Origin of the sequence: Kocuria sp. CPCC 205263 (assembly GCF_040981075.1) — a bacterium.
Lineage (GTDB): Bacteria > Actinomycetota > Actinomycetes > Actinomycetales > Micrococcaceae > Kocuria > Kocuria rosea.
In genome coordinates, this window is the sequence record NZ_JAVKPV010000001.1 from 113,946 (window position 1) to 226,757 (window position 112,812).

Annotated in this window: 108 protein-coding genes and 1 tRNA gene (1 of these 109 cut by a window edge); 42 read left to right on the top strand and 67 right to left on the bottom strand. The window is 73.0% G+C overall.

The features are described from left to right. Positions 1-87: 87 nt before the first annotated feature. The 3 genes from galK to RF647_RS00520 are packed head-to-tail and all read right to left on the bottom strand — an operon-like array spanning position 88 to position 3,268. Positions 88-1,347: a galactokinase gene (gene galK / locus RF647_RS00510; RefSeq protein WP_368810029.1), complete on the bottom strand. Its 1,260-nt coding sequence runs from the start codon at positions 1,345-1,347 to the stop codon at positions 88-90. Then, positions 1,344-2,486, bottom strand: coding sequence for a galactose-1-phosphate uridylyltransferase (gene galT, locus RF647_RS00515; RefSeq protein ID WP_368810031.1), 1,143 nt, complete (start codon positions 2,484-2,486; stop codon positions 1,344-1,346). Before galT ends, galK begins: the two co-directional genes overlap by 4 nt. Then, positions 2,483-3,268 (bottom strand): DeoR/GlpR family DNA-binding transcription regulator, encoded by a 786-nt coding sequence (locus RF647_RS00520; RefSeq protein WP_368810033.1) that lies wholly within the window; start codon positions 3,266-3,268, stop codon positions 2,483-2,485. The genes galT and RF647_RS00520 overlap by 4 nt, the downstream gene beginning before the upstream one ends. Before the next feature lie 269 nt (positions 3,269-3,537). Here RF647_RS00520 and RF647_RS00525 point away from each other — a divergent pair, with 269 nt between their 5' ends. Both RF647_RS00525 and RF647_RS00530 read left to right on the top strand, forming a co-directional pair. After that, positions 3,538-5,337, top strand: a complete 1,800-nt coding sequence (locus tag RF647_RS00525) for an alpha-glucosidase (protein ID WP_368810035.1) — start codon at positions 3,538-3,540, stop codon at positions 5,335-5,337. Between the two features lie 165 nt (positions 5,338-5,502). Next, the gene (locus tag RF647_RS00530) at positions 5,503-7,845 is read left to right on the top strand and encodes a DEAD/DEAH box helicase (protein WP_368810036.1); all 2,343 of its coding nucleotides are present in this window, start codon (positions 5,503-5,505) and stop codon (positions 7,843-7,845) included. A gap of 4 nt (positions 7,846-7,849) precedes the next feature. Here RF647_RS00530 and RF647_RS00535 read toward each other — a convergent pair whose 3' ends face one another. The 7 genes from RF647_RS00535 to ssd all read right to left on the bottom strand — a co-directional run bounded on the left by RF647_RS00535 (position 7,850) and on the right by ssd (position 13,027). Next, positions 7,850-8,284 (bottom strand): Rv3654c family TadE-like protein, encoded by a 435-nt coding sequence (locus RF647_RS00535; RefSeq protein ID WP_368810037.1) that lies wholly within the window; start codon positions 8,282-8,284, stop codon positions 7,850-7,852. Then, on the bottom strand, positions 8,268-8,633 hold the full coding sequence (locus RF647_RS00540) for a TadE family type IV pilus minor pilin (RefSeq protein WP_368810038.1): 366 nt from the start codon (positions 8,631-8,633) through the stop codon (positions 8,268-8,270). The genes RF647_RS00535 and RF647_RS00540 overlap by 17 nt, the downstream gene beginning before the upstream one ends. A 304-nt stretch (positions 8,634-8,937) precedes the next feature. Then, complete coding sequence (locus tag RF647_RS00545) at positions 8,938-9,237, bottom strand: DUF4244 domain-containing protein (protein ID WP_368810039.1); 300 nt, start codon at positions 9,235-9,237, stop codon at positions 8,938-8,940. A gap of 124 nt (positions 9,238-9,361) precedes the next feature. Then, positions 9,362-9,928, bottom strand: coding sequence for a type II secretion system F family protein (locus RF647_RS00550; RefSeq protein WP_115162943.1), 567 nt, complete (start codon positions 9,926-9,928; stop codon positions 9,362-9,364). Further along, entirely contained in the window at positions 9,925-10,686 is a 762-nt protein-coding gene (locus RF647_RS00555; RefSeq protein ID WP_368810040.1) for a type II secretion system F family protein, read from the bottom strand. Before RF647_RS00555 ends, RF647_RS00550 begins: the two co-directional genes overlap by 4 nt. Further along, a complete protein-coding gene (locus RF647_RS00560; RefSeq protein ID WP_368810041.1) occupies positions 10,683-11,936 on the bottom strand; it encodes a TadA family conjugal transfer-associated ATPase in 1,254 nt (417 codons plus the stop codon). The genes RF647_RS00555 and RF647_RS00560 overlap by 4 nt, the downstream gene beginning before the upstream one ends. Next, the gene (gene ssd, locus RF647_RS00565) at positions 11,933-13,027 is read right to left on the bottom strand and encodes a septum site-determining protein Ssd (RefSeq protein WP_368810042.1); all 1,095 of its coding nucleotides are present in this window, start codon (positions 13,025-13,027) and stop codon (positions 11,933-11,935) included. The genes RF647_RS00560 and ssd overlap by 4 nt, the downstream gene beginning before the upstream one ends. Positions 13,028-13,170: 143 nt before the next feature. On the opposite strand from ssd, the gene RF647_RS00570 reads away from it, so the two are divergent. Then, entirely contained in the window at positions 13,171-14,919 is a 1,749-nt protein-coding gene (locus RF647_RS00570) for a bifunctional 3'-5' exonuclease/DNA polymerase (protein WP_368810043.1), read from the top strand. A 30-nt stretch (positions 14,920-14,949) separates the two neighbouring features. Here RF647_RS00570 and RF647_RS00575 read toward each other — a convergent pair whose 3' ends face one another. The 3 genes from RF647_RS00575 to nth all read right to left on the bottom strand — a co-directional run bounded on the left by RF647_RS00575 (position 14,950) and on the right by nth (position 20,420). Continuing rightward, entirely contained in the window at positions 14,950-18,657 is a 3,708-nt protein-coding gene (locus RF647_RS00575) for a helix-turn-helix domain-containing protein (protein WP_368810044.1), read from the bottom strand. 111 nt (positions 18,658-18,768) lie between these two features. Then, positions 18,769-19,458, bottom strand: coding sequence for a CoA pyrophosphatase (locus RF647_RS00580; protein ID WP_081615713.1), 690 nt, complete (start codon positions 19,456-19,458; stop codon positions 18,769-18,771). An 86-nt stretch (positions 19,459-19,544) separates the two neighbouring features. Further along, positions 19,545-20,420, bottom strand: coding sequence for an endonuclease III (nth, locus tag RF647_RS00585; RefSeq protein WP_368810045.1), 876 nt, complete (start codon positions 20,418-20,420; stop codon positions 19,545-19,547). Positions 20,421-20,594: 174 nt separating this feature from the next. Between nth and acs the strand changes: the two genes are divergently transcribed. Continuing rightward, positions 20,595-22,544 (top strand): acetate--CoA ligase, encoded by a 1,950-nt coding sequence (gene acs, locus RF647_RS00590; RefSeq protein WP_368810046.1) that lies wholly within the window; start codon positions 20,595-20,597, stop codon positions 22,542-22,544. A gap of 109 nt (positions 22,545-22,653) precedes the next feature. Beyond that, complete coding sequence (aroQ, locus tag RF647_RS00595; RefSeq protein ID WP_133409229.1) at positions 22,654-23,103, top strand: type II 3-dehydroquinate dehydratase; 450 nt, start codon at positions 22,654-22,656, stop codon at positions 23,101-23,103. Between the two features lie 4 nt (positions 23,104-23,107). On the opposite strand, the gene RF647_RS00600 is transcribed toward aroQ, so the two are convergent. Beyond that, positions 23,108-24,271 (bottom strand): MarP family serine protease, encoded by a 1,164-nt coding sequence (locus tag RF647_RS00600; RefSeq protein WP_017832518.1) that lies wholly within the window; start codon positions 24,269-24,271, stop codon positions 23,108-23,110. Between the two features lie 252 nt (positions 24,272-24,523). On the opposite strand from RF647_RS00600, the gene RF647_RS00605 reads away from it, so the two are divergent. Continuing rightward, positions 24,524-25,201 (top strand): Crp/Fnr family transcriptional regulator, encoded by a 678-nt coding sequence (locus RF647_RS00605; RefSeq protein ID WP_017832519.1) that lies wholly within the window; start codon positions 24,524-24,526, stop codon positions 25,199-25,201. Between the two features lie 78 nt (positions 25,202-25,279). Here the strand turns inward: RF647_RS00605 and RF647_RS00610 are convergent, their stop codons facing one another. The 3 genes from RF647_RS00610 to RF647_RS00620 are packed head-to-tail and all read right to left on the bottom strand — an operon-like array spanning position 25,280 to position 26,910. Further along, entirely contained in the window at positions 25,280-26,149 is an 870-nt protein-coding gene (locus RF647_RS00610) for an NUDIX hydrolase (RefSeq protein WP_368810047.1), read from the bottom strand. A gap of 40 nt (positions 26,150-26,189) precedes the next feature. Beyond that, positions 26,190-26,675 (bottom strand): RidA family protein, encoded by a 486-nt coding sequence (locus RF647_RS00615; protein ID WP_368810048.1) that lies wholly within the window; start codon positions 26,673-26,675, stop codon positions 26,190-26,192. 40 nt (positions 26,676-26,715) lie between these two features. Beyond that, positions 26,716-26,910 (bottom strand): hypothetical protein, encoded by a 195-nt coding sequence (locus RF647_RS00620; RefSeq protein WP_031282517.1) that lies wholly within the window; start codon positions 26,908-26,910, stop codon positions 26,716-26,718. A 91-nt stretch (positions 26,911-27,001) separates the two neighbouring features. Between RF647_RS00620 and RF647_RS00625 the strand changes: the two genes are divergently transcribed. Beyond that, the gene (locus tag RF647_RS00625; RefSeq protein ID WP_368810049.1) at positions 27,002-29,158 is read left to right on the top strand and encodes a transglycosylase domain-containing protein; all 2,157 of its coding nucleotides are present in this window, start codon (positions 27,002-27,004) and stop codon (positions 29,156-29,158) included. Positions 29,159-29,181: 23 nt separating this feature from the next. Next, a complete protein-coding gene (locus tag RF647_RS00630) occupies positions 29,182-30,096 on the top strand; it encodes a metallophosphoesterase (RefSeq protein ID WP_368810050.1) in 915 nt (304 codons plus the stop codon). Positions 30,097-30,157: 61 nt separating this feature from the next. Here the strand turns inward: RF647_RS00630 and RF647_RS00635 are convergent, their stop codons facing one another. Further along, positions 30,158-30,736: an RBBP9/YdeN family alpha/beta hydrolase gene (locus tag RF647_RS00635; RefSeq protein ID WP_368810051.1), complete on the bottom strand. Its 579-nt coding sequence runs from the start codon at positions 30,734-30,736 to the stop codon at positions 30,158-30,160. After that, positions 30,733-30,891 carry a hypothetical protein gene (locus RF647_RS00640; protein ID WP_165979625.1) on the bottom strand — a complete coding sequence of 53 codons (159 nt, stop codon included), beginning with the start codon at positions 30,889-30,891 and terminating at the stop codon, positions 30,733-30,735. Before RF647_RS00640 ends, RF647_RS00635 begins: the two co-directional genes overlap by 4 nt. Positions 30,892-31,128: 237 nt before the next feature. On the opposite strand from RF647_RS00640, the gene RF647_RS00645 reads away from it, so the two are divergent. The 4 genes from RF647_RS00645 to RF647_RS00660 all read left to right on the top strand — a co-directional run bounded on the left by RF647_RS00645 (position 31,129) and on the right by RF647_RS00660 (position 36,020). Next, entirely contained in the window at positions 31,129-33,978 is a 2,850-nt protein-coding gene (locus RF647_RS00645) for an FAD-binding and (Fe-S)-binding domain-containing protein (protein WP_368810052.1), read from the top strand. Positions 33,979-34,046: 68 nt separating this feature from the next. Then, positions 34,047-34,541: a MarR family winged helix-turn-helix transcriptional regulator gene (locus tag RF647_RS00650; protein WP_368810053.1), complete on the top strand. Its 495-nt coding sequence runs from the start codon at positions 34,047-34,049 to the stop codon at positions 34,539-34,541. Positions 34,542-34,546: 5 nt separating this feature from the next. Then, on the top strand, positions 34,547-34,969 hold the full coding sequence (locus RF647_RS00655; RefSeq protein WP_017832530.1) for an organic hydroperoxide resistance protein: 423 nt from the start codon (positions 34,547-34,549) through the stop codon (positions 34,967-34,969). A gap of 43 nt (positions 34,970-35,012) precedes the next feature. Beyond that, on the top strand, positions 35,013-36,020 hold the full coding sequence (locus tag RF647_RS00660) for an NADP-dependent oxidoreductase (RefSeq protein ID WP_368810054.1): 1,008 nt from the start codon (positions 35,013-35,015) through the stop codon (positions 36,018-36,020). 17 nt (positions 36,021-36,037) lie between these two features. On the opposite strand, the gene RF647_RS00665 is transcribed toward RF647_RS00660, so the two are convergent. The 6 genes from RF647_RS00665 to RF647_RS00690 all read right to left on the bottom strand — a co-directional run bounded on the left by RF647_RS00665 (position 36,038) and on the right by RF647_RS00690 (position 42,617). Further along, positions 36,038-36,736 carry a haloacid dehalogenase type II gene (locus RF647_RS00665; protein ID WP_368810055.1) on the bottom strand — a complete coding sequence of 233 codons (699 nt, stop codon included), beginning with the start codon at positions 36,734-36,736 and terminating at the stop codon, positions 36,038-36,040. A 60-nt stretch (positions 36,737-36,796) separates the two neighbouring features. Then, positions 36,797-37,507: an HAD family hydrolase gene (locus RF647_RS00670; RefSeq protein WP_368810056.1), complete on the bottom strand. Its 711-nt coding sequence runs from the start codon at positions 37,505-37,507 to the stop codon at positions 36,797-36,799. A gap of 64 nt (positions 37,508-37,571) precedes the next feature. Beyond that, on the bottom strand, positions 37,572-39,164 hold the full coding sequence (locus tag RF647_RS00675) for a M28 family peptidase (RefSeq protein WP_368810057.1): 1,593 nt from the start codon (positions 39,162-39,164) through the stop codon (positions 37,572-37,574). Positions 39,165-39,327: 163 nt separating this feature from the next. Next, positions 39,328-40,773 (bottom strand): M28 family peptidase, encoded by a 1,446-nt coding sequence (locus tag RF647_RS00680; RefSeq protein WP_368810058.1) that lies wholly within the window; start codon positions 40,771-40,773, stop codon positions 39,328-39,330. A gap of 257 nt (positions 40,774-41,030) precedes the next feature. Next, positions 41,031-42,371 carry a M20/M25/M40 family metallo-hydrolase gene (locus RF647_RS00685; protein WP_368810059.1) on the bottom strand — a complete coding sequence of 447 codons (1,341 nt, stop codon included), beginning with the start codon at positions 42,369-42,371 and terminating at the stop codon, positions 41,031-41,033. Positions 42,372-42,386: 15 nt separating this feature from the next. Then, positions 42,387-42,617 (bottom strand): hypothetical protein, encoded by a 231-nt coding sequence (locus RF647_RS00690; RefSeq protein WP_368810060.1) that lies wholly within the window; start codon positions 42,615-42,617, stop codon positions 42,387-42,389. Between the two features lie 239 nt (positions 42,618-42,856). Here RF647_RS00690 and RF647_RS00695 point away from each other — a divergent pair. Beyond that, positions 42,857-42,933 (top strand) — tRNA-Pro (locus RF647_RS00695). A 276-nt stretch (positions 42,934-43,209) separates the two neighbouring features. Beyond that, entirely contained in the window at positions 43,210-43,443 is a 234-nt protein-coding gene (locus RF647_RS00700; protein WP_368810061.1) for a hypothetical protein, read from the top strand. A 120-nt stretch (positions 43,444-43,563) separates the two neighbouring features. Here RF647_RS00700 and RF647_RS00705 read toward each other — a convergent pair whose 3' ends face one another. From RF647_RS00705 to RF647_RS00775, 15 genes are all read right to left on the bottom strand, one after another. Further along, positions 43,564-44,259: a hypothetical protein gene (locus tag RF647_RS00705; protein WP_368810062.1), complete on the bottom strand. Its 696-nt coding sequence runs from the start codon at positions 44,257-44,259 to the stop codon at positions 43,564-43,566. Between the two features lie 35 nt (positions 44,260-44,294). Beyond that, a complete protein-coding gene (locus RF647_RS00710) occupies positions 44,295-45,719 on the bottom strand; it encodes a hypothetical protein (RefSeq protein ID WP_368810063.1) in 1,425 nt (474 codons plus the stop codon). A gap of 150 nt (positions 45,720-45,869) precedes the next feature. Further along, a complete protein-coding gene (locus RF647_RS00715; RefSeq protein ID WP_368810064.1) occupies positions 45,870-46,583 on the bottom strand; it encodes a class F sortase in 714 nt (237 codons plus the stop codon). Positions 46,584-46,644: 61 nt separating this feature from the next. Then, positions 46,645-47,514, bottom strand: coding sequence for a type II secretion system F family protein (locus RF647_RS00720; RefSeq protein WP_368810065.1), 870 nt, complete (start codon positions 47,512-47,514; stop codon positions 46,645-46,647). 27 nt (positions 47,515-47,541) lie between these two features. Next, positions 47,542-48,489 carry a type II secretion system F family protein gene (locus RF647_RS00725; protein ID WP_368810066.1) on the bottom strand — a complete coding sequence of 316 codons (948 nt, stop codon included), beginning with the start codon at positions 48,487-48,489 and terminating at the stop codon, positions 47,542-47,544. Continuing rightward, the gene (locus RF647_RS00730) at positions 48,489-49,805 is read right to left on the bottom strand and encodes a CpaF family protein (RefSeq protein ID WP_368810349.1); all 1,317 of its coding nucleotides are present in this window, start codon (positions 49,803-49,805) and stop codon (positions 48,489-48,491) included. The genes RF647_RS00725 and RF647_RS00730 overlap by 1 nt, the downstream gene beginning before the upstream one ends. A 194-nt stretch (positions 49,806-49,999) precedes the next feature. Beyond that, positions 50,000-51,229 carry a CpaE family protein gene (locus RF647_RS00735; protein ID WP_368810067.1) on the bottom strand — a complete coding sequence of 410 codons (1,230 nt, stop codon included), beginning with the start codon at positions 51,227-51,229 and terminating at the stop codon, positions 50,000-50,002. After that, a complete protein-coding gene (cpaB, locus tag RF647_RS00740) occupies positions 51,226-51,972 on the bottom strand; it encodes a Flp pilus assembly protein CpaB (RefSeq protein ID WP_368810068.1) in 747 nt (248 codons plus the stop codon). Before cpaB ends, RF647_RS00735 begins: the two co-directional genes overlap by 4 nt. Before the next feature lie 56 nt (positions 51,973-52,028). Continuing rightward, positions 52,029-53,063 carry a pilus assembly protein TadG-related protein gene (locus tag RF647_RS00745; protein ID WP_368810069.1) on the bottom strand — a complete coding sequence of 345 codons (1,035 nt, stop codon included), beginning with the start codon at positions 53,061-53,063 and terminating at the stop codon, positions 52,029-52,031. Further along, complete coding sequence (locus tag RF647_RS00750; protein WP_368810070.1) at positions 53,051-53,425, bottom strand: TadE family protein; 375 nt, start codon at positions 53,423-53,425, stop codon at positions 53,051-53,053. The genes RF647_RS00745 and RF647_RS00750 overlap by 13 nt, the downstream gene beginning before the upstream one ends. Positions 53,426-53,569: 144 nt before the next feature. Beyond that, complete coding sequence (locus RF647_RS00755; protein WP_368810071.1) at positions 53,570-53,791, bottom strand: Flp family type IVb pilin; 222 nt, start codon at positions 53,789-53,791, stop codon at positions 53,570-53,572. 247 nt (positions 53,792-54,038) lie between these two features. Beyond that, complete coding sequence (locus tag RF647_RS00760; protein WP_368810350.1) at positions 54,039-54,725, bottom strand: A24 family peptidase; 687 nt, start codon at positions 54,723-54,725, stop codon at positions 54,039-54,041. A 263-nt stretch (positions 54,726-54,988) separates the two neighbouring features. Continuing rightward, positions 54,989-56,191 (bottom strand): glycosyltransferase, encoded by a 1,203-nt coding sequence (locus RF647_RS00765; protein WP_368810072.1) that lies wholly within the window; start codon positions 56,189-56,191, stop codon positions 54,989-54,991. 41 nt (positions 56,192-56,232) lie between these two features. After that, a complete protein-coding gene (locus RF647_RS00770) occupies positions 56,233-57,432 on the bottom strand; it encodes a glycoside hydrolase family 26 protein (protein WP_368810073.1) in 1,200 nt (399 codons plus the stop codon). A gap of 117 nt (positions 57,433-57,549) precedes the next feature. Beyond that, on the bottom strand, positions 57,550-58,113 hold the full coding sequence (locus RF647_RS00775) for a CGNR zinc finger domain-containing protein (RefSeq protein WP_368810074.1): 564 nt from the start codon (positions 58,111-58,113) through the stop codon (positions 57,550-57,552). Positions 58,114-58,227: 114 nt separating this feature from the next. Between RF647_RS00775 and RF647_RS00780 the strand changes: the two genes are divergently transcribed. Continuing rightward, on the top strand, positions 58,228-58,443 hold the full coding sequence (locus RF647_RS00780) for a hypothetical protein (protein WP_368810075.1): 216 nt from the start codon (positions 58,228-58,230) through the stop codon (positions 58,441-58,443). Positions 58,444-58,551: 108 nt separating this feature from the next. Here the strand turns inward: RF647_RS00780 and RF647_RS00785 are convergent, their stop codons facing one another. The 9 genes from RF647_RS00785 to RF647_RS00825 form a co-directional block, all read right to left on the bottom strand. Beyond that, positions 58,552-59,718, bottom strand: a complete 1,167-nt coding sequence (locus RF647_RS00785) for a thiolase family protein (protein WP_368810076.1) — start codon at positions 59,716-59,718, stop codon at positions 58,552-58,554. Next, complete coding sequence (locus tag RF647_RS00790) at positions 59,699-61,108, bottom strand: class I adenylate-forming enzyme family protein (RefSeq protein WP_368810077.1); 1,410 nt, start codon at positions 61,106-61,108, stop codon at positions 59,699-59,701. The genes RF647_RS00785 and RF647_RS00790 overlap by 20 nt, the downstream gene beginning before the upstream one ends. An 86-nt stretch (positions 61,109-61,194) precedes the next feature. Beyond that, positions 61,195-61,806 carry a biotin transporter BioY gene (locus tag RF647_RS00795; protein ID WP_368810078.1) on the bottom strand — a complete coding sequence of 204 codons (612 nt, stop codon included), beginning with the start codon at positions 61,804-61,806 and terminating at the stop codon, positions 61,195-61,197. Positions 61,807-61,906: 100 nt separating this feature from the next. Then, a complete protein-coding gene (locus RF647_RS00800) occupies positions 61,907-62,596 on the bottom strand; it encodes an energy-coupling factor transporter transmembrane protein EcfT (RefSeq protein ID WP_368810079.1) in 690 nt (229 codons plus the stop codon). Beyond that, on the bottom strand, positions 62,596-63,354 hold the full coding sequence (locus tag RF647_RS00805) for an energy-coupling factor ABC transporter ATP-binding protein (protein ID WP_368810080.1): 759 nt from the start codon (positions 63,352-63,354) through the stop codon (positions 62,596-62,598). The genes RF647_RS00800 and RF647_RS00805 overlap by 1 nt, the downstream gene beginning before the upstream one ends. 116 nt (positions 63,355-63,470) lie before the next feature. Continuing rightward, a complete protein-coding gene (locus tag RF647_RS00810; protein ID WP_368810081.1) occupies positions 63,471-63,752 on the bottom strand; it encodes a CHY zinc finger protein in 282 nt (93 codons plus the stop codon). A gap of 183 nt (positions 63,753-63,935) precedes the next feature. Then, positions 63,936-64,577: a lactate utilization protein C gene (locus RF647_RS00815; RefSeq protein WP_368810082.1), complete on the bottom strand. Its 642-nt coding sequence runs from the start codon at positions 64,575-64,577 to the stop codon at positions 63,936-63,938. Continuing rightward, entirely contained in the window at positions 64,574-66,181 is a 1,608-nt protein-coding gene (locus RF647_RS00820) for a lactate utilization protein B (RefSeq protein ID WP_368810083.1), read from the bottom strand. The genes RF647_RS00815 and RF647_RS00820 overlap by 4 nt, the downstream gene beginning before the upstream one ends. Continuing rightward, the gene (locus RF647_RS00825) at positions 66,178-67,029 is read right to left on the bottom strand and encodes a (Fe-S)-binding protein (protein WP_368810084.1); all 852 of its coding nucleotides are present in this window, start codon (positions 67,027-67,029) and stop codon (positions 66,178-66,180) included. The genes RF647_RS00820 and RF647_RS00825 overlap by 4 nt, the downstream gene beginning before the upstream one ends. A gap of 279 nt (positions 67,030-67,308) precedes the next feature. Between RF647_RS00825 and RF647_RS00830 the strand changes: the two genes are divergently transcribed. Then, positions 67,309-69,096, top strand: a complete 1,788-nt coding sequence (locus tag RF647_RS00830) for an L-lactate permease (protein ID WP_368810085.1) — start codon at positions 67,309-67,311, stop codon at positions 69,094-69,096. A gap of 144 nt (positions 69,097-69,240) precedes the next feature. After that, on the top strand, positions 69,241-69,960 hold the full coding sequence (locus RF647_RS00835; protein ID WP_368810351.1) for a FadR/GntR family transcriptional regulator: 720 nt from the start codon (positions 69,241-69,243) through the stop codon (positions 69,958-69,960). A gap of 443 nt (positions 69,961-70,403) precedes the next feature. On the opposite strand, the gene RF647_RS00840 is transcribed toward RF647_RS00835, so the two are convergent. Continuing rightward, complete coding sequence (locus tag RF647_RS00840; protein ID WP_368810086.1) at positions 70,404-71,084, bottom strand: response regulator; 681 nt, start codon at positions 71,082-71,084, stop codon at positions 70,404-70,406. A 217-nt stretch (positions 71,085-71,301) separates the two neighbouring features. Here RF647_RS00840 and RF647_RS00845 point away from each other — a divergent pair, with 217 nt between their 5' ends. The 3 genes from RF647_RS00845 (at position 71,302) to RF647_RS00855 (ending at position 73,046) form a co-directional block, all read left to right on the top strand. Beyond that, positions 71,302-71,460: a hypothetical protein gene (locus RF647_RS00845; protein ID WP_368810087.1), complete on the top strand. Its 159-nt coding sequence runs from the start codon at positions 71,302-71,304 to the stop codon at positions 71,458-71,460. Between the two features lie 108 nt (positions 71,461-71,568). Beyond that, complete coding sequence (locus tag RF647_RS00850; RefSeq protein WP_368810088.1) at positions 71,569-72,708, top strand: sensor histidine kinase; 1,140 nt, start codon at positions 71,569-71,571, stop codon at positions 72,706-72,708. After that, a complete protein-coding gene (locus tag RF647_RS00855) occupies positions 72,705-73,046 on the top strand; it encodes an MGMT family protein (protein WP_368810089.1) in 342 nt (113 codons plus the stop codon). Before RF647_RS00850 ends, RF647_RS00855 begins: the two co-directional genes overlap by 4 nt. A gap of 21 nt (positions 73,047-73,067) precedes the next feature. Here the strand turns inward: RF647_RS00855 and RF647_RS00860 are convergent, their stop codons facing one another. Both RF647_RS00860 and purD read right to left on the bottom strand, forming a co-directional pair. Beyond that, positions 73,068-74,048 (bottom strand): phosphoribosylaminoimidazolesuccinocarboxamide synthase, encoded by a 981-nt coding sequence (locus RF647_RS00860; RefSeq protein ID WP_368810090.1) that lies wholly within the window; start codon positions 74,046-74,048, stop codon positions 73,068-73,070. After that, the gene (gene purD, locus RF647_RS00865; RefSeq protein WP_368810091.1) at positions 74,045-75,367 is read right to left on the bottom strand and encodes a phosphoribosylamine--glycine ligase; all 1,323 of its coding nucleotides are present in this window, start codon (positions 75,365-75,367) and stop codon (positions 74,045-74,047) included. Before purD ends, RF647_RS00860 begins: the two co-directional genes overlap by 4 nt. 106 nt (positions 75,368-75,473) lie before the next feature. Between purD and RF647_RS00870 the strand changes: the two genes are divergently transcribed. Genes RF647_RS00870 through purM form a run of 5 tightly spaced genes read left to right on the top strand, consistent with a single transcriptional unit; the run spans position 75,474 to position 80,268 of the window. Further along, positions 75,474-76,505: an asparaginase gene (locus tag RF647_RS00870; protein WP_368810092.1), complete on the top strand. Its 1,032-nt coding sequence runs from the start codon at positions 75,474-75,476 to the stop codon at positions 76,503-76,505. 3 nt (positions 76,506-76,508) lie between these two features. Next, positions 76,509-76,874 carry a sterol carrier family protein gene (locus tag RF647_RS00875; protein WP_368810093.1) on the top strand — a complete coding sequence of 122 codons (366 nt, stop codon included), beginning with the start codon at positions 76,509-76,511 and terminating at the stop codon, positions 76,872-76,874. 10 nt (positions 76,875-76,884) lie between these two features. Continuing rightward, positions 76,885-77,319 carry a hypothetical protein gene (locus tag RF647_RS00880; RefSeq protein WP_368810094.1) on the top strand — a complete coding sequence of 145 codons (435 nt, stop codon included), beginning with the start codon at positions 76,885-76,887 and terminating at the stop codon, positions 77,317-77,319. Positions 77,320-77,324: 5 nt separating this feature from the next. Beyond that, positions 77,325-79,106 carry an amidophosphoribosyltransferase gene (purF, locus tag RF647_RS00885; RefSeq protein WP_368810095.1) on the top strand — a complete coding sequence of 594 codons (1,782 nt, stop codon included), beginning with the start codon at positions 77,325-77,327 and terminating at the stop codon, positions 79,104-79,106. A 1-nt stretch (position 79,107) separates the two neighbouring features. Next, complete coding sequence (gene purM / locus RF647_RS00890) at positions 79,108-80,268, top strand: phosphoribosylformylglycinamidine cyclo-ligase (RefSeq protein ID WP_368810096.1); 1,161 nt, start codon at positions 79,108-79,110, stop codon at positions 80,266-80,268. A gap of 144 nt (positions 80,269-80,412) precedes the next feature. On the opposite strand, the gene RF647_RS00895 is transcribed toward purM, so the two are convergent. The 3 genes from RF647_RS00895 to RF647_RS00905 all read right to left on the bottom strand — a co-directional run bounded on the left by RF647_RS00895 (position 80,413) and on the right by RF647_RS00905 (position 84,343). Further along, positions 80,413-80,637 carry a DUF3073 domain-containing protein gene (locus tag RF647_RS00895; RefSeq protein WP_031282554.1) on the bottom strand — a complete coding sequence of 75 codons (225 nt, stop codon included), beginning with the start codon at positions 80,635-80,637 and terminating at the stop codon, positions 80,413-80,415. Positions 80,638-80,891: 254 nt separating this feature from the next. Then, the gene (gene clpB, locus RF647_RS00900; RefSeq protein WP_368810097.1) at positions 80,892-83,507 is read right to left on the bottom strand and encodes an ATP-dependent chaperone ClpB; all 2,616 of its coding nucleotides are present in this window, start codon (positions 83,505-83,507) and stop codon (positions 80,892-80,894) included. Between the two features lie 260 nt (positions 83,508-83,767). Further along, positions 83,768-84,343: a hemerythrin domain-containing protein gene (locus RF647_RS00905; RefSeq protein WP_368810098.1), complete on the bottom strand. Its 576-nt coding sequence runs from the start codon at positions 84,341-84,343 to the stop codon at positions 83,768-83,770. Between the two features lie 225 nt (positions 84,344-84,568). On the opposite strand from RF647_RS00905, the gene RF647_RS00910 reads away from it, so the two are divergent. From RF647_RS00910 to ppgK, 8 genes are all read left to right on the top strand, one after another. Then, positions 84,569-85,921, top strand: coding sequence for an MFS transporter (locus tag RF647_RS00910; RefSeq protein ID WP_368810099.1), 1,353 nt, complete (start codon positions 84,569-84,571; stop codon positions 85,919-85,921). A gap of 147 nt (positions 85,922-86,068) precedes the next feature. Next, the gene (locus RF647_RS00915) at positions 86,069-87,040 is read left to right on the top strand and encodes a CapA family protein (RefSeq protein WP_368810100.1); all 972 of its coding nucleotides are present in this window, start codon (positions 86,069-86,071) and stop codon (positions 87,038-87,040) included. A 275-nt stretch (positions 87,041-87,315) separates the two neighbouring features. Next, positions 87,316-89,001 carry a ribonuclease J gene (locus RF647_RS00920; RefSeq protein ID WP_095650384.1) on the top strand — a complete coding sequence of 562 codons (1,686 nt, stop codon included), beginning with the start codon at positions 87,316-87,318 and terminating at the stop codon, positions 88,999-89,001. An 85-nt stretch (positions 89,002-89,086) separates the two neighbouring features. Further along, entirely contained in the window at positions 89,087-89,455 is a 369-nt protein-coding gene (locus RF647_RS00925) for a MerR family transcriptional regulator (RefSeq protein WP_017832581.1), read from the top strand. Further along, positions 89,452-91,563, top strand: coding sequence for an acyltransferase family protein (locus tag RF647_RS00930; protein WP_368810101.1), 2,112 nt, complete (start codon positions 89,452-89,454; stop codon positions 91,561-91,563). The genes RF647_RS00925 and RF647_RS00930 overlap by 4 nt, the downstream gene beginning before the upstream one ends. Before the next feature lie 205 nt (positions 91,564-91,768). Continuing rightward, the gene (locus RF647_RS00935) at positions 91,769-93,292 is read left to right on the top strand and encodes a SulP family inorganic anion transporter (RefSeq protein ID WP_368810102.1); all 1,524 of its coding nucleotides are present in this window, start codon (positions 91,769-91,771) and stop codon (positions 93,290-93,292) included. Between the two features lie 608 nt (positions 93,293-93,900). After that, positions 93,901-94,200, top strand: coding sequence for a hypothetical protein (locus RF647_RS00940; RefSeq protein WP_017832584.1), 300 nt, complete (start codon positions 93,901-93,903; stop codon positions 94,198-94,200). 208 nt (positions 94,201-94,408) lie between these two features. Next, positions 94,409-95,245, top strand: a complete 837-nt coding sequence (gene ppgK / locus RF647_RS00945) for a polyphosphate--glucose phosphotransferase (RefSeq protein ID WP_368810103.1) — start codon at positions 94,409-94,411, stop codon at positions 95,243-95,245. Here the strand turns inward: ppgK and RF647_RS00950 are convergent. Continuing rightward, positions 95,215-95,823: a CDP-alcohol phosphatidyltransferase family protein gene (locus tag RF647_RS00950; protein WP_368810104.1), complete on the bottom strand. Its 609-nt coding sequence runs from the start codon at positions 95,821-95,823 to the stop codon at positions 95,215-95,217. The genes ppgK and RF647_RS00950 overlap by 31 nt on opposite strands. A gap of 342 nt (positions 95,824-96,165) precedes the next feature. Here RF647_RS00950 and RF647_RS00955 point away from each other — a divergent pair, with 342 nt between their 5' ends. Beyond that, positions 96,166-96,582 (top strand): VOC family protein, encoded by a 417-nt coding sequence (locus RF647_RS00955; RefSeq protein WP_017832587.1) that lies wholly within the window; start codon positions 96,166-96,168, stop codon positions 96,580-96,582. A gap of 48 nt (positions 96,583-96,630) precedes the next feature. Here RF647_RS00955 and RF647_RS00960 read toward each other — a convergent pair whose 3' ends face one another. Continuing rightward, entirely contained in the window at positions 96,631-97,182 is a 552-nt protein-coding gene (locus tag RF647_RS00960) for a DinB family protein (protein WP_368810105.1), read from the bottom strand. Positions 97,183-97,249: 67 nt separating this feature from the next. Further along, positions 97,250-97,783 carry a hypothetical protein gene (locus RF647_RS00965; protein ID WP_368810106.1) on the bottom strand — a complete coding sequence of 178 codons (534 nt, stop codon included), beginning with the start codon at positions 97,781-97,783 and terminating at the stop codon, positions 97,250-97,252. 68 nt (positions 97,784-97,851) lie between these two features. Between RF647_RS00965 and RF647_RS00970 the strand changes: the two genes are divergently transcribed. Then, positions 97,852-98,565: an HAD family hydrolase gene (locus RF647_RS00970; RefSeq protein WP_368810107.1), complete on the top strand. Its 714-nt coding sequence runs from the start codon at positions 97,852-97,854 to the stop codon at positions 98,563-98,565. Beyond that, positions 98,562-99,221: an HAD family hydrolase gene (locus tag RF647_RS00975; RefSeq protein WP_368810108.1), complete on the top strand. Its 660-nt coding sequence runs from the start codon at positions 98,562-98,564 to the stop codon at positions 99,219-99,221. Before RF647_RS00970 ends, RF647_RS00975 begins: the two co-directional genes overlap by 4 nt. 90 nt (positions 99,222-99,311) lie before the next feature. Here RF647_RS00975 and RF647_RS00980 read toward each other — a convergent pair whose 3' ends face one another. From RF647_RS00980 to RF647_RS00990, 3 genes are all read right to left on the bottom strand, one after another. Beyond that, the gene (locus RF647_RS00980; RefSeq protein ID WP_133409171.1) at positions 99,312-100,838 is read right to left on the bottom strand and encodes a DEAD/DEAH box helicase; all 1,527 of its coding nucleotides are present in this window, start codon (positions 100,836-100,838) and stop codon (positions 99,312-99,314) included. A gap of 362 nt (positions 100,839-101,200) precedes the next feature. Next, the gene (locus RF647_RS00985; protein WP_368810109.1) at positions 101,201-101,953 is read right to left on the bottom strand and encodes an SDR family NAD(P)-dependent oxidoreductase; all 753 of its coding nucleotides are present in this window, start codon (positions 101,951-101,953) and stop codon (positions 101,201-101,203) included. A gap of 133 nt (positions 101,954-102,086) precedes the next feature. Further along, entirely contained in the window at positions 102,087-102,863 is a 777-nt protein-coding gene (locus tag RF647_RS00990) for a type 1 glutamine amidotransferase domain-containing protein (protein ID WP_368810110.1), read from the bottom strand. 188 nt (positions 102,864-103,051) lie between these two features. Between RF647_RS00990 and RF647_RS00995 the strand changes: the two genes are divergently transcribed. Continuing rightward, on the top strand, positions 103,052-103,447 hold the full coding sequence (locus RF647_RS00995; RefSeq protein ID WP_368810111.1) for a hypothetical protein: 396 nt from the start codon (positions 103,052-103,054) through the stop codon (positions 103,445-103,447). A gap of 153 nt (positions 103,448-103,600) precedes the next feature. Here RF647_RS00995 and RF647_RS01000 read toward each other — a convergent pair whose 3' ends face one another. Then, a complete protein-coding gene (locus RF647_RS01000; protein WP_368810112.1) occupies positions 103,601-104,113 on the bottom strand; it encodes an N-acetyltransferase family protein in 513 nt (170 codons plus the stop codon). Between the two features lie 140 nt (positions 104,114-104,253). On the opposite strand from RF647_RS01000, the gene RF647_RS01005 reads away from it, so the two are divergent. Both RF647_RS01005 and RF647_RS01010 read left to right on the top strand, forming a co-directional pair. Continuing rightward, complete coding sequence (locus RF647_RS01005) at positions 104,254-104,724, top strand: hypothetical protein (protein WP_368810113.1); 471 nt, start codon at positions 104,254-104,256, stop codon at positions 104,722-104,724. A gap of 51 nt (positions 104,725-104,775) precedes the next feature. Then, a complete protein-coding gene (locus RF647_RS01010; RefSeq protein WP_368810114.1) occupies positions 104,776-105,870 on the top strand; it encodes a DUF222 domain-containing protein in 1,095 nt (364 codons plus the stop codon). Positions 105,871-105,935: 65 nt separating this feature from the next. Here RF647_RS01010 and RF647_RS01015 read toward each other — a convergent pair whose 3' ends face one another. The 3 genes from RF647_RS01015 to RF647_RS01025 all read right to left on the bottom strand — a co-directional run bounded on the left by RF647_RS01015 (position 105,936) and on the right by RF647_RS01025 (position 109,744). After that, on the bottom strand, positions 105,936-106,811 hold the full coding sequence (locus tag RF647_RS01015; protein ID WP_368810115.1) for a D-hexose-6-phosphate mutarotase: 876 nt from the start codon (positions 106,809-106,811) through the stop codon (positions 105,936-105,938). A gap of 66 nt (positions 106,812-106,877) precedes the next feature. Next, positions 106,878-108,323 (bottom strand): alanine/glycine:cation symporter family protein, encoded by a 1,446-nt coding sequence (locus RF647_RS01020; protein ID WP_368810116.1) that lies wholly within the window; start codon positions 108,321-108,323, stop codon positions 106,878-106,880. A gap of 155 nt (positions 108,324-108,478) precedes the next feature. Continuing rightward, positions 108,479-109,744 carry a multidrug effflux MFS transporter gene (locus RF647_RS01025; protein ID WP_368810117.1) on the bottom strand — a complete coding sequence of 422 codons (1,266 nt, stop codon included), beginning with the start codon at positions 109,742-109,744 and terminating at the stop codon, positions 108,479-108,481. Positions 109,745-109,921: 177 nt separating this feature from the next. Here RF647_RS01025 and RF647_RS01030 point away from each other — a divergent pair, with 177 nt between their 5' ends. The 3 genes from RF647_RS01030 to RF647_RS01040 are packed head-to-tail and all read left to right on the top strand — an operon-like array spanning position 109,922 to position 111,856. Next, entirely contained in the window at positions 109,922-110,536 is a 615-nt protein-coding gene (locus RF647_RS01030) for a TIGR00730 family Rossman fold protein (protein WP_368810118.1), read from the top strand. A 4-nt stretch (positions 110,537-110,540) separates the two neighbouring features. Further along, positions 110,541-111,332 (top strand): tRNA (guanosine(46)-N7)-methyltransferase TrmB, encoded by a 792-nt coding sequence (trmB, locus tag RF647_RS01035; RefSeq protein ID WP_368810119.1) that lies wholly within the window; start codon positions 110,541-110,543, stop codon positions 111,330-111,332. Next, on the top strand, positions 111,329-111,856 hold the full coding sequence (locus tag RF647_RS01040) for a GNAT family N-acetyltransferase (RefSeq protein WP_368810120.1): 528 nt from the start codon (positions 111,329-111,331) through the stop codon (positions 111,854-111,856). The genes trmB and RF647_RS01040 overlap by 4 nt, the downstream gene beginning before the upstream one ends. Positions 111,857-111,881: 25 nt before the next feature. On the opposite strand, the gene RF647_RS01045 is transcribed toward RF647_RS01040, so the two are convergent. Both RF647_RS01045 and RF647_RS01050 read right to left on the bottom strand, forming a co-directional pair. Further along, complete coding sequence (locus RF647_RS01045; protein WP_133409162.1) at positions 111,882-112,322, bottom strand: heat shock protein transcriptional repressor HspR; 441 nt, start codon at positions 112,320-112,322, stop codon at positions 111,882-111,884. 1 nt (position 112,323) lies between these two features. After that, positions 112,324-112,812: the final stretch of a DnaJ C-terminal domain-containing protein gene (locus tag RF647_RS01050; RefSeq protein WP_368810121.1), read on the bottom strand. The gene runs 528 nt beyond the window's last position; only the last 489 of its 1,017 coding nucleotides appear in the window; its start codon lies off the right edge, out of view — the gene reads right to left on this strand; it ends in the stop codon at positions 112,324-112,326.

Consider the following 112,812-nt stretch of genomic DNA (forward strand, 5'->3'; position numbering starts at 1 on the left):
GATGACGCCGGCCCCGGGCCCACCGGGCCCGGGGCCGAGGAGCGGTGGCGCGGTGCCACCGACGTCGTCCTGCGGAGGATCCGCGCCTCACCGCACCCGGCCGGCGCCCTCCCCCGGCACGACGACGAAGACGTCCGGCGCCCGGTACCCCCGGTCCGCGAAGGCCTCGGCGACCGCGTTCCCGACCTGCTCCGCCCGCGCCGCGGGCACGAGGGCGATCGCGGAGCCCCCGAAGCCTCCGCCGGTCATCCGCGCACCGGCGGCCCCGGCGGCCAGGGCGGTGTCGACGGCGAGGTCGAGCTCGGGGCAGGAGATCTCGTAGTCGTCCCGCATCGAGGCGTGGGAGGCGACCAGCAGCTCCCCGATGCCCCGGACGTCCCCGGCCCGCAGCCGCCGGACCGTCTCCAGGACCCGGCGGTTCTCGCTGAGCACGTGCCGGACCCGGCGGGCGGTCTCCTCGTCCAGTCCGCTCAGGTCGGTCCCGTCCGGGACGTCGCGCAGGGAGGCCGCCCCGAGGGCGGCGGCCCCGCGCTCGCAGGAGGCGCGCCGGGCGGCGTAGCCACCGTCGGCGTGGGAGTGGGCGACCTTCGTGTCGACCACCAGGACGGCGAGCCCGTGCCGGGCCACCGGCAGCGGCACGAGCTCGGCCTCCTGGGTGCGGCAGTCCAGGAACAGCGCCGCGCCGGCCCGGCCGCGCAGGGAGGCCGACTGGTCCATGATCCCGGTCGGGGCGCCGACGAACTCGTTCTCCGCCCGCTGCGTCAGCCGCGCCATCGCCGGCCGGTCCAGCTCCAGCCCGAGCAGGTCGTTCAGGGCCACGATCGTGGCGACCTCCACGGCGTGCGAGGAGGACAGGCCCGCACCCACGGGGACGGTCGAATCCAGCAGCAGCTCGAACCCGGGCACCTCCACCCCGTCGAGGCCGGCGAGCACGTGCACCACGCCGGCCGGATAGGCCCCCCAGCCGCCGACCACCCCGGGGGCGAGCCCGGGGATCCGGAACCGGGCCCGGGACAGCCCCCCGCCGTCGGGGGCGTACGTGGAGGCCAGGTCGACGACGTCGTGCCCGGTCGCGTCCTCGCCCTGCCCGGTTTGCCGCCCCTGCTCGACGTCCCGGCGCAGCCGTACGGCGACCATCGCCGAGCGGTCGATGGCGAAGGGCAGCACGAAGCCGTCGTTGTAGTCGGTGTGCTCCCCGATGAGGTTCACCCGCCCCGGGGCACGCCACACCCCGTCCGGGGCGTGCCCGTAGACCTCGGCGAACCGGCGGGAGAGCTCCTCCGCCCGGGCGGCGTCGTCCTGACCTGTCTGCCGAGCGGCCTGCTGGGGGGTGTGCTGTCCGGTCATCGTGCGGCCTCCCTCAGGCGTGCGGCGGTCTGCTCCGCGGTGACGTCGTTGATGAACGCCCCCATGGCGGCCTCGGAGCCGGCCAGGAACTTCAGCTTGTCCTCGGCCCGCCGGGGGCTGGTCAGCTGCAGGTGCAGCCAGCCGGCCTCCCGGTCCGCCGCGTCCACGGGGGTCTGGTGCCAGGCGGCGATGTAGGGGGTCGGCGTGTCGTAGAGCCGGTCCACGCGCTGGACCAGGTCCTGGTACACCACCGCCAGTTCGTCCCGCTCGGCCCCGGTCAGCGCGGCCAGGTCCGGGACGCGGCGGTGCGGGACCAGGTGGACCTCCAGCGGCCACCGCGCGGCGTAGGGCACATAGGCCGAGAAGTGCTCGCCCGCCAGCACCATCCGGTCCCCGGCGGCGGTCTCGTCGGCCAGGACCTCGCCCATCAGGGTCCGCCCCGTGGCCTCGAGGTGCGCCCGCGAGCGGGCCGCGAGACGGGCCGCGTGCGGAGCCGGATAGGGGTAGGCGTAGATCTGCCCGTGCGGGTGGTGCAGGGTCACCCCGATCTGCTCGCCCCGGTTCTCGAACGGGAACACGTGCCGGACGCCGGCCATGGCCGAGAGCGCCTCGGTGCGCTGGGCCCAGGCCTCCACCACGGTGCGCGCCCGCTCGGAGGACAGGGACGCGAAGGAGCCCTGGTGCTCCGGGGTGAACACCACCACCTCGCACCGCCCCACGGCCGGGGACCGGACGCCCCACAGGGACCGCTCCCCCACCTGCTGCGGGTCCGGCAGCTCGGCCAGCTCCGGGCCCAGCGAGGGGAAGCGGTTCTCGAAGACGACGACGTCGAAGTCCTCCGCCGGGATCTCCGACTCGCGCCCAGCCACGCTCGGGCACAGCGGGCACTGGTCGGCCGGGGGCAGGTAGGTGCGCGCCTGCCGGTGGGCGGCCACCGCCACCCACTCCCCCGTCAGCCGGTCGAAGCGCACCTCACCGCCGCCGGAGCGGGCGTCCAGGGGCCGGCGGTCCACCACGTGCTCCACGGGAGGGGCGCCGCGGTCGGAGAAGAACACGGCTTCCCGCCCGTCGGCGAGGTGGTGGGTCCGGTGCGCGATCAGCGGCGCGGCGGCGCGCTCGGCGGGGGCGGGAGAGGTCATCGGACGGGCTCCAGTCGCAGGTCGGGGACGTGCTGGCTCAGGGTCTCGCGGTCGGCGGCGTCCAGACCGTCGTCGGTCACGACAGTGTCCACCTCGTCGAGACCGGCGATGCGGTGGAGCCCGGACAGGCCCCACTTCGTGGAGTCGGCCAGCACCACACTGCGGTCGCAGCGCTCCAGGAAGAGGCGGTTGATCTCGGCCTCCATCATGTTCGGAGTGGTCAGCCCGTCGCGCTGGGACAGCCCGTGCACGCCCAGGAAGGCCAGGTCCACGTGCAGGGTGCGCAGGGCCGCGGTGGCCAGCGGGCCCACCAGGGCGTCCGAGGGGGTGCGCACCCCGCCCAGCAGGACCACCGCCTGTCCCGTGGCGGGCGCGTCCTGGAGCACGTCGGCGATCCGCGGGGAGTTCGTCACCACCGTGATGTCGCTGACGCGGCGCAGGGCGCGGGCCAGCGCGAAGGTGGTGGTCCCGGAGTTCAGCGAGACGGACATGCCCGGCCGCACCATCGCCTCGGCGGCGGCGGCGATGGCCGCCTTCTCCGGCAGCTGCAGCTCGGACTTGTGCGTGAATCCGGGCTCGGCCGCGGAGGATCCCGCCGACAGCTTCGCCCCGCCGTGGACCTTCTGCAGCTCCCCGTCCCGGGCCAGCCGGTCCAGGTCCCGGCGCACCGTCATGTCGGACACGCCCAGCTCGGCGGCCAGGTCCGCGACCCGCACCGCACCGGCGGCGCGCACGCGGTCGAGGATCTCCCGCCGTCGGCGGTCGGGGAGCATCTCGGACATCCGTTCTCCAGGTTCGTCGAGCCGTCCGTGCGGTGCGGTGCCTCGTCGTATGCGGACCGACGCCACCCCCCCCCGGTGTTTACTCGAACATACCACTCGTGCATTTGTGTTGCTTCTTGTTCGGGCTCGGCTGTGTCGCCGACGCACCCCGTTCGATCAGACTGATCTGGTATCGAGACCGGTCGCGGCTGCGCGACGACGCCGCCACGCCGGGGTGCCGTTGCCTGCCGACGGGCGGTCGTCAGTGGCGTCACCCGAGGAGCAGTCGAATGAGCACCCGCACCCAGCAGCAGGACATCACCGCCCAGCGGCCCGGCACCGGCAGCGGCGCCGGGGACACCCCGGCGTGGTGGACCGACGCGGTCGTCTACCAGATCTACCCCCGCTCCTTCGCGGACTCCGACGGCGACGGGATCGGCGACCTCAGCGGCATCATCGCCCACCTCGACCACCTGCAGGACCTGGGCGTGGACGTCGTCTGGCTGTCCCCGATCTACTCGTCCCCGCAGGACGACAACGGCTACGACATCAGCGACTACCAGGACATCGACCCGGTCTTCGGCACCCTCGAGCAGTTCGACGAGCTGCTCGGGGCGGTGCACGCCCGCGGCATGAAACTGGTGATGGACCTCGTGGTGAACCACACCTCCGACGAGCACCCATGGTTCGTCGAGTCCCGGTCCTCCCCGGACTCCCCCAAGCGGGACTGGTACTGGTGGCGGGCCCCGCGCCGGGGCATGGAGCCCGGCGCCCCGGGCGCGGAGCCGACGAACTGGCAGAGCGCCTTCTCGGGCTCGACCTGGGAGTACGACGAGGCCTCGGGCGAGTACTACCTGCACCTGTTCTCGCGGAAGCAGCCGGACCTCAACTGGGAGAACCCCGAGGTGCGGCAGGCCGTCCACGCCATGATGCGCTGGTGGCTGGACCGCGGCGTGGACGGCTTCCGCATGGACGTCATCAACATGATCAGCAAGGACGTCGCCGAGGACGGCCACCTGCACGACGGGCCCCCGGTGGACGGGACGCCCTGGGGCGACGGGTCGGCGTCCTTCCTCTGCGGTCCCCGGATCCACGAGTTCCTCCAGGAGATGAACCGCGAGGTCTTCGCCGGCCGGGACGCCGAGCTCATCACGGTGGGCGAGATGCCCGGCGTCACCGTGGAGCAGGCCCGGCTCTTCACCGATCCGGCCCGCGCCGAGGTGGACATGGTCTTCCAGTTCGAGCATGTGGGCCTCGACCACGGCCCCGGCGGGAAGTTCGACCCCGAGCCGCTGCGCCTGACGGACCTGAAGGCCTCGCTGGGCCGCTGGCAGGAGGGCCTGGAGGAGGTCGGCTGGAACTCCCTGTACTGGAACAACCACGACCAGCCCCGCGCGGTCTCCCGCTTCGGCGACGACAGCCCCGAGCACCGGGTGGCCTCCGCGACCTGCCTGGCCACCCTGCTGCACCTGCACCGCGGCACACCCTACGTGTACCAGGGCGAGGAGCTGGGCATGACCAACGCACCGTTCGAGACGATCGAGGACTTCCGCGACATCGAGTCGGTCAACCACTACCGCCACGCCGTGGCCGCCGGCGCGGACCTCGCCGGGGTGCTGCGCGGACTGCGCTGGTCGAGCCGGGACAACGCCCGCACCCCGGTCCAGTGGACCGCGGGCGCGAACGCCGGATTCACCACCGGCACCCCGTGGATCGCGGTCAACCCCAACCACGACGAGGTCAACGCCGAGACCGCCCGGGCCGACGAGCACTCGGTGTTCCACCACTACCGGCGTCTCATCGAGCTGCGGCACACCGAGCCCGTAGTCGCCCTGGGCGACTTCACCATGCTGGCCCCCCACCACGAGCAGCTCTACGCCTTCACCCGGCGGCTCGAGGACGTCGAGCTGCTGGTGCTCGCCAACGTCTCGGGCGAGGAGGTCCGCGCCGACCTGCGCGAGGGCTGGGCCGGCGCCGAGCTGCTGATCGGCAACCGCACCGACGGCGTGGTCCCCGGCGACGAGGGGCTGCTGCGGCCGTGGGAGGCCCGCGTGCACCGGCGGACCCGGGGCGCGGGGACGCAGGGCTGAGACGCGCCGAAGCGGCAGGGCGCCACCGTGCAGCGGCGCCGCACGGAGCCGCCGGGGCAGCACTGCGCGCCGATGCCCTGGCGGCTCCCGGCGGCCGCCCCGCCGGTGGGGCCGCCGGTGGGGCCGCCGGTGGGGCCGCCGGGGCGGCGGTGGCACAATGAACCGGTGCCGTCCTCCGACCACGTCTCCCTGATCCCCCTGCTCGGCCGCGGCGACGCGCCGGAGCAGGTGCGGCACGTCCGGGAGATCCCCGACCGGGACGCCGTGACGGTCCCCTGGCCCGAGCACCTGCACCCGGACGTGGTCGCGTCCTGGGAACGGCTGGGCGTGCACGCGCCGTACCTGCACCAGGTCCAGGCGGTGCTGGCCCCCCGGCACGTGGTGGTCGCCACGGGGACCGCGTCCGGGAAGTCCCTCGCCTACCAGGCGCCCGTGGCCGACGCCGTGCACCGCGGCCGGCTCGCGGCGCTGGCGAACCCGGGCATGATCCACCACCCGGACGAGGCCACAGCCCTCTACCTCTCCCCCACCAAGGCCCTGGCCGCCGACCAGCTCAAGGGCCTGGACGCCCTCGGCCTGCCGACCCTGCGTGCCGCGACCTACGACGGTGACACCGAACCCGCGGAGCGCCGGTGGGTCCGGGACCACGCCGACGTGGTGCTGTGCAACCCGGACATGCTGCACTACGGGGTGCTGCCCAACCACGCGCGCTGGTCCCGGTTCTTCCGCCGCCTGAAGTACGTCGTGGTGGACGAGGCCCACTCCTACCGGGGTGTCTTCGGCTCGCACGTGGCCAACCTCATGCGGCGACTGCGCCGGATCTGCCGTCTCTACGGCGCGGACCCCGTCTTCATCGGGGCGTCCGCGACCTCCTTCGAGCCGCACGCCTCCTTCGCCCGCCTCGTCGGCGTCCCCGAGGCCGAGGTGACGCCGGTGACCACGGACTTCTCCCCGCACGGACCGGTCACCGTGGTGCTCTGGGAGCCGGAGCAGACCGACGGCGGCGGCGAGAACGACGCCCCGGTGCGGCGCACCGCCCTGGCCGAGACCGCCGACATGCTCACCGACCTGGTGCTCCGCCAGGTCCGCACCATCGCGTTCATCAAGTCCCGCCGCGGCGCGGAGACGATCGCCCAGATCGCCCACCGGCAGCTGGAGGAGGTCGATCCCTCGCTGGCCCACCGGGTGGCGGCCTACCGCTCCGGGTTCCTCCCCGAGGAGCGCCGGGAGCTCGAGGAGGCGCTGCGGGACGGGCGGCTGCTCGGGATCGCGAGCACGTCCGCGCTCGAGCTCGGCATCGACGTGGCCGGGCTGGACGCCGTGGTCGTGGCCGGGTGGCCCGGCACCCGGGCGTCGTTCTTCCAGCAGATCGGCCGGGCGGGCCGGGCCGGGCAGGAGGCCCTGGCCGCCTTCGTGGCCGGCGACGACCCCCTCGACACGTACCTCGTGAACCATCCGGAGGCGATCTTCGACGTCGACGTCGAGGCCACGGTGTTCGACCCTTCCAACCCCTACGTGCTGGCCCCGCACCTGTGCGCGGCCGCGGCCGAGCAGCCGCTGCGCGCGGAGGAGATCGACAGCTTCGGGCCCACCGCGCCGGAGGTGCTCGGCTCGCTCGTGGCGAGCGGGCACCTGCGCCGCCGGCCGAACGGCTGGTTCTGGACGCATCCCCAGTCCGCGGCCGGGATGGTGTCGCTGCGCTCGGACGGCGGTGGGCCGATCCGGATCATCGAGACGGACACCGGCGCGGTGCTCGGCACGATGGACTCCCCCCAGTCCCACTACCAGGCCCATCCGGGGGCCGTGTACGTGCACCAGGGCCGGACCTACATCGTGGACGAGCTCGACGAGGCGGGCTCGGTGGCCGCCGTGACGCGGGCGAACCCCGACTTCTACACCACCGCGCGGGACATCACGCAGGTGAGCGTGGTCGCCGAGGAGCGCTCGGAGCGCTGGGGGCCGGTGACCGTCCACTTCGGCCAGGTGCAGGTCACCACGAAGGTGGTCTCGTTCCAGCGCAAGGCCGTGATCTCCAACGAGGTGCTGGGCGAGGAGCCCCTCGACCTCGCGGCCCGCGACCTGTTCACGAAGTCCGTGTGGTTCACCGTGCCGGGCCCCGTGCTGACCGGCGCGGGGATCGAGGAGCCCGACGTCCCCGGGGCGCTGCACGCGGCCGAGCACGCCGCGATCGGCCTGCTGCCGCTCGTGGCCTCGTGCGACCGCTGGGACGTGGGCGGGCTCTCGACCGCGCTGCACGCCGACACGGAGCTGCCCACGGTGTTCGTCTACGACGGCCACCCGGGCGGGGCGGGGTTCGCGGAGCGCGGCTACGCCACGGCGGTCGCGTGGCTGGGCGCCACCCGGGAGGCGATCTCCTCGTGCGAGTGCGAGCACGGGTGCCCGTCCTGCGTGCAGTCGCCGAAGTGCGGCAACCGCAACAACCCGCTGGACAAGGCCGGCGCCGTGCGGCTGATCGACGCGGTGCTGCGCGACGCCCCCCGCGCCTGAGTCCTCACGGCGCACGGGCGGCCTCCGGGGGCCCGGCCCGGGACACGCCGCGGGCGGCCCCGAAGCGGGCGAGCGGCTCGTCCAGGGCCACGCCGGTGCGCACGTCCACGACGACGCGCTCCGGCTCCACGAGCGCGCACCGCTCGATGCGCGCCCCGTTCTCCCGGGCCACGCGCTCGGCGGCGCCGCACGGGTCGCCGGCCACGAGGCCCCGGGCGGTGTCGGCGGCGGCGAGCGCCGCGAGGTCGGCGGCCTTGCCGGCACGGTGGGTCGCGATCCCCGCCTGGGCCAGCAGCAGCACGGCCACGAGCAGCACGCCGAGCACCAGGGTGAGCGTCAGCGCGTGCACGGTGCCGCTCCCCCGGTCGTCGTCGCGGTCCGGCCAGTGGTCCCGCCGCCCCGGGATGCCCGGCGCCACGATCTCAGCCACCGTGCCCATCGGCCGCTCCGGCCCCCTCCGTCTCGGCGGAGGCGTCCGCGCGCAGCTCCCAGCCGCCCCAGCTCCCGAGGATGCCGGGGGCGGGGCCGGTGACGGTGACCGTGGCCGTCCCCGCGTTCCCGCCCAGGCGGATCGCGGCGTCCTCCCCGGCCACGCGCAGCGCCGTGGAGCGGACCACGGCGGCGCTCTCGCCGCGGGCGGCGGCTCGGGCCGAGGCCCGCGCGGCCTCCTCGTAGCGGATCAGGGTCATCCCGGCCGCGGCGGCCGCGAGGAGCACGGCCAGGAGCAGCACGAGGGCGGGCAGCAGCACGGCCGTCTCGGCGGTGACGGCGCCGCGGTCCGACGGCACCGGCCGCGGCGCGGGTCGGGACCGGGGGCCGCGCGGCGACCACGGACGGAGGCGGGAACCGACACGCCACCGGGAAGCACGGGAACGGGGTAGGGACGGCCGACGAGACCGACCACGGGATGAGCATCGGGGGCGGTGGGCGGGCATGGTGGACTCCTCACGGGCAGGGCTCATGGCGACTCGGGCCGCTGGGACCGGCGGTCAGGTCCGACCGCCCGGGCCGGCGGCCAGGACGGACGGGAGGACGCTCCCGAAGGGTCCGCGGCGCCGGGGACGGCACCACGGACCCCGCGGGAGCAGCCGCTCAGACGCCGAGCGCCTTCTCGATGATCGCGGTCAGGAGCTCGCGCACCTGGCCGGAGGAGAGGACCGCGGCCATGACCCCGCCGAAGGCTGCGGCAGCGAGCACAACCATGGCGTACTCCACGGTGGTCGCGCCGAGGTCCGGGTCCCCCGCCCGGACGAGCGGGCGGGGCGGGACGCCGGTGGTCCGGCGGGCGGACGGTGCGACCGGGCGGTCCCCGGCTGCGACCTCCAAACCGGGCCCGGAGGGGTTGCGGCGCTTCCGGGCGGGACGGGAGGCGGTGATCTGGTGCTGGGACATGATGGTTCCTTTCGGTGCAGAGCGAACTGGTGCGGGGTGAGCAGGTGCCGGACGGCCAGCACGGGCCGGGACCCGGTGCGGAAGGGGAACGGCCCCGGGGGCCCTCGGCTCCGGGCGCGGCGGGTCATCCGAACACCTCGGGCACGAGCCCCATCACGACCGGCAGGACGCCCCAGCAGACGAAGGCCGGCAGGGAGCACAGGCCCAGGGGCAGCACGAGCTGGACGGACAGCGACTCCGCGGCGCGCTCGGCCCGCCGGTAGGCGGCACGCCGGACCTGGGCGGCCTGCGAGCGCAGGCTCCGGGCCGACGGCGCCCCGGACGTCGCGGTGAACGTGAGCGCCTCCCGGTAGTCGGCCAGGTGCGTGGGCAGCTCGCCCGCCGAGGTCCACGCCGTGTGCCACGGCAGCCCGAGCCGCAGCCGGGAGCCCACGCCTTCGAGGGCGGCGCCGGTGGCGTCCGTCCGGCACCCGCCCAGCACCGCCACGGCCTCCCCGAGCGGCAGACCGGCGTCCAGCATGGCGGCGGTGAGCTCCACGAGGACGCCGGCGGAGACGTGCGGTCCCGGCGGGCGGCGGCGGGCCGCGGCAGGACGGGGCGTTCCCGGCAGCCGGGCCCGGGACGGGAGCGCCGCCAGCGCCACGGCGGCCACCAGGAGCAGCCCGGCGGCGGGCGCTGCGAGGGCGGTCATCGCGCGCCCACCGCCTCGGCGCGGCCGATCAGGGTGCGCGTCCACACCCGGCCGAGGACCGTGAGCGCCGCGCCGGCCACGAGGGCGGCCAGCCCCCACGGCGTGGTGAGCAGCGTGCGCAGCGGGTCGACGCCCATGAGCATGCCCAGTCCGACGCCGAGCACCGGGAGCCAGGTCAGGATCCGGACGGTGGAGCGGGGGCCGGCCAGGGCGGTGCCGCGTGCCGCCTCGGCGTCGAGCTCCGCCTCGAGGGCGTCGGCGAGACCGCCGAGCAGGGCGGCGAGGGGCGCGCCGGTGCGCTCGGAGACCTCCCAGCACAGGGAGAGCTCGGCGGTGGTGGCGACGGCCCGCCGCTCCAGCGCGCGGTGGCCCAGCTCCGGAGCCGGCACCCCCGCCAGGGCGGTCGAGACGCTCAGCCCCAGGCGGACGGCGGCCGCCACGGAGGTGCACAGCAGCTCGAGGTGCCGGCCGGTGCCCGTGCGGGCGGCGCGGCCCCCGGGCCCCGCTCCCTCGAACGCGGCCGCCGGGGACCGGCCCGCCTCCAGCAGCGCCGCGAGCCGGCGCAGCAGCGCGATCCACTCGGCGGCCTCCGTCTCGGCGTCCCGGGCGAACCGGGCCCACCACCGGACCGGGGCGACCGCCCCGGTGCCCGCCCGCGCGGCCGACCGGACGCGGTGACCCGGACCCGCGACCAGCACCGCAACGCCTCCGGCGAGGCACAGGCAGAGGGCGAGGCAGAGGACGAGGACCGTGCTCACGGCCGGCCTCCCGCGAGGTCCTCGCCCGGGTCGGGCGAGCGGTCGGACGCCTGGCCGGGCGATCGGCCGGGCCGGTGGTCGAGCAGGGCGCACATCCCGTCCCAGCCCGGGCCGCGGCGCACGCCGTCGTGGGACCGGACCGCCGCGGGCACGGAGACGAGGGCGCCGGCCCGGTCCTCGAGCAGGGACACCGCCCGGACCTCGCGGCGCCCGCCCGCCCGGGCCACGTGGACGACCAGGTCCAGGGCGCTCGCGGCCTGCAGCGTCACGGCCTCCCGGCTCATCCCGGCCAGGGCGCCCAGGGCCGAGAGCCGGGCGGGGACCGCCTCGGCGGAGTTGGCGTGCACGGTGCCCGCCCCCGCGTGGCCGGTGTTCAGGGCCGTGAGGAGCTCGCGCACCTCGGCGCCGCGGCACTCGCCCACCACGAGCCAGTCGGGCCGCATCCGCAGGGCCTGCCGGACGAGCTCCGCCAGGTCGATGCTGCCCGCGCCCTCGGTGTTGGCGTGCCGCGCCTGGAGACCGACCACGTGGGGGTGCTCGGGCCGCAGCTCGGCGGCGTCCTCGATGAGCACGATCCGCTCGTGCGCCGGGGAGCAGGAGAGCAGGGCGTTGAGGACGGTCGTCTTCCCCGCCCCGGTGGCGCCGCTGACCAGGAAGTTGGCGCCCGAGCGCACGGCGCCCACGAGGAGCTCGGCGGTGCCGGGGTGGACGGTCCCCGCCGCCACGAGGTCCTGCAGGGACAGGGTCCTCGTGCTGCGGAAGCGGACGGAGAGCAGGGTCCCGCCCGTGGAGATCGGCGGGAGGACGGCGTGCACCCGGTAGCCGGCGGCCGTCTGGACGTCCACGCACGGGTGGGCGGCGTCGAGGCGGCGTCCTGCGGCGGTGACCAGACGCACGGCCAGGGCGCGCACCTCGGCGTCGGAGCGGAAGGGGGACGGGACGCGGCGCACCCCGGCCTCGGTCTCGAGCCAGACCTGGTCCGGCCCGTTGACGTAGACGTCGGTGAGACCCCGGTGCGGCAGCAGCGGCTCGAGCGGACCGAGACCGGTCAGCTCGGCGCGCACGGCCTGCACCGCCCGCAGGGTGCCGGCGGCCCCGAGCACCCGGCCGCTCGCGCGCACGGCCGCGGCGATGTCGGTGTCCGTGACCGGCCCGGGGGCGGCCAGCAGCCGGTCCCGCACGTCGTCGAGCAGGGCGGCCGGCAGCGCGGCCTGCGGACCGGGCACCGCACCGGCCAGCGCGGCGCTCACGGGGCGGCCCCCACCGCCTCGAGCAGACCCGCCACGTCCCGGGCGAGCCGCCGGGAGCGGCCCGCCTCGAGCAGCCGGCCTGTCTCGGCGGCCTCCGGCACCGCGCCGGAGAAGCGCAGGGAGCCGGCGACGGGCAGACCGGTCGTGGCGGCGGCGAGGGCGTCGTCCACGTCGGCCACGTTGAGCCCGGCCGGCACCAGGCGGGCCGTGGCGCCCGCCAGGGAACCGGCGGCCCACCGCGCGGCCAGCACGCCGCGCACCGTCCGGGGCGTGAGCACGAGGACCTCGTCGCACAGGGCCGCGGTGTCCGCCGTACCCGGCCCCGCCCGGCCCAGGTCCACGACGACGAGGGCGGCCGCCCGGCGCAGCGCCTCGAGCACGCCGGCGTACGGCGCGGCGGCTCCGTCCGGCTGGGAGCGGTCCCAGGACAGCCAGCGCAGCTGTCCCGTCCGGGCCATGGCCGGCCACAGCTGCTCGGCGTGCACCGTCCCGGCGATCCGGAGCAGGTCCGGCCAGCGCAGACCGTCCTGGTCCTCGAGGCCCAGCAGGACGTCGATTCCGCAGCCGGCGCGGTCCGCGTCCACGAGGACGGCCGGCCGGTCCTCGTGCGCGGCGCGGTCGGCGAGCCAGCACGCCAGCGTGGACGTGCCGGCCCCGCCCACGGCGCCCAGCACGCCCAGCACCCGGCCCGTGCCGCCGGGACCGGCGGGGCCGCCGGGCCGGGCGGTGAGCAGGTCGGCGAGCCATCCGGCGGCGTCGGGCAGCACGGCCACGGCGCAGCCGCCGAGGTCGGCCGCCCGGTCCCAGATCCCGGGGTCCTCGGGCCGGCCCACGAGCACCGTGCCCGGACGGACCCGCCCCCGCACGGCGTGGCGCACGTCCACGAGCTCGGTGTCCGCGAGCGTGCCCGGCGCGGTGGCCTCCGCCGCGCCGGGCGGATCGGCCAGCAGGTCGGCGCCGGCGGCCGCGCAGACGCGCTCGACCGTGGCGCGCAGCCCGGCGTCGTCGCTGACGAGGCGCACGGTGCGCGTGCGGGCCGCGGTGCCCGGACGCGGCGGGGCCGGGGCGGAGAGGTGGGCGGCGGTGCTCATGGCCCCACTGTCCGGGCGGGCGGCACCGGGCCGGCCCGGCGGGGGCGCCGGTGTGGACGGGCCACCGGCTTCCGGCGGCCGCGCGGGCGTGTGCAGTCCGGGCACCGGCGTAGCGTGACGGACCCGTGCAGGACAATGGCCGGATGCACATCGTGGTGGGACCAGCACAGGACGGCCGGGGCGGGCACCGGGTCCAGGGCCTGACGGGCTCCGGGGACCCGGACGGGCCCGGCGTCGACGTGCCCGCCGGGGAGCTGGCCGCGTTCGTCGCCGACCGCGAGGAGGCCGCCCGGCGCGCCGGGTCCACGCCGCCGCGCTGGACCTGGGAGCGCACGGGCGCCGTCTACCCTCAGCTGCTGGCCGCCGGCGTCCGGGTGGAGCGCTGCCACGACCTGCGGCTGTGCCAGGCGATCCTGGCCACGGCCGCCACCGCCCACGGGTCCGGCGTCGACGGCCCGCTGCCCTACGAACCGGTGCTGCCGCCGCTGCCCGCCGACGAGGCGCCCGGGCTGCTCCCGCCGCCGTCCCCCGCCGAGGACCAGTCGAGCCTGTTCGACCTCCCCCGCGCCACGGGTCCCGACGCGGCCGTGCTGGTCGCCGAGCTGCGGGCGCAGCTCGCCGCGGTGGCCGACGCGGTGGACGCCCGCCGGCTGACCCTGCTGCTGGCCGCGGAGTCCCAGGGCGCGCTGATCGCCGCGGAGATGCAGCACGCCGGGGTGCCCTGGCGGGAGGACGTCCACCGGGCCCTGCTGGAGGACGCCCTGGGCCCCGAGCCGGCGCCCGGGGAGCGCCCCCCGCGGATGGAGGAGACCGTGGCCCGACTGCGGGAGACGCTGCACGCGCCGGGGCTGAACCCGGACTCCCCGCAGGAGCTGCTCAAGGCGATGCGGGCGGCGGGGATCGACGTGACGAGCACCCGGCAGTGGGAGCTCGTCGAGTGGGCGCGGGCCGTGCCCGGTCTGGCGGCCCGGCGCCAGGCCCTGATCGAGCCCGTCCTGGAGCACAAGAAGCAGGCGCGGCTGCTCAGCGCCAACGGGTGGCACTGGCTGGCCACGTGGGTGCGGGACGGCCGCTTCCGCCCGGAGTACGTGGTGGGCGGGGTGGTCACCGGCCGCTGGTCGGCCCGCGGCGGGGGCGCCCTGCAGATCCCGCACGTGGTGCGGGACGCCGTGCGGGCGGATCCCGGGCGCGTGCTCGTGGTGGCGGACGCGGCCCAGCTCGAGCCGCGCGTGCTGGCGGCGCTGGCCCACGACGACGCCCTGGCCGCCGCGTCCCGCGGCAAGGACCTCTACCAGGCCATCGCCGACCTCGGCGAGGAGCGGGGTTCGGAGCTGACCGAGCGCCCCCAGGCGAAGGTGGCCATGCTGGGCGCGATGTACGGGGCCACCACGGGCCAGTCGGGCCGGCTCATGCCGCACCTGGCGCGGATGTTCCCCCGCGCCGTGGACTACGTGCAGCAGGCCGCCCGGGTGGGCGAGACGGGCGGACAGGTCCGCACGCACCTGGGCCGCTGGTCCCCGCTGCCGGGCCCGGCGTGGGATGCGGCGCAGCGGGACACCGCCACCCAGGAGGCCGAGCGGCGCGCCGGGGCGATGGCCCGCGGGCAGGGCCGGTTCACCCGCAACTTCGTGGTCCAGGGCACGGCCGCCGAGTGGGCCGTGTGCTGGATGGGCGCCATCCGCTCGGCGCTGGCGCGGGAGGCGGTCGACGCCGAGCTCGTGTTCTTCCTGCACGACGAGGTCGTGCTGCACTGCGCGCGGGAGGACGCCGAGCGGGCCGCCGGGCTGGTCCGCGAGTGCGCGGAGCGGGCGGCCCGGCTGGTGTTCGGGCGGATCCCGGTGGAGTTCCCCGTCAGCGTGGCCGTGGTGGAGTCCTACGCGGACGCCAAGTAGGCCGCCCCGGCCCGGGCCACAGCAGGGGGCTCAGCACAGGTCCCGGTAGGGGGCGCCGGTCACGTGCCGGCGCCACTCGTCCTCCGTGATCGGGTCGCCCCGGTTGGCGCAGACCGCCTCGACCGCGTCCTCGGCCCGGACCAGCCAGCTGCGCACCACGCCGTCGTCTCCGGTGGCGACCAGCCGGTCCCCCACGAAGCGCACGTCGTTCATCCGGTCGCCGGAGGCGGACAGGGCCGCGTAAACGTCGAGGTCCGCGGCGCCCACGGTCCACATCCACACGAACTTGTCGCCGGAGGCCCCGGCCAGCAGGGCCCCGTCCGCGGAGAACTGCAGTCCCTTGACGGAGGACAGGGCGTCCGAGGTCTCGCCCACGGGGTAGGGGTCGGACGGGTCCGCGACGTCCCAGAGCCGCACCCGGCCCGCCTCCGTGCCCACGGCCAGGAGGTCGGCCACCGGGGAGAACGCGATCGAGGTGGCCACGGAGTCGAGGGCCAGCCTCGCGGCCCGCCGCGGGGCGGCGGGGTCGGACACGTCCCACAGCTCCACGCCGTTGGCGTCGTCCGCGGCGGCGAACAGGGTGCCGTCCGCGTCGAACCGGGCGGCCTCCGTGCCGGGGACGGGGATCGTGGCCACCCGCCGGAGCGGCGCCTCGGGGCCGCGGCGCAGGAGGGCGATCTCGGAGCCCACCTCGGACCACGCCGCGATCGTTCCGGCGTCCGTCGTGACGTCGGCGCCCGTGATGCCCGCCTCGATGGCCGCGGCGCGCTCCGGCTCCTCCGGGCGGCCCCCGTCCAGGGGCCACACGAGGACGTCCCCGTCCTCGGTGCCCCCCGCGATCAGCGACGCGTCGGGGGCCACGGCCCCCGCGTACCAGAGGGTCTCCCCGGGCGGGGCCTCCGGGGGCGGCAGCGGCCGGGGGTCCTCGCCCGAGAGGTCGAAGAGGGACACGACGTCGGGGCCGATCCCGACGGCGCTCAGCACGGTGTGCTGCCGGTCGACGGAGAGCTGGTACACGGGCTCGCCCCGCCGGTGGATGACGGGCCCGCGCCGGTCCCACGAGCGCGTGGTGCCGTCCTGGGAGGTGGTGAGCACCCGCTTGCCCACGCGCAGCGCGCTGGTGACCCGGGCGGCGGTGGGGAAGGAGTCGATCCGGGCGAGGTCGGAGAGCCGGTGCACGTAGGCGTTCTGGTCGAAGCTGGCGGCCACGACGGCCTCGCCGTCCGGGGTGAAGGAGACGTCGCTGATCCAGCTGCCGAAGTCCGTGAGCGTCCCGGAGCGGGAGACCCGCTCCCCCTCGACGTCGTAGAGGCGCAGCTCGCGGGCGCTCAGCCCGGCGGCGAGGCGCGCGCCGTCGTCGGCGAGGTCAAGGGCCCGGACGACCCGCCCGGTCGGGACCGGGTCGAGGCGCTGCGCGCGGGCGCCGTCGGTGGCGTACCGGGTGATCTCCCCGGACGTCCCGCCCGCGTAGACCGTTCCGTCGGGGGCGGCCGCCAGGGCCAGGACGTCTGCGTCCTCCCCCAGCGCCAGGGCCAGCAGCGGAGCGGGGGCGCCGGGGTCCTCGATCGACCACCGCAGCACCTCGCCCCGCCCCCCGGCCAGCAGCTGCCGGCCGTCGGGCGAGAGGACGACCGCGTTGACCGGTGTCCCCGCCCCCACGTCGAGCCCGGCCAGCCGCCGGGCCGGGGCCCCGGTGACGTCCCACAGGCTCACGTGCCCGAGCCCGCCCACCGCCGCGAGGACCCGCCCGTCCACCGCCAGGAGGTCCACGTCGCTCAGTCCGGGGGCGCCGTCGACCACGGCGAGGTCCTCCCGATTCTCGGCGAGCCGGTCGCTGTCCCGCCACACGGACAGCAGGCCGTCCCCGGCGGCGCGCGCGACGACGGAACCGTCGTCCAGCGCCGCGAGCCGGGACGCGCCGTCCGGGCCGAGCCACCGCTCCGGGGCGTTCACCGCGGTGGCGTCGATCAGGGCCGAGGTGCCCTCCCGGGTGGGGGCCATCCGGTAGGCCGCGAGGCTCAGCTGCGAGGCGAGGTTGGGCGACTCGCCCCGGATCCGGGAGGCCTCCAGCGCGGTCTGGCGGGAGAGCGCCTCGTCGCGGGCGGTCTCCGCGACGGTCTGGAAGCGTTCCGCGCGGACGCCCAGCGCCCCGGCGACCACGGCCGCGCAGACGGCCAGGGCGAGCAGGACGAGGGCCACGTGGCCGCGCCGCTCGATCTCCCGGGCGCTGCGCTTCTGCCGCTCCAGGGCGTCTTCGTAGTGGCGCTCGCTCTCCGCCAGGTACTCGCGCTCGGCCGGGCTCAGGAGCGCCTGCTGGCGCGGGTCCCCGGTCCAGTCCCGGAAGGAGGCGAGCTGGCCCAGCGGGATCAGGGCGAGGGGGTCGCGGTCGTTGGCGAGCCACATCTGGGTGGCGCGCTGCAGCTGCTGGCGAACGTAGAGGTCGCGGCGGCTGTCCTCGATCCAGCGGCTGAGCCGGGACCAGTGGTCCAGCAGGGACTCGTGGCTGAGCTGGATCTCGTCCCGGTCGATGGTCAGCAGCCGGGCGCGGGCGAACTCCTCGACCACGGCCGCCCCGCCCTCCGGCAGCTCCTCCCGGAGCACCGGGGTGCGCACGACCGTGGCCGAGGTCCCGGTGCCGACCACGCGCACCAGCCGCAGGAACACCGCGCGGGCCACCTCCCGCTCGCGCGGGCCCAGCCGGGCGTGCACCTCCTCGGCCCGCCGCTCCACGGCCTCCGTGATGCCGCCCGCCGCGTGGTAGTCGGCCACCGTCAGCTCGCGGGTGCGGGCGTGCTCCCAGGTGCCGAGCATCGCCTGGGAGAGCATCGGCAGCAGGCCCACGCCGGCCTCCGTGCCGCGGGGGGCGACGTCCCGCAGGATCACCCCGACCAGGTCCGGGGAGACGCGGGCGCCGACGGCCTCGGCGGGGCCCACCACGATCCGCTCCAGCTGCTCACGGGTCAGCGCCCCGAGCAGCACCGGGCGCTCCAGGGCGGTGCGCAGCTCGGCGTGCCGGCTCGCGGTGCCGAAGAAGTCCGCTCGCAGGCCGACCACGACCACCCGGTCCCGGCTCGCCGCGGCGAGCCGGTCCAGGAACCGCCCGGGCTCCTCGGCCTCCCGGGCGCCCGTCCAGAGCTCCTCCAGCTGGTCGACGACGAGCAGGTCCGGAGCCGCCGCGACGGCGTCCTCGAGCCGGCGCACCGGGTCGAGGCCCGGGGTCGTGGCCTCGACGCTCCACCCGTGCAGGGCTCCGCCCTCGGCCCGCAACCGGCCGAGGAGCCCGGCGCCCAGCAGCGAGGACTTGCCCGCGCCGGAGGCTCCCACCACGGCCAGGATGCGGGGCCCGCCGGCGTCCGCCAGCCGCACCACCCGCTCGCCGAGCACGGCGACCTCGGCGGTCCGGCCGAAGAAGTGCGTCTCGTCCTCGGGGCGGTAGGAGCGCAGGCCCACGTACGGGGTGGAGTCCGGCCTGACCGGGGTGCGGAAGCGGTTGACGTCCTCCCACCACAGCTCCGCGGGGCGCTCGTCCGTCAGCCCGAGGGCGTCCAGCAGGGCCGTGAACTCCTCGCGCAGGGCCGGGCCGGGCAGGTGCGCCCCGCTGAGCCAGCCCTGGATGGTGCTGGCCGGCAGCCGGCAGGAGGCCGCGAGCGCCCGGACCGACAGGCCGCGGCGGCGGCGCGCGACGCTGAGCTGCTCGGCGAGCCGGGGCCGCTCGGAGCCGGGTGGGGGCGAGGCCACCGGGAGCCTCCTCGGGGGGTCGTGGGCACGGGGGACCCTGGAATGGTAAGTCCGCTTGCCGGGGCGCCGGCAATGTTGCGCCCGGGGCGGCGTCATGCCCCCGGGGGCGTGCTACAGCGGCGCGGGCAGGTCCCGGCCGGTGTCCCAGGGCACGGCCCAGCCGAGGGCGGTGAGCACCCGGTCCAGGAGCACGCCGGTGAACCCCCAGACGGTCACGGTGGACGCGGTGCCGGGCACGGGGACCGTGAAGGCGGGCGAGCGGTAGGTCTGCCGGCCGCGCGTGACGGTCGCGGAGTGCCGGTTGGCCGGGTCGATGAGGTCCAGCACGGGGACGCGGAACACGAGGGAGGACTCGGCGTGGTCCACGACGTCCACCGGCGAGACGTCCCGCCACCAGCCCAGCACCGGGGTGACGAGGTGGTTGGAGACCGGCAGGGGCACCGGGGCCAGGGCGCCGAGCACCTCCACCCCGTGCGGGTCCAGCCCAGTCTCCTCCTCGGCCTCGCGGACGGCCGCGCGCACGTGGGCGGCGCTGACCTCGCCGCCGGGCACGGACAGCACCTCGTGCAGGTCCCCGTCCTCGGGGTCCAGGCGCCCGCCCGGGAAGGCGACCTGGCCGGGGTGGGAGCGCAGCGTCGCGGCCCGCTGGACCAGGAGGACGTCGAGGTCCCGCCCCACGCCCTCCGCGTGCTCGGCGGCGCGCGAGGGCAGGTCGTCGAGCGCGCCGAAGAGGATGAGCACGGCCGAGCGGCGGTAGTTCTCGTCGATCTGCCCGATCCGCCACGGCTCGCGGTCCTCCATCCGCAGCTGCCGGCCGCTGCGGGCCACGCGCAGCAGGTCTTGGTAGGCGTCGCCCATGGGCCGTCCTCCTCGCCGGTCGGTGCCGCTCACGAGCTCAGGGGCCAGCCGTCGGCCTGCAGCTGGGCCCGGCTGCGCCCGGCGAGGAACAGCTCCAGCAGCTCCTCCCGGCCCGCGGCGAACTCGTACTTGAGCAGGGCCGCCGCCTGGGCGGTGTCCGTGGGGCCCTCGCCGTAGGACGGGCACAGGTCCGCGACGGGGCACACCCCGCACGCGGGCCGCCGGGCGTGGCAGATGCGCCGCCCGTGGTAGACGAGCCGCTGGGACAGGTCGGTCCAGTCGCGGGGCTCGAACAGGGCGGCGACGTCCCGCTCGACCTTGACCGGGTCCTCCTCCGCGGTCCAGCCGAAGCGGCGGGCGAGCCGGCCGAAGTGGGTGTCCACGGTGATCCCGGGGATCCCGAAGGCGTTGCCGAGCACCACGTTGGCGGTCTTGCGGCCCACCCCGGGCAGGGTGACGAGGTCCTCCAGCCGCCCGGGCACCTCGCCGTCGTGGTCGTCCACGATCTTCTGCGCCAGGGTCCGGATGGCCCGGGTCTTGGCCCGGTAGAAGCCGAGCGGGCGGATGATCTCCTGGATCTCGGCCTCGTCCGCTTCGGCGAGCGCCCGCGGCGTGGGACAGGCGGCGAAGAGGCGCGGCGTGGTCGCGTTCACGCGCACGTCGGTGGTCTGGGCGGAGAGCACCGTGGCCACGAGCAGCTCGTACGGGGAGCAGAAGTCCAGCTCGGCGACCGCGTACGGGTACGCCCCGGCGAGCACCGCGTTGATCCGGCGGGCCCGCCGCTTGAGCGCCAGCGGGGACTCGGGGGCGCCCGTCCGGCGGCGCCGTGCGGCGCCGGCGCGCGCCTTCGCGGGGTCCACGACGCGCAGGTGGGCGGGCGGGCGGGGCACGGCAGTCGGGACCATGCCCCGATTCTAGGCGGCGCACCCGGCGAGCTTCCGTGACTCGGTGCGGCGTGGCCCCTGTGGAACCGGGTGCACCGATCGTCTAGGGTGAAAACGACACTGTGTGAGCTGTGACACGGACGTCCGGTGCCGCCGGGGGTCCGTGCGCGGTGTGCGACGAGAAGGGAAGACCACATGGCTTCAGAGACCACGTCCGCCGAGGGCAGGACCTTCGCCCCGAGCCCCGAGTTCGCAGCCCAGGCCAATGCCACCGCCGAGCTTTACCGCCAGGCGGAGGAGGAGGGCGTCGACTTCTGGGGCCGCCAGGCGCGGGAGCTGCTGACCTGGAACAAGGAGTTCACCGAGGTCCTCGACTGGTCGAACCCCCCGTTCGCCAAGTGGTTCCAGGACGGCACCCTCAACGCGTGCTACAACGCCGTGGACCGCCACGTGGAGGCCGGCAACGGGGACCGGGTCGCCATCCACTTCGAGGGCGAGCCCGGCGACAGCCGCAGCTACACCTACGCCCAGCTCAAGGACGAGGTGTCCCGGGCCGCCAACGCCATGGAGAGCCTTGGCGTGACCAAGGGCGACCGCGTGGCCCTCTACCTGCCGATGATCGCCGAAGCGGTCATCGCGATGCTGGCCTGCGCCCGCATCGGCGCGATCCACTCCGTGGTCTTCGGCGGGTTCTCCGCCGACGCGCTGCGCTCGCGTGTCGAGGACGGCGAGGCGAAGCTCGTGGTCACCGCGGACGGGACCTTCCGCCGCGGCAAGCCCTCCATGCTCAAGCCGGCCGTCGACGACGCCCTCTCCCGTGGTGGCGCCACCGTGGAGCACGTCCTCGTGGTCCGCCGCAACGAGGCCGACATCGAGATGACCGAGGGCCGGGACGTGTGGTGGCACGACGCCGTCGAGGCCGCCTCCCCGGAGCACACCCCGTCCGAGCAGGGCGCCGAGGACCCGCTGTTCATCCTCTACACCTCCGGGACCACCGGCAAGCCCAAGGGCATCATGCACACCACGGGCGGCTACCTCACCCAGGGCGCGTTCACCCACAAGAACGTCTTCGACCTCAAGCCGGAGACGGACGTCTACTGGTGCACCGCCGACGTCGGGTGGGTCACCGGCCACTCCTACGTCGCCTACGCCCCCCTGGTCAACGGCTCCACCCAGGTGATCTACGAGGGCACCCCGGACTCCCCGCACCGCGGCCGGTTCTGGGAGATCGTGCAGAAGTACGGCGTCACGATCATGTACACCTCCCCCACCGCGATCCGCACCATGATGAAGTGGGGCGAGGAGATCCCGGCCGAGTACGACCTCTCGTCCCTGCGGGTGCTCGGCACCGTGGGCGAGGCCATCAACCCCGAGGCGTGGACCTGGTTCCACCGGGTCATCGGCGGCGGCCGCTGCCCGATCGTCGACACCTGGTGGCAGACCGAGACCGGCGCCATCATGATCTCCCAGCTGCCGGGCGTGACGACCGCCAAGCCGGGCTCCGCGCAGGTGCCGATCCCCGGCATCAAGGTCGACGTCGTGGACGACACCGGGCAGTCCGTGCCCAACGAGACCTCGGGCTTCCTGGTGCTGCGCGAGCCGTGGCCTGCGATGCTGCGGACCATCTGGGGCGACGACGACCGCTACGTGGACACGTACTGGTCCCGGTTCGGCGAGATGTACTTCGCCGGCGACGGCGCCAAGCGCGACGCCGACGGGGACGTGTGGATCCTCGGCCGCGTCGACGACGTCATGAACGTCTCCGGCCACCGCCTGTCCACCCCGGAGATCGAGTCCGCGCTCGTGTCCCACCCGTCCGTGGCCGAAGCCGCGGTGGTGGGCGCCACGGACGAGACCACCGGCCAGGCCGTGATCGCGTTCGTCATCCTCTCCGACCAGGCCGACGCCGAGGGCCGGGACAAGACCGAGCTGGCCGAGGAGATGCGGGCCCACGTGGGCAAGGAGATCTCCCCGATCGCCAAGCCCAAGAAGGTGCTCATCGTCCCCGAGCTGCCCAAGACCCGGTCCGGGAAGATCATGCGCCGGCTGCTCAAGGACGTCGCGGAGGACCGGGAGGTCGGCGACGTCTCGACCCTCGCGGACCAGACCGTGATGCAGCAGATCGTGGACTCGCTCGCCAAGTAGTCCGCGCCCCAGCTCCGCAGCGCCCCCTCGCCCCTGCCGTGCGAGGGGGCGCTGCGGCGTCCGGGGGCCGCGCCCGGACCGGCGGGCGCCGGGGTGAGAGGATGCGGGCATGACCACCACGCGCAGACCGATCTACGTCCTCAACGGCCCCAACCTCAACCTGCTCGGCGTCCGGCGCCCGGAGGTGTACGGCACCACGACGCTCGCGGACATCGAGGAGGCCGTGCGCGCCCGGGCCGCCGCGGGCGGGTGGGACGTCGAGTTCCACCAGTCCAACCACGAGGGCGTCCTGGTGGACCGGATCCAGGAGGCCCGCACGGAGGGCGCGGCGATCGTAATCAACCCCGCGGCCTTCACGCACTACTCGATCGCGATCCACGACGCGCTCGAGGCGGCGGAGCTGCCCGTGGTGGAGGTGCACCTGTCCAACGTGCACCGGCGCGAGGCGTTCCGGCACACGTCCTACGTGTCCCTGCAGGCGGACGTGGTGATCGCCGGGGCGGGGGCCTTCGGCTACGAGATGGCGGTCGAGCACCTGCTGCGGACCCTGGAGGGGTAGCCGCTCAGGCGGCGCAGGAGCCGGAGTCCACGGCCTGGGTGGCGCCCGCGGCGGCGCCCAGCGCCCCGCGCAGCTCGTCCAGGGTGAGGGCGTAGCCGACCTGCCCCTCGAGGGCCTTGGCGAAGACGACGCCGACGACGGAGCCGTCCTGCGCCACGAGCGGGCCGCCGGAGTTGCCCTGCTGCACCTGACCGGCCAGCTGGATGATCTCCATCGTCCCGCCGGTCCCCTCCACGGGCGCGAGCGCGGTGCCCTGCACGGTGGCGGGCCCGGCGGCGAACGGCCCACCCAGGGGGTAGCCCATGAAGGCGACCGAGTCCCCGGCCGCGGGGTCCGCCCCGAGCGGCAGCGCGGCCAGCGGCAGGGACGGCGCGGAGAGGACGGCGAGGTCGGAGCCCGGGTCGTAGTGGACGACGGCGGCGGCGTGCACCTGCCCGTCCCGGGTCTGCACCACCGGCTCGTCCACCCCGGCCACCACGTGCGCGTTGGTCACCACCTGCCCGGCGTCGGTCACGAAGCCCGAGCCGGTCTGGTTCTGGCGGCACTCCACCGCCATGCCGTAGACCTGCACCACGGACTGCCCGGCCGCCTGCAGCGCGGGCGTGCTCGTGCTCTCGTCGGGGGCCTCCTCGGCGGGGAAGAGCAGCTCGTCGAGCTGACGGATGCCGGTGGCCCCGCCCACGGCGTCCCGGGCCTCGGTCACCGCCGCGCGCACGGGCCCCGGGGTGTGCTCGTCGATCGTGCGCAGCACGGTCGAGGACGCCACCTGCTGGGACACGGCCGGGATGCCCAGCTGGCCGACGAGCGAGGCGAGCAGCGAGAGCACGAGCGCGGCGACGGCCACGTCGAGGGCCGCCCCGGCGATCCGGTTCAGCGCGCCCAGGCGCATGCGCTCGGTCACGGCGGACAGGGCGCGGCCCAGCAGCCCGCCCAGCATCTGCCCCGCCACCAGCAGGACCAGGACCGTGGCGAGCACGGCGCCCACGCGGTACTGCGGGTCCACCTGCGCGCTCACCCACGGGGCGGCCGAGAACGCCGCCACCCCGCCGAGCACGAGCCCGGCCAGGGAGAACAGGGAGTTGAAGAAGCCGCGGCTGAACCCGTAGAAGAGGTAGCCCAGGAGCACGACGGCCAGGAGGACGTCGAGCAGGTTGAAGGACGGAGACATCGGGTTCCTCTGCGGTTTCTTCGGGGCCGGGAGCCGGGGAGCGAGCCACCAGCATAGGGAGCGCGGCTGGGAGATCCGTGGAGCGGGCCTGCCACCCCGCCCGGGCCCGCCGCGCCCGTCCTTGGGATTCGCGGGCCGGAGACACTACAGTGAACGTCAGGTACGTTAGGTCGCTCACACACCGGTGCGGGCGACTCCCGCTGACATCGGCCGCCACGGGCAACGGCCCGGCGGCACATCTTGAGGAGAACCATGGATATCGACGTCCTCCGCCGCGCTCCCCTGTTCGCGTCCCTGGACGACCAGGCCTTCGCCGCCCTCACCGAGGAGCTCACCGAGGTCGACCTCTCGCGCGGCTCCACGCTGTTCCACGAGGGCGATCCGGGCGACCAGCTGTACTTCATCATCTCGGGCAAGATCAAGCTCGGCCGCACCGCCCCGGACGGCCGCGAGAGCCTCGTGGCGATCATGGGCCCGGGCGAGCTGTTCGGCGAGATGGCGCTGTTCGACCCGAGCCCGCGCTCCACGTCCGCGACCGCCGTGTCCGAGACGCGCCTGGCCGGGCTCAAGCACGAGAACCTCAAGAAGGTCATCGAGCGCTCCCCCGACGTCTCCGCGCAGCTGCTGCAGGCCCTGGCCCGCCGGCTGCGGCGCACCAACGAGAGCCTCGCCGACCTGGTCTTCTCCGACGTGCCCGGCCGGGTGGCGAAGGCGCTGCTGGACCTGGCCGACCGGTTCGGCCGGCCCGCCACCGACGGCATCCTCGTGGCGCACGAGCTCACCCAGGAGGAGCTGGCCCAGCTCGTCGGCGCGTCCCGCGAGACCGTGAACAAGGCCCTGGCCGAGTTCGTCCAGCGCGGCTGGATCCGGCTCGAGGCGCGCGCCGTGGTGATCCTCGACCTGCAGCGGCTCAAGCAGCGCAGCCGCTGAGTCCTGCCCCGACACCGGGACGGCCCGGTCACCCTCGCGGGTGACCGGGCCGTCCGCGTGTGCGGGCGCGGGGGCGGCTCAGGTCAGGTCGAGGCGCAGCACGGGCCGGCCGTCGTGCACCTCGAGCACCGGGTTGCGGGCCACCACGGCCCGCTTCTTCGCCAGGAAGGCGATCGCCGAGGTGCACTCGGCGACCGACTCGAGCACGCACTGCACGCCGGGCGAGGAGAGGTCGTCGATCGTGCGGCCCACGGTGTCCTCCTGCCCCACGAGATCCCCGAGCCAGCTGCCCGCCGGGTCGGCCACGGCCTGCGCGGCGTCCACCCAGCGGCCCCAGACGCCCTTCGACTCGAGCACGGACGGGGCCTGCCCGTCGGGGACCACCGCGGTGAAGTAGTGGATGTCGTACCGGCGGTGGGCGAAGTCGGAGGTGATCCAGTGCGCGAGCGGCTTGAGCAGGTCGGAGCGCAGCACGAGCCGGCGCCGGCCGAGCACCTGGGCGAGGGACACGTCCCCCACGGCGAGAGCCTCCCGGGAGCGCATCCACTCGGCGCCCTCCACGGACTCGATGGTGCTCATCGTGTCCGACCCGGCCAGCAGGACGCCGGCCTCCTCGAACGCCTTGCGGACCGCGGCGACCACGGTGCGCCGCGCCCGGCCGAGGTCGTCCTCGACGCCGAGCCTGCGCGCCCAGTCCGCGGGGCTGGGCCCGGCCCAGTCGAGGGGATCGTCGTCGTGGGGCTCGAGGGTCCCGCCGGGGAACCCGACGGTGCCGAGCGGTGAGTTGCCCGGGCGGTACTTGAGGTAGGTCTCCACGCCGTGGTCGCCGTCCCGCACGAACACCACCGCGGCGGCGGGTGAGGGGGCGCTGCCGGGGATGCCGGCGCCCCGCTCGAGCCAGGCCTGCGCGGCCCCACGCTGGCCCTCCGGGATCTCGAACCAGCGCACGGCTGGCGGGCGGCCCTGTCGCGGGGACGGGGGCTGCGAATCAGCGGAACTCGGCAACGAGCTCCACCTCGACCGGCGCGTCGAGCGGCAGGACCGCGACGCCCACCGCGGAGCGGGCGTGCACCCCGGCGTCGCCGAAGATCCGGCCCAGCAGCTCGGAGGCGCCGTTGATCACGCCGGGCTGGCCGGTGAAGCCCGGGTCGGAGGCCACGAAGCCGACGACCTTGACGACCCGGACCACCCGGTCCAGGTCCCCGACGGCCTCCTTGACCGCGGCCACGGCGTTGAGGGCGGCGCGGGCCGCGAGCGCGTGGGCGTCCTCGGGGGAGACGGTGCCCGCCGCCCCGGACGCGGACACCTTGCCGGTGGCGGGCAGCTGCCCGTCCACGAAGGGCAGCTGCCCTGAGGTGTGCACCCACGAGCCGGTGACCACGGCGGGCACGTAGGCGGCCACGGGGGCCGCGACCGCCGGGAGCTCGAGGCCGAGCTCGGCGATGCGGGATTCGACGGCGGAGCCGTTGCTCATGGAAGTCCTCCGGTGTGGTGGGGGCGGCGGTGTCCGGGCGTCAGCCCTTGGGGCGCTTGAAGTAGGCGATGGGGTTGGTCTGGACGGGGGCGTTCACGTTGCCCGCCGGGACGTCGGCGGGGGTGCTGCCGGGGAGCACGGTGACGAGCTCCCACCCGTCGTCGCCCCAGTTGTCGAGGATCTGCTTGGTGGCGTGGATCATGAGCGGCACGGTGGCGTATTCCCAGGTAGTCATGGCCCCAGCGTAGCCACGAACGCGGGGACGCGCTCCGCCGTGACGGGCCGCACACCGGCGGCGGCCAGGTTCGCGCTTGTAGACTGTCCGAATGGCTTCCCGCAAGAACCCTGCCGCGCAGGCACCGTCAGCCCTGGGCAACGTCGTGGCGTTCATCGCCACGAGCGTCGTTGCCGGCATCGTGGCCGCCGGTCTCCTGGTCCCCCCCGCAGCCGCCACCGGTCTCGCCGCCAACGCCTCCATCGGGTGGTTCAAGGACCTCCCGGCCCAGATGGAGGCGGGGCCGATGTCGCGCGCCTCCACCGTGGTGGCACGGGACGGGACCGAGATCGCCTCGTTCTACGCGCAGAACCGCACCCCCGTGTCCCTGGACGAGATGTCCCCGCACATGAGTGCCGCGATCCTCGCGATCGAGGACCGCGACTTCTACGAGCACGGCGGCGTGGACCTCGGCGGCATCCTGCGCGCCCTGGGCAACAACATCATCCGCCCGGACGCCCGCCAGGGCGCGTCGACCATCACGCAGCAGTACGTGAACAACCTGCTCATCGACTCCCAGGTCCGCGCCGGCGAGGAGGCCACCACCATCGGCGCCGACAAGGGCTACACGGACAAGATCAAGGAGATCAAGCTCGCCCTGTCCATGGAGCAGGAGCTGAGCAAGGACGAGATCCTCGAGGGCTACCTCAACATGGTGCTCTTCGGCGGGCAGAACTACGGCGTGGAGGCGGCCGCCCAGTACTACTGGGGCATCCCCGCGTCCGACCTGAGCGTCTCCCAGTCCGCCGTCCTGGCCGGGATGGTGCAGTCCCCCAACTACTACGACCCCGCCGCGAACCCGGAGGCGGCCACCGAGCGGCGCAACATCGTGCTGGACACGATGCTCACCACCGGGGCCATCACCCAGGAGGAGCACGCGACCGCGGCCGCCGAGCCCATCGAGGTGGACCCCAACCCCACCAACTCCGGGTGCACGGCCGCCGAGATCGCCCCCTACTTCTGCGACTACGTGGAGAACTCCATTCTCCAGGACTCGGCGTTCGGCGAGACGCCCGAGGAGCGGCTCAAGACCCTGCAGCTCGGCGGGCTCACCATCACCACCACGCTCGATGTCGAGGCCCAGCGCGCGGCCCAGGAGTCGGTCAACGAGACCCAGCCGCGGGACGACAACCCGGACAACGTCTCCACCGCGCTCGTCTCCCTCGAGCCGACCAACGGGGACATCGTGGCGATGGCGCAGAACACCTACTACTCCACCGCCGAGGGCGACTCCAACACCACGTACAACTTCAACGTGGACTCGTGGATGGGCGGGGCCGGCGGCTTCCAGGTCGGCTCGACCTACAAGCCGCTGACGTACGCCGCGTGGATCGACGCCGGCAACGGCGCGGAGGACGAGATCGACGCGACCCGCACCCGGTGGCCCGCCGACCACCGGTGGAAGGCCTCGTGCCTGGAGCGCGGGTACAAGATCGAGCCGGGCAACAACGGCGAGGGCTTCGAAATCCAGAACGCCGAGTCCGGCTACACCCGGGAGATGGAGGCCGACTTCGGCCTGTACAACTCGATCAACACCGCGATCTACGCGATGGCCGAGGACCTCGACCTGTGCGACATCGGCAAGATCTCCGAGTCCCTGGGCATCGTCAACGGCAAGAACGGCGAGCCCGTGGACACCACGGTCCTGGCGTCCCTGCTGGGCGGCTCCGTGGACATCTCCCCGATGACCATGGCCCGGGCCTACTCGGCGTTCGCCAACCGCGGCGAGATGTGCGAGCCCCGCGCCCTCGAGCGGGTCGTGGACTACACGGGCAAGGAGTACGAGATCCCCGAGACGTCCTGCGAGCGCGTGATCAGCGAGGACGTGGCCGACGGCGTGAACTTCGCGCTCAACCAGACCCTGATCCGCGGCTCCGGCTGGCAGCGGGAGATCGGCCTGCCGGGCGCCTCCGCCGCCAAGACCGGCACCACCGACAACTCCACCCAGACGTGGATGATCGGCTACACCCGCGGGCTGGCCACCGCCTCCTGGGTCGGCAACTACGAGTTCGGCTCCCGGTCCCTCAACGGGCTGTCGATCGGCGGGAAGCGCACCGAGGGCGACGACTGGGTGGACGGCTCCACCTACGCCGGCGGCCAGTGGCAGCGGTTCATGGAGGAGGTCGCCCGGGACTACGACACGGACGAGTTCGAGGAGCCCTCCGACCGTGTCCTCGAGGGCCGCAACGGCACCTCGGAGCCCGGCTGAGGCCGGGAGCGGGAGTGGATCGAATGCACACCCCCCGGGGCGCCGTCGCGCCCGTCCTGCGGACCGCCGCCGCCGTGACGGCGGCCGGTGCCGGGGCGGCGGCGGGCCTCGGCGCGTGGGGCGTCGTCGTCGAGCGCCGCCGGTTCCAGCTGCGCACGGAACGGCTCCGGCTGCTGCCCGAGGGCAGCGCGCCGCTGCGGATCCTGCACCTGTCGGACCTGCACGTCTGGCCCGGCCAGCGCGCCGTGCGGGAGTTCGTGCACTCGCTCGCGGCGCTGGAGCCGGACCTCGTGGTGGACACCGGGGACAACCTCTCCCACCCCGAGGCGCTGCCGTGGCTGCTGGAGATCCTGGAGCCGCTGTTCCGCTTCCCCGGGGCCTACGTCCCGGGGTCCAACTGCTACTTCGCGCCGCGGCCCAAGAACCCGTTCCGCTACCTCTGGCGGGACACCTCCGGGGAGGGCCGGGACGAGGCGCCCCGGCTGCCCACCCAGGACATGCACCACGCGTTCGACGCCGCGGGCTGGACGCCGCTGATCAACCGCTCCGCCCGGATGGAGGTCGCGGGCCTCACCCTGGACCTGTCCGGGGTGGACGACCCGCACCTGGGCTACGACCGGCACCCCGGCTTCGGCGACCCCGCGACGGCGGACCTGCGCCTCGGGGTGGCCCACGCCCCCTACCTGCGGACCCTCGACCGGTTCGCGGCGGACGGCGCGCAACTGGTGCTGGCCGGGCACACGCACGGCGGGCAGGTCTGCCTGCCCGGCGGTCGGGCGCTGGTCAGCAACTGCGACCTCGAGCCGGAGCGCTGCAAGGGGCTCATCACCCAGGGCGGGGTGCCGGTCAACGTCTCGGCGGGCCTGGGGACGTCCCGCTTCGCCCCGATCCGGCTGTTCTGCCCGCCAGAGGCCGTGCTGCTGACGCTCACGGACTGAGCGGGTCTCCCCCGGCCCCGCACACCGGTCGTCCGCACGCCGGCCGCCCGCGCGGGACCCTTCAGCCGCCGCGCGGCACCAGGGCCTCGAGCACCGCGGGCAGACGGGTGACGCCGTCGGAGCCGCAGAAGTGCCCCGCCCGCGGCACCACCCGCACGGGGGCGCCGAGCCGCGCGGCGAGCGCCTCGGTGGCGGCCGCCGGCACGGTCGGGTCGTCGTCCGAGCGCAGCACCAGGCGGCGCCGGGCGCTGGCGCGCACGGCGGAGACGTCCACCTCCTCGGCGAGGAACTCGTCCAGGAGCGGCACGGCCTCGAGCCGTCCCGTGAACCCGGCCACGAGCACCAGCCCGCCCAGCGTCCACGGCTGGGGCAGACCGGCGAGGTGGCGCAGGAGGGTGATGCAGCCCAGGCTGTGGCCCACCAGGTGGGTGTGCAGGTCCGGCTCGCCGACCGCCCGTGCCACGGCGGCCAGCCACGCCCCGGCCTCCGGGAAGGACGGCTCCGGCAGCTCCACGACCTCCGTCCGCACGCCCTCGGCGGCGAGCCGGTCGCGCAGCCACGGAAACCAGTGCTGGTCCGGGGCGGCGTCGTAGCCGTGCACCACCACCACCCGGCGGACCTCCGGCTCCGGGTCGCTCACCCGGAGATCTCGGGGACCGCCACGATGATCCGGTGGTTGGTCTTGTCGCACAGGTACATCTCGACCGTGCCCTCCGGCACCGGGCCGCCCTCGGGCCACTGGTCCTCGGGGATCTGGCGCAGTGGCCCGCCGCAGGACGGGCAGATGGGGTCCATGGTGGTCTCCTCCAAAGGTCGGCTCCCGGGCCGGCGGGCCCGTGGCCCGAGCTTCCCCCAAAACGGCGCCGCCCACAATCCCCCCGCACCGCCCGGAGCCGGCGGACCGGAACGAACAGGCCCGGTCGGCCGGGCCCCGGCGGCCCCCGCCGAGCGGACCGGCGCGGCGCCTGTGGTCACACCATAGGATGTGGCGTGGACCACCCCGGCTGCCCCGCCTCCCCGTCAGGAGATCCCATGACCGCCCCCAGCACGCACCCCGCCCCCGCCCCCGAGGCCCTGCTGGAGGAGCTGCGGACCTGGTGCGGCCGCGACGCGGTGGTGACCTCGGAGCTCGAGCACCGCGCGCTGGCCCACGACGCCTCCCACTACCTGCTGCAGCCCGCGGCGGTGGTGCGCCCGCGCTCGGCCGCGGACATGGGCCACCTCTTCCGCGCGGTGGCCCGCCACGACCTGGGCCTGACCTTCCGCTCCGGCGGGACGTCCCTGTCCGGGCAGTCCGTGACGGACCAGGTGCTGGTCGACGTCCGGCGGAACTTCCGGGAGGTCGAGGTGCTGGACGGCGGCCGGCGGGTCCGCGTGCAGCCCGGGGCCACGGTGCGGCAGGTCAACGCCCGGCTGGCCCCGTACGGCCACAAGCTGGGGCCGGACCCGGCGAGCGAGGCCGCGTGCACGATCGGCGGTGTGGTGGCCAACAACTCCTCGGGCATGGCCTGCGGGACCGAGGCCAACACCTACCGGACGCTGGAGTCCCTGGTGTTCGTCCTGCCCTCCGGGACCCGGGTGGACACCGCGGACCCGGACGCCGACCGGCGGCTGCGGGAGCTCGAGCCCGCCCTGCACGAGGGTCTGCTGCGGCTGCGGGACCGGGTGCGCGGCGACCCGGCGTCGGTGCGCACGATCGAGCGGCAGTTCTCGATGAAGAACACCATGGGCTACGGCCTCAACTCCTTCCTGGACCACGACGAGCCGGTGCGGATCCTCGAGCACCTGATGGTCGGCAGCGAGGGCACCCTCGGCTTCGTGGCCCAGGCGGTCTTCCGGACGGTGGAGATCCTGCCGTTCGCCTCCACGGGACTGCTGGTGTTCCCGGACCTGGCCGCGGCCACCCGCACGGTCCCCGCCCTGGTGGCGGCCCGCTCGGCCACGGTCGAGCTGCTGGACGCCACGTCCCTGAAGGTCTCCCAGCGCACGGGACTGGCCCCGGCGCAGATCCTGGACATCGACGTCCGCGACCACGCGGCGCTGCTCGTCGAGTACCAGGGCCGCACGCCCGAGGAGGAGCAGGAGATCTCGGCGGGCGCCGCCGGACTCTTCCGCACCCTGGACCTCGCGGCGCCGCCCGCCCTGACGGACGACCCCGCGGCCCGGGCGGCGCTGTGGACCGTGCGCAAGGGCCTCTACACCACCGTGGCGGGGGCCCGGCCGAGCGGGTCCAACGCGCTGCTCGAGGACGTCGTCGTCCCCGTCGCGGAGCTCGGCGAGACCTGCGAGCAGCTCACGGGGCTCTTCGACGCCCACGGCTACCGGGACTCGGTGATCTTCGGGCACGCCAAGGACGGCAACGTCCACTTCATGCTCAACGAGCAGTTCGACCGCCCGGACCTGCTGGCCCGCTACGAGCGCTTCACCGAGGACATGGTCGCCCTGGTCCTCGACCACAACGGCTCGCTCAAGGCCGAGCACGGCACGGGCCGCAACATGGCGCCGTTCGTGCGCCGGCAGTACGGGGACGAGCTCTACGACGTCATGGTGGCGCTCAAGCGGCTCGTCGACCCGGGCGCGCTGCTGAACCCGGGCGTGCTGCTCAACGAGGATCCCACGGTGTACGTGCGGGACCTCAAGACCGCGCCCACGGTGGAGCAGGAGGTGGACCGGTGCGTGGAGTGCGGCTACTGCGAGCCGGTCTGCCCGTCCAAGGACCTCACCCTCACGCCGCGGCAGCGCATCGTGGGCCGCCGGGAGATCGCGGCGGCCGAGGAGCGGGGGGACACGGAGCTGGCCGGCCGGCTGCGCGCCGAGTACGACTACGAGGGCCTGCAGACGTGCGCCGTGGACGGGATGTGCGTGACGGCGTGCCCCGTGCTCATCAACACGGGGGACCTCGTGCGCCGGCTGCGCGCCGAGGACCACAGCCGGGTCGCGGACGCCGGCTGGGGCGCCGCCGCGCGGGCGTGGGGGGCGACGACGACGGGCGCCGGGCTCGGCCTGACCGCCGCAAAGGCCCTGCCCGCCGCCCTGCCGGCCGCCGCGACCGCCGCGGCCCGGGCCGTCCTCGGCGCCGAGCACGTGCCGCTGTACAAGGCGGAGCTGCCGGCGGGCGGCCCGCCCCGGCCGCACCGGCGGGACCCGGCCGCGGAGGCCGTGTTCTTCCCGGCGTGCATCAACTCGATGTTCGGCACGGCCGCCCGCCCCGGGGGCGGCGCGGGCCTGACCGCCTCGGAGGCGTTCCTGGCGCTGTGCGACCGCGCCGGGGTGCACGTCACCGTCCCCGAGGGCATCGGGAACCTGTGCTGCGGGACGCCGTGGAAGTCGAAGGGACTGCCCACCGGGTACGCCACGATGTCGGAGCGGACGCTGGGCGGGCTGTGGGAGGCGACCCGTCAGGGCGAGCTGCCGGTCGTCTGCGACGCCGCGTCCTGCACCGAGGGCTTGGAGACCATGTCCGGGCTGGCGGCGGCGTCCGGCCGCTACCACGCGCTGCGGTTCGTGGACGCGGTGGAGTTCGTGGCGGACCGGGTGCTGGGGCGGCTGACCGTCAGCCGCCCGATCGGGTCCATGTCGCTGCACCCCACGTGCTCGAGCGTGCACCTGGGCATCACCGGCGCCTTCGAGACCCTGGCCCGGGCGATCAGCGAAGACGTGGTCGTGCCGAAGGACTGGGGCTGCTGCGCCTACGCCGGGGACCGCGGGATGCTGCACCCCGAGTTCACGGCCTCGGCCACCGCGGCCGAGGCCCGCGAGGTCACCGGCCGCCGCTTCGACGCCTACGCGTCCCTCAACCGCACGTGCGAGCAGGGCATGACGGAAGCCACCGGCCACCCGTACCGGCACGTGCTCGAGCACCTGGAGGAGGCGACCCGCTGACCCGCGCCCCGCTTTCGGTTGTGCACAACTGAGTTGTGCGCAATCGACCCCTGTGCCACCATGGGGTCATGGACGCAGATCTCCGGCTCGACGCGCAGCTGTGCTTCGCGCTCTACGCCGCCTCACGGGCCACGACCGCGGCCTACCGCGAGCCGCTGGCGGAGCTCGGCCTGACCTATCCGCAGTACCTCGCGCTGCTCGCGCTGTGGGAGGAGGACGGCCAGACCGTCTCGGCGCTGGGCTCCCGCCTCCGCCTGGACAGCGGCACGCTCTCCCCGCTGCTCAAGCGGATGGAGACCGGCGGGCTCCTCGAGCGCCGCCGGGGGCACGACGACGAGCGGCGGGTCACCGTCCACCTCACGCCGTCCGGCCACGGGCTGCGCGAGCGCGCCCCGGCCGTGCAGCAGCGCGTCCTGGAGGCCTCGGGGCTGACCGCCGCCGAGATGGAGACGCTGCGGGCCCTGGCTCGGCGGATCGGCGCCCCCGCCGATCCGGACGCCGCGGACCGCGCCGGTGCGGACAGCACCGGAACCCGAACCACCACCACCGACACCCAGGAGTGACCAGCATGGACACCGTCTACACCGCCGAGGCCCTCGCCACCGGCGCCGGCCGCGACGGCCGCACCCGCACCACCGACGGCCGGATCGACCTGGGCCTGGCCGTCCCGCAGGAGATGGGCGGCTCCGGCGACGGCGCCAACCCCGAGCAGCTCTTCGCCGCGGGCTACGCCGCGTGCTTCCACTCCGCGCTGCAGATGGTGGCCCGGCAGGAGAAGGTCAAGCTCGGCGACTCCAGCGTCGGGGCCCGCGTGGGCATCGGCGGCAACGGCCAGGGCGGCTTCGGCCTCGAGGTCGACCTCGAGGTCGTGCTCCCCGACCTCGACCCGGCCACCGCGCAGGCCCTGGCGGACAAGGCCCACCAGGTGTGCCCGTACTCGAACGCCACCCGCGGCAACGTCGACGTCCGCGTGACCGTCGCCGACGACTGACCCCCGCTTCCCCGCCCCCTTCCCTCGACCCCCAGGAGAACCGATGACTTCCCCCATCAGCACCCGCCAGGTCGTGCTCGCCTCCCGCCCCGACGGCACCCCCACCCCCGATAACTTCCGGCTCGAGGAGGCCGCGCTGCCCGCGCCCGGCCCCGGCCAGGTCGTGGTCGCCAACCGCTGGATGTCCGTGGACCCGTACATGCGCGGCCGGATGAACGACGTGAAGTCCTACGTCCCGCCGTTCCAGGTGGACCGCCCGCTCGACGGCGGCGCCGTCGGCGAGGTCATCGCCTCCTCCGCGCCCGAGCTGCCCGTGGGCGCCACGGTGCTGCACGGGGCCGGGTGGCGGGAGCACGCGCTCGTCGAGGCCGCCTCCGCCACTGTGGTGGACCCCGACCTCGCCCCGGAGTCGGCCTACCTGGGGGTGCTCGGCATGCCGGGGCTCACCGCGTACGCCGGCCTCATGGCGGCCGCACGGTTCCGGCCCGGGGACACGGTCTTCGTCTCCGGCGCCGCCGGGGCCGTGGGCTCGCTCGTCGGCCAGATCGCGAAGCTCAGCGGCGCCGCGCGCGTGGTCGGCAGCGCCGGCTCCCCCGAGAAGGTCGCCCGCCTGCTGGAGCTCGGCTTCGACGCCGCCTTCGACTACCACGACGGCCCGGTGCTCCCCCAGCTGCGGCGCGCGGCGCCCGAGGGCATCGACGTCTACTTCGACAACGTGGGCGGCGAGCACCTGGAGGCCGCGATCTCCGCGCTGAACGTCCACGGCCGCGTGTGCCTGTGCGGGGCGATCTCGCAGTACAACGCGACCGAGCCCCCGGCGGCGCCGCGGAACCTGGCGCTGGCGATCGGCAAGATGCTGAGCCTGCAGGGCTTCCTGGTGAGCGGTCACCAGGACCTGGGCCCGGAGTTCCGCGAGAAGATGGCCGGCTGGCTGGCGGCCGGCGAGATCCGGTGGGACGAGACCGTGCGCGAGGGGCTGGACGACGCCCCGCAGGCGTTCATCGACCTGCTCGCCGGGGCCAACACCGGCAAGATGGTCGTCAAGCTGTGAGCTGAGCCGTCAGGCCGTCAGGCCGTCAGCTCGGCGCCGCCGGCGGCCAGCCGCGCGGCGAGCTCCCGCACCCCGGACACCCTGAGGTCCGGGGTGCGCGCGTACCGCGGATAGGGCGAGCCGTGCCGGTCGATCCAGGCCGTGCGCAGCCCGGCGCGGGCGGCGCCGTGCAGGTCCCAGGGGTGCACCGCGACCATGAGCATCTGCTCCGGCGGCACGCCCCAGGCCCCGCTCGCCCAGGTGTAGGCCTCGGACGCCGGTTTCCAGCAGGGGGCCTCCTCGACGGAGCAGACGTGCTCGAAGTGCTGCCGCACGCCCCCGCGCTCGAGCAGGCCCTCGGCGGTGGCCGCGGAGCCGTTGGTGAGGGCCGTGAGCCGGAACCCGGCCTCCGCCAGGGAGCGCACCCCGTCCGGGACGTCCGCGTTCAGGGGCAGCCGCTGCACGGCGTCCAGGACCCGGGCCACGGCGTCCTCCACGTCCACGGCCGGCGGGTGCAGGCTGAAGAGCGTGCGCGCCGTCTCCTGCCCCAGCACGGCGAACGGCTGGGCCTCTCCGTGGACGGCCAGCGCGAAGCCCTCCCGCAGGACGGAGGCGAACCACGTGGCCGCCAGCTCCCCCGGCACCCCGACCTCCTCGAAGGCGTGGCGCAGGGGGCGCATGTCGGAGAGGGTTTCGTTCACGTCGAACACGAGGACGGGTCTGTCGTCGGTGGTCATTCCGGGGCCTTTCGTTCGCGGTGGTGCGCGGCGCGGTCCGCGCGGGAGCCGGCGGGGCGCTCAGCCCGCCGGGATGAGCCGGCCTATGGGGCTGTTCTCGAAGTCGTCCAGGAGGGCCTGCGGGTCCGCGTAGACGGCCACGGCCCCGGCCTCGCGCAGCTCCGCCTCGCTGATCCCGCCGCTGGTCAGGCACACGGCGTCGAGGCCGAGCTTCCACGCGGACTCGACGTCCCAGCGGGCGTCCCCCACCACGATCGCGTCCTCGGGGCGCAGGCTCCCGGCCTCTAGGGCCGCGGCGAAGATGTCCGGGGCGGGCTTGCTGTGCTCGGCGTCCGTGGCGGTCGTCACCGCCGTGAGCAGGTCGTCCGAGCCGAGGGCCTCCCGCATGGCCGCCACCTCGGTGACGTTCGACGACGACGCCAGCACCACCACGAGCCCCGCGTCGGTGCAGCGGCGCAGCAGCTCGGCGGCGCCGCGGGTGGGCTTGAGCCTCGGCCAGTGCACGGAGAACAGGGCCCCGTGGGCCGCGCCGATGGCGTCGTCCCCGTCCCGGTCCCGGTCCGCGGGCAGCAGCTCGTCGATCAGCTGCTCCGAGCCCATGCCGATGAGCCGGTGGATGCGGTGCATGGGGACGTCGTGGCCGGCCTGGTTGAAGGCGTGCCACCAGGCGACGGTGTGCAGGTAGCTCGAGTCGATGAGGGTGCCGTCGACGTCGAACAGGACGCCGCGCCGGGTCGGCGCGGCGGGGTCGGGGGTTCGGGGAGGAGTCATGGCCTCACCCTCCCACCCGGTGGCCGGGTGGGCAATGGCCAACGCCGAGCCGGGGACCTTCCGTTCACCGGGCCGATGGGACCTCGACGGCGCTGCGCGGGCCGTTGCCCTGGTCCACGGTGGTGGGGCCGAGCGGGAGCTCCCGGCTTTCCTGTTGCCCGCCCGCGCCGTCGACGGCCTGGGTGGAGGCCGCGAAGCGCTGGATCACGGATGCCGCCGCGTCGGTCATCTCGCCCAGCCCCCGGGCGTCGACGTTGGCGAGGTCGTCGCACGCGCCGTGGTAGCAGAAGTCGTAGGCGACCCCGGCCCGGCCGCCGAACAGCGCGGCCTGCTCCGGGGTCTTGATCCCCTCGGCGCCGGTGAACAGGCCGCCGGAGGGGACGCCCTCGGCGATGAACGGCCCGTAGTCGCTGCGGCCGCTGAACTCCGTCTCACCGGAGGCCAGGCCCACGGAGCCGAAGTGCTCGTGGAAGGCCGCCTCGATCGCGGCCGAGCCCGCCGGGGCGGTCACGGGTCCGTCGGGGCCCTGCACGGGCGGGAACGCGGAGTGGTCGCCGTCGTAGACGAAGCGCCCGTGGTTCGGGGAGCCGATCATGTCGAAGTTCAGGTACAGCGCGATGTCCTCCAGCGCGGCGGGGTCGTTCGCCTTCAGGTCCGCGACGTAGTGGCTGGAGCCGCGCAGGCCGAACTCCTCCGCGCCCCACCAGGCGAAGCGCACGGTGTTCGCGGTCTCGGTGCCTGCGAGGGCCTCGGCGATCGCCAGGATCCCCGCAGCGCCCGAGCCGTTGTCGTTGATGCCCGCGCCCTCGGGGACGCTGTCCAGGTGGGCGCCGGCCATCACCGTGCTCCCGGACTCGCCCGTGCCCGTCTCGGCGAGGACGTTGAACGTCTCGCGGTTCTCGGAGACGGTCTGCGCCGTCACGGTCACCTCGCCCCCGCCCAGCAGGGCGGTCCCGGCCGCATGGCTGAGACCGATCACCGGGAGGGTCGTGGCGCCGGGCTCCCCGAGCGTGCCGGCGACCACGCCCTCCTCGCCGGGCAGACCGGTGTTGAAGATCAGCACCGCGGACGCCCCGGCGGCCTGGGAGTTGGCGGCCTTCACCTCGAAGGTGCACGTGCCCCGCTGGAGCAGGGCGACGCTGCCCGCCGTGAAGCCGGCGAAGTCCTCGGCCTCGCAGCCGCTGGTGCTCGCCGCCGGGGCGCCGGTGGTGTCCACGGCCTGCACCGGGGCGGTCACCGTGCCGGAGCCCGAGTAGACCATGACGGCCGCCTCCGCCGCGGTCAGGGTCCGCGGGACACCGCCCGGACCGGGCACGGCCACGGTGGTCGGGACGACCTCCTGGAAGAACGGGAAGGAGAAGCTCTGGACCCGCGGGGTGTAGCCGGCGGCGCGCAGCCGGCCGACCACGTAGTCCGCGCTGCCCCGGTAGCCCGGGGTGCCCGAGGCCCGGTTGCCGCCGTTGGCGTGGGCGACGGCCTGGAGCACCTCGAGGTGGTCCAGCACCTGCTGCACGGGCACGGCCGCGGCGGTCGGGGCGAGAGCTCCGGCGTCGTCGGCCTCCCGCGGCGCCGCCGTGACGGCGCTCGGCACGGTGAGCGCGAGGGTGCCGGCCAGAGCGGCGGCCACGGTCCATCGGTGGGGTGTGGGGTGCGGCATGGGTCCTCCCGGGGCCTGAGGCCGATCGGGGGCTCGACCGTGTCCGTCATGGGCCCCATCGGGCGGGTGGAGTCCTGCGCACAGGATCTCAGCTCCAGGTCAGAGGCACAATGACCGGACGGATTGTGGCGCCGGGAACCGCATCGGCCTCAGTGCGGCCGCCTCACTGGGCCTGCCTCTGCGCGGCGGCGTTGCTCGGACCGCGGCCCTGGTCGACAGCGGCGGGGGGAACGGGCGCCACGATGCCGAGCAGCCTCCGGCCCTCCGTCTCGAGGTCCCCGGTGGAGTTCGCGAAGCGCAGGACGACGGCGGAGGCCGCACCGGTCATCTCCTCCAGCGTCCGGAGGTCGACGTTGCTGAGGTCGTCGCAGGACGCGTGGTAGCAGAAGTCGTAGCCGATGCCGGCCCGGCCGCCGAACAGCGCGGCCTGCTCCACGGTCTTGATCCCCTCCGCCCCGGTGAACAGACCGCCGGAGGCGATGCCCTCGGCGATGAACGGGCCGTAGTCGCTGCGGCCGCTGAACTCCGTCTCGCCCGAGGCCAGGCCCACTGAGCCGAAGTGCTCGTGGAAGGCCGCCTCGATCGCGGCCGAGCCCGCCGGGGCGGGCACCGAGCCGTCCTCCGGGCCGAAGGCCGAGGCGTCGCCGTCGTAGACGAAGCGACCGTGGTTCGGGGAGCCGATCATGTCGAAGTTCAGGTACAGCGCGATGTTCCCGAGCGTCCCGGCGTCGTTGGTCTTGAGGTCCGTGACGTAGTGGCGGGACCCGAGCAGGCCGAACTCCTCCGCGCCCCACCAGGCGAAGCGCACCGGGTTGGCGGTCTCCGTGCCGGCGAGCGCCTCGGCGATGGCCAGGATGCCCGCGGATCCGGACGCGTTGTCGTTGATCCCGGGGCCCTCCGGGACGCTGTCCAGGTGGGCACCGACCATGACAGTGCGCTGCCCGTCGCCGGAGCCCGTCTCGGCGAGGACGTTGAACGTCTCCCGGCTCTCGGAGACGGTCTGCGTGCTGACCGTCACCTCGCCCCCGCCCAGCAGGGCCACGCCGGCCGCGTAGCTCAGACCGACCACGGGGACGGTCACCCCGCCGGGTTCGCCCAGGGTGCCGGCGACCGCGTCCTCGGCCCCGGCCAGTCCCGTGTTGAAGATCAGCACCGCGGACGCTCCGGCGGCCTGGGCGTTGGCGGCCTTCACCCCGAAGGCGCATGTGCCCCGCTGGAGCAGCGCGATGTTCCCCGGCACGAAGTCGGCGAAGTCCCCGGCCACGCACCCGCTGGTGCTCACGGCCTTCTCGCCGGTCGTCCCCACGGCCTGCACCGGCGCCGTCACGGTCCCGGAGCCGGAGTAGGTCATGACCGCGACGTCCGCCGCGGGAAGCTGCCGGCCGCCCGCGCTGACCGTGGCCGGGGCGGTCTCCTGGAAGAAGGGGAAGGTGAACTTCTGGACCTGCGGGGCGTAGCCGGCCGCCCGCAGCCGGCCGACCACGTAGTCCACGCTGCCCCGGTAGCCGGACGTGCCCGAGGCACGGTTGGCGTTGTTCGCGTTGGCGATGGCCTGGAACACCTCGAGGTGCTCCAGCACCTTCCCGACGGGCACGTCCGCCGCGGTCACCGGGACCACCTCGTCGCGGTCGGGGTGGCGGCGGCCACGGTCCGGTGGTGGTGGGTGCGGTGGCGCATGGGATCTCCCGGGGCAGGGGCCGATCGGGGGCTCGACCGTGGGGTCGGCTCCATCGTGCTGGTGGAGCCCTGTGCCCAGAATCTCAACTGCAGGTCAGCTGCACAACGGTTGCGCGGATTGTGGCGCAGCGAGCGGCCCCGCCCCGGCGTGACGAGCCGGGGCGGGTCCGCCCCTGCGCCTCCGGCCTGTCAGGCGGCCGCCTTGTCGTGGCCGTGCCCGTGGCCGCGACCGTGCTCGGAGTGCGGGCCGTGGCCGCGGTCGTCGCCCTTCGGGTGGCCGACGGCGCCCTTGCCCTTCTGCCGGAAGGGCTTGCCCTCGCCGTTGACGTCATGGGTCGACATCGCGTAGCGCAGGACGACGGCCGCGGCGGCGTCGGACATCTCCTCCATGCCCTGGAGGTCGACGTTCGAGATGTCGTCGCACGCGGAGTGGTAGCAGGAGTCGTAGGCGACACCGGCCTGGCCGCCGAACAGCCCGGCCTGCTCCTCGGTCTTCACGCCCTCGGCGCCCGTGAAGAGACCGCCGGAGGGAATGTCGGCCTCGATGAACGGCCCGTAGTCGCTGCGGCCGCTGAACTCGGTGTCGCCCGAGGCCAGCCCCACCGAGGCGAAGTGCTCGTGGAACGCCGCCTCGATCGCCGCGGAGCCCTCGGGGACGTTCGTGTCGCCGGGGTCGAAGGTGGAGGCGTCGCCGTCGTAGACGAAGCGCCCGTAGTTGGGGGAGCCGATCATGTCGAAGTTCAGGTACATCGCGATGTCCTCGAACGCCTCGGGGTCGTTGTCCCGCAGATCGGTCACGTAGTGCTCGGCGCCCAGCAGGCCGAGCTCCTCCGCGCCCCACCAGGCGAAGCGCACGGTGTTCTCGGTCTTCGTCCTGGCCATCGCCTCCGCGATGGCCAGGACGCCGGCCGACCCGGTGCCGTTGTCGCTGATGCCCGCGCCCTCGAGCACGCCGTCCAGGTGCGCGCCGACCATCACCGTGTTCTCGGGGTCGCCCGAGCCGGTCTCGGCGAGGACGTTGTAGGTGGTGCGGGTCGCCGAGACGGTGTCCGTGGCGACCGTGACCTCGGCCGCGTCCAGCAGGTCCACACCCGCCTGGTAGCTGAGCCCGACCGTCGGCAGGGACGTGGCCTCCGGGGTGCCCAGGGTACCGGCGACGGCGTCCTCCGCGTTCGGCAGGCCCGTGTTGAAGATCAGCACGGCGCTCGCACCGGCGGCCTCCGCGTTCGTGGCCTTGACCGCGAAGGAGCAGGTGCCGCGCTGGAGCAGAGCAATGTTGCCCGGCACGAAGTCCGCGAAGTCCGTGGCCTCGCAACCGCTGGAGCTGCCCACCCGGGCACCGGTGGTGTCGACCGGCTGCACGGCGCCGGTGATGGTGCCCGTGCCGGAGTAGGTCATCACCGCGACGTCCTCGGCCGCGAGCTGGGTGCCGTCCGCACTGACCGTGGCGGGGGTGCGCTCCTGGAAGAACGGGAAGTCGAACGCCTGGACCTCCGGGGTGTAGCCGGCGGCGCGCAGCCGCTCGACCACGTAGTCGACGCTGGCCTAGTAGCCGGCGGTGCCGGAGGCGCGGTTGCCGTCGTTGGCCTCCGCGATCGACTGGAAGGCGTTCAGGTGCTCCGTGAGCTTCTGCTGGGAGACGGCCTGGGCGATCTTGTGGGTGGTGTTGTTGCTGATGTCGCGGGTGGGGGCCGCGACGGCACTGGTCGCCGTGAGGGTCAGGGCGCCGGCCAGGGCGGCCGCGGTGATCCAATGGCTGGGCTTGCGGACGGGCATGGAACCTCCAGGTGAGCGGCGGCCAGGAGGTAGCCCGGCCGTGACGCGGTTCACAGTCATCGAGGAATGACCCGGATTTGCACATGCTCACAAATGGGTTACCGACCGGTCAATAACTTTTGTCCACCTGTTGGGGGACACCACCTGAAGCCGACACGGTCGCAGAACCCCGATTTCCCACCCGCCCGGCCAGATGGCTATGATGGAGCAGTTGTTTCCGGCCGAGACCGGATGCTTCACGGGATGTGGCGCAGCTTGGTAGCGCGCGTCGTTCGGGACGACGAGGTCGCAGGTTCAAATCCTGTCATCCCGACCACCAGCGAAAGGCCCCGGACCAGTCGGTTCGGGGCCTTTCGCATGTCCCGATCCGCACTCCGCGCGAGGCCGGCTGTCCCCGCAAGAAGCGACGCCCCTGGTTGATGCATTTGCAAATTCATCGAATAGGCTCGGCGCTGTCAGGGCGTGCCCACCCGGCGGCGCGGGGACCGGCTGATCCTCCGCTCCCCCGCCGCCGGTGCCGCACCCCTGTCATCGCGGGCGTCATGGGGGCGCCCGGAACGTTCGTCAGCTCCGGGGGGGGGGAGTTCGCACCATGAATCTCGACATCGATCGTGTCCTCGACGACGCCAGCACCGGCGTGCTGGGCGCCGTCCTCCAGCAGTTCACCGACTGGTCCCTGTGGCTGGGCATCGGACTGATCACCGCCGCGGTTATCAGCTCTGCCATGACCAAGAAGGTGCCGTGGACCCGGGAGGCCTCCGTATGGCTGTACTCGATGGCCGCCACGGCGTGCTTCGCCGTGCATTGGGCGGCCGTGCCGGCCTGAGGGACGTCGAAGCACCCGGCCGAGGTCGTTGGCCGGGTGCGTCGACGTGTGCTGTGACAGCGTGTGCCGGGCGCGGACGGCGCTGTCCCGCCGGACGAGCGCGCTGCGGACGCCGCGGACCTACTTCCGGGCCGAGGAGAAGACCAGCTTCTCGTCCCCGCCCTCGAGATCCCGCTCGGCCAAAGCCCACTGATCCTGCATGAGCTGCTCGAGCAGGTCGTCGGTCAGTTGCTGCTGGTCGCCGCCCTGCCCACCCAGCTCCTTTTCGAGTGCCTGCCGCAGGAGCTCCTCGGAGAACGCTCCGTCCTGTCCGGTCAGCTCCGGCGCGGCGAGGTCGGCCAGCATGCACAACCCCTCGCAGGTGACCACGAGCTTGAGACCGGCCTCGACCGTCGTCGACGTGGTCGTCGTGGTGCTGGTCGACGTCCGTTCCGTCGCCTGGACCGGCATGCCTCCCCCCACGGAACCCGCCACAGCGGCAGGTGCCTGTCCGAGGGCGATTGAGGACCCGGCGGCGGGCGTCTGCCCGGGGATGCTCGTTCCTGCCGTGCCGCCGACCGGGGCTGCTGCTTGGGCCGTCCCTCCGGCAGGGGCGGCAGGGTCTGCGGAGGTCTCTGCCGTCGGTGCGGGAGAGGACTTGGGCGCCGCCGGGGACGTGGGCTGCGGCGCCGGACTCGTGGTCGGCGTCGCGGTGCTGAGCGGCGGCAGGGGTTCGTAGGTGTGCGCACCCTTCGCCTCGGCCGCGGCACCGCCGCAGCCGGTGAGGGCGGCGAGCGCGAGGGACGCGACGACGACGGTGCGAGTGGTGCGGCTCATCGAGATCTCCCGGAGAACTGGGGCGGAGGTGAACATCAGGCGGACCGGTCCGAGGTGGTGGCCGGGCGTCGGCGCAGCAACCAGGCGCCGAGGCCGGCGCCGACGGCGACCACGACGAGGACCACCGAGGTCATCGCGCTGCGCTCACCGGCAGCAGGGGCTGCGCCCATGCCGGTGTTGGCCATGGCCGACTCGGCGTAGGCCGCTCCCCCAGCCGTCATGGTGGTCTCCGTGACGACCTCCGTGGAGGTGGTGGTCTGCTCGTCGAACAGGACGAAGGCCTCGAGGGTCGCCGTGAGCTTCTGCTCGGCGTCGGCGTCCGTCACGATCTCGATGACAGGGGCGCCGCGATCTCGGACCGCAGGCTCGGCGTCCGGTCCGGCCGCGCCGTCACGGGAGCCTGTGTCGGTGCCGGGGTCGCCGATTCCGTCGACGTCGTCGTCGGTGGGGGTGTCCTGATCGACCGGCGCGTCCCCGGTCCCGTCGTCGTCCGGGGGCGTGGTCTCCTCGTCGGGGACCTCCTCCTCCGGCGCGGTGGGGGCGTCGATCTCGAACCCGGCGCTCGCCGCCCAGTCGACCGTGCGCTCCTGACCCGCGATGAGCAGGTCGCGATACTGGTCGTCGGCCAGGACGGTGAGCTCGGCCGAGGGCATGGTCGCCGTCAGGTCGGCGGTCAGCTCGCCCTCGGTGACCCCGGCGGGCACGGCCAGTTCGAGGTACTTGTCCCGGTTCCCGCCGGTGAAGGTCTGCGTCGTCGTCCCGTCGGCGAAGGTGACGGGCCCGGTCAGAGTGACGGTCGTGGTGTAGTAGGCCTCCGGCATGGTGACGAGCAGCGTGTCGGGCCGACCGTCCGGCGCGAAGGACACGGAGACCCGGTAGCCGTCCTGCGGGGCGAGCGCCGGGACGTTGTTGCGCGCGTCCTGGATGAGGAACTCGGCCCGGTCCAGGTGCGATTGCTCGATGCCGGCCGGCTGCGGCAGCTCCGCGGTCGACAGGGAGCGCACGGCCCACTGCACCGCCAGCGCCTCATCCGGATCGTCGGTGGGCCCGAAGACCGAGAGGATGTATCCGGCGAGGGTGGCGTTCTCCGGCTCCCAGTAGACCGGGCTGTCGCCGACCTTCTCGCCCACCACGTTCTCCCATCCGGTCGCCGGGTCGTCGAAGGGCTCGGCGACGGCGTAGCCCTCGTCGTCCAGCACGAGCTCTCCGACAGGGGCCAGGGGCTGGTCCTCGTGGATGCCGTAGGCGGTGTCGGTGTTGCTCAGCGCCACCGGGGTGTAGAACGACTCCGCGCCGGTGCTCGGGCTCTCCTCCGGGACCTCGACGAGGTACTCCGCGATCGCCACGGGCACGGCGACGGCCGGCGCCGCAGCGACCAGCGTCCCGGTCACCGCGGTGGTGCCGGCAAGAGCCGCCACCGCGAGGAGCTGCGCGCGGCGGGCGGGGAGGGGGGAGGGCATGGGAACTCCTGGGGATCGTGTGGGGATCGGCAGGCCGGTGGGCGGCCGACCGATCTTTACTAATGTAATTGCATGGAGGGGGTGCTGTCCGGGGAAGTCACTGTGCGACGCCGGGTGTGCGCACAAGAGGGGACGGGCAGCCCGGCCGCGTCACGGGACGGGGGCCGTCTCGGGATCGAGGGCCAGGTCGACGATGAGGTTGTTCGTGTACGACCAGGACGGTGCGCCGTCCGGCTGGACGTAGTCGCCCGAGCAGGTGACCAGGGACAGCCCCGGGTCTCCGGTCAGCGCGAAGATGTCCCGTGGCGGGGCGTCTCGTGGGGTCGGCTCCCGCACCGTGGTCACGGTGTAGGACGACACTCCCCCGGTCCCGTCGGAGATCCACAGCCTCTGCCCCGGCTGCGCCGTGTAGAGCGTGGCCAGTGCGGGGGCGTCGTAGGGGTAGTCCACGTGGCCGGCCAGCACCGCGTTGCCCTGCTCACCGCCGATCGGGGCGGAGGCCGAGTACCAGCCGATCGCTGAGCGGTCCTCGTGGGTGGGCACCGCCATGTTCCCCGCGCCGTCCTGCCCCATGGACTCGAGCGCCGCGTCGACGCCGATCGACGGGGAGCAGACACGGGCCCGGGCGAAAAGGTCCCCGCAGGTCTTCGGGCCCCGCACCGCAGGGTGGGCCCCCGGGTCACCGGCGACTCTGGCGTCGTCCGCCGCGAGTAACGCGGCGTTCACCGGCCCGGGGGCACTCACCGAAGCGGGATCACTGTGCTGGACGTCCCCGCCGAAACCGGCGGCCGGGGTGCCGGCCAGCCAGGGCAGGACCAGGAGACCGACGGCGGTAAGCGAAACCCCGGCCAGTGCAATCGGCAAGGCCGTGCGTCCAGCGCCGGTCCTCCTTGAGCACTTTCCGGTGTTCTTGTTCGGCATCCGACTACATTTCCATGAAGGTGAGCACTGTGGGCCCGAGCACTGTCAAGAAAAGCACCGGGAGGACGAAGAGCATCAGCGGGATGAGTATTTTGGTGGGGATTTTTTGCGCCGCTTCCTCGGCTCGTTGCCGACGCTTGACGCGCATTTCATCGGCTTGCGTTCGCAGCACCGTAGAAATAGAAATTCCGTAGGCATCGGCTTGGATCACTGCGCGGGTGAACTGCCGCAGATCAGGAACGTCAGTGCGCTCCTCCAATGCCAGGTAGGCGTCGCGGCGTGGAATTCCCACACGCATTTCTTGAAGCGTGCGCACGAGTTCCTCGGCGAGTGGGCCCTTGCCATTGTGCCCGGCGCGGGCCATTGCGGACTCGAAGCCGAGGCCGGCCTCCACAGCGATCATCATCTGGTCGAGGGTGTCCGCAAGTTCGAGTCCGATGGCCTTCTGCCGCTCGATGCCTTGGCTGTACAGCAACAGCTCAGGCAGGAAGTATCCCACCGGCACCATGACCACCACGATGAGCAGGATCATACCGTTGCCCCCGGTCATGGCCAGGAGCACCAGACCTATCAGGAGGGCGGTGCCCAGGGCATAAACCTTATAAGCCATCAGGCGGGCGACCGGCCAGCCTGCAGGCCGGCCTGCCTTCGAATAAAGGGTTTCAAGCCGCTCCTGGCCGTTATCAGTGGTGAACCGGCTGGCCCAGCCGAAGTCTGGTGCGTCGCGGATCATTTCGGCCTCGGTGGCATCGAAGCCGACTCTCAGGTTTTGGCGCACCAGCCGGTCGCCGCCCCAGCGCACACCTACCGCGAGCCAGATAGCCAGGCCCGCGGCACCGGCGAGAAGCAGCATGCCGAGGAATAGGGGGGTCATGGAACGTCCTTCGAGAAAAGGGGAGAATCAGAACTTGATCTTGACGATCCGCGACATCCAGAAGCCACCGATCGCGAACATCAGCAGGGCAACGACGATCATCGCGTAGCCGAGGAAGCCGCTCGTGAGAAATTGGGAAATGTACTCGGGAGAGATCAAGGACAGGATTCCCGCGATCAGCACGGGCAGGGCCATCAGGATGTAGGCGGACATCTTGCCCTCGGCTGAAAGAGTCTTGACCTGTCGCCGGATCTGATTGCGCTCACGGATCGTGCCTGCCACGCGATCGAGCACCTCTGCGAGATCGCCCCCGACCTCGCGGTGGATACCGATCGCTTGGGCGACCCAAGAGAAGTCCTGGGAGTCCATGCGCTTGGCGGCTTGATCGAGAGAAGCATCCAGATCCATGCCGAGACGGGTCTCGTTGACGATGCGCGTCAACTCCTCGGAGGTTGGGGCCTGGGACTCCTTGGCCACCGCGTCGACCGCGCGCAACAGGGAGTGACCAGCTCGTAGCGATCCGGAGAAGAGCTGCAGTGTGTTGTCTAGCTGGTCGGCGAAGTTCCGCTTGCGCCGATTCGTGAGGAAGCCGACCACGAGCTTGGCCGCGAACGGAGCCGTCAGGAAGAGCACCAATCCAAGCAGCAGTCCCCCCGCGAGCGTCCCGGCCGCCGTCGCGACCACCGCTCCGATGAGGACCAGTACGAGGAAATCGGCCGGCGAGGACTTGATGCCGGCGTTCTCCAGAGCGGAGGCAACCTTGCGCGTCCACCCCCGGCGCTCCAGGAACTCGGAGACAGCCTCGGTGGTCACACCCGAGAGCCGGGACAGCTGCGATGACTCGAGTTCCCGGGGTCCGCGCGGCGGCCGGCGCCGGTCCATGGGCAGCCGTGGCGTGCGCGAGCGAAAGACCACGAACAGTCCGAGCAGCCCGGCAAGGCAGAGCAGCCCGACGCCAATCAGCAGCGGTGCCATCAGCGCCGCCCAGGGTCGAAGACGGAGGGGTGGAGCTTGATGCCGTAGTCCTCGAACTTGTCCACGAAACGCGGGCGCACCCCCGTGGAGCGAGTCGTGCCGCGGAACCGGCCGGTACGGGGATCCACTCCGGCGTCCCAGTCGAAGAGGAAGGCGTCCTGCAGAGTCACGGTCTCACCCTCCATGCCCTGGATCTCGGTGATGTGAGTGACGCGGCGCGTGCCGTCCCGGAGTCGTGACAGCTGGACAACCACGTGAATGGCGGAGGCAATCTGCTCCCGGATCGCCCGCTGCGGCAGGTCCATCCCGGCCATCATGACCAGGGTCTCCAGCCGCGAGATGGTGTCGCGCGGGGAGTTGGCATGGATGGTGGAGAGTGAGCCGTCGTGGCCGGTATTCATCGCCTGGAGCATGTCCAGGGCCTCACCACCACGGCACTCCCCCACCACGATCCGGTCAGGTCGCATGCGCAGGGAGTTCCTCAGAAGGTCGCGGATGGAGATCTCCCCCTTGCCCTCGATGTTGGCCGGGCGAGACTCGAGCTGGACCACGTGCTCCTGCTGCAACTGGAGCTCTACGGCGTCCTCGATCGTGACGATGCGCTCGCCGTGCGGGATGAAGGAGGAGACCACGTTGAGCATCGTGGTCTTGCCCGTGCCAGTACCTCCCGCCACCAGGATGTTGAGGTGAGCCTCCACGCACGCACGCAGCAGCTCGGCCATCTGCGGGGAGACCGAGCCGAACCGGACGAGATCCTCGATGGTGAGGGGATCCTTCGCGAACTTGCGGATCGTCAGGGAGGACCCTTTCACCGCGAGTGGTGGGATCACCGCGTTGACGCGCGAGCCGTCCGGGAGACGTGCGTCGACGAGCGGCGAGGACTCGTCGATGCGCCGACCCACCTGGGTGACGATCTTCTCAATCACGTGGCGCAGGTCCTGCTCGGAAGCGAAGGTCGACTCTGACAGGGTCACCTTGCCCTTTTGCTCGATGAAAATCTGGTCGGGGCCGTTGACCATGATCTCCGTGACCGAGTCATCGTCGAGCAACTCCTGAAGGGGACCGTAGCCGAGCACATCATCGCTGACGGAGCGGATCAGCCGGAGACGCTCCTCGGAGGACATCGGCACCTGCTCTTCAGCGACGATCCGCGTGAGCTCCTTGGTGGCGAAGTTCTTGAGCTGCACATCGGACAGGCTCGAGTCCGACTGCCGGGAGCCGATGCGGTCCAAGAGCTCTTGTTTGACACGGTGCTTGAGCCCGGCCAGCGCGTCGAACTTCCCAGCCTGGGCGCGTGGAGCCGGATCGGCCGGCACCTCCGGGACGGACGCGGGGAGCACGAGCGAACCAAGGGACGGCGAGTCGTCACCTGCAGGAGGAAAGACTTCGTTGCCCGAGAGGTCCGTGCTCGGTTCGCTCGGACGGTCGACAACGGGTTGACGGTTTGCGACAGAAGCCGCAGGCGTGGAAGGGGTTTCACCGCGTGCGGCGGCGAGACGTTCGGCGAGTTTCACGATCGGACCATGGCCTTCCGGTGCAGGCCTCGTCGGGCGGCGGGGCGTTCGGGGGCGAAGGAGTCGACGAGGGCTTGCAACTGTCGTGCGGCCTTGTCCTTGGGTGCGTGCAGCAGCAGGGGTTCACCCCGGTTGGTGGCGTAGGCGGCCATCCTGGAGCGCGGGACCACATGGTCCACAGGGGCCCGGACGGTGGCTTCGATATCCTGCACTGACAGCCCGGTGTTGCGGTCGGCGGCGTTGACCACAACCTGGGCGTTCGGCGGCACGAGATCGATCTCCCCGAGGAGGTCCATCTGCTTGCGCAACCCACGTACGCCGGGGACGTCCATGCCGGTGACGAAGACGACGTCGGTGGCGGCCTCGAGGGCGGCGAGCGCATGCTCGCCCATGCCCGGTGCGGTATCGACGACGACGTACTGGAACTGTCCCGAAAGCTGCTCCAGAAGATGGGCAACCTGAGCGCTGCCTATCAGCTCACCTTCTGCGGGGTTAGCCGGTGTGCACAGGGCGTAGATCGAAGCGGGGTGGACGGTGAGGAAGGTCTTAAGCACCAGAGCGTCGTCGACTGCGGGACCGGTCACTGCCTCGGTCAGCGAGTGCTCTGGAGCGAGTCGCAGGGCAGCGGCGACGTCACCGAACTGGACGTCGAGGTCGACGATCACGGTGTTCATAGGCGCGAGCCGCCCCAAGCCCACGGCCAGGTTGGTGGCCATGGTCGTCTTGCCCACCCCACCCTTGGGCGAGGTCACGACGATCGTGCGCGAGTCGTCGCGAGGAGCCGATGGCACAGCGTGCAGGCTACCGGTGGCGGGACCGCCGGATGGCATCACCCGGCGGCGGGACTCGGTCGCGTCGAGGACGCGAGAGAGGGTGCCAAGGACAGCATCGGGATCGGCGTCGATGTCCAACACGTCACGGAAGCCGGCACGCATGGCTGCCACGGCCAGTGGCATGTCCGAGGGCACCACCAGGACGAGGGAGATCTCGGGGCGCTGGATGTCGAAGACGCCGCCCAGGCGAAGGGCCTCGTACAGGTCCAGGCCGGGCCCGATGACGACCACGGTGGGCAGCTCGCCCACGGAGCGGCCGAGCAGTTCATCGGGTGTGGCCGGCAGGACGGTGCCGAGAACGGTCTGCACCTCGCCGGGTATCCGGCCCTGGACGGCCTGGCGGAAACGGGTGTCGTAGCCGGGATCGCCGGTGACTAGCAGTAGGCGGCTCATGAGAAGTCCTCCCGCGTGGCGCCGTTGGCGTTCTCCTCGGCGTCATTCCCCTCGAGCGAGAGCCAGATCCGGCCAAACTCGGAGGCGTAGACGATCTTTTCCGCGGTGTCGGCGTTGACAGCGAAAGTGACGAGCATCGAGCCCTCCGGAACAGCAGGTGCCTCACTACCGGTGGCCGCCGTGCTGCTCTCTCCCTCGGCAGACGCGGCCGAAGAGGGAGCACCTTGCACCGAGGTGACGAGAACTTTGTCCAGATCCTTGGACGTACGGGAAGTACGATTTTCGTCCTCTTCGAAGGAGACAAAGAAGCCGACCCGATCCCCGGCCGTGAGCTGGCCACCGACCACACGGGGCGCGTCCAGCTGGATGGTGACCTCCTGCAGACCGTCTGGGACGGGCACAGTACCGGGGGCCTCTAGGGCCTCGGGGTCGACCAGCCGGGAGTCGAGAACCTGTTCTCCCGGTTGCAGGTCGACGCCGGCGACCTTTCCCCTCTGGCCCTCAAGAGAGGACAGCGCGCCGTCCGGGACGACGGCAGCAGGCACCGTGTGCAGGGCGATGGACTCGCCGAATTCCTCCACAGGGGTGCCTTTGAGGATCGGGGCGGTGACGAGGTAGACCTCGCGGGGCTCCTGATCATCCAGGGCGCGGGCGTCAGCGGTGCCGACGTAGGTGGTGACGAGAACCAGGCCGGCGATGGCAAGAATCGCCATCACAAAGCCGGCGAGAATACGGGTCTTCACGGGGTGTCGTCCTCACAGATGAGTAATGCAGATGGGGCTGGGAATGGTGGTGGGCATCAGTCGCTGAGTTTCACGATCGCTGCTCCGTAGGTGAGCGGACCGTCGTCGGTGTACAGCTCGTCAAGGCTGGCGTAGCGCACAAAGGTTCCGATGATGCCGCGGCAATTGCCGGTGCACAGTCCTTGGTTCGCGTGCTCCCGGACGTTGACGTTGTTGTCGTCCTTGGCACTACCGCCGAAGTTCCACCCGGTGACTTTAAAGGCGATCCACCCTGAGATGTAGTACTTGCCGTTGTTGCCGCTGTCCGAGGTGCTGTCATACACGGGAAGCAGGAGGACGTCGCCAATGGACTTGTGGAGTAACCCCTTCAACACGTCGTCACAGGATTCCGCAAAGTCGTTGCCGGGATCGCTGAAGACGATGTCGTCGTGGGACGTCTCCTGACCGCACTCCGCCTTTGCTCCTTGACGGAACCACCCGAATCCACCCGGCACCGAACTGCCCTCATGTGTGCACCCCGGCAGATTCGATTTGCCCGTGATGTCGAGGACCACTGTGGAGCCGGACTGCTCAAAGGCCTTTGTGGCCTGGCAGTGGGACACCGCGATGGGCAGCGTCGCCGGCCCTGTTCCGGGTCCGCCCCACGATGCGGAGGCAGCCGCAGAGATCGAGGGATCTTTGACACCCAGCACCGGTGCGATGGAGAGAGCGAGTTTCCCTGCCCCGGCCTTGCCATCGTTTGCCTGCGTCTGCACACGGACCGAGGTGGACGTGGGAAAGGTCAGCGACGCGACGTCAGACAGCCCATCCCGAGTGTTGTCAAGGGCAATTTTGTTGCTGATGTGGGGCGCAGCGGAAGAGCACGTGGACGGGGCTTCGACGCAGTTTTGTGCCACAGCCAGAGCTGCTGAGTCGGCCCCGTTCTGCAGTTGCGCCTTTTCCTCGTACATCAGTCCGAAGTCGATCGCGATGGCTGCGAACCCGAGAAGGACGACAAGGGTCAGCGCGGTTGTCACGGCAATCGCACCGCGTTCGCCGTCTGCACGATGACGAACTTGCGCCCGTTCCAAAAAGTCGATCAGCCACCGCATCGCATGGCCGCCTTGCCGGCGAGACTCATCTTGCCTCCGCCAACACCGGTGATCGTTTTTAAGTCATAGCTCACGGTGATGTGCACGTCGGTTCCCTTGGGACATGTGTTGGTCGACGTGGAGAAATTGGAGGCCTGGAGATCGACTGACGAAGCAGAAGCAACGCCCTTGGCTGCCGCTGCGCTCCAGTCCTTGTCGATTGCCATGTACCGTGCTGTCTCCCGTGCTGCGTGGGTCAAGCTGATCTGAGCGTTGTAAGCCCGGCCAAATTCGATGATGGCCATCATAATTAGAAGAAGAATTGGAAGAACCAGTGCAAACTCAACGGCTGCGGCTCCCCGATCTGAGCGCCAGCGACCCATGGAATGGTCCTTTCGTTGAGAAAGATGGATCTGGCCGAAGTCAATGGACGATCCGGCAAGATCAAGGTCAAGAGCAGCGCCGCGGCACCCGGGTGGGACGCCGCGGCGCTGGAGAACAGAACTGAAAACAGTCAGGGCGTCGTATTACGGAGTAGTGGTCTTGCCCGACGTCAGGCTGATCCCGTTGAAAAGCCCTTCAATCTTGGGACCCAGCAGGGCGAAAGCCGCGACGATGATGACCGCCATAAGACCAACGATGAGGCCGTACTCCACGGCGGTGGCGCCCTTCTCCTCGCGGGTCAGGCGGTCCACGATGGAGTTTTTGGTGTCGGCGACGTACTGGAGGGTGACGAGAATGGGCAGCATGGTGTGTCCTCACGATGAGAGAAATAAAGGGGTTGAGTCGGAGAACGAGCCCTGGCATTCGCGTCTTGCGGGATCTGTCTGCCACTTGCCTACCGACCTGTAGAAAAGATAGCCGTCGCGATCGCAAACACACAAGCATTCGGATGCATGCACTTTGGGGGACGTCAAAAATGGACGTAATGCCTAGTGGCAGACTCCATTCATCTGCATGCAGCTACGTTGCAGCAGGTTTGTCCCCCGAACGGCGTCAGGCCAGGCCCGGCAGGAGGTACTCGCGGGCGAGAATTTCGCCCCACACGACGGCCACCAGTGCGCCGGTGAGCATCGATGGGCCGAAAGGGATGTCACTGCGCAGTCCGCCGCGGCGGGACGTCAGCATGACAAGCCCCACGATTGCACCAAAGATTGAGGCCAGAAGAGCTCCGACGAGGAGTGCCACCCATCCCTGGTAGCCGAGGAACAGTCCGAGCACGGCGGCGAGCTTGACGTCGCCCATGCCGAGCCCGGCCGGCGAGATGAGTGCCAGCGCGAGGTAGAGGACGAACAGCACCGGGGCGCCCAGCACGGCGCGCAGCAGCGCTCCCCAGGCGTTCTCCCCCGTGGCGGCAACGCCGAGCAGCACGAACCCGACGCCCAGCGCCGGCAGCACCACGGCGTTGGGGAGCAGATGGTGCCGCAGGTCGATCACGGTGAGGACCACGGCGAAGGCCACGAAGAAGAAGTACGCCGGAATCTGCCAACTGAGACCGAAGAACGAGGCCATGAGGACGAACAGCGCCGCCGTCGACACCACCAGGGCCGGACGGGACGGTGTTGCGGGAGGCTCTTCTGTGACGGGGCTGTACCGCAGGACGGCGCGGGGCAGGAACCAGCCCACCACCGCGCCCCCGAGACCGGCGGTCAGCACCCACCAGAGAGGGCCCGCTCCGAGCATGGACTCCACAAAAGTGCCCCTCCGATGTGTGGGCGCTTCGGCTGACGCCCGGGTGAGTGTCCGTCCCCCATTTGGGGTTCCGTCCGGGACAGAGAATAACCGAAAGGGCGACACTTCCGGTATTTGAGCACGTCACCGCGCATTTCGACAATGGAGGGCTTTCGAGCGCGGCGATATCCGAACCGCAGTCAAAAATGGCCGAATGCAGAGAAACTCCGGACAGCGAGCAGACGAATACTGTCAGCATTCTGCACTTGTCGAGATCAACAAGATGTGAGCACGGACAGCGCGGCCTTCAGTCCGCGCTCGTTCCGCACTTCGCGGCCCACCCGCTCGGCGGCAGCGCGGCATCCGAGGGCGTCACTGATAGCTGCGGTGAGCCGCTCGGCCGTCAGCTTCTTCTGCGGGATGGGCGCGGCGGCCAGGCCGAGCCCGTGGAGCTGCCGGCCCCAGAACGGCTGGTCGGCCAGGAACGGCACCACCACGTGCGGGACGCCCGCACGGGCCACGGTGTGGACGGTTCCGGCCCCGCCGTGGTGGATGGCCAGTGCGGCCCCGGGCAGCACCGCGTCGAGTGGCAGGGACGGGACGGCGAGCACGTCGTCGTCCCGGAGGTCGCCCGGGAGGTCGTCCGGCAGCGCGAGGCCGCCCCACCCGGTGAGCAGCAGGGTGCGCAGTCCGTGGGCGCGGGCGCTCTCCACCACCGCCCTTCCCCGGGGCAGTGGGTCCCCCGACGCCATGGAGCCGAAGGTCGCCACGAGGTAGGGCCCGCCCCGGAGGAACTCGCGCACGGCGGGATCGGGCTCCGGCGCCGGGGCGACGGCGTGCCAGGACCCGGTGAGGTGCACGGAAGCCGGCCAGTCGTCCGGGCGCGGCAGGAGCTGCGGGCTGATGGGCAGCAGGGTGGCCGCCGGGGCGGGAACGGCGGCCGGCCGGCCGCCGGGCAGCGGGGCGCAGGCCCGGTCGATGTCCCGGCGGAACATCCGCTCGGCACCGCGGGCCACCGCGTAGGTGGCGCGGTTGAACCGGCCGAGGTCCCGGTTCACCACGCCGGGCGCCGGGAACTGCCGGGTGGGGGTGAGCACGGGAACCGCCTCCACCACCACGTGCGGGGCGCCGAGGGCCTGCGCCACCGCCGGCGCCGTGAGCACCTTGGGGTGGTGGACCACCACGTCCGGCGCGAAGGCGAGCGTCTCCCGCACGGCGGCGGCCAGCATCCGGCGCATGCCGGGGCCCACCTTGGTGCGGAAGTGCCGCACGGCCGTCCACGGCGAGATGCCGTGCTCCTGGACCAGCCGGTGGAAGTCCACCTCCAGACTGACGGTGTCCAGCCCGGACAGGTCCACGCCGGAGGAGTCGGGGAGGCCCAGGCGGACCTCGTGGCCGTGGCCGGCGGCGAAGCGGGCGAGGGCGGCGAACGGCTCCACGTCGCCGCGGGTGCCCGCGGTCAGCAGCATCATCCTCATGGACCCAGTGTGCTCCTGCCGCGCCCCGACCGCAGGGGGGGTCAGGAACCGGGCGGGGTGCAGCTCTCCTCGGGACCCCAGTGCAGCCACTCGGGCAGATCCGCGGTGAAGGCGTCTCGGACGGCGGCGGTGTTGGTGGTCGTCCAGTCCACGGGCCCGTCGATCTCGACCTCGTGCTTGTCCCACTCGAACCAGCTGATCATCTTCAGCTGCGGGAAGTCCTGGGGAATCGACTCGTCGAAGACCTGGCCCCACCACGCCTGCTTGATCGCCAGCTCGTCGGCACCGCCCTGCGCCGGGTTGTACAGGGCGGCGGTCTCCGGGATGGCCACGGGCTTGCCGCGCCGCTGCCCGTACTCGGCGTAGAAGTCGGGGACGGCGCGGTCGTCGCCGCCGGCGCCGGAGTAGGCGCCGGTGAGCTGGGCGGCGAACTTGCCGGGTTCGGGCAGCTCGTTCTCGCCCCAGGGGTGCTGGTCGCCCCAGTGGTACAGGGACATGCCCACCCAGTCCACGGCGTCGTCGCCCGGGTAGTAGGGGGCGTACGGGTCGTCGGCCATGGTCAGCGCGCCGTTCCCGTCGGTGTCGAGGGCCGCGAAGTCGGCGCTGCCGGGCTCGGCCTCGTGCTGCCCGCCGGCGAACGGGTAGCCGCCCCCGTAGTTCGGGGCCCACATCATCGCCGAGCCGGGGGCGTGCTCGTGCACCGCGTCCGCCACCCGCCGATAGGCCTCCACATAGGCGGTCGGCTGGTGGCCCCAGGCGTACCAGGAGCCGTTCATCTCGTGGGCGAAGCGCACGACCACCGGCACCCCGGAGTCGTTGATCGCCGCGAGGTCGGTGGTCAGCTGCCGCACGGCGTCGTCGGTGACCTCGGCGAGCCCGCCTTCGGGCTCGAGGGTCAGCAGCATCATCTGGCCGTCGGCCCGGACCTGGTCGGCCGCCATCCGCAGGTAGTTGTGCCCGCGCTCGTCGTAGGGGAATCCCGTGAAGGACACGGACACGGCGGGCCGGTGCCCCAGCCGGTCGGCGTAGTCGGCCAGCGGCTTGTCCTCCCAGTCGAGGTTCACGCCGTAGAGGGCGCCGGTCTCGGGAACCAGTTCGGTCCGGTCGAGGACGGTGCACGAGGGCAGCGGCGCCGCCTGGACCTCCTCGTCGGGCTGGGAGGTGATCTGGGCTGCGAGGGTGCCGCCGCCCAGGGCGAGGGCGGCGACGAACACGAGGGCGACGAGCGAGGATTCCTTCACTCGCCCAGCTTAGAAAGCACTCGATAGAAAATCATGGAAATAGGCGTCCGGCGGCGCGGTCCGTGACGAACGACGACGACGCTCCTCCCGCCGCGCCGGCCGGTCAGCCGCGCCGGCTCAAGCCCCGGCGCCCTCGTCCGGGCTGTCGTCCGTGTCCGTGTCGGAGGTCTGCCGCCGACGGTAGGCGGTCATGTTGGTGCGGTTGGCGCAGCGCTGGCTGCAGAAGCGCTTGGAGCGGTTGCGGGAGAGGTCCAGGAGCACTCCGTCGCAGTCCTCGGCCCCGCACTCCCGCAGCCGGTCCGTCTCGTCGGCGCGGATCACGTCCACGAGGGCGAACGCCGTCTCCAGGCGCAGCCGGGCGGCCAGGGGGGCGTCCGAGGGCGAGGCGTGCAGGTGCCAGTCCTTCCCGTCGTGCCGGGCCAGGTGCGGGGCGAGCTCGGTGGTGTCGAGCACGGCGTTGACCGCGTCGACCATGGCGTCCCGGCCCAGGGCCCAGACCCGCCGCAGCTCGCCCCGGACCTCGCGCACCTCGGCCAGCTCGTGCTCGTCGCGGTCGAAGCGCCCCGACCAGCCGTGCTCCTGGAGGAGGGCCTGCAGCTGCGCGGTGGTCACCAGCTCGTCCTCCCCGGAGCGGGTGGCTCCCGGCGCGGTGTTCATCAGCGCCACGTCGGACTCGAGCACGTCTTCAGTGTCATAGGCAAAATGCACTTGACTACTTATCCCTTCCACGGCTAGCGTGAGTGTCATCAACAGTTTAGACCCTTACGCGACGATGGTCGCGAGAAGGAGCTCCTCATGGTCGGCGGACTCTACCTCCTGGCGCTGCTCTTCGTGTTCGCCACCGTGGGCCGGCAGTCCGTCCCGCGGCGCGAGCGCACGGCCCTGCGCAGCTGGACGCTGCGGGACGTGTACTACAACGTGCGGCGCGGCGTGACCGTGCTCGGCGAGCACGGCCCGTCCTACCCCGCTCTGGACGACGCGGAGCTCCCGGCGGCGCAGCGCGCGCGCTGAGCGGCACACGGTCACCCGGGCCACTCGCCCGTGGCCGGCCACCGTCCCAGCCGGAGGGACAGTTCTCGGCCAGGGCACGCCCTGCCCTCCGCGGCGCACCCGCTCCAGTCAGAGCGCGACCTTCTCGAACAGGGCCGCCGTGCCGATGCCGCCTGCGGAGCTGATCATCGCGAGCAGCACGCTCCCGGTGGGCAGGGCCCGTGACCGGGACAGCAGGCGCACCACGGAAACCGCCCCGGAGGCGCCGTAGGCGTGGCCCAGGGCCAGGGCGCCGCCCTCGGCGTTGAGCACCTCCTCGTCGAGGCCGAGCAGGTCCGTGCAGGCCAGCACCTGTCCGGCGAAGGCCTCGTTGAACTCGGCCGCCGCCAGCTCCTCCACCGCCACGCCCTGCTCCGCCAGCAGCTGCCGGCCGGCCACGGCGGCACCGATGCCCAGCCGCGCGGGGTCCACCCCGACCGTGACCGCTCCGCGGAAGGCGAGCCCGTCCCGCCGGCCCAGGTCGCGGGCCGTGGCCGGGTCGGTGACGAGCACGGCGGCCGCGCCGTCGGCGTCCCCGCAGGAGTTGCCGGCCGTGACCGTCCCACCGGCCGCGAACACGGCCGGGAAGCGTGCCAGCAGCTTCGCGTTCAGCGCCCGGCGCGGGCCGTTGTCGAACCGCACCTCACCACGGGGTCCGGTCACCGGCACCAGCTCGTCCTCGAAGGCCCCCGCCTCCGCGGCAGCCAGCGCCCGCCCGTGGCTGCGCAGGGCGTAGCCGTCCTGCCGTTCCCGGCCGATCCCGTGCTCGCGGGCGACCGTCTCGGCCGCCTCGCCCATGTCGGGATCGCCCAGGTGCTCCGGGGCGAACTGGGCACGGCGGTAGAACTCGACTCCCCCGTCCTCGCGTCGTCGTCCGCGCAGCGGTGCGGTGCTGATGCTCTCCGCCCCGCCGGCGAGGAAGACCCGGCCCGCCCCGGCCTGGGCGAGTCGGCAGGCCAGCACCACGGCGTCCAGGCCCGAGCCGCACTGCCGGTCCACGGTCAGCCCCGGCACGGACAGCGGCAGACCGGCCTCCAGGGCGGCGAGCCGAGCGAGATTGCCGCCGGCGCCCACCGCGTTGCCCACGACCACGTCGGCGAGCCGGGCGGGTTCCAGGCCCGAGTCCGCCAGCAGGGAGCGGAGCACCGGGGCCAGCAGCCGGTGGACGGGCACGCCCTCGAGCAGGGTCCCGGCGCGCGCCAGGGGCGTGCGCCGGCCCAGCACCAGCACGGGGGCATCAGCCGAGCGGTCGGACACGGGCGTCTCCTTCGAGGATCCAGTCGCGGAACACCGCGCGGCTGAGCTTGCCGTTCGCGGTCACCGGCAGTTCCCGGAGCTCCCAGTACTGTTGCGGGCGCTTGGCCGGGGCCAGCCGTCCCTCCAGCCCGGCCCGGATCCGCCGCCGGTCCGGCCCGGCTGTGGCCGGGAGGATCCCGGCCACGATCCGCTGACCGCGGGCGTCGTCGGGAAGGCCGGCGACGACGACGTCGGCCACTCCGGGCACCAGGGTCAGCGCCGCCTCGACCTCGTGCGGATAGACGTTGTGCCCGCCGGTGTTGATCATCTCCGCCGCCCGCCCCAGCACGTGCAGCTGCCGGTTGCGGAGGAAACCCTGGTCCCGCACCGTGTGCAGGCGGCCGAGCCGGCCGAAGCCCTGGCCGTCGTCGCCCCAGAGGTAGCCGTCGCAGACCAGGTCCGAGCGCACACCGATCGTGCCCGTCACGCCCTCCGGCACGGGGTTCCCGGCGTCGTCCAGGACACCCACCTCCACGCCGGGGAACGCCGCCCCCACCGCGGTGCCGGAGTCCTCGGCCGGCATCTCGGCGGACTCGCCCGGGCGATGGCAACGTGCGGCGACGAAGCCGAGCTCGGCGGCACCGTAGTACTCCCAGATCGCGGCCTGCGGGGCCCAGCGCCGGGCCGCCGCGAACGTGGTGGGGTCCAGCTTCTGCCCGGCGCACACGATCGCCGTGACACCGCTCGCGTCTGCACCGGCGGCCAGGCCGCGCTCGGCGAGAACGCGCAGCACGGTGGGCACGAGCACCAGGCGGGTGACCCCGTGCCCGGTGATCGCGGCGTGGGCGGCGGCCACGTCGAAGCCCGGCAGGGTCACGAAGCCGGCCCCGGCGTACAGGCACTCGGAGAGGGCGTAGAGGTTCAGGCTCGCCGCCAGCGGGCCGGGCGCCAGCACACGGTCCTGAGGTCCCAGACCGAAGTGCTCCGCGGACGCCTCGAACGAGCGCCGCCAGGAGCCGCGGCTGCGCTGGAAGCCCTTGGGCAGGGCCGTGGTGCCCGAGGTCAGGCCGATCAGGAAGGCCGAGGCAGGGTCGCCGTCGCGCAGTTCCGCCGGGGCGGGATCGGCGGGGAGGCGCGCCGCGCAGCGCTCCCGCACCTGCGCGGTCATGTCGGCCGGCCAGGACGGGTCCAGGACGGCGCACACGCGTTCCTCGGCCACCCCGGCGGCCCACCGGACGGCGAAGTCCGTGCCGTTGGCCTGCCGCAGGATCCCCGTGGGCTCGCCCGAGGCGGCCAGCGCCGCGGCCGCAGCACGCAGATCGCCCCAGGTCAGCCGGTCGTTCCCGCAGGCGACGGCGAGCTCCTGGGGGCGCTCCTCGGCCCAGCGGGTCAGGCGGTCCAGAAAGGGCATGTTCTCGTCCTCGGTGGTGGTCTCACGCTGCGGGTGCGGCAGGGAGTCGTGGATGACGGTTGCCGGCGAGTCGCGCTTCCCCGTGGTCAGCGGGCGGTGGGCGTCCCGCCCAGGAGCCGGCGGTAGCTGCGGTGGACGTTGATCGCGGCGAGGGTCGCCACGACAGCCTTGAGCAGGTCCCCGGGGATGAACACGAGCGCGCCCAGCGCGGAGGTGGACAGCGGCAGCCCGGTGGCCACGGCCGTCCACGGGATGCCGAACGCGTAGATCACCGCGATGCCGCCCACGACCACGCTCAGCAGCACCGCGGCGAAGCGGGTAGTACGGCCGGTGCGCCGGATCGCCCAGTACTGCACCAGCGCCCCGATGACCAGGGCCGCGGGGATCCAGCCCACCAGGTAGCCGCCGGTCGGGCCGAGGAACACCCCGAGCCCGCCCCGGCCGCCGGCCAGCAGCGGCAGCCCGGCCAGCACCAGGGCGTGCAGGACGACGACGGAGAGCATGCCGCGCACCGGCCCGAGCAGCGCACCGGCGAGCATCACCCCGAGGGTCTGCAGCGTGATGGGCACCGGGATGATGCCGACCGTGATCGGGGGCACCAGGCCCAGGGCGGCGATGAGGGCGGCGAACACGGCCACCAGGACGGTGTTCTGGGTGGTCTGGGAGCTGTCGGCGGTCCGGGAGGTCATGGTGGTCATGGGGTCCTTCGATCGGGGACGAGCGGCTGGGCTCGAGCAGGCGGGGCGGAGCAGAGAGATCTGGAACGGTCGGGGTGGGACGGTCGGGGTGGGCCAGGGGTCAGTCGGTGGTGGTCCGGGGCGCGGCCCGTGGTGGGGGCGCGGAGTCGTAGCAGCGGGCGTTGAGGGCGGAGGCGATCTCCTGGGCCGACTCCAGGGTCCGCACCAGCAGGGGCACCAGCACGGCCACCGGGCTGTTGTGCAGCCCGCGGGCGAATTGGGCCTCGCGGACCTCGAGGTACTGGGTGCGGATCTGCGGGATGAACCGGATCGTCATCGACAGGGCCAGGCTCATCTGGGCCGGGTTCAGCCCCAGGTGCCGGGTCGGGGCCAGCAGCCGCTCGAACAGGGCCAGCATCTGGGCGAACGTGGTGGACAGGCTCACCGCCCAGGCGAACAGGCACAGGCTCAGCAGCCGCAGGGACGCCACCGCCGCCGCCTCCCAGGTCGTGGTGAACCCCAGCGTGAGGAAGACGATCCCCACGATGAGCAGCAGCCCGGCCAGCAGCCGCGCCAGGCGGGCGACCGGGGTGCGGGTCGCCCAGGCGGCGGCCACGGCCAGGCCGAAGACGGCGAGCTGGACGCCCAGGTGCGTCACGGCGTAGATGCCCAGACTGGCGGCGAACAGGAACGCGAACTTGTGACCGGCCGGGATCCGGGCCAGCACACCCGTGGGCCCGGCACGGTGGGGTCGGGCGCCGTGGGGCCGGTCGGCACCGGTCCGGGCATCCTGCTGCCGGGCCGCGCCCATCAGTCGCTGATCCCGCAGTAGAACTCGACGGCCGGCCCGGGGGCGCCGTCGAAGGCGATCCGGCCCTCGTGCACCACCAGCACCCGGTCGTAGCCGCCGATCAGATCCAGGTCGTGGGTCACCACGACGGCCCGCTGGTCGAGCTCGTCGATGGTGGCCTGCAGCCGGCGCCGGTTGCGCCGGTCGAGCATGGTGGTCGGCTCGTCGAAGACGATCGTGGAGGGTTCCATCACCAGCACGGAGGCCAGGGCCACCAGCTGCTTCTCGCCCCCGGACAGGGCGTAGGACTCCCGCTCGGCCAGGTGGGGAATGCCCAGGCGCTCCAGCACGCCGTCCACCCGGGCGGAGAGCTCGTCCCCGCGCAGGCCCAGGTTCTTCGCCCCGAAGGCGAGGTCCTCGGCCACCAGCGGCATCACGATCTGGTTTTCCGGGTTCTGGAACACGAAGCCCACCTGCCGCCGGATGCGCTTGGCGTCGGTCGCGGTGGACAGCCCACCGACCTGCACGGTGCCCCGGGTGGGCAGCAGCAGACCGTTGAGCAGGCGCACCAGGGTGGACTTGCCCGACCCGTTGAGCCCGATCACAGCGATGCGCTGTTCGTCCAGGGACAGGTCGACGTCGCGCAGGACGTCCTGGCCCTCCCGGGTGACCGTGACCCCGGTCAGCCGGATCTCCGAGGACCGGGTCCCCGGCGGCCCCGGCGGGGCGGAGGGCTCCGCCCGGCGGGACCGGTCCCGCAGCGGATGCTTGATCGACACCGTGGAAGCTGTCCTTTCCTCGTTCTGCTCAGCGGCCGGCGGCCGCTGCCGCGCCCCGCCCCGGAGAATTCCGGAGGCGCGGCCGCCGCCCCGGGACGCCTGGGTCCCGGGACGTCTCAGTCCCGGGGTGCCGGCTCGAAGTACAGATCGGCGTGCAGGGCGCAGCCAGGGTTGAACCGGGCGGCGCACCGCGGACAGCCGTCCGCCGCCAGGTACTCCCGCACGGAGAGCTCGTGGCCGCAGACACCGCAGAGCACGGCCTCGGCGCTCTGCTCCTCGACCGGCCACTGCGCCGCCGGGTGGCCGGCGGTCTCCTCGTGGCACAGATGACAAGGGTAGTACGCCCCGCAGCACCAGAACTTGATCGCGATCACGTCCAGCGGCGTGCGGTAGTGCACGCACCGCGTCTGCTCGTCGACAGGACGTCCCAGAACCCGTCTCACCGCTGCCCCTCCCGTGACGCGGCCGGTGCAGGTCCTCCCTCGGGAGGGCCCGGACCGGCCGCTCGTTCTTCCGACGACGTCCACTGTACGGAGCCGCAGCCGCGCGGCGGAGGACCACCGTGCGGTGGGGGCGGGAGCTCAGCCGAGCAGGATCACGTCCAGCGTCCGGGGCCCGTGCACGCCCTCCACGCGCTCCAGCTCGATGTCCGAGGTCGCGGACGGCCCGGAGATCATGGTGACCGGGGCCGTGGGCTCCACCAGGGCGAGGGCCTCGGGGATCAGCTCGACCACCGAGTCCAGCGGCACCACGCAGATGTGGTGGTCAGGGACCAGGCTGATCGCCCGGCGGCCCTCGTCGGGACGGCCGGTGAGGAAGATGGTGCCGGTCTCGGCGCAGGAGACGGTCGAGGACGTCACCACGGCGTCCACGGCGTTGAGCTCCCGCACCCCGAGCGCGGAGGCCGCCCGGGCGTCGTTGGGGTCCACGATGACCCGTCGCATGCCGGACTCCTCGGGCAGCCAAGCATGGTCCAGGCCCTCGGGCACCACGTAGCGGGCGGAGGCGCCCAGCAGCTCGGCGATCCGTCCCGGCAGGGTGGCGGGGGTCTCGTGGTGCACCGAGGCCTTGTAGTCGACCAGTCGGTCCTCGAGCATCTCGACGACCTCCTCGCGCGGCCGGTCCGAGGCGCGGCGGTAGCTGCGCTCCGGCGGTGCGGGCGCGGGCGTGTCGTGCAGCGCCCCGCGAATCCGGTTGAGGATCTCGGTCCTGGCGTCGGTCATCGCTGTCCCCCGTCGTGCTGGGTGTCGTCCGCGGCCCCGTCCTGCGGGCCGCCGTCGGCGGCCACCCGCTCCTGCGTCTCGTCGGCGTGCTTGGCCCACCAGTTGCGGAAGGACTCCTTCGGCGGGGCGGGGATGTCCCGCTCGTCGGTCCAGCCGCCGGCCGTGCCGGGCAGCCAGCTGATCGCGCGGTCCTTGCCCGCCACGGCCCGGCCCAGCGGGAGGGCCTTCTCGGCGAGCGCCATGCGCTTGCCGGAGGACATCACGAAGGACGCTCCCTTCATCATGAGGTCCATCTCGGACGGGGGCTGCGGCAGGCGCCGGGTCCGGGCCGGGGCCGCCGCGGCGCCGTCGTCGGAGCGTTCGCCGTGCTGGGTGCGCACGTCCTCGTCGCGCAGGTGCACGAGGATCTCCGGGATGTTGATCTTCACCGGGCACACGTCGTAGCAGGCCCCGCACAGCGAGGAGGCGTAGGGCAGGGAGGCGTTCTGCTCGGAGGTGATGCCGGTCAGCTGCGGGGAGAGGATCGCCCCGATGGGCCCCGGGTAGGTGGAGCCGTAGGCGTGACCGCCGGCCTGCTCGTAGACGGGGCAGACGTTCAGGCACGCCGAGCAGCGGATGCAGTGCAGCGCCGAGCGCCCGGCGGGGTCGTCGAGCACCGCGGTGCGGCCGTTGTCCAGGAGCACCACGTGCACGTTCTGGGGGCCGTCCCCCGGTGTCACGCCGGTCCACATCGAGGTGTAGGGGTTCATCCGCTCCCCGGTGGAGGAGCGCGGGAGCAGCTGCAGGAACACCTCGAGGTCCTGGAAGGTGGGCACGATCTTCTCGATGCCCATCACGGTGATCAGGGTCTCGGGCAGGGTCAGGCACATGCGGCCGTTGCCCTCGGACTCCACCACGGTCAGCGTCCCGGTCTCGGCCACGCCGAAGTTCGCCCCGGAGACCGCCACGGAGGTGGAGAGGAACTTCTCCCGCAGGTGGGTGCGGGCGGCCTCGGCGAGGTCCCGGGGCTCGGACGTGAGCGTCTCGTCGGTCTCGGCCATCTCGGCCAGGAAGATGTCGCGGATCTCGTGCCGGTTCTTGTGGATCGCCGGAACCAGGATGTGGGACGGCAAGTCGCGCCCCAGCTGGACGATCAGCTCGGCCAGGTCCGTCTCCGTGGCGGTGATCCCGTGGCCGGCCAGGTGCTCCTCGAGGCCGATCTCCTGGGTGGCCATGGACTTGATCTTGATGACGTCGGTGGACCCGGTGGCCTGCACGAGCTCGGTGACGATCCGGTTGGCCTCCTCGGCGTCGCGCGCCCAGTGCACGGTGCCGCCGCGGGCCGTGAGGTTGCGCTCGAACTCCTCGAGCAGGTGCGGCAGGTTCGCCATGACCTGCTCCTTGATGGCGGAGCCGGCGGAGCGCAGCTCCTCCCAGTCGGGCAGCTCCCTCGCCACCGCGGCGCGCTTGCCGCGGATCGTGTGGGTGGCGTGGCGGATGTTGGCGCGCATCTGCGTGTTGCCCATCTCGGCCTTCGCCGCGGCGGGGAACGCGGTCTGCGCGTGCAGGTTCCCCTGGCCGTGGACGGGGCGGACGGCGGGCATGCCCAGGGCCGTGCGGCTCATCGAGCACCTCCGGTCGTGCGGGGGGCCGAGGACGACGCCGTGCGGCGCGCCCCCGGCCCGGGGATGGACAGCTCGACCGGCCCGGCGACCTCGAGCGGGTTCTCGCGGGTGGACGCGAGGATTTCGGCGAAGTGGACGGTGCCCGGCCCGGATTTCCGGCGGGCCATGGCCCCGCCCAGGTGCATCAGGCAGGAGGCGTCTCCCCCGGTGCACAGCTCGGCTCCGGTCGAGACGATGTTGTCGATCTTCTCCTCGGCCATCGCGGCGGAGACGTCCGGGTTCTTGAAGGAGAAGGTCCCGCCGAAGCCGCAGCACTCCTCGGCATCGGGCAGCTTGACGAAGTCGATGTCCCCGACCGAGGCGACCAGGTCCTTCTGCCGGTCCCCCAGGCGCAGCAGTCGCATCCCGTGGCAGGACGGGTGGTAGGTCACCCGGTGGGGGAACCAGGAACCGAGCTGCGCGGCCGCGTCGCGCACGCCGAGCACGTCGGTCAGCAGCTGCGAGAGCTCGTAGGTGGTGGCGGCGACGGCCGCGGCCTCCTGGGCGAGGGCCTCGTCGCCGCCGGCGCGGGCGATCATCGGCTGCTGGTGGCCCAGGGAGGCGACACAGGAGCCGGAGGGCGCCACGGCGGCGTCGTAGTCCGCGGCGGAGAAGGCCTTCACGTGGTTGCGGACCACGGGCAGGGCGTCGTCGAAGTAGCCGCTGTTGACGTGCATCTGGGAGCAGCAGCCCTGGCCGGGCGGGAACACCACCTCGTGGCCGAGCCGCTCGAGGACCCGCACGGTGGCCAGCGCGACCCGCGGATACATCGCGTCCACGATGCACGTGGCGAACAGGGCGATTCTCATGGGACCTCCGGAGGACGGGACAGGGTCGACGACGACGAGCTGCCGCATGTGGTCTGACCATAGTAGACGAGTGAGACGCGCGACACAACGAACGACGAGGACGCCGACTTCTCGCCGGCCAGGGGCTTGGGATTGTGATCTGCGTCATGTACTCTTTGTGGTCAGACCATTGTGGTCCGACCATAGCGTCGTGCTGATCTCCGAGCCGTACCGCTCGCACCCGTCCTCTTCCCTCGCCCCGCCCCGCCCCGTCGCGGCGGGCCCAGAAAGGATCTTTCCGTGGACAGTCTTGCTGTGCTGAGCCTCCTGGCTCTGCTGCCCCTCCTCGTGGTGGGCGTGCTCCTGGCCGGTTTCCGCTGGCCGGCGAAGTTCGCGATGCCGGTGGGCTACCTCGCGGCCGTCGTGGTGGCGCTGACCGTGTGGCAGATGAGCTTCACCGGAGTGCTGGCCGCCACCATCGAGGGCCTGATCGTGGCCATCACCATGCTCTACATCGTCTTCGGCGCCCTGCTGCTGCTCTCCACCCTCACCGTGGGCGGGGCCATGGCCACGATCCGGGCCGGATTCAACAACATCTCGGCCGACCGGCGGATCCAGGCCATCATCATCGGCTGGCTCTTCGGCTCCTTCATCGAGGGCGTCTCGGGCTTCGGCACCACGGCCGCGGTCGTGGCCCCGCTGCTGCTGGCCATGGGTTTCCCCGCGATGGCCGCCGTCATGGTGGGACTCATCGTCCAGTCCACCCCTGTGAGCTTCGGAGCGGTCGGCACCCCGATCCTCGTGGGTGTCGCCAACGGCCTGGGCGGTGATCCGGCGGTCGCCGAGCGCGTCGAGGTCCTGGGCGTGACCATGCCGGAGTTCGTCAACTCGATCGGCTTCTACACGGCGGCCATGCACGGCATCGTCGGCATCCTGATCCCGCTGATCCTGGTGACCCTGCTCACCGGCTTCTTCGGCCCCGACCGGCGCTTCCGCGACGGGCTGGCCGTCTGGCCCTTCGCCGTGTACGCCTCCCTGGCCATGACCGTCCCCTACGTGCTGGTGGCCCGCTTCCTCGGCCCCGAGTTCCCCTCGATGTTCGGCGGGATCCTCGGCCTGGTGCTGGTGATGTTCACCTCCAGCAAGGGCTTCCTCATGCCGAAGGACACTTTCCAGTTCGGTCCCCGCGCCGACTGGCCGGCCCGGTGGATGGGCACCATCGAGCCGGCCGAGGCCACGGACGTGTCCACGCACATGAGCACGGTCCGCGCGTGGGCGCCCTACGCCCTGATGGCGGGCCTGCTGGTGGCCACCCGTGTCATCACCCCGCTGAAGGAGTGGCTGACCGGCCTGGCGATCCCGTTCGAGAACATCCTGGGCACCGGGATCAGCACCACGGTCCAGCCGTTCTACCTCCCCGGCTTCGTGCTGATCCTCGCCTCGGCCTTCGCCTACCTGCTGCACCGGATGAGCTCCCGGGAGATCAGCAGGACGCTCAAGGTCTCGGCCGGTCAGCTCGCGGGCACCGCCGCCGCACTGCTCTTCGCCGTCCCCCTGGTGCGCGTGCTCATCCAGTCCGGCCCGGCCCTCAACGAGTCGGGGCTCTCCAGCATGCCGGTCACCCTCGCCGAGGGGGCCGCCGCGATCTCGGGCAGCTCCTGGCCGGTGATCGCGCCCTGGATCGGCGCGCTGGGCGCCTTCATCGCCGGGTCCAACACCGTGTCCAACCTGACGTTCTCCCAGTTCCAGTTCTCCACCGGCGTCGCGATCGGTCTCGACCGACCCGAGCTCGTGGTGGCCGCCCAGGCCATCGGCGGCGCCGGCGGCAACCCGATCGCCATCCACAACATCGTGGCCGCCTCCGCCACCGTGGGCCTGCTCGGGCGTGAGGGAGACCTGCTGCGCAAGACGATCATCGTGACCACGTACTACTGCCTCGCGGGCGGTGCGGTCGCGTACCTCTTCATCCACGGCGTGGGCATCAACCTGGGCACCGTCATGCTGGTCCTGCTCGCCGCCGGGCTGGCCCTCATCGCCCGCCGGCTGATGCGCGTCGGCGCGCCCCTGGAGGAGCGGAGCCGCGCCTGATCCGGCACGCCGCGGCACCCCCCGGGCACCACGCCCCCCGGCTCCTGCCGGAGGGCGCGGTGTCCGGGGCGTCCCCGCACCTCCCTAGACTGGTCCGCGTCCCGCCCATCCTCTGAGGAGCCCTCCGTGCCCGCAGCCGCACGCATGTACACCGTCGTCCTCGACTGGCTCGAGGAGCGCCTGCGCTCGGGCGAGATCTCGGTGGGCGACAAGCTGCCCGGGGAGCGCCACCTGGCCGAGGAGTTCGGCATCTCCCGCGCCTCGGTGCGGGAGGCGATCCGGATCCTCGACGCCATGGGACTGGTCCGCTCGTCGACCGGGTCCGGGCCGAACGCGGGGGCGATCGTCATCGCGGAGCCCTCGGCCGCGCTCGGGTGGGCGCTGCGGATGCACGTGGCCAACCGGTCACTGCCGGTGCGGGACCTCGTGCAGACCCGGCTGCTGCTCGAGACCCAGTCCGCCCGTGAGGCGGCCGCCGCGGCGGAGACCCCGGGGCGGGCGGCGGTGCTGGGGCGTGCGGCGGAGCTCGTGGCCGCCATGGAGGACCCGGACCTGCCGGACGAGCACTTCCACGCCCACGACGCGCAGTTCCACATCCTGCTCGCCTCCCTGGCCGGCAACGTGGTGGTCGAGACGATCATGGCCTCGCTGCGCCAGGCCACCATCGGGTACGTGCAGGAGACCGTCGCCGGTCTGGACGACTGGCCGCAGGTGCGCCGGACCCTGCAGGAGCAGCACCGCGAGATCCTGCGCGCCTTCCAGGAGCGCCGGGGCGAGGACGCCGCCGCCGCGCTGCGGGAGCACATCACCTGGTTCTTCGGCCACAGCGCCGCCGCCCAGGAGGGGCAGGGCCGGCGGGCGTGACCGGAGGACCCTGAGGGCTCGGGACCCCGGGCCCGGCGGAACGACCCGGCAGAGGCGCCGGACGCACGAGAACGGCCCCACCGGTTCCGGTGGGGCCGTTCTCGTCTGTGAGGTCCGCGGAGCAGATGTTGCACGGTAGGGGGCCATCGGCCGAGGGGGGTGCAAGGTGATCCAGGCCTTGCGCGGCCACATCCCGGGTCCAGGGGGGACTGTCCCGGGGCGGCCCCCTACCGTGAGCAGGTCGGTGGACCATCCGGTCCGGGGCTCGGCCTCATGGGGGGTTGGGCCGTGCGCCGTGGGGATGTCTCTCACTCATCCACCGACTTTTTTTCTCTGCTCGCACTCATCACTATGCCGGGTTTGCTAATGCAGATGAATGCACTTTCGTCTACAACTTTCCTGGACTTCCGTCCGGACCCGAGACCGCAGAGACGGCCTGTGACTCAGAGATCGCGCAGCTGCGGATCGACGAGCCCGCTCTGGTACGCCTTGATCAGCGCCTGCACCCGGTCGCGGACGCCGAACTTCTCACAGACCCGCCCGAGGTAGGCCTTCACGCTGCCCTCGGAGACGTGCATCTGCTCGGCGATCTCCCGGTTGCTCAGACCCTGGGCCAGGAGCGTCACGGTCTCCATCTCTCGGTCGGTCAGCAGGGACCGCAGGCCGTCGTCGGCCGAGCGGGCCTGCTGCTGGTCAGGGACGGAGATGACGTTGTCCGCGAGCGCCCGGGCGATCGCCGGGGAAAGGGCGAGCTCGTCCTTGAGCACCTGGTTCACGGCGTCGATGATCTCGTCCGGCCGGGCGTCCTTGACGAGATAGCCGGCCGCACCGGCGCGCAATGCCGGCACCACGAACTCCAGCGTGGAGAACGTGGTGAGGGCCAGCACCTTGGACCGGGGACTGCGCGAGGTGATCTCCCGGGTGGCCTCGATCCCGTCCATCACGGGCATCTTCATGTCCATGAGCACCACGTCCGGGTCGATGGCCAGACATCGGTCCACGGCTTCGCGCCCGTTGGCGGCGGTCCCGATGACCTCGAAACCGGGCTCGGCCGAGAAGAAGGACTTCAGGGCTTCCAGCATCAACGGCTGGTCGTCCACGACAAGCACTCTGCAATCAGTCACTCGCACAGTCTATTTTTCGATGTCCCCCAAAGTGCAACACGTCATATTCGACAAAAGTCACAAATGGTCTGGACAAAGGTCAATAGGTTCGTTCGGTTAACGTTGGCAAAATGGAATGTACCAGGGCAGCACACCCCCTGGCAGCCGGGAGATCTCTCCCCCACCCCGGCCGCCACCCCCCGATCCGGTGCTGTTCTCGTGATCCAAGGAGCCCCCCATGTCCAAGAAGAAGCTTGCCACCGCCGTTGCCTCTGCCGCCCTCGCCGCGTCCTTCATCGTCGGCCCCGTGGCCCCCGCGAACGCCGGCGCGATGGTTGTGACCCCGCAGTTCACCCGCGGCGTCGTCTGCTCTTATTTCTCCTTCTTCTGCCGATGAGATAGATCTCTGGGTGTGACTGATGTAATTGCACCCATGCGCCGATCACCACGAACAGTCAGCAGTGCGTCGTTCCTCGACGCGGAGCCGGTGGCTCGCTGGTTGTCCGTGGTGATTGTGCTTGCGGCGGTCGTGTGGTTCGCCGCTGATCTGCAAGAGCTGTTCTCCGACTTCCAGGAGGGCGAGCCCCTGGAAGGTCTCGCCTCCGTCAATGGCCTCCTGTCCTACGGGGCCTTGGCGCTGACCGCTTGGCGGTCGACATGGGCGTCCCTGTTCTCCGTCACCTGCTTGATCACCTCACTGATCCTGGGTGACTACGGCTCGCTGGTGACCGGATTCGCCGTCGTGACCATCGCGGTGGTGGCAACAGCCTCGGCTCCGTTCGTCAAAGCACACATGATCGTATACGGCGTGTGGTGCATCCCCGCATACCTGCGCCGCCCGGAGGAGCCCAACATCTTCATCGGTCTGACGGGACTGCTCCTGGTCTGTTTCGTGATCGGCTCGACCATCCGGCACTTCTCCCAGCAGCGCCGTCGCAACGAGCAACAGGTCCGGGACCTGGAGATCCTCAACGAGCGGCTCCGGGAGGACGAGCGGCAGGCGCTGGCCCGCGACCTGCACGACGTCGTCGCCCACGAGCTCACCCTCATCACGATGCAGACCATGAGCCGGCGCCGTTCCGGGGACGTCGGCGAGTTGCACCGGGTCCTCGAGACCGTGGAGGGCGCCGCGCGCTCGGCGCTGCACGAGCTGCGGGTCATGCTCCGGCTGCTGCGCAACGAGAACGAGGGCGAGCACCCGCGGGACGTCACGGGCGCCGGCCTGTCCATCGGCAGCCTGGAGCACGTGGTCACGTCCCTGGCGGCGAGCCTGCGGGACCTGCGCTTCGAGCCGGAGGTGGTCATCACGGGCGACCTCGAGGCCATGCCCACCACCGTGCGCGGCACGGCCGCCCGCATCCTGCAGGAGGCGGTCACCAACATCATCAAGTACGCCCCGGCCGGGTCCCGCTGCCGGATCGAGGTGACGGCGGACGAGCACGAGCTGTGCCTGCGCGTGGCGAATCCCCTGCCGCGCAGCACCCAGCGCCAGGGCAGCCACTCGTCAGAGATGTCCTCGGGGCTCGGCCTGCGGGGCATCGCCGAGCGCGTGTCCCTGCTGGGCGGCCGCGCCGAGAGCGGTTCCGCGGACGGCCACTGGGTCCTCGACGTGTGCCTGCCGGTGGACGGCCGGGACGTCCTGTGAGCCGCCGGGCCGAGCCGGACCCCGGCCTGGCACGGCGCGTGGCGGACGTCGTGGCCGCCATCCCCGCGGGCCGGGTGCTGTCCTACCGGGACGTCGCGGAGCTCGCGGAGTGCCGCTCCGCACGCCTCGTGGGCACGCTCATGGCGCGCAACCCCACCGGCGAGGACCTCCCGTGGTGGCGGGTGGTCACCGTGCAGGGCACCCTCGCCGACCACCTGCAGGCCGAGGCCCGGGACCGGTACCGAGAAGAGGGCACTCCCCTGCGGGAGGACGACCGGCACCTCGTGCGCGTGGACATGGGCCGCGCCCTGTGGACGCCCGACTCCTCCGGCGCCTGACGCCGCCCGGCACCGCCGGCATCAGTACTCGAGCGGGCCGGCCACCTCGAAGAAGTTGCCGTCCGGGTCGAAGGTGCGGCCGGTGAGCCGCTCGAACGCCTCGACGTAGCGCGCACGGGTCCGCTCCACCACCTGCTCCGGCAGCGGGGGCACGGGGCCGGTCCCGTTCCAGCCGGACTCGTCCGAGCGCAGCCAGTCCCGCACGTACTGCTTGTCGAACGAGGGCTGGGCCTTGCCGGGCTCGTACGTCTCGGCGTCCCAGAAGCGGGAGGAGTCCGGGGTGAGGACCTCGTCCCCGAGGGTGATCGCGCCGCGGTAGGAGTCCAGGCCGAACTCCACCTTGGTGTCCGCCACGATGATGCCCCGCTCGCGGGCGATCCGCTCGGCGGCGGTGTAGATCTCCAGGGTCAGCTCGCGCAGCCTGTCCGCCACCGCGTGGCCCACGCCGTCGGCCATCTCCTGGAAGGTGATGGGGAGGTCGTGCTCGCCCACCTCCGCCTTGCCGGTCGGGGTGAAGATCGGCTGGGCGAGCCGGGAACCGTCCACGAGCCCCGGGGGCAGCTCGATCCCGCAGACCTCACCGGTCTCCCGGTAGTCCTTGAGACCGGAACCGGTCAGGTAGCCGCGGGCGATGCACTCGACGGGGAACATCGACAGGTTCTTGCAGACGATGGCCCGCCCCCGGACGGACTCGTGCACGTCGGTCGACAGGACGTGGTTGGGCACGGCCGCGAGCTGCTCGAACCACCACAGGGACAGCTGCGTCAGGATCTTGCCCTTGTCCGGGATCTCCGTGGGGAGGATCTCGTCGAAGGCGCTGATCCGGTCGGTGGCCAGCACCAGGACCGAGCCGGCCCGGTACTCGGCGTCGTCGTAGATGGCCACGCCCGTGGCCCGCAGCCGCGACTCGTCGGGGACGTAGAGCTCCCGGACCTTGCCCGAGTAGATGTGCCTCCACCCGGGGATCTCGGGTGGGGTGGTGATGGTGCCCTGCTCGCTCATGCCTGCTCCTGACGGGGACGGGGGGCGGAGGCGCCGGGAACGGTGACCAGCCCTCGGGCGGCCTTCAGCGCGATGTCGGTGCGGTGCTGCGAGCCCTCGAGCGCCACGAGCCCCACGCCCCGGTAGGCGCGCTCGCGGGCCTCGTCGAGGTCCGCGCCGAGGGCGACGACGGCGAGCACCCGCCCGCCGGCGGAGACGATCCGCCCGGCGTGCTCGCCCTCCGGGGCCACCGCGGTGCCGGCGTGGACCACGTGCACGCCCTCGACCGCCTCGGCGTCCTCCAGCCCGCCGATCGGGTCGCCCTTCCGGGGGCTGTCCGGGTAGTCCTGCGCGGCGACGACCACCGCGACGGCCGTCTCGGGCCGCCAGCGCAGCCGCTCGGCCTCGTCGAGGCGCCCGGCGGCGGCGTCGTGCAGCAGCCGCCCGAGCGGGGTGGTGAGCCGGGCCAGCACGGCCTGGGTCTCGGGGTCCCCGAACCGGGCGTTGAACTCGATGACCCGCAGACCGCGGGTCGTCACGGCCAGCCCGCAGTACAGCACACCCACGAACGGGGTGCCGCGGCGGCGCATCTCGTCGACCGTGGGGCGGGCCACCCGATCCACGACCTCCTCCACGAAGCCCTGCGGCAGCCACGGCAGCGGCGTGTAGGCGCCCATCCCGCCGGTGTTGGGGCCCTCGTCGTCGTCGTGGATCCGCTTGAAGTCCTGTGCGGGGCTCAGGGGGATCACGCGGGAGCCGTCGGTCAGCACGAACAGGGACACCTCGGGCCCGTCGAGGAACTCCTCGATCACCACGCTCCCACCCGCGGCGAAGCAGGCGGCGGCGTGCTCGAGCGCCTCCGCGCGGTCGGCGGTGACGACCACGCCCTTGCCAGCGGCCAGCCCGTCGTCCTTGACCACGTAGGGGGCCCCGAAGGTGTCGAGGGCGTCGGCGGCCTCCTCCTCCGTGGTCGCGACCCGCGCCATCGCGGTGGGCACCCCCGCGGAGGCCATGACCTCCTTGGCGAACGCCTTGGAGCCCTCGAGCCGCGCCGCGGCCCGCGAGGGACCGAAGACGAGGAAGCCGGCCTCGCGCAGGGCGTCGGCCACCCCGGCCACCAGCGGGGCCTCGGGGCCGACGACGACGAGGTCCACCGCGAGCTCGCGCGCCAGCGCGGTGGCCGCGGCGGGGTCGTCGGCGTCCACGGCGTGCACCGGGACGAGCTGCGCGATCCCGGCGTTGCCCGGCGCGCAGTGCACCTGCTCGACCTCGGGATCTGCCAGCAGTGCGCGGATGATTGCGTGTTCGCGGCCTCCGGGGCCCAGTACCAGAACCTTCACGCCCTCAGGCTAGTTGGCGGCACCGGGAAGTGGCACATCGTTCCCGGCATGCGGGCACGGCCCCGGCCCCGACGGGAATTCCCGTCCCCGCTGACATACTGGGGCGATGCAGACCTTCACCTCGGACCGTGCCGTGGACCTCGCCGTGCTCGAGCGCAGCGGCTTCGTCGAGTCCCGCCACCGCGGCTCCGCCGTGGTCCTGGACCCGGACGGGGCCGTGGCCGTCGAACTGGGCGACATCGGCACCCCGATCTTCCCCCGCTCCACGCTCAAGCCGTTCCAGACCATCGCCGCCATGAAGGCCGGCGTCCCGCTGCGCGGGGCCCAGGTGGCCATCGCCTCCGCGTCCCACATCGGCTCCTTCGAGCAGCTCGACGCCGTGAGCTCGATCCTGACGGCCGCCGGCCTGACCGAGGACGCACTCCAGTGCCCGCCGGACTGGCCCGAGGACGAGGAGGTCCGCACCGAGCTCGTGCGCGCCGGCCGCGGCAAGAACCGGATCTGCATGAACTGCTCCGGCAAGCACGCCGCGTTCCTGTGGGCCTGCACCGAGAACGACTGGCCCACGGACAGCTACCTGGACCCCGGGCACCCCCTGCAGCGGACCGTGCTGGAGACCGTCGAGGAGTTCTCCGGCGAGCGCGTGGCCCACGTGGGCGTGGACGGGTGCGGCGCCCCCCTCGCGGCGATCTCCCTGACCGGCCTCGCCCGGGCGTACTCGACGCTGGGCCGGGCCGCGGGCAACCTCGACGCCGACGCCCGCGCCGCCACGGTCTCCCAGTGCATGCTCGACTACCCGGAGCTGGTGCACGGGCGGGGCAGGTACAACACCGTGGTCATGGAGGAGCTGGACGTCGTGGCGAAGCTCGGCGCGGAGGGCGTGCTCGCGCTCGGCACCCGCACCGGGTGGTCCGTGGCGCTCAAGGTCCTCGACGGCGGGTCCCGCGCCAACGCGCTCATCGGCCTCGCCCTGCTCGCCCACGCCGGGGCCGTGCCCGCCGCGGCGGCCGCCGCGGTGATCGGGCAGGTGGTGCGCCCGGTCATGGGCGGGTCCCGCCCCGTGGGCCGGCTCCGCCTGGCGGACCCCCTCCTGGAGCTGCTCGGCCCGGAGCTGGTCCGTGCGCTCGGGCAGGACTAGGCCGTGGCCCGCCGCCGCGTCGACCCCGCGGACGGGACCCTGGCCCTGAGCGCCTGGCGCGCGGACCCGGACGCCACCCCGCGCCGGACCGTGGCCACGGCCGTGCGCTACACCCTCGAGGAGCTCGCCGAGCGGGTGCCCGGCAACAGCGTGGAGGTGCGCGTCCCGCCCTTCGGCGTGACCCAGTGCGTGGCGGGGCCCCGGCACACCCGGGGGACCCCGCCCAACGTCGTCGAGACCGACGCCCGCACGTGGCTCGGCCTGGTGACGGGGGCCGTGACCTGGCCGGAGGCCGTCGCCTCGGGGGCCGCTGTGGCCTCGGGCACAAGGACCGATCTCGCGGACGCCCTCCCCCTGTTTCCCCGGTAGCCTTGAGGGCATGAGCTCCACTCCCTCCTCCCCCTCCGCGCGCCCGTCCCCGCGGAAGCTCCCGCGCCGGCGCCGCCGGGTGCGGGCGGCCGTGCCGCTGGCCGCCTCCGGCAGCCAGCAGATGACCCTGCGCCGCGCCCCGAACATCTGGGCGTTCGTCCTGCTCGGCGGCGTCCTCGGCGCCGTGGTGGGCGTGCTCGTGGGACTGTCCGGCGGAGGAAGCGCGGAGTTCACCCAGGGGGCCGTGACCCTGTTCATGGTCTCCGTCTGCACGGTCCTGGGCCTGGCCGCCGGCGCCGTCCTGGCCCTCGTCCTGGATCGGGTCTCTGTGGCCCGGGCGCAGGCCGTCACCACCGAGGTCGTGGACGGGGACGACGACGCCCCGTCCGGGGCGCCGGGCGACGCGCCCCGGCCCACCGACCCCCGAAGCTCGAGAGAAGGCTGATCGACGTGGTTCGCCCTGATGGACAACTCAGCCACGACCTGCTCCCCGGAGAGAAGGGCCCCCAGGACGCGTGCGGCGTGTTCGGCGTGTGGGCCCCCGGCGAGGAGGTCGCGAAACTGGCCTACTACGGCCTCTACGCCCTGCAGCACCGCGGCCAGGAGTCGGCCGGCATCGCCGCGAGCGACGGCAACCGCATCGCGGTGTACAAGGACATGGGCCTCGTCTCGCAGGTCTTCGACGAGGCGACCCTCACCACCCTGACCGGTCACCTGGCCGTGGGCCACTGCCGGTACTCCACCACGGGCGGGTCCCACTGGGCCAACGCCCAGCCCACGCTGGGCGCCACCCCGCACGGGACCGTGGCGCTCGCGCACAACGGCAACCTCACCAACTCGGCGGAGCTCTACGAGAAGCTGATCGACAAGTCCGGGTTCCCCTCCCAGGGGGAGATGGCCCAGGGCAACACCACGGACACCGCGCTGGTCACCGCGCTGCTGGCCGAGCATCCGCACGGCTCCCTCGAGGACGCGGCCATGCACCTGCTCCCCCAGCTCGTGGGCTCGTTCTGCCTGGCGTTCATGGACGAGAACGCCCTCTACGCCGCCCGTGACCCGCAGGGCATCCGGCCGCTGGTCCTCGGCCGGCTCGAGCGCGGCTGGGTGGTGGCCTCCGAGACCGCGGCGCTGGACATCGTGGGCGCGTCCCTGGTCCGGGAGATCGAGCCCGGCGAGTTCGTGGTGATCGACGAGCACGGCCTGCGCTCCCAGCGCTTCGCCGAGACCCGCCGCGCCGCGTGCGTGTTCGAGTACGTCTACCTGGCCCGCCCGGACACCACCATCAACGGCCGCTCCGTGTACGAGTCCCGCGTGGAGATGGGCCGCCGGCTCGCCCGGGAGCACCGCATCGACGCGGACCTGGTCATGCCCACACCGGAGTCCGGGACCCCCGCGGCCATCGGCTACGCCGAGGAGTCCGGCATCCCGTTCGGCAACGGCCTGGTCAAGAACGCCTATGTGGGACGAACGTTCATCCAGCCCTCGGATACCATCCGCCAGCTGGGCATCCGGCTCAAGCTCAACCCGCTGAAGTCCGTGGTGGCGGGCAAGCGGCTCGTGGTCATCGACGACTCGATCGTGCGCGGGAACACCCAGCGGGCCCTCATCCGGATGCTTCGGGAGGCCGGGGCCGCCGAGATCCACGTGCGGATCTCCTCCCCGCCCATCAAGTGGCCGTGCTTCTACGGCATCGACTTCGCCTCCCGCGCGGAGCTGATCGCCAACGGGCTCGGGGTCGAGGAGATCAGGGCGTCCCTGGGCGCCGACTCCCTCGGCTACATCTCCGAGGACGGCATGATCGCGGCCACCCTGCAGGAGCGCGGCGAGCTGTGCACCGCGTGCTTCTCCGGGACCTACCCCACCCGGCTGCCGGACGCCGACAAGCTGGGCAAGAACGTCTTCGAGGCCCGCACACCTGTGGACTCCTCGCCCCGCCGCGCCCCGGGCGGATCCGCCGTGGCGCAGCGGCCGGGGCACGCCTCCGCCGTGTCCATCGACACCCGCCCCTCGGCCACGGACGGCCTCTCCCGCCGGCCCGCCGAGCGCACCCGCATCTCCGACGAGGACCCCGGCGTCCAGGAGACCTCCACCGGGTGCGACCCCGGGCCCGACGCCGACCTCGAGGACCTGATCCTGCCGGAGGACCGGGTCCCCGCCGCCCGCACGGCCACGGGGCCCGCCCGGCCCGTGTCCCAGCACGCCACCCAGCCCGAGACCGCGAAGGACGCCTGACATGGCCCAGCCCCCCTCCTCCACGAACCGCACCGTCACCTACGCCAGCGCGGGCGTGGACGTCGAGGCGGGAGACCGCGCCGTCGAGCTCATGAAGAGCGCGGTCAAGGCCACGCACACCGCCAACGTGATCGGCGGGGTCGGCGGGTTCGCGGGGCTGTTCGACGTCTCGGAGCTGCTCGCCTACCGCAAGCCCTACCTCGCCACCTCGACCGACGGGGTGGGCACCAAGGTCGCGATCGCCCAGACCCTCGACGTGCACGACACGATCGGCTTCGACCTCGTGGGCATGGTCGTGGACGACATCGTGGTGGTGGGCGCCAAGCCCCTGTTCATGACCGACTACATCGCCACGGGCCGCGTGGTGCCCGAGCGGATCGCGGACATCGTGCGTGGCATCGCCGCGGCCTGCGAGCAGGCCGGCACCGCCCTGGTCGGCGGCGAGACCGCCGAGCACCCGGGCCTGCTCGCCCCGGACGAGTACGACGTGGCGGGGGCCGCCACCGGCGTGGTCGAGGCCGACGAGCTGCTGGGCCCGGACCGCGTGCGCGCCGGCGACGTGGTCATCGGCATGGCCTCCTCCGGCCTGCACTCCAACGGGTACTCCCTGGTCCGGAAGGTCATCAACGTGGCCGGGTGGTCGCTGGACCGGCAGGTCTCGGAGCTCGGCCGCACCCTGGGCGAGGAGCTGCTGGAGCCCACCCGCGTCTACGCCGCCGACGTCCTCGACCTCGCCGCCGCCTTCCCCGTGAACGGCGCGGACCGGACCACGGGCCGCGGTGTCCGCGGCTTCAGCCACGTGACCGGCGGGGGCCTCGCCGCGAACCTCGCCCGGGTGCTCCCCGCCGGGCTCGAGGCCACGGTGGACCGCAGCACCTGGGAGCTGCCCGCAATCTTCCAGCTGATCAGCCAGCTCGGCAACGTCCCCCTGCCCGACCTCGAGCGGACCCTCAACCTCGGCGTGGGCATGGTCGCGATCGTCGACCCGTCGGTGGCCGACGCCGCCGTGGCCCACCTCGCGGCCCGGGGCCTGCCCTCGTGGGTCATGGGCACCGTGGACGGGATCGACCCGGACGCCGACCACGGCGGGCCCGACTGGGTGCAGGGCGCCAAGGGCGTGGACGGCGGCGCGGTGCGGATGGTCAACGCCTACACGGGCTGATCCGGCCCGGAGAGCCCCGGAGGAACAGCGAACGCCCCGCCGGCCGGCGGGGCGTTCGCTGTTCGCGGGGACGCGAAGAAGGTGCTCGTCCTGGACGGGCACCTTGTTGCGTCGTGCGGTGGAGACGAGCGGAGTTCCCGGTGGTTACCGGCGGAAGTCCTCGTCGTAGTCGTCGGCGTACTTGTCGACGTAGGCCGAGTAGTCGTCCTCGTCCTCCTCGACGGTCTCCTGGACCGGCTCCCGCAGCGGGGGCATCTGCTCGCTGCCGCGCAGTTCCCGCTGGAGTGCCGTGAGGTCGGTCTGCGGGCTGAAGTACTTCATCTCCCGCGCCTGCCGTGTCGCCTTCGCCTTTTGACGGCCGCGCCCCATGGCGTGACCCCCTCTGTCTCTTGGTCCGGACGGCGGCACTCTGGCACAGAGTACGGCCCCGGAAATGTCGTATGAATGGTTCGTGAGACCAGGGTACATGGTTTGTCAGCCCGTTGCGCCCGGCCCGGGACCGGCGCGGTGGACTGTCGGCAACCTCACGGGAGGCGTGCGGAACGCGGTCCGGGAGCCCCGGCGGTGGGCCGTCGCCGGGTCTCCCGGACGGCGGCCCGCCGGCCGGCGGCGCGCCCCGCAGCTCAGTCCGCGGCGTGCGCCCGCTCGGACACGGCGGTGACGGTGAGCCCGTCCGCCACGACGTCGGCGTCGACGTCCACCCGGACCGCGTCCCCGTCCACGACCGCCCCGGAGAGGATCGCCCTGGCGAGCTTGTCCCCTATCTCCCGCTGCACGAGCCGGCGCAGCGGCCGGGCGCCGTAGGCAGGGTCGTAGCCGGTGAGACCGAGCCACTCGGTGGCCGCGGGCGTGACCTCCAGGCGCAGGCGGCGCTGACCCAGGCGCTCGGCGAGCTGGGCGACCTGGATGTCCACGATCTTCGACAGGTCGGACGTGGACAGCGGGTCGAACAGGATCACGTCGTCGAGCCGGTTCAGGAACTCGGGCTTGAACGAGGCGTTGACCACGTTCATCACCGCCTGCTTCTTCGCCTCCGGCTCGATGGTCTGGTCCACCAGGAACTGGCTGCCCAGGTTGGAGGTGAGGATCAGGATCACGTTGCGGAAGTCCACCGTGCGCCCCTGCCCGTCGGTGAGCCGGCCGTCGTCGAGCACCTGCAGCAGGATGTCGAAGACGTCCGGGTGGGCCTTCTCGATCTCGTCCAGCAGGACCACCGAGTACGGGCGGCGCCGCACGGACTCGGTGAGCTGGCCGCCCTCCTCGTAGCCGACGTAGCCCGGAGGGGCGCCGACCAGCCGCGAGACCGTGTGCTTCTCCCCGTACTCGGACATGTCGATCCGCACCAGCGCGCGCTCGTCGTCGAACTGGAACTCCGCCAGGGACTTCGCGAGCTCGGTCTTGCCCACGCCGGTGGGACCCAGGAACAGGAAGGAGCCGATCGGCCGGTTCGGGTCGGAGATGCCGGCACGCGAGCGGCGCACGGCGTCGGCGACGGCCTGCACGGCCCGGTGCTGGCCGATGAGCCGCTTCCCGAGCACCTCCTCCATGTGCAGCAGCTTCTCGGTCTCGCCCTGGAGCATGCGTCCGGCGGGGATGCCGGTCCAGGCCGAGATCACCTCGGCGACGTCGTCGGCCGTGACCTCCTCGGAGACCATGGTGTCGTGCGGGGCGGAGGTGTCCTCCTGCTCCTGGGCGGCGTCGAGCTCCTTCTGCAGCGCCGGGATCTCGCCGTACAGCAGCCGGGAGGCCTCGGCGAGGTCGCCCTGGCGCTGGGCCATCTCCGCCTGCGAGCGCAGGTTGTCGATCCGCTCCTTGAGGTCGCCGACGCGGTTCAGGCCGGCCTTCTCGGCCTCCCACCGGGCGTTGAGGGCGTCCAGGTCCGCCTTCTTGTCGGCCAGCTCCTGGCGCAGCGCGGCGAGTCGCTCGACGGACGCGGGGTCGGTCTCGCGCTCCAGCGCGAGCTCCTCCATGGTCAGGCGGTCGACGGCGCGGCGCAGCTGGTCGATCTCCTCCGGCGCGGAGTCGATCTCCATGCGCAGCCGCGAGGCGGCCTCGTCGACCAGGTCGATGGCCTTGTCCGGCAGCTGCCGGCCCGGGATGTACCGGTTGGACAGCGTGGCCGCCGCGACGAGCGCGGCGTCCGCGATCTGCACCTTGTGGTGTGCCTCGTAGCGCTCCTTGAGCCCGCGCAGGATCGCCACGGTGTCCTCCACGGAGGGCTCGCCGACGTAGACCTGCTGGAAGCGGCGCTCCAGGGCGGCGTCCTTCTCGATGTTCTCGCGGTACTCGTCCAGGGTGGTCGCGCCGATCAGGCGCAGCTCGCCGCGGGCCAGCATGGGCTTGAGCATGTTCCCGGCGTCCATCGAGCCCTCGGCGGCGCCGGCGCCGACCACGGTGTGGATCTCGTCGATGAAGGTGACGATCTGGCCCTCCGAGTCCTTGATCTCCTCGAGCACGGCCTTGAGCCGCTCCTCGAACTCGCCGCGGTACTTGGCGCCGGCCACCATGGACCCGAGGTCCAGGGAGATCAGCGTCTTGCCGCGCAGCGACTCGGGGACGTCCCCGGCGACCATGCGCTGGGCGAGGCCCTCGACGACGGCGGTCTTGCCGACGCCGGGCTCACCGATCAGGACGGGGTTGTTCTTGGTGCGGCGGGACAGCACCTGCACCACGCGCCGGATCTCGGAGTCCCGCCCGATGACGGGGTCCAGCTTGCCCTCGCGGGCCATGGCGGTCAGGTCGGCGCCGAACTTCTCGAGCGCCTGGAACGTGCCCTCGGGGTTGGCGGTGGTCACGCGGCGGTCTCCTCTCACGGACGGGACGGCGGTCTTTAGCTGCTCGGGTCCGGCGCCCGCGCCCCGCAGGATGTCCCCGGCCTTCCCCTCCTGCTGGGCGAGGCCGTACAGGAGGTGCTCGGTGGAGATGTACTCGTCGCCGAGGGACTGGGCGAACTGCTCCGCGGCCTGGATGACCTGCAGCGCGCCCCGGTTGAACTGGGCCTGGGCCGTGGAGGAGCCGGACGCGGAGGGCAGGGCCTTGATGGCGGCGCTGGCCTGCGCGGAGACGGTGTCGACGTCGGCCCCGGTGGCCTTCAGGACGGCGACGGCCACACCCTCCCGCTGGTCCATGAGGGCCTTGAGGAGGTGGGCGGGCTCGACCTGCGGATTGCCCGCGGTCGAGGCGTTGGTGGAGGCGGCGGAGAGCGCCTCCTGGGACTTGGTGGTGAACTTGGTCTCCACTGCGGCTCCTTGGCGAGGGACGTTCTGGAACGGATCGGGGACGAACCGGCCCGGCACCGGTCACCAGTGGGTGCGGCCGGGCAGTTCAGCTAACCTGAGTCTAGCGCACTCAACTCCCGGACGACAGGGTCCGTGCCCGCTCGGTGCCGGCGACCCACCGTGGCCCCGTGGAACAGCACGGACCCCCGCCGGGCGAGCCGCGCGAGGCGCTCGTCCAGCGGGGGTCCGTGCCGTGCTGTCCGCGTGGGACCGGCGCCCGCCTAACCGGTGCTCCGACCCGTCAGCCGGTCCCGGAGCCGGTCCACCATGCCGACGCCGGGCCCGATGGTCTTGTGGAACAGCTCCGAGTGCGGCGCGGAGGGGTGCGGCCGGGTCGGCGCCACCTTCTTGGCGTTCTGCACCTTCCGGCCCAGCTCCACGAGGTCCTCGGCCGGGATGTGCGCCCGCAGCTTCGGGAACTGGTCGGACTCCTCGTCGTCGATGTGGTGGCGCAACTGCGACTGCATCTCGCGGATCAGCTCCATGAACGCCGGCTCGGAGGCGTCGACGCCCTCCACCTGCTTCATGACCCGGACGAGATCGTCGTGCTCCTTCTTGTCGTGCTCGACCTCCTCGGCGCCGCCGGGCAGGTGCTTCTCCATCACCGGGTAGACGTGCATCTCCTCCGCGACGGCGTGGCGCATGACCTCCGCGATCACGGTGTCGGCCAGGTCCCGGCGCCGGGCGGCGTCCGGGGCGCCCTCGATCTCGCCGAGCAGTTCGAGCATCTCCCGGTGGTCGGTGGTGAGGATGTCGATGACATCGGTGTCCGGACCCGCAGCGTGGGTGTCGGTCATGGGACGCGCCTCCTTGAAGTCGTGGTTCCCGGTTCCGTGGGCGGCATGACGAGGCCCTGGAACCCGAGCGCGACACATATCACACGGATGCCCGATTTGTCCAAGATCACAGGCCCGAACCGTTGGATGCCCTCGACATCCTCCGTAGCATCGAGGTTTCCACCCGTTCGGCCCGACGACGCGCCTTCCACCCGCACCCCCATGTTCCGCACGGAAGGATCCGCCATGTCCGCACCTCGCACTGCCGTGCTCCAGGTGATCAACGCACCGGACCGCACCGGCACCCGCTTCGCCCTCTTCGCCCTCGCCCTCGGCGGCTTCGGCGTGGGCACCACCGAGTTCGCCTCGATGGGCCTGCTCCCCTTCATCGCCGAGGACCTTGACGCCTCCATCCCCTCCCTCGGGCACGCCATCTCCCTCTACGCCCTGGGCGTGGTCGTCGGCGCACCCCTCATCACGTCCCTGACCGCCCGGGTGGAGCGCAAGAGGCTCCTGCTCGGGCTGATGGTCGCCTTCACCGCCGGCAACGTCCTGTCCGCGGCCGCGCCGTCCCTCGAGTGGCTGTACGTGGCGCGCTTCCTCTCCGGTCTGCCCCACGGCGCCTACTTCGGGGTCGCCGCGGTGGTCGCCTCCTCCCTGGTGCCGCGCGAGCGGCGCGGCACCGCCGTGGCCCGCGTGGCGCTCGGCCTGACGGTCGCCAACATCGTGGGCGTCCCCCTGGCCGCCGTGCTCGGCGGGAGCCTGGGCTGGCGGGCCGGGTACGGGCTCGTGGTGGTCATCGGCCTGCTTACCGTCGCGGCCCTCGCCCTCTGGATCCCCCGCACCCGCAAGGGCGGCGGCGTCTCCGTGGCCCAGGAGGTCCGTGCCCTGGGCCGGCCCCAGGTGGCCCTGACCCTGCTGGCCGGGGCGGTCGGCTTCGGCGGCATGTTCGCGGTCTACACGTTCGTCTCCCCGATCCTGACCGAGCTCAGCGGCCTCGACATCGCGATGGTGCCGTGGGTGCTGGCCGTGTACGGCGTGGGCATGACCGCGGGCTCCCTGCTGGCGGGCCCGCTGCTGGACCGTTCCATCGAGAAGACCGCCCTAGGCGCGGGGGCCGTCTCCGGCGTGGCCCTGGCCTTCTTCGGACTGTTCGCCCACTCCGCGGTCGCGGCCGTGCTCGGCGTGCTGTGGATCGGCGCCATGGGCGCCCTCTTCAGCACCGCGCTGCAGATGCGCCTGCTGCGCGAGGCCAAGGACGCCCCGTCCCTGACCGCCGCCATGAACCACGCGGCGTTCAACCTGGCCAACGCCATGGGCGCCTTCCTCGGCGGCATCGTGATCTCCGCCGGCTGGGGCTACCGCTCCCCCGCCTGGGTGGGCGTCGGCCTGGCCGTGGCCGGCCTGCTCATCCTGGGCTACGCGACCCGCCTGCACCGCACGGGGGGCGTCCCGGCCTCCTCGCCCGTGCGCACCGGGCCCTCCTGGGCCTACCAGGCCGTCTCCGACCTGTCCGTGCTCCTGCCGGAGCCGGCGCAGGTGCGCCCGGCCGTGGCGAACAGCGCCCGGATGACCGACTGGGCCGATCTGGGCCGGTGACCGGTGGCCGCCGGCGTCCCCTGCCTCCCGGGCGGGCGGCGCCGGCGGAGCCGCGGGGTCCCCGCGACCGGGACGGCCACCACCGGCCGCTCTTGTCCGCCCGCAGGCCAGGGGTCACGATGGGAGCGTCCGGACAGGAGGCGGCTCATGCGGATCGCACTCGTCGGCGATGTCATGCTCGGCCGGCTGGTCGACGAGCGACTGCGCCACGAGGGCCCGGCCCATCCGTTGGGGGACGTCCTCCCCCTGCTCGCGCAGGCGGACCTGCGGTTCGCGAACCTCGAGTGCGTGCTCGCCGACGACGGCCCGCCCTGGCCCGGCAAGAGGTTCCACTTCCGCTCGGACCGCAAGAACGTCGCGAGCCTGGAGGCCGCCGGTGTCGACGTCGTCTCGCTGGCGAACAACCACGTGCTCGACCACGGCGTGGAGGCCATGCGGCAGATGCTCCCCCTGCTCGACGAGCACGGCATCCTGCACACCGGGGCGGGCCCGGACGCGGAGGCGGCACGACGCCCCGCGGTCTGCACCCGGGCCGGGACCGCGGTGGGCTTCCTCGCCTTCACGGACAACGAGCCGGGCTGGGCGGCGGGCCCCGCGTCCCCCGGCGTCCACCACGTGCCCGTCGACCTCGCCGACGACCGCGCGCGGGACCTCCTGCAGCTCGTCCGGCGGACCCGGGAGCGCACCGACCTCCTCGTCGTCTCCGCCCACTGGGGACCCAACTGGGGCGTGCAGGTGCCACCGGAGCACCGCGCGTTCGCCCACGCGCTGGTGGAGGCCGGGGCGGACGTGGTCTTCGGCCACTCCGCGCACATCTTCCGCGGCGTCGAGGTGCACCGCGGCCGGCCGGTGGTCTACGGCGCCGGGGACTTCGTCGACGACTACGCCGTCCGTCCCGACGAGCGCAACGACCAGTCCTTCGTCTTCCTGCTCGACGTCCGGGACGGCCTGCCCCACCGCCTGCGCCTGCACCCCACGGTGATCGAGGACCTCCGGGCGAGGACGGCCACCGCCGAGGCCCGGGGCATCGCACGGCGGATGGAGCGACTCAGTGCCGCGCTCGGCACGCGGTGCACGTGGCGCGACGACGAGCAGCGCCTCGACGTCCCGCTGGACTGACGCCCTCCCGCTGTCCCGACGCGAGCGCGCGGAAGACCCGCCCCGAGCCCCTTCCCGCCCGGCCGGTGACCGGTCACCGCCTCCTGCGGGCCCTCGCCGGGGCGGTCCGTTCCCCGTCCGCGCCGCCCGGCGGTCCGCCGCGACCCTGACCCGACGTTAGAGTTGTCCCAGACTTCTCGGGGCCGTCAGGTCCCGGACGCGGCTCCGGCTCGACGCGAGCCGCCCGCACGACCTTGCTCCACCCCACGTTGAACCCACGATGAAAGCGGAATCCTTTGACCATTTCCTCCCGCAAGCTCAAGTCCCCGCCCCCGCTGCCCTCCGGGGGCCTGCGGATCACCCCGCTGGGCGGTCTGGGCGAGATCGGACGCAACATGACCGTCTTCGAGCACGCCGGCAAGCTGCTCGTCGTCGACTGCGGCGTGCTGTTCCCCGAGGAGCACCAGCCCGGCATCGACGTGATCCTGCCCGACTTCACCTCCATCCGGCACCGGTTGGGCGACATCGTCGGCATCGTGCTCACCCACGGCCACGAGGACCACATCGGGGGCGTGCCGTACCTGCTCAAGGAGCGCCCGGACATCCCGGTCATCGGCTCCGAGCTGACCCTGGCGTTCATCACGTCCAAGCTCAAGGAGCACCGGATCACCCCGAAGGCGGTCCACGTCGAGGCCGGGGACACCCACAAGGCGGGCCCGTTCGAGTGCGAGTTCGTCGCGGTCAACCACTCGATCCCGGACAGCCTGGCCGTGGCGATCCGCACGGACGCCGGGCTGGTGCTGCACACCGGGGACTTCCGGATGGACCAGTTCCCGCTGGACGACCGGATCACCGACCTGCGCCACTTCGCCCGCCTGGGCGACGAGGGGGTGGACCTGTTCCTCACCGACTCCACCAACGCCGAGGTCCCCGGTTTCACCACCTCGGAGCAGGAGCTGACGCCGGCGATCAACCAGGTCTTCGCCACCGCCCCGAAGCGGATCATCGTCTCCAGCTTCGCCAGCCACGTCCACCGGATCCAGCAGGTCCTCGACGCCGCCCACGCCCACGGGCGCAAGGTGGCCTTCGTGGGCCGGTCCATGGTCAAGAACATGGGCATCGCCCGGGACCTGGGCTACCTGAAGATCCCCCGCGGGCTGGTGGTCGACTTCAAGAAGCTCCAGTCCATGCCCGACGCCAAGGTCACCCTGGTGTGCACCGGCTCCCAAGGCGAGCCCCTGGCCGCGCTCTCGCGCATGGCCAACGAGACGCACCAGATCCAGCTCAACGCCGGGGACACGGTGCTCATGGCGAGCTCGCTGATCCCGGGCAACGAGAACGCGATCTACGGCATCATCAACAAGCTCACCGACCTCGGCGTGAAGGTCGTGCACAAGGGCAACGCCAAGGTCCACGTCTCCGGCCACGCCTCGGCCGGGGAGCTGGTCTACTGCTACAACATCGTCAAGCCCACCCACGTGCTGCCCGTGCACGGGGAGTCCAAGCACCTGCACGCCAACGCCGAGCTGGCGGTCCGCACCGGTGTCGACCCGGAGAACGTGCTGATCGGCCGGGACGGCACCGTCATCGACCTCGTCGACGGCCGGGCGCGGATCTCCGGGCAGGTGGAGGCCGGTCTGGTCTACGTCGACGGCCACACCGTGGGCAAGGTCACCGAGGAGACCCTGGTGGAGCGCCGGCTGCTGCAGGAGGGCGGCGTGGTCACGGTCGTGGCCATCGTCGACGCCGACACCAACGCGCTCGCCGAACCGCTGGAGTTCCTCGCGAAGGGCTTCGTCCACGACGAGCACGTCTTCGACGGGGCCGCCGACAAGGTGAAGAACGCCCTGGCGCGCCCGGCCACGTCCAAGGTCGCCGACCTGGAGAAGCTCGAGTCGATCATCGCCGAGACCGTCTCCCGCCACCTCGAGCGCGCCTACCGGCGGGCCCCGCTGGTGACGGTCGTCGTCGTCGACGCCTGAGCCCAACGACCGCCCGGTCCCGGCCCCGGGGGCGGGGCCGGGCGGTTGGTAGACTCGGGGTCCCCTGATTCCTGGAGGTCGTTCGATGCCGCAGCGCGTCCGCGGAGGCACCATGCAGATCGGCGAGCTCGCCGATCGGACCGAACTGTCCCTGCGCACCATCCGCCACTACGACGAGGTGGGCCTGCTGCCGGCCTCGCGCACCGAGGGCGGGTTCCGCGTCTACACGGAGCGGGACGTGGAACGGCTCACCCACATCAAGCGGATGAAGCCGCTCGGCTTCTCCCTGGAGGAGATGGCCGAGCTGCTCGAGCTGCTCGGCGCCGACGAGCCCGCAGAGGCCCGGCTCGCCGACTACCTCGAGCGGGCCCACCCCGAGCGCGACCGGCTGGCCAGGAAACTGGCCCAGGCGGACGAGTTCATCGCGATGCTGGAGCAGCGGCTCCGGCGATGAGCGAGCGCTCGACGAGCTGCGCCGCCGCGCCCGTGGCGGTCCTCCGCAGCCCGTCCCCGCGGACCGCCCACCGCCCGGACCTGCAGGGTCTGCGCGGGGTGGCGGTGCTGCTGGTGGTGGTCTTCCACGTGTGGACCGAGAAGGTCTCCGGCGGGGTGGACGTGTTCTTCGTGCTCTCCGCGTTCCTGCTCACCGGCTCCTTCGCCCGCCGGATCGAGCGCGGCCGCCCCCTGGGGATCCCGGCGTACTGGGCCCGGACCTTCGCCCGGCTGCTGGGCCCGGTGGCGGTCCTGCTGCTGGCCGTGCTCGCCGCGGTGTTCGCCTTCTTCCCGCCCAGCCGGTGGCCCGAGCTGCTGGCCCAGGCCTGGGGATCGCTGTTCTACGTCGTGAACTGGGTGCTGGCCGGGCAGGCGGTGGACTACTACGCCGGCAACTCCGCGGCCACCACCCCGCTGCAGCACATGTGGTCGCTGTCGGTGCAGGCCCAGGTGTTCCTGCTCTGGCCGCTGCTGCTGGCCGGCGCCGCCGTGACGGCCCGGCGGATGAGGATCGGGTTCCGACCGGTGGCCTGGGCCGTGTTCGCCGCCGTGTTCGCCGGCTCCCTGGCCTGGTCGGTGCTCGCGACGGCGGCCGGACCCGAGGCGGCCTACTTCAGCACCTGGACCCGCCTGTGGGAGTTCGCCCTGGGCTCGCTCACCGCCCTGGCCCTGGCCGGCTCGGGCACGTCGCGGACGGCCCCCCGGTACCGGAGCGCCCCGGCCCGGGTGACCGGGGTGGTCCTGGGCTGGGCCGGGCTGGCCGCGATCCTGGTCACCCCCTTCCTCATCGGCCCCGAGACCCGCTTCCCCGGCACCGTGGCCCTGGCCCCCACCCTGGGGGCCGCGGCGATCCTGGCCGGCGGGGCCCTGGCCCCCGAGGCGTCGACCGGCGCCACCCGGGTCCTGGCGGCCCGTCCGCTGCAGTGGTTCGGGGACCGCGCCTACGGGATCTACCTGTGGCACTGGCCGCTGCTGATCACCTACCTGCTGCTCACTGCCCGCGACACGGTGCCGGTGCCGGCCGGGCTCGGGATCCTGGCCGCCTCGGTGGCCCTCACCCGGGTCACCGCCCTGCTGCTGACCGGCTGGCGGGCCCTGCCCGGGGTCCGGGCCGGGTCCGGGATCCGGCTGATCGCCACCGCCCTGCTCGTGGCGGTACCGCTGACCGGCGCCCACCAGTACACGGTCCTGCGCGACCCCACCGCCGGGGTGGAGCGCACCCCGGGGAACTACCCCGGGGCCGCGGTGCTGCGCGGGGAGGCGGCCGAGGTCCCGGACGTGCCGATCATCCCCACCGAGGACGAGCGCGACCAGGAGTGGGGCGACACCGGGGACCCCTGTCCCCCCGAGCAGGCCCCGGCGGGCATCGCCGAGCTGGGCGAGTGCTGGATCATCACCCCCGATCCCGCCGGGGGCACCGATCCCGGCGGCACCGAGCCCGGGCTGACCCTGGTGGTGCTCGGGGACTCCCACGCCCGGCAGCTGCTCACCCCGATCCACCGGGTCGCCGATGCGCGGGGCTGGACGGTGGTCTCCTACCTGCGCATGGCCTGCCGCTACACGAGCCAGTCGGAGAACTACCAGGCCGAGTGCAACGACTTCAACACCGCGGCCCGGGAGGCGGTCCTGGAGGCCGAGCCCGACGCGGTGCTGACCATCGGCACCCTGAGCCTGCCCGAGGCCCCGCACGAGAAGCTCGTCGAGGGCTACGAGGCCGGTGTGCGGCCCTTCCTGGACGCCGGCATCCCGGTGGTGGCCTTCCGCGACAACCCGCGCTTCCCCTACGACATGTTCGAGTGCGTGGAGACCTACGGGCCCGACCGGGACCGCTGCAACGTCCCCCGCTCCGAGTCGCTGCTCCCCGTCAACCCGCTGGAGGAGCTGGCCGCCCGGCACGAGGACCTGCACAGCATCGACCTCACCGACCGGTTGTGCACCGGGACCACCTGCCCCGGGGTGGTCGGCAACATCATGGTCTACCGCGACCTCGACCACGTCACCTCCAGCTACGGCGAGACGCTGGTGCCCGACGTCGAGGAGCGTCTGCTGGACGCCCTCGACCGGACGTGAGCCACCTCTCCCCTGCCCCGCGGCCGAGGACCCTACCCTCACGTTAGGATCGAGTGACGACGCGGTCTCCGCCGGCGCGCCTTCGCGCCCGGACGCCGCACCCTCCCGCGCAGCACCGTGTCCACCCGCGTGCACACCACCCGGGACGACTCCAGCCCTTCCGCCCAGCCCTCCCCCGTCCTCCTCCCCTGCGAACGGAGCCTCCTTGGCCACCACGACAGCCGGCCCCGCGGCCGACCTCACCCCCGAGCAGCGTCAGTCGGTGCGCCTGACCCTCCGGTCCCCCCGCCACCTCAAGACCGAGGTCCTGGCCGGGCTCGTGGTGGCCCTGGCGCTCATCCCGGAGGCGATCGCCTTCTCGATCATCGCCGGGGTGGATCCCCGCCTGGGCCTGTTCGCGTCCTTCACCATGGCCGTGACCACCGCCGTGCTGGGCGGCCGGCCCGCGATGATCTCCGCGGCCACCGGCGCGGTGGCCCTGGTGATCGCCCCGCTGGTGGCCTCCCACGGACTGGACTACTTCATCGCCGCGGTGATCCTGGCCGGGGTCTTCCAGGTGGTCCTGGCCCTGATCGGTGCGGCGCGGCTGATGCGCTTCATCCCGCGCTCCGTCATGGTGGGCTTCGTCAACGCCCTGGCCATCCTGATTTTCAGCTCCCAGATCCCCGAGCTGATCGGGGTGCCCTGGGCCGTCTACCCGCTCACGGCCCTGGGCCTGGCCATCGTGTTCCTGTTCCCCCGACTGACCGGCGCGGTCCCCGGCCCGCTGGTGGCCATCGTGGTGATCACCGCGATCGTGGTGCCGATGGGCATGGACGTGCCGAGCGTCGGCGACAAGGGCGAGCTGCCCGAGTCCCTGCCGTCGCTGTTCTTCCCCGACGTCCCGCTAAACCTGGAGACCTTCCGGATCATCGCCCCGTTCGCCCTGACCATGGCGCTGGTGGGCCTGCTCGAGTCGCTGATGACGGCCAAGCTCGTCGACGACATCACCGACACGCGCTCGAACAAGACCCGCGAGTCCTGGGCGCAGGGCGCGGCGAACATCGTGACCGGCTTCTTCGGCGGGATGGGCGGGTGCGCGATGATCGGCCAGACGATGATCAACGTGCGCGCCTCCGGGGCACGCACCCGCATCTCCACCTTCCTGGCCGGGATCTTCCTGCTGCTCCTCGTCGTGACCCTCGGCGAGGTCGTGGCGGTCATCCCGATGGCCGCCCTGGTGGCCATCATGATCTTCGTGTCCTGGGCGACGTTCGACTGGCACTCGGTCCGCCCCTCGACCCTGGCGCGGATGCCCCTCCCGGAGACCCTCGTGATGCTCTCCACCGTGGCCGTGACCGTGTGGACGCACAACCTCGCCCTCGGCGTGATCGTGGGGGTGCTCGTGGCGATGGTCGCCTTCGCCCGCCGGGTGGCCCACTTCGTCACCGTCGACCGTGCGCTCGAGCGGCGCGACGGCCGGGAGACGGCGGTCTACACCGTGCACGGGGAGCTGTTCTTCGCCTCCTCCAACGACCTGTACACGATGTTCGACTACGCCGGGGACCCGCAGCAGATCGTCATCGATTTCTCCGACTCCCATCTCTGGGACGCCTCCACCGTCGCCGCTCTGGACTCCGTGACGGACAAGTACGCCCACTACGGCAAGGACGTGGCGATCGTCGGGCTGAACCAGACCAGCCGCCGGATGCGGGTGCGCCTGGGCGGAATGCTCAACTCCGAGCACTGACCCGGTGCCGCGGCCCGACGGGTCGGGCCGCGGCACGTCGCCTGAGCATGCTCTGCCGACCCGTGCATTTGCGATCACAACCCTTTGTGTCTGCATGTGAACTGGGTCACACGAAAGGCCTTGCCGTAAGCCGCAGGATGGAGCATTGTTGCTTCTCACCAGGGGATTCTGTGGTCCGCCAAGGATCATCCCCCGGCTCCCGCACCGTCGACCGACAGCGCGCCGCCTCCGGACTCCGGGGGGCGTCACCCGCATCGGGTCCGGGCGCGGGAGCAGTAGGGAGCGGGGCCGGCTGGGGGGCCGCCCCGCTCCCCTTCTGTGTGCCGGCCCCGTCCGCCGGCACCCCCGAACCCCGCTCCGCCCAGCCCCGTCGGTGGTGCCGTCCGGACCCGGGCGTCCGGAGGAAGCACCGACGGTCCGGAAAACGCACGCGCCCGGGCTCCGTGTGGTGACCCCGCGGCCCACCCGGAACCATGATGGGGGCGGCGGCGCCACCGCGCCGCCACGGACGGTCCCGGACCGCTGCGCAGCGTCGCGCCCGGTCCGGGACCGTCCTCGGACCGACGCACCACAGTGGGGGGACCGTGGACGACGACAGGATCGGAGCCGTGCAGGCACGCCTCGCCCGGCACGCCGTCGAGCGCGCCGGTCTCGACGCGGCCCGGGTCTGGTGGCACTGCTTCCAGCTCGGCGGCGAGGCCGGGATGCTGGAGGTCGACGCGTACCTGCACGGGTGCCTGAGACTGCCGGCCGCCCACCGCGACCTGCTCGCCCGCGCGGTCAACGGACTCGTTCGGGACGCGCCCGTCGCCCGGGTCCCGTTCTCGTGGGAGATCGACGCGGGCTCCCGGGACGACGCTGGCCCGCAGGACCGCGGCAGCGCACCGGGCCTCTGGCCGCGCGCCTGAGCCGGCACCTCCACCGCGACGGATCCTCCTCGGAGCTCCCCGGACGGTGCCTCGGGCGCGGCGCCACCTCCACGGCCCCGGCGGCCGCGGTGGCACAATGGTCCGGGGTGCCGGCCCCGACGACGGCCCGCATCCGGTCGGGCGCAGCGAGCCGGACGCAGCGCGCCCGTCGTCGCTCCGTGCCCCCACCTCGACCCTAGGATGTCGGATGGCCAACCTCTCGCCCCGCCCCGTCCCACCCCCCGCGCCGGCCGGCTGGTCGACCCTGCACCGGCACCACATCGGGGTGGACGTCGGCGGCACCCTGATCAAGTACGCGGCCGTGGACATGGCCGACGGCGAGCTGACCACCCTGGTCCTCCAGCGCCCCACCCCCCTCCCTGCCACACCGGAGGCCCTGGCCGAGCAGCTCGTGCTCATCGTGCAGGAGCTCGCCGCGAGCCCCCAGGCCCCGCACCCGGAGGCCAGCGTGGGAGTGGCGCTCCCCGCGATCATCCGCCACGGCGTGGCGCGCTCCGCCGCGAACATCGACGACGCGTGGATCGGCCTGGACGTCCACCGGTTCCTCACGGAGCGGCTGGGACGCACCGTCCACGTCCTCAACGACGCCGACGCTGCGGGCCTGGCCGAGCTCCGCTACGGCGCCGGGCGCGGGACCAGCGGCACCGTCCTGGTCATCACCCTGGGCACCGGCATCGGCTCGGCGCTGTTCGTGGACGGGAAGCTCGTGCCCAACGTCGAATTGGGCCACCTGGAGCTCGACGGGGTCGACGCCGAGGTGCGGGCCTCGGCGGTGGCCCGGGAGCGGGAAGGCCTGGACTGGCCGGACTACGCCGAGCGTCTCCAGCAGTACTTCGCGCACCTGGAGTTCCTCTTCTCACCGGACCTGATCGTGGTCGGCGGCGGGATCTCCGCCCGGCACGAGGACTTCCTGCCCCGTCTGCGCCTGGACACACGCGTCGTCCCGGCCGAGCTGCGCAACGCGGCGGGCATCATCGGCGCCGCCCGGCACGCCTACCTCGCCGTGCCGCCGGCGTCGGCCTGACCCCGGAGGGCCTGGCGGAAGTACTGCACGCCCGCCAGGACGTGCAGGACGGCCGCCATCTGGACCATGACCCGGCCGACGTCCGTCACCTCGGGGGTGGACCAGGCGGGCCCCGCCAGGACGAGCACGGTCCCCACCATGAGCAGAGCGGTCTTCGCCTTGCCGACCGTCGTGACCCGCAGGGTGCCGAGGGACCGCCGGACCAGGGTGGCGATCCCCACCACGACGTCGACGACCGCGATGACGACCAGCACCCACCAGGGGAACAGCCCGACGATGCTCGCGGCCACGGCGATCGCCACGGTCCCCAGCCGGTCGGCGATGGGGTCCATGACCTCCCCGACCCGGCTGCGCTGCCGGAGCGCCCGGGCCAGGGTGCCGTCGACCCAGTCCGTCAGGGAGAAGAGGGCGACGAGGACCAGCGCGCGCACCGGCCGCTCGTCGATGTCGAGGACGGCCAGCACGGCCGGGACGATGAGCGCGAAACGCACCACCGAGACCACGTTGGGCACCGTGAGCACCCGGTCGTAGTACGGTGACTCCGCCGGCTCGACCGCGTCCTGGTGCTGCTGTGCCATGTGTCTCGTCCCGTCCTCCGGCGCTCCCGGGCGAACGGTCCGCGCCCGTCGGTGCTGCCCTCGAGACTATCCCGTCGGCGCCGGGCGGCCCGGGAGATGACGCCGCCCGGCGCGAGGGCCGGCACGGTCCCTGGCCGCGCACGGGCCGCCAGGGCAGAATGGGGCGGGAGCCTCGTCGCCGGTCGTCGGTCCGCCCGCAACGGTTCCGCCGGCGCACGCCGTGCACCCTCGCCCGGTGGGCCGCGACCCGGTGCGCGTCCTCGGCCCGACACCGGGCGCGCCACCCCGTCCGCCCCGCTCACCGGGGCCGGGCCCGACCGAAGGACCGCTGTGGATCCTCGCGTGCACTTCCTCACCCTGTCCACCCCGGACCTCGACGCCGCCCGCGAGTTCTACGCGCGGGGTCTCGGCTGGGAGCCGCTGCTCGACGTCCCGGGCGAGATCCTCTTCTTCCAGATCGCCCCGGGGACGGTCCTGGGCCTCTTCGACGCCGGGAAGTTCGCCGAGGACCTGGGCCTCCCATCGGCCACCCCGGCGCAGGGCGTGACGCTCGCGCACAACGTGGACGGCGAGGCCGCGGTGCGCGCGAGCGTCGACGCGATGAGCGCCGCGGGCGGGACCGTGCTCACGAGCCCGCGGCCGGGCGCCTTCGGGGGCGTCTTCCACGCGCACGTCGCCGATCCCAACGGCGTGGTGTGGGAGATCGCGCACAACCCGGGGTGGCGGATCGACGACGACGGGACCGTGCACCTCGGCTGAACCTGCCCACCCGGCCCGTCCGCGCCGGGAGGTGCGGCCGGGGCCGGCTCAGCCGCGGACGTCGACGCGCAGGTGGTGCTCGACGTCGTGCAGGAAGTACGCCGCGAAGCTCGCCACGGTGAAGTCCTTGCCGTCCCCGCGCCGGCCGGTCCGGGCCCACTGCTCCCCGGTCACGGCGTCGAAGGCGTCCGCGGTGGCGCGGACCTCCTGCGCGAGCTCCCCGGAGACCTCGTAGGGGTCCTGCAGGTTGTACTGTCCCTCGACCGCCGCGGCGTCCTGGTCCCAGTCCGCGAAGACCGGGTCCTGCTCGTCGAGCATGAGCCGCAGCCGCTCACGGAAGACCCGGCAGAGGTCCCGGACGTGGCAGGCGTACTCCAGCGGGGACCACGTCCCCGGGCCGGGCCGGTCCGTCATGCCCAGACGGTCGAGGACCGCCGCCCAGCGCTCGACCGTGGCCCGCGCCCGCTCCCCCGTGCTCGTGACGTCGTAGTCCGGGTCGAACCCGCAGTCGGAACAGCCCCGGTCGAGCACCACGGTCCAGTCCTTGGTCTCCGGAGGGACCGGGGAGGTGTCGGGGGTTCCGGGGCGCTCGGTGGTCATGCGGCCAATGTACCCGGGCCCACCGGGTGCGGCGAGGTCCCGCGGCGGACGGGGCGGGCCGGGCGGGTCACAACTCCTGCCGTTCCAGGATCTCGTCCTCGTTGAGCGGCTCTCCGCGCTGGACCCGGCGGGTCCGGCGCAGGTCGGTCGCGGCGAGCACCACGGCGGCGGTCGCCAGGACGAACGAGAGGATGCCGAAGGTGTTGGCGAACCCCGCGGACAGGCCCAGGTGGACGGGGTCGGTGGCCCGGGTCAGCACCGAGGCGCCGGCCCCGTTCACACGGTCCGGGACGACGGCGCCGAAGCCGAGGAGCACGGCCCACGCGGCCAGCACCGTCAGCGAGGACCGCAGGGACGCCCCGGGCGGGACGTGGGCGCGGGCGTCCCGGCGCAGCAGGACCCCGGCCACCACGAGCAGCGCGGTCAGCGGAAGGCCCAGCGTCAGCGTGTAGAGCAGCACCAGGTCACCGGCGGCTCCGGCCAGACCGCGGCCCACGGCCACCCACACCCCGAGCAGCAGGGCCGCGGGGATCCCGAGGACGGGCACGGCGCGCTGCAGGACGGCGGGACGGCGCGGCACGCGGTCGAGGGCTGTTTCCACGCCCGCCAGTCTATCGACGGGCCTCCCGCCGGAGACCCGCCCGCGGACGCCCCGGTAGGCTGGAGCGCATGCCCTCCCCCGGATTCCCGCACGCCGTCCTCTTCGACCACGACGGGACCCTCGTCGACACCGAGCCGCTCTGGGACCGCGCCAAGCAGAACCTCGCCGCCGAGCACGGACGGCTCTGGACCCCCGAGGACTCGCTCGCGACCCTGGGCCGGCCGGTCGCCGCGACGATCGACCGCCTGCAGCGGGTCGGCGTGCCGCTCGGCGAGGACGAGCTGTTCCGGGCGGTCTTCGAGCACAGCGTCCGCGTCCTGGAGGACACCGAGCTGACCTTCATCGACGGGATCGCGGAGCTCCTCGGGGAGCTCTCGGCCGCGGGGATCCCCGCGGCGATCGTCACCAACGCGAGCTCGGCGATGGGCCACCACACCGCGGCCACCGCTCCGGAGGACCTGTTCCGGGTCGTCATCGGCACGGACGAGTACGCGCAGGGCGTCCGCCCCAAGCCGGACCCGGACGCCTACCTCACGGCGGCGCGCCGCCTCGGGGTCGACCCCCACCGGTGCGTCGTGGTCGAGGACTCCCCCGCCGGGGCCGCCGCGGGCGTCGCGGCGGGCATCCCCACGGTGGTCGTCCCCGGCGAGCTGGAGGTCGAGCGCGGCCCCGGGCTGCTACACCTGGAATCCCACCGGGAGCTGACCCTGGAGCTGCTGCGCTCGCTGGACCCGCACTCCCCGTCGTCGCCCTTCCACCCCGTGCAGGAGACCCGCCCGTGAGCGCCCCGGACTTCCCCGCCGCCGTCCTGTTCGACCACGACGGCACCCTCGTGAACTCCGAACCGCAGTGGGCCGTGGCCAAGCGGGCGGTGGCCGGCCGGTACGGCGTCGGCTGGAGCACCGAGGACGACCTCGCCACGCTGGGCCGGACGGTGCCCACGTCGGCGCGGCTGATGGTCGAGCGCGGCGCCGAGGGGGCCGTCGAGGCCATCACGGCCGAGCTCGGGCGGGAGGTCGCGGCCTCGCTCACGGGCGAGGTCCCGTTCCTGCCCGGCATGCGCGACCTGCTGGCCGAGCTCGAGCGGGCCGGCATCCCCGGCGCCGTGGTGACGAACGCCCTGACCGTGGTCGCGGAGGGCACCGCGTCCGGGGCGCCCGAGGTGCTGCGGGTGGTCGTCTCGCAGGAGGACGTGGAGCACCCCAAGCCGCACCCGGAGCCCTACCTGCTGGCGGCGCGGCGGCTGGGCGTGGACCCGGCACGGTGCGTGGCGGTCGAGGACTCCCAGACGGGGGCGGCGAGCGCGGCAGCCGCCGGGATGCCGGTGGTGGTGGTGCCCGGGGAGCTGCCCGTGGATGCCGCCCCCGGCCTGGTGCTCGTGGACGCCCACACGGACGTCACCCTGGAGTTCCTGCGCGGGCTGGGTCCGACCGTCTGACGAGGGCCGCCACGACGACGAGGGCCCGTTCCCTGCCGTCCGCGCGATGCGGGACGGCAGGGAACGGGCCCTCGTGCGAGGTGCCGGGGCTCAGCGGGTCGCGGTGCCCTGGGGGGAGGACGCGCGGCGCGGGCTCCGAGTGCGGCGACGGGCCGCGGCCTGGGTGGAGCGGTCCGGCGCGGACTCGGTCGAGTACGCGGGCGCCGCGGAACGGCTGGGCGCGGCCGAGCGGGCCGGTGCCGCCGAGCGGGAGGCCGAGCCGTTGCCGGGGCGGGAGCCGCCGCGGCTGCCGGTCTCGCCGCGCTGGTCGCGGGAGGCGCTGCGCGGCTGCTCGGAACGGTTCTGTCCGCCGCGGCCGCGGTTGCCGCCGGAGCCGGCACGGCCACCGGAACGGCCGGCGCCGGAGCGCTGACCGCTCGCCGGGCGGCCCTGCGCCTGGACGGGCGGCGGCACGTAGGCGACCTTGTCGGCGAGCTCGCCCACGAGCGCCGTGACGGCCGGGGAGCCGACGGTCACGGTGTCGAAGTTCGCGGTGACGCCCGCGGCCTTCATGAGCTGCGTGACCTCGCGGCGCTCCTCCTTGGTGGCCACCGTGACCACGGAGCCGGAGGCGCCGGCGCGGGCGGTGCGCCCGGAGCGGTGCAGGTAGGACTTGTGCTCGGTGGGCGGGTCGATGTGCACGACCAGCTCGACCTCGTCCACGTGCACGCCGCGGGCGGCGACGTCGGTGGCGACGAGCACGCGCACGTCACCGGCGGAGAACTGGGCCAGGTTGCGGTCGCGGGCGTTCTGGGACAGGTTGCCGTGCAGGTCCACGGCGGGGATGCCCATCTGGCTGAGCTTGCGGGCCATCTTCTTGGCGCGGTGCTTGGTGCGCGTGAACATCACGCGGCGGCCAGTGCCGGAGGCCAGCGCCTCGATGAGCTCCTGCTTCTCGTCCGCGTCCACGACGAGCACGTGGTGGTCCATGGTGGACACGGACGCCTGCGGGGCGTCCACGGAGTGCTTGACCGGGTTGGACAGGAACTGCTTGACGAGCTTGTCCACGCCGCCGTCGAGCGTCGCGGAGAACAGCAGCCGCTGGCCGCCCTGAGGGGTGCGCTTGAGGATGCGGGTCACCACGGGCAGGAAGCCCATGTCGGCCATGTGGTCGGCCTCGTCGATGACCGTCACGCGGACGTCGTCGAGCGTGAGGACGTTCTGCTTCAGCAGGTCCTCGAGCCGGCCGGGGCAGGCGATGACGATGTCCGCGCCCTTGGCGAGCGCCTTCTCCTGGTTGCGCTGGGAGACCCCGCCGAAGATGACGGTGGTCGTCTGTCCGGCGGCCTCGGCCAGCGGGGCGATCGCGCGGTCGATCTGGGTGGCCAGCTCGCGGGTGGGAGCCAGGACCAGGCCGGTGGGCCGGTTGGCCCGCCGGGCGGCGCGGGCGCCGTTGCCGGTCAGTCCGGCGAGCCGGGACACGAGCGGCAGCGCGAACGCCACGGTCTTGCCCGAGCCGGTCTTGCCGCGGCCGAGCACGTCACGGCCGGCCAGCGAGTCGGGGAGGGTCTTCTCCTGGATGGGGAACGCCTGCTCGATGCCCTGCTGGGCGAGGACGGCGGAAAGGGCCTTGGGCACGCCAAGGTCGGTGAAAGTAGCCAAAACTGGGATACGTCTTTCGATCGGATGTCCCGGCAAGGGGGTAGCGCGCCGGGTTGCGCCGAATGACTCCTGGAGCCCCTGCGAGCGGGCTGAGACCGTCTGGAACGGTGCCACGCTGGAAGAAGAACGGGGTGCTCGACGCCTGCCTGCTCACCCGGGAACGGGGAGCAGTGCCATATGCAATACGCCTCACCCTACAGCACTGGCGGCACGCCACCACCCGGATGTGGCGGAGGGCACGGCCGCGCCCTGACGGCGCCGGACACACCGCGCCGGTGCGGGACGCGGTGACGCGTGCACGCATCCGGCGCCGGTGCGGTGAGTCCGCGGTGCGGGGGCTACAGCGCGGTGTAGCCGCCGTCGACGAGGTAGTACCCGCCCGTCATGAAGGAGGCCTTCTCCGAGAGGAGGAACGTGGTCAGGGCGGCGACCTCCTCGGCGCGGCCCAGCCGGCCGAGCGGGTGCTTGGCGGTCAACCCCTCGAGGACGGACGCCGGCGCGGTCCTGAGCAGCGGGGTGTCGATGTAGCCGGGGCCGACGGCGTTGATCCGCACCCCGCGCCGGCCGTACTCCACGCCGGCCTGCTTGGTGAGCCCGACCACACCGTGCTTGGCGGCGGTGTAGGCGCTGTTGCCCGCGGCCACGGCCACGGTGCCGTGCACGGAGGCCATGTTGACGACCGCCCCGCCGCCGGCCTGCTCGATGGCGGGCAGCTGGTAGCGCATGCCGAACATGACGGAGTGCAGGTCGATCTGCACGATGCGCACCCACGCGTCGAGGTCCGACTCCCCCACCGCGTCCGCCGCGCCGCCGACCCCGGCGTTGTTCACCGCCAGGTGCAGGGCGCCGTAGGTCTGCTGGGCGAACTCGACCGCGGCCTCGCAGTCCTCGGGCTTCGCCACGTCCTGCCGGAAGCCGGCGGCGTCGCCGCCGGCGGCCATGATCGCCTGGACGACGTCGTCGATCCGCCGGGTGTCGATGTCCGTGACGACGACCTTGGCGCCCTGGGTCGCGAGGTCCTTCGCGCAGGCCTCGCCGATGCCGGAGGCGGCGCCGGTGACGAGCGCGACCTTGTCCCTGAGGTCAGCCATGTGGTTCTCCTGCCGTGTGTCCGCTGGGCCGGGCCGGACGGCCCGACGCTCCCAGTCTGTCCGGAAACGCCGGGGCCCGCGAGGGGTGGCACGGGCGCCGCCAGCCGTGCCTCCCCTCGCACCGGACGGAGGCTCAGCCCTCGGCGTCCTCGGCCTTCTCGGCGTCGTGGGCCCGGCGCAGCGCGGCGGAGTCCGCCTCCTGGGCGGCCTTCTGCTCGCGCACCACCTCGGTCAGGAGCTTGGTCATCTCCTTGGCCACGCCGGCCGCGGACTGCGGGTTCTGCCCGGTGACGAGGCGGTCGTCCACGACGACGTTCTCGGTCCAGTTCGGCGCGGTCCGCACGTCCGCGCCCTGCTCGACGAGCTTGTCCTCGAGCAGGAACGGGACGACGTCCGACTTGCCGACCTCGTCCTCCTCGGCGTTGGTGAACGCTGCCACCCGGCGCCCCTCGACGATGCGCAGACCGTTGGCGAGCTCGACGTCCACGAGCCCGGAGGGTCCGTGGCAGACGGCGCCGACGACTCCCCCGGCGTCGTGCACGGCGGCCACCAGCGCCTGCAGGTCCGCGTTGCCCGCGAAGTCCCACATGGTGCCGTGCCCGCCGACGAGGTAAACCGCGTCGTACTGGGCCGGGTCGACCACGCTGATCCGCGGGGTGTTGTAGAGGGAGGCCCGCACGGTCTCGTCCTCGAGGTACTGCCGCTGCACCTCGTCCTCCTCGTCCTTGCCGTCCTGCGGGGGCTGCCCGCCGGCGATCGAGGCGAAGTCGACGAAGTAGCCGGCGTCCCGGAACACCTTCCACGGGTGGGCCGCCTCCCCCACGAAGTAGCCGGTGGGCTCCCCGGTGTCGCCGAGGGTGTCGTGGCTGGTGAGAACGAGCAGAACCTTCTTCATGGTCTCGATGTCCATGTCTGTCCTTCCGTCGGGTGGCGGGACGCGGAGGGCGTCCTGCGAGCGGGTGGCCAGCCTAGGCGGCGGGGGCCGCCCCCGGGGCCGGTGTTCGCTCCCGGCCCCTCCTGCACGGAGGGCGCGAGCCTCCCCCTGATAGGGTCGTTGACGACTCAATGACCCTGTTCGCCCTCCTGAAAGGACCGACCATGAGCCTCTCCAACGCGATCCTGCGCGGCGTCTCCGGCGCCTACCTGCTGCAGTCCGGCTACGGCAAGAAGGACCTCCCCACGGAGGCCGCCGCGGGTCTCCAGCAGTTCGCCGCCACAGGCGTCCCCCAGTTCAAGGAGTGGGACGCCGACACCTTCGGCAAGTTCGTGGCGTACTCGGAGATCGGCATCGGCGCCGCCCTGCTGACCCCGTTCGTCAACAAGCGCCTCGCGGGCCTGGCCCTGGGCGCGTTCTCCGCCGGACTGCTCGCGATGTACTTCCGCAACCCCGAGATGACCCAGGAGGACGGCGTCCGCCCGTCCGAGGCCGGCACGGGCCTCTCGAAGGACGCCTTCCTGGCCGCGATCGCCGCGGCCCTGGTCGTCTCCAAGTAGGCACGGCCCCGCAGGACCCCACGGGTGCCGCTCGTCCGCACGGACGGGCGGCACCCGTTTCCCGTTCCTGGGCCGGGCACCGCGTGGGGCTCCGGACCGGAGCCCGGACGATCGACGGCCCGTGGGGGGGGCGCAGCAGTGTCCGGGACGGAATCATGCGTCCGGTGGCTCGGCCCCCGGTCCACCCGTCGGACCACCTGTCGGACGAGCAGGTGGCGGGGCAGCCTCCCGCGGCACCACCGCCTTGCGGTAGTGCCGCGAAGGCCGGGTGTAGCCGTGACGTTCGTAGAACCGGTGGGCTCGCTGCCGCCGGTTCGATGTCGAGAGCTCCAGCACCGTGGCACCCATCTCCCGGGTCACGTGCTCCGTCGCTTCCAGGAGCAGCGCACCGACACCGCGGGAACGCTCGGCCTCATCGACCACCAAGGCGGTGAGTCTGGCCCGGTAGGCGCTCTCGGTCAGGAACGGCACCCGGTGGACGTGCGCCAGACCGACCACGCGGGAACCGATCTCCGCCACGAGGCACCGGTCGTCCGGCGAAGCGGCACCCACCCAGGTGCGCACCCAGTCCTCCAGTGGGGTGTACCCCAGTTGCACGAGCAGTCCCACCATGGCGGGGACATCGGTGGCACGAGCCCGCCGGATCCTGATGGCGGAGGCGTCCACGATGTCCCCTCTCTCCGTGGACCCGGAGCGACACCACGCCGAGGTGTCCCCGGGTGTCCCGTCCTGAGTCCTCGTCAACTCTACGACGTTGATGTGGGACCAGGTCTTAGGACGTCCGAGCAGCCCGTGAGAATGGGGCCATGACGACGACGGCGCACCGCCGGGCCCGTCCTGCTCCGGGTCCGCACCGAGCCGCTCCCGCCGGGGAGCGGGTGGTGGACGCCGGCGTCCGGGCCGAGGTGCGGGCGGTCGTCGGGGAGCTCGTGGACTCGGCGGCCGCACAGGCGCGGGAGGCGGGGCGCCAGCTGCGCTGCATCGTCCGTCTGTGGCTGCTGGCCTGGGAGGACCGAGAGATCGACTGGGTCTCCACGGCCGGGCTGATGCCCTACGAGGCCGATGAGCTCGTCTGCTCCCTCCTCGAGACCGAGGACCAGATGGTGCGTGACCTCGCCGACGAGATCGGCCCGGCGCTGCGCCTGCCCGCGGGCACGGCCCTCGAGCGCGTCCGCGAGGCCCTCGTGCTCGGACTGCACCTGCCCGAGGAGGTCCTCGAGGCGCTGGAGGCGGGCCTCTTCAGCGCCCGGCACGCCTCGATGATCGCCGACCAGTAGCGCGAGCTGGTCGAGGACGTCCCGGCGGACCAGGAGGCACCGTCCGCCGTCGTGCAGCGGCTCGCCGCCGAACTGGTGGAGCGGGCTCCGCACTGCACGGTGGCGCAGCTGCGCGCGTGGGCCCGGCGCCGGCGCGCGGCGCTGCTGGCCGAGACGCAGGAGGCGAGGCACCGGGCGGCCCGGGCCGGACGCCGCGTGTGGGTCGAGCACGGTGAGGACGGCATGGCGTGGCTGCACGCCCTGCTGGACGCGCCCACGGCGCTCGCGGTCCAGGACCGGCTCGACACGCTCGCGTCGCTCCCGGGGCCCGTGGAGGAGACCGCCCGCGCGGGGACGGGGCGAGAGCCGGACGGGTGCGGTCCGGTGCAGTGCGGTCCAGTGCAGTGCGGTCCGGAGGAGTGCGGCCCGGACGGGTTCGCGCCGGGTGCCAGGACTGCCCGGACGGAGGCGCAGCTGCGGGCGGACGTCCTCACCGATCTCCTGCTGGAGGGGGAGCTCCCCGACGGCCCCGCGTTCCCGCGTGGTGTGCGCGGCCGGGTCTGCGTGACGGTCCCCGTGCTCACGCTGCTGGGGTGCCGTCCCGGCGGCCCGGGAGCCGGCGTGCCCGCGGACGCCCCGGTGCTCGAGGGTCACGGCCCGATCAGCGCGGACGTCGCCCGGGAGCTGGCCGCCGGTGCGGCCTCGTGGCATCGCGTGCTGACCCATCCCGTTACCGGCGCCGTTCTCGACCACGACCGCACCACCTACGCCGTGCCCGCGGATCTGCGCCGCCGGCTGCGGCTGCGCGACGGGACCTGTCGTTTTCCGGGGTGCCGGCGGCGGGCCGAGCGCTGCGACCTCGACCACACGGTGGCGTGGCAGGACGGCGGCCGGACGGCCGCGGACAACCTGGCCCACCTGTGCCGCCACCACCACCTCGTCAAGCACCGCCACGGTGCCCTCGGCCGCTGGTCGGTGCGGCAGCCGGGGCCGGCGCCCGCCGGCGGAGTGCTCGAGTGGACCTCACCGGCCGGACGGACCTACCGGACCGTGCCGGCCCCCTCGGCCGGTGCCACGTCGGGCGGTGCCACATCGGGCGGACCGGTCCCGGACGTCGGTGAGCGAGGCAACTCCGTGCCCGAGGACGCAGACCCTCCCCCCTTCTGACCGCCTAACCGGGCGCGGTCCGGCCCTCTGACAGTGCTGCGCCGAGGGCCGGACGGTCCCGAGGATCAGGCGGGTGGGCGGCCCGGGTCCTCCGCCGTGGTCTCCACCGACAGGCGGCAGCCCATGCTGTGGGTCTCCTCGGGCTCGAGGTGGACGGCGTCGGCGTGGGTGTTGGCGCCCTCCACGCACACGAAGTCCGTCCAGCCGTCCGGCCCCACGTCGGGCATCGCCGCCGCCATCTCCGCCCCGGGGTTCCACACCACGGTGGTGCCGGAGTTCTTCTTCCGGATCCGCAGCACCCGCCCCAGCACGGGGTCCACCACGGCGACGTCGCCGGTCGAGCGGTACACCCGGTCGGTCTCGCCGTCGAACCGGAGGTCCCCCTCCTGGACGCAGTCCTCCCGGTCCAGGACCTTGTCGCGGTAGGACGCCCCGTCCAGCCCCTCGACCCGGATCTTCCGCACGTCCCCCACCACCAGGTAGGCGTGCAGGGCCTCCTCGAAGTCGAACGGGCGCTCACCGGTGTTGGTGACGCTCAGCTCGAGGGACAGCTCGGTGCCGAAGCGCACCACGCAGTAGGCCTCGAACTGGTACGGGAACTGTTCCCGGTGCGCGGGATCGGTGACGTCCGCGTCCGAGAGCCGGTAGACGATCATCGCCTCGTGGTCCGAGGACTCGCGCGACTCGACGTGCCACGGGAGCGTGCGGGCGAAGCCGTGCTTGGGCTCGCGCCCGCCCTCCGCCCCGTCCGCGAACCAGGGGAAGCAGATCGGGACACCTCCGCGCACGGGCTTGCCCGTCTCGAGCGCGGTGCTCGGGGACAGCCACAGCACCGGGGCGTGGCCCGTGGGGATCCAGTCGATCACGTGCGCGCCCTGGTCGTGGACGGCGCCGGTGGCGTCCGCGCAGGAGAACAGGCGGGGCTCGGGGAGTTCGCTCATGCCCCTCAGGCTAGACCGAGGGCCCGGTCCCCGTCAGGAGGCCGGGCCCTCGTGCTCCGACAGCCGTCAGACGCCGGTGCGCTCGTACGAGTCGATCGCTCCGGGATGGCCCTCCATGAACGCGTCGACCTGGCGGCGGTCCGCCCGCAGCTTGGGGTCGTGGTCCAGGTAGTGCCTGGTCTCGCGGACGACCAGCCCGGAGAGGAGCAGCAGCCCGAGGAGGTTGGGCAGGGCCATGAGGCCGTTCATCACGTCGGCGAAGTTCCACACCACCGCCAGCGGCACGGTGCAGCCCACGAACACGACCAGGGAGAACACGACCCGGTAGGGCATCACGGCCGGCCGGCCGAAGAGCCGCTCCATGCACCGCTCGCCGTAGTAGGCCCACCCGAGGATCGTCGAGTAGGCGAACATCACGAGCCCGATGGTGACCACGTAGTGGCCCCACTGCCCGGGCAGGCCCTGGCTGAAGGCGTCGCCGGTCATGGTCGCGGCGAAGTCCGCCCCCTGCTCCCAGACCCCGGTGGTGATGAGCACGAGTCCCGTGCAGGTCACCACGATGATGGTGTCGATGAAGGTCTGGGTCATGGAGACCAGCCCCTGGCGGACCGGGTGGGTGGTCTGGGCCGCGGCCGCTGCGATCGCGGCCGATCCCATGCCGGACTCGTTGGAGAAGATGCCGCGGGCCACGCCCATCTGCACGGCCAACATGATGGCCGATCCGGCGAACCCGCCGACGGCCGCCGTGCCGGAGAACGCGTCGGTGAAGATCAGGACGACCGCCTGCGGGATGGCCGCGACGTTGACGACGAGGATGAACAGGGCGCCCAGGACGTAGAAGAGGATCATGACGGGGACGAAGCCCGCCGTGACCTTCCCGATGGACTTGATCCCGCCCACGAGCACGGCGAGCGTCAGCACGGCGAGCACCACACCGGTGATCCAGGTGGGGACGCTGAACGAGCTCTCCAGGTTGGAGGCGATGGAGTTGCCCTGGGTCATGTTGCCGATGCCGAACGCGGCCAGCGCGGCGGCGACGGCGAAGAAGATCGCCAGGAACTTCCCGAACCCGTTGCGGATGCCGCGCTCCAGGTAGTACTGCGGGCCGCCGGAGATCTCACCCTTGGCGTCCGTGGTGCGGAACCGCACGGCCAGGAACGCCTCGGAGTACTTGGAGGCCATGCCGAGCAGACCGGTGACCCACATCCAGAACAGGGCGCCGGGCCCGCCGATCGAGATCGCGGTGGCCACGCCCACGATGTTGCCGGTGCCCACGGTGGCCGCGAGCGCCGTGGTCAGCGCCTGGAACTGGGAGACGTCGCCGCCGCGGGCGTCCGCGTCCTTGCGGTCGAACAGGGCCAGTCGCAGCGCGGAGCCCAGCTTGTGGAACTGCAGCCCGCCCAGCCGGACGGTCAGGTACAGGCCGGTGAGCAGCAGCAGGGGGATGAGGACGTAGGGCCCCCAGATGATGCCGCCCAGCTCGCCGAGGGCATTCTCGATGGTTTGGAGCATGTGTTCTCCCGTGGGTGTCGGGTGGATCAGGAATCGGGCCGGGACGGGACTGTGACCTCCGTCTCGGCAGAAGGCATCTAATCACAGGTCCGCTGCTCCCCCGGTCAGGGACCGATGGATCGGCCACAGTGTGGCCCCTGCCCGTTTCCGCCCGGTTACGGGCCGGACGGGGCGGCGGGGCCCTCCGGCGCCCGCCGCGAGAGGCGGCGGGCGAGCAGCACGGCTCCCGCGGCGAGCAGCGAGCACACCGCCATGGACACGGCCATCGGGAGGGCGGTGTGCTGACCGGCCAGGCCGGTCAGCGGGCTCACGAGCCCGCCCAGGAGGAACTGGACCAGTCCGAGCACCGCCGACCCGGCCCCGGCCCGGCCCGGGACCCGGCCCTGGGCGAGGGCCACGGCGTTGCCCATGACGAAGCCGATGCAGGTCTGGCTCACGAAGAGGTGCGCCAGGGTGGTCCACCCGGTGATCCCGGCCAGCACCAGGCCCAGGCCCACCACGTTGACGGCGGCCATGACCACGATCGCGGTGCGGAGGATCGTGCCGGGCTCGACCCGGTCGACGAGGCGGGTGTTGACGACCGCGCCCAGGATGGAGCCGCCCGCGTTGACGGCGAACACCACGGAGTAGCCGAGCGCCGAGTAGCCGAGCACGTTCTGCAGCACGAAGGAGGAGGCGGAGATGTAGGAGAACAGGGCGCCGAACGCGAGTCCGAAGGCGAGGGCGTAGGCCATGAAGGACGGGGTGCGCAGCACCCGCCAGGACCCGGTGACGACGGCGCCGACCCCGCCGCGGTGCCGCCGGTGCGGGGGCAGGGTCTCGGGGACCACGAGCACGGAGCACGCCAGCATCAGCAGCCCGAACGCCGCGAGCACCCAGAACACGGTCTGCCACGGGGCCACCGTGGCGATCACCCCGCCCAGGAGCGGGGCCACCACCGGGGCGAGGGAGGTGATGGTCGCGAGGATCGAGAACAGCTTCGCGGCCCCGCGGCCGGAGGCGATGTCCGAGACCACCGCGCGGGCGATCACGACGCCGGCCGCCCCGGCGAGGCCCTGCACCGCGCGCAGGACCAGCACCGTCCCGATGGTCGGGGCCAGGACCACGGCGACGGAGCTGAGCAGGAACAGCGCGTTGCCGGCCACCATGAGCCGGTGCCGGCCCAGCACGTCGGACACGGGCCCGAGCAGGAACTGCCCCACGGCCATGCCGACCATGTACGTGGTCAGCGTCAGCTGCACCGCGGAGGCCGACGCCCCGAAGTGCCCGGCCATGGCAGGCATCGAGGCCAGGTACATGTCGGTGGCCATCGGGCTCACCGCGCTGAGGATCCCCAGCGCCGCCACCAGCACCACCCGGTCCTTGCCGCCGGAGAGGCGCAGGCGGGAGCGCACGGGGTCGTCGGGCGGCGATGAGCTCACGGGAGGTCCTTCGGCACGGGTCGGCAGGGCGGGCGCGGGGCGCGCCTCATGCTATCGACGCCGCGACGTGGCGAAGGACGAGGGACAGACATGAGGGACGAGGACGAGGGACGGGGATGAGGGACTGCGACGGGGACCAGGGACAGCGACAGCGACAGCGACAGCGACAATGTCCTCATGAGACTCGCCGTGTACACCGGGGCATCCCTCGGCTCCGACCCCCTGTTCCCCGAGGCCGCCCGAGCCTTCGCCGCAACCCTCGCCCGCCGCGGCGTGGGCGTCGTCTACGGCGGCGGCCACGTGGGGCTGATGGGCGTCGTCGCCGACGCCGCGCTGGCCGCCGGGGGCGAGGTGGTCGGGGTCATGCCGCAGTCGCTCGTCGACGACAAGACGGCTCACACGGGGCTGACCGAGCTGCGCATCGTCCGGACGATGCACGAGCGCAAGGCGGAGATGGCCGCGCTCGCCGACGGGTTCGTGGCCCTGCCCGGCGGCCTGGGCACCCTCGAGGAGATCTTCGAGGCGTGGACCTGGCTGCAGGTGGGGGTGCACGCCAAGCCGGTTGGCTTCCTGGACGTGGCCGGATACTGGAGGCCCCTGCTGGATGCGGTGGCCTCGATGTCCGCGGCCGGTCTCGTGCGCCCCGAGTACCGGGACGCCGCCGTGGTCGCCCAGGACTCGGACGAGCTGCTCGCCCGGTTCGCAGCGTGGGAGGCGCCCCGCCGGCGCTGGTCCGAGCCGCCCGTTCCCGGCGCCGACGCGCCCGCCGCCCGCCCAGCCCCTAGGATGTAGGGCGATGAGCGAGCACACCCCTTCCCCCGCCGAGAACCCCGCGCAGGGCCCCGTCCCCGAGGCGTTCCACCGCCGGCCGTACTCCTTCGTGCGCCGCGGCGACCGCCTCACCGCCCGCCGCCAGAAGGCCTGGGACGACTGGGCGCCCACCCGGGTGCTCGACGTCCCGCGCGTGCGCACGGACACCTCCGTCCACCCCGACCACGAGTTCGACGCGGCCGCGGCCTTCGGGCGCGAGGCGCCGCTGGTCGTGGAGGTCGGCTCCGGGCTCGGCGAGGCGGTCGTGCACGCCGCCGCCCAGGACCCGGCGCGGAACTTCCTCGCCGTCGAGGTGTACAAGCCCGGGATCGCGGATCTGCTGCTCAAGGCGGCCCAGGCCGGGGTGGACAACGTCCGTGTGGCGCAGGCCAACGCGCCCGAGGTCCTGGAGCACATGCTCGCCCCGGCCTCGGTCGACGAGCTGTGGGTGTTCTTCCCGGACCCCTGGCACAAGACCCGCCACCACAAGCGGCGCCTGGTCTCCCCCGCGTTCGCCGAGCTCGCCGCCCGGGTGCTCGTCCCGGGCGGGCTGTGGCGGCTCGCCACGGACTGGCAGGAGTACGCCCTGGTGATGCGCGAGGTGCTCGACGCGTCCCCGCAGTTCGAGAACGTCCACCCGGGCCCGCTCGCCGACGACGAGCACCCGGACACCGGGTGGGCCCCGCGCTGGGAGGGACGGGTCCTCACGAGCTTCGAGCGCAAGGCGCGGGAGGCGGGCCGCGTCCCCCGCGACCTCGTCTACCGCCGGACGGCGTGAGCGCCGTCCCCGGCGCGGAGCGCAGCGGCGTGCGCGCAGTGCCCGGCCCGGAGCGGGACGGCTTCGTCGTCGTGCCCCCGGGCGATCCCCGCGCGCAGCCGCTGTTCGAGGGCCTGCACCACGAGTACGTGGAGCGCTACGGTCCCGAGATCGGGGCGGAGGAGATGGCCGAGCACCCCGTCGACGACTTCACGGCCCCCGCCGGAGCGCTCCTGCTCCTCCGCGAGGGCGGCACGACGGTGGGCGGTGGCGCGTTCCGCCGGTACGACGACGCCACGGCGGAGCTCAAGCGGGTGTGGACCGCCCCGGCGCACCGCCGGCGGGGGATCTCGCGGCGGATCCTGGCCGAGCTCGAGCGGCTCGCCGCCGCGGCGCGCTACCGGCGCATCCACCTCACCACGGGCAGCCGCCAGCCGGAGGCGGCCGCCCTGTACCGCAGCAGCGGATACGTCCTGCTGCCCGGGACCGCCCGGGTCTATCCGGGCGGCGTGTACGACGTGGGCTTCGAGAAGCACCTGCGCTGACCGCCCGGCCGGGCACCGGTGCGGCTCAGCGCTCCTGCTGGCGCGGGGGCCGGTACAGCACCACGGCCTGCGAGATCTTGCGGGCCCGGGGGCGGGCGCCGCGGGCCATGCGCACCACGTCCCCGCCGACGCCTGCGGCGAAGATCCGCGAGGACTCCTCGGCCCGGTCCCGGGCGTCCTCGAGCTCCTGGGACAGCTCCGCCACCCGCGACCGCAGGGCCGCAACCTGGTTCTCCAGCTGGAGGATGCGCCGGATGCCCTCGAGGGACACACCCTGCTGGGACAGCACCTGGATCTGCTGCAGCTTCTCGATGTCGCGCTGCGAGTAGCGGCGGGCGCGTCCGGGGGCGCGGGACGGCCTGACGAGGCCGAGCCGGTCGTACTGGCGCAGCGTCTGCGGGTGCATCTCCGCGATCTCCGCGGCCACGGAGATCACGAACAGCGGCTGGTCGGCGTCCAGTGCCATCTCACACCCGTGCCTTCTCGGCCAGGCGGGCCCGGGGGTCCTCGTCCGCGGTCGCCTCGGCGAACGCCCGGACGGCGGCCTGCGCCTGCTCGTCCAGCTCGGCCGGCACGTGCACCTCGACCGTCACGATAAGGTTGCCCGTGCCCTTGGCCGTGCCGAACCCGCGCCCCTTGACGCGGAAGCGCCGGCCCGAGGACGTGCCCGCCGGCACCTTCACGCGCACGGTGCCGCCGTCCAGCACGGGCACCTCGATCGTGGCGCCCAGGGCCGCCTCGGGGAACGTGATCGGCACGGTGACCTCGACGTCGTCCGTGCCCTCGACGCGCCGGAAGAAGGGGTGCGGGGTCACGTGGACGGTGACGTAGAGGTCGCCGGCCCCGCCGGCACCCGAGTGGCCCTTGCCGGCGAGCTTGAGCTTCTGCCCGTCGCGCACGCCGCGCGGGATCCGCACCGTGGTCTCCTGGCCGTTGCCCCGGCGCAGCTTGACCGT

Excerpts from the sequence above, each read along its gene's own strand:
- galK (WP_368810029.1), bottom strand. The coding sequence starts at position 1,347 with ATGACCGGACAGCACACCCCCCAGCAGGCCGCTCGGCAGACAGGTCAG.
- galT (WP_368810031.1), bottom strand. The coding sequence starts at position 2,486 with ATGACCTCTCCCGCCCCCGCCGAGCGCGCCGCCGCGCCGCTGATCGCG.
- RF647_RS00520 (WP_368810033.1), bottom strand. The coding sequence starts at position 3,268 with ATGTCCGAGATGCTCCCCGACCGCCGACGGCGGGAGATCCTCGACCGC.
- RF647_RS00525 (WP_368810035.1), top strand. The coding sequence starts at position 3,538 with ATGAGCACCCGCACCCAGCAGCAGGACATCACCGCCCAGCGGCCCGGC.
- RF647_RS00535 (WP_368810037.1), bottom strand. The coding sequence starts at position 8,284 with ATGGGCACGGTGGCTGAGATCGTGGCGCCGGGCATCCCGGGGCGGCGG.
- RF647_RS00545 (WP_368810039.1), bottom strand. The coding sequence starts at position 9,237 with ATGTCCCAGCACCAGATCACCGCCTCCCGTCCCGCCCGGAAGCGCCGC.
- RF647_RS00550 (WP_115162943.1), bottom strand. The coding sequence starts at position 9,928 with ATGACCGCCCTCGCAGCGCCCGCCGCCGGGCTGCTCCTGGTGGCCGCC.
- ssd (WP_368810042.1), bottom strand. The coding sequence starts at position 13,027 with ATGAGCACCGCCGCCCACCTCTCCGCCCCGGCCCCGCCGCGTCCGGGC.
- RF647_RS00570 (WP_368810043.1), top strand. The coding sequence starts at position 13,171 with ATGCACATCGTGGTGGGACCAGCACAGGACGGCCGGGGCGGGCACCGG.
- RF647_RS00580 (WP_081615713.1), bottom strand. The coding sequence starts at position 19,458 with ATGGAGGACCGCGAGCCGTGGCGGATCGGGCAGATCGACGAGAACTAC.
- nth (WP_368810045.1), bottom strand. The coding sequence starts at position 20,420 with ATGGTCCCGACTGCCGTGCCCCGCCCGCCCGCCCACCTGCGCGTCGTG.
- acs (WP_368810046.1), top strand. The coding sequence starts at position 20,595 with ATGGCTTCAGAGACCACGTCCGCCGAGGGCAGGACCTTCGCCCCGAGC.
- aroQ (WP_133409229.1), top strand. The coding sequence starts at position 22,654 with ATGACCACCACGCGCAGACCGATCTACGTCCTCAACGGCCCCAACCTC.
- RF647_RS00600 (WP_017832518.1), bottom strand. The coding sequence starts at position 24,271 with ATGTCTCCGTCCTTCAACCTGCTCGACGTCCTCCTGGCCGTCGTGCTC.
- RF647_RS00605 (WP_017832519.1), top strand. The coding sequence starts at position 24,524 with ATGGATATCGACGTCCTCCGCCGCGCTCCCCTGTTCGCGTCCCTGGAC.
- RF647_RS00615 (WP_368810048.1), bottom strand. The coding sequence starts at position 26,675 with ATGAGCAACGGCTCCGCCGTCGAATCCCGCATCGCCGAGCTCGGCCTC.
- RF647_RS00620 (WP_031282517.1), bottom strand. The coding sequence starts at position 26,910 with ATGACTACCTGGGAATACGCCACCGTGCCGCTCATGATCCACGCCACC.
- RF647_RS00625 (WP_368810049.1), top strand. The coding sequence starts at position 27,002 with ATGGCTTCCCGCAAGAACCCTGCCGCGCAGGCACCGTCAGCCCTGGGC.
- RF647_RS00630 (WP_368810050.1), top strand. The coding sequence starts at position 29,182 with ATGCACACCCCCCGGGGCGCCGTCGCGCCCGTCCTGCGGACCGCCGCC.
- RF647_RS00640 (WP_165979625.1), bottom strand. The coding sequence starts at position 30,891 with ATGGACCCCATCTGCCCGTCCTGCGGCGGGCCACTGCGCCAGATCCCC.
- RF647_RS00645 (WP_368810052.1), top strand. The coding sequence starts at position 31,129 with ATGACCGCCCCCAGCACGCACCCCGCCCCCGCCCCCGAGGCCCTGCTG.
- RF647_RS00650 (WP_368810053.1), top strand. The coding sequence starts at position 34,047 with ATGGACGCAGATCTCCGGCTCGACGCGCAGCTGTGCTTCGCGCTCTAC.
- RF647_RS00655 (WP_017832530.1), top strand. The coding sequence starts at position 34,547 with ATGGACACCGTCTACACCGCCGAGGCCCTCGCCACCGGCGCCGGCCGC.
- RF647_RS00660 (WP_368810054.1), top strand. The coding sequence starts at position 35,013 with ATGACTTCCCCCATCAGCACCCGCCAGGTCGTGCTCGCCTCCCGCCCC.
- RF647_RS00665 (WP_368810055.1), bottom strand. The coding sequence starts at position 36,736 with ATGACCACCGACGACAGACCCGTCCTCGTGTTCGACGTGAACGAAACC.
- RF647_RS00670 (WP_368810056.1), bottom strand. The coding sequence starts at position 37,507 with ATGACTCCTCCCCGAACCCCCGACCCCGCCGCGCCGACCCGGCGCGGC.
- RF647_RS00675 (WP_368810057.1), bottom strand. The coding sequence starts at position 39,164 with ATGCCGCACCCCACACCCCACCGATGGACCGTGGCCGCCGCTCTGGCC.
- RF647_RS00690 (WP_368810060.1), bottom strand. The coding sequence starts at position 42,617 with ATGCCCGTCCGCAAGCCCAGCCATTGGATCACCGCGGCCGCCCTGGCC.
- RF647_RS00700 (WP_368810061.1), top strand. The coding sequence starts at position 43,210 with ATGAATCTCGACATCGATCGTGTCCTCGACGACGCCAGCACCGGCGTG.
- RF647_RS00705 (WP_368810062.1), bottom strand. The coding sequence starts at position 44,259 with ATGAGCCGCACCACTCGCACCGTCGTCGTCGCGTCCCTCGCGCTCGCC.
- RF647_RS00710 (WP_368810063.1), bottom strand. The coding sequence starts at position 45,719 with ATGCCCTCCCCCCTCCCCGCCCGCCGCGCGCAGCTCCTCGCGGTGGCG.
- RF647_RS00720 (WP_368810065.1), bottom strand. The coding sequence starts at position 47,514 with ATGACCCCCCTATTCCTCGGCATGCTGCTTCTCGCCGGTGCCGCGGGC.
- RF647_RS00725 (WP_368810066.1), bottom strand. The coding sequence starts at position 48,489 with ATGGCACCGCTGCTGATTGGCGTCGGGCTGCTCTGCCTTGCCGGGCTG.
- RF647_RS00735 (WP_368810067.1), bottom strand. The coding sequence starts at position 51,229 with ATGAGCCGCCTACTGCTAGTCACCGGCGATCCCGGCTACGACACCCGT.
- RF647_RS00745 (WP_368810069.1), bottom strand. The coding sequence starts at position 53,063 with ATGCGGTGGCTGATCGACTTTTTGGAACGGGCGCAAGTTCGTCATCGT.
- RF647_RS00750 (WP_368810070.1), bottom strand. The coding sequence starts at position 53,425 with ATGGGTCGCTGGCGCTCAGATCGGGGAGCCGCAGCCGTTGAGTTTGCA.
- RF647_RS00755 (WP_368810071.1), bottom strand. The coding sequence starts at position 53,791 with ATGCTGCCCATTCTCGTCACCCTCCAGTACGTCGCCGACACCAAAAAC.
- RF647_RS00760 (WP_368810350.1), bottom strand. The coding sequence starts at position 54,725 with ATGCTCGGAGCGGGCCCTCTCTGGTGGGTGCTGACCGCCGGTCTCGGG.
- RF647_RS00765 (WP_368810072.1), bottom strand. The coding sequence starts at position 56,191 with ATGAGGATGATGCTGCTGACCGCGGGCACCCGCGGCGACGTGGAGCCG.
- RF647_RS00780 (WP_368810075.1), top strand. The coding sequence starts at position 58,228 with ATGGTCGGCGGACTCTACCTCCTGGCGCTGCTCTTCGTGTTCGCCACC.
- RF647_RS00790 (WP_368810077.1), bottom strand. The coding sequence starts at position 61,108 with ATGCCCTTTCTGGACCGCCTGACCCGCTGGGCCGAGGAGCGCCCCCAG.
- RF647_RS00795 (WP_368810078.1), bottom strand. The coding sequence starts at position 61,806 with ATGACCACCATGACCTCCCGGACCGCCGACAGCTCCCAGACCACCCAG.
- RF647_RS00800 (WP_368810079.1), bottom strand. The coding sequence starts at position 62,596 with ATGGGCGCGGCCCGGCAGCAGGATGCCCGGACCGGTGCCGACCGGCCC.
- RF647_RS00815 (WP_368810082.1), bottom strand. The coding sequence starts at position 64,577 with ATGACCGACGCCAGGACCGAGATCCTCAACCGGATTCGCGGGGCGCTG.
- RF647_RS00820 (WP_368810083.1), bottom strand. The coding sequence starts at position 66,181 with ATGAGCCGCACGGCCCTGGGCATGCCCGCCGTCCGCCCCGTCCACGGC.
- RF647_RS00825 (WP_368810084.1), bottom strand. The coding sequence starts at position 67,029 with ATGAGAATCGCCCTGTTCGCCACGTGCATCGTGGACGCGATGTATCCG.
- RF647_RS00835 (WP_368810351.1), top strand. The coding sequence starts at position 69,241 with ATGTACACCGTCGTCCTCGACTGGCTCGAGGAGCGCCTGCGCTCGGGC.
- RF647_RS00845 (WP_368810087.1), top strand. The coding sequence starts at position 71,302 with ATGTCCAAGAAGAAGCTTGCCACCGCCGTTGCCTCTGCCGCCCTCGCC.
- RF647_RS00860 (WP_368810090.1), bottom strand. The coding sequence starts at position 74,048 with ATGAGCGAGCAGGGCACCATCACCACCCCACCCGAGATCCCCGGGTGG.
- RF647_RS00870 (WP_368810092.1), top strand. The coding sequence starts at position 75,474 with ATGCAGACCTTCACCTCGGACCGTGCCGTGGACCTCGCCGTGCTCGAG.
- RF647_RS00880 (WP_368810094.1), top strand. The coding sequence starts at position 76,885 with ATGAGCTCCACTCCCTCCTCCCCCTCCGCGCGCCCGTCCCCGCGGAAG.
- purM (WP_368810096.1), top strand. The coding sequence starts at position 79,108 with ATGGCCCAGCCCCCCTCCTCCACGAACCGCACCGTCACCTACGCCAGC.
- RF647_RS00895 (WP_031282554.1), bottom strand. The coding sequence starts at position 80,637 with ATGGGGCGCGGCCGTCAAAAGGCGAAGGCGACACGGCAGGCGCGGGAG.
- RF647_RS00905 (WP_368810098.1), bottom strand. The coding sequence starts at position 84,343 with ATGACCGACACCCACGCTGCGGGTCCGGACACCGATGTCATCGACATC.
- RF647_RS00910 (WP_368810099.1), top strand. The coding sequence starts at position 84,569 with ATGTCCGCACCTCGCACTGCCGTGCTCCAGGTGATCAACGCACCGGAC.
- RF647_RS00915 (WP_368810100.1), top strand. The coding sequence starts at position 86,069 with ATGCGGATCGCACTCGTCGGCGATGTCATGCTCGGCCGGCTGGTCGAC.
- RF647_RS00925 (WP_017832581.1), top strand. The coding sequence starts at position 89,087 with ATGCCGCAGCGCGTCCGCGGAGGCACCATGCAGATCGGCGAGCTCGCC.
- RF647_RS00930 (WP_368810101.1), top strand. The coding sequence starts at position 89,452 with ATGAGCGAGCGCTCGACGAGCTGCGCCGCCGCGCCCGTGGCGGTCCTC.
- ppgK (WP_368810103.1), top strand. The coding sequence starts at position 94,409 with ATGGCCAACCTCTCGCCCCGCCCCGTCCCACCCCCCGCGCCGGCCGGC.
- RF647_RS00950 (WP_368810104.1), bottom strand. The coding sequence starts at position 95,823 with ATGGCACAGCAGCACCAGGACGCGGTCGAGCCGGCGGAGTCACCGTAC.
- RF647_RS00960 (WP_368810105.1), bottom strand. The coding sequence starts at position 97,182 with ATGACCACCGAGCGCCCCGGAACCCCCGACACCTCCCCGGTCCCTCCG.
- RF647_RS00970 (WP_368810107.1), top strand. The coding sequence starts at position 97,852 with ATGCCCTCCCCCGGATTCCCGCACGCCGTCCTCTTCGACCACGACGGG.
- RF647_RS00985 (WP_368810109.1), bottom strand. The coding sequence starts at position 101,953 with ATGGCTGACCTCAGGGACAAGGTCGCGCTCGTCACCGGCGCCGCCTCC.
- RF647_RS00990 (WP_368810110.1), bottom strand. The coding sequence starts at position 102,863 with ATGGACATCGAGACCATGAAGAAGGTTCTGCTCGTTCTCACCAGCCAC.
- RF647_RS00995 (WP_368810111.1), top strand. The coding sequence starts at position 103,052 with ATGAGCCTCTCCAACGCGATCCTGCGCGGCGTCTCCGGCGCCTACCTG.
- RF647_RS01005 (WP_368810113.1), top strand. The coding sequence starts at position 104,254 with ATGACGACGACGGCGCACCGCCGGGCCCGTCCTGCTCCGGGTCCGCAC.
- RF647_RS01015 (WP_368810115.1), bottom strand. The coding sequence starts at position 106,811 with ATGAGCGAACTCCCCGAGCCCCGCCTGTTCTCCTGCGCGGACGCCACC.
- RF647_RS01020 (WP_368810116.1), bottom strand. The coding sequence starts at position 108,323 with ATGCTCCAAACCATCGAGAATGCCCTCGGCGAGCTGGGCGGCATCATC.
- RF647_RS01030 (WP_368810118.1), top strand. The coding sequence starts at position 109,922 with ATGAGACTCGCCGTGTACACCGGGGCATCCCTCGGCTCCGACCCCCTG.
- trmB (WP_368810119.1), top strand. The coding sequence starts at position 110,541 with ATGAGCGAGCACACCCCTTCCCCCGCCGAGAACCCCGCGCAGGGCCCC.
- RF647_RS01045 (WP_133409162.1), bottom strand. The coding sequence starts at position 112,322 with ATGGCACTGGACGCCGACCAGCCGCTGTTCGTGATCTCCGTGGCCGCG.